The sequence below is a fragment of the Ruegeria sp. BI12 genome (genome assembly GCF_056537985.1).
In genome coordinates, this window is the sequence record NZ_JBQFSL010000003.1 from 1 (window position 1) to 112253 (window position 112253).

Genomic DNA, 112253 nt, shown 5'->3' on the forward strand with positions numbered 1-112253 from the left:
ACCAGTAAACCGCGTCGACAACGCTTACGGCGACAGAAACCTAATATGCACATGCCCACCAATGGACGCATACGAAGAAGCCGCCGAGTAAGTGGGCTGAAAACAAAGGCCGATCCCCGAATCCTCGGGGGTCGGCCCTAAGAAATTGACGAAGACACAGCGAGCAAGGCCCAAAACCACCAGGCGGAGGAACAATGAAACACTATGTCCTCAAAAACGGCCGATCACGCCAGGCCTGTTCTGCCCGGGAAATCCCTGACAGACATCACCATATCGATCTTGTCCTTTCTGGTACGGACACCGAAGCGTCAGCGCAGATTGTGATGGATTTCTTCGACGCCCTGAACAGGCTTGTCGAACACCATTCTTACTTCATCACCATCCGCAGGACGGCTGAAGATGCTGTCGGAGGGCCGCTATATTGGTCCGGGCGGACGGCCTTGTTCTGGGGGAATATCCATGAAAACTGGAAGTTGGGTAACGCTGAAAAATCCTGGGTTTCGCAAGTTTTGAACCTGTCCTCGCGCACGATACTTGTCGGTAGTGCTGTTTTGCTACTTGATCAGATCGGGCGCACTGAGAAAACAGTGGCTGCTGTGCATCCCAATTTTCTGGCCGCCGCACAGGAACTCGGGCTGATCGAAAATGCTTCGGGTATCCACATGGCCACTGATTGCCGGTTACATAGCGCCTCGACCCGGCTGGGCGCACTGCGGTTGTTGTCCAATTTCGTAGCGCTCGATCATGGAGAACACCTTGCTGACACCCTGCGCGGCTATATTGGCCTGTCTGAACCCAAAAGAACCGCCAAAAGCCAACTTGCAACCCTGCTGATCCAACGGTCCGAGGCTGATCGGCAAGTACGCAGAGCCGTCGAAACGATGCTTGATAATCTCGAGGATCCGTTGCGGATCTCCGATCTGGCGCAAGCGCTGAACACCTCGACGCGGCAACTGCAGCGTCGGTTCCTGAACAGAACCGGCACGAAACTTTTGACGACCTACAGAGAGTTGCGTCTGGAACGGGCTCACACGTTGCTTCGGACAACGGACCTGTCGCAACGCGAAATATCAGCGGCCACCGGGTTTTCTACGGCCGTCGCCTTGGGTCGCGCATTTCGCACGCGCTACAAGGCATCCCCGGACGACATCCGCAACCGACGCTTTGCGGGACAACTATCCTTTAGGTAGGCCAATGCGAACCACATCGCGGCAAACGATCGGCTCACCCTTCTTTTCTTAGATCAATCACTTTCCAGATATCAAATATCGGGTTGGCCGCCCCATTTCCGCCCGGTACAGCACGGCGATGCAAGCCCCGTCCAAACGCGGGACTTCGCCCAATCGCATCATGTTTAACAAGACTGGTGACAACTCGCCATCTTAGTACTAATTTGAAACCATAAAATTCAAATGTTTGATTGACTTACCGCTCTACCCCCTAAAGCGCGAGTATCCGATGTCGAAATTCAAATTCCCCACAGCCTTTACTATCCTGTTCATCTTGATCGCCGTTGTCGCGGTTCTGACTTGGGTTATCCCCGCAGGCGAATACGAGCGCCAGATGAACGAAGCACTTGGTAGTGAGGCCCCCGTTCCGGGCACCTACCACCAGGTCGAACCGAACCCACAGGGTTTAACTTCTGTTATTCTTGCGCCAATCGCCGGGATGTATGATCCGGGGCTTTTGGGAAGCTCCTCGAGCGCCGCAATTGATGTGGCGTTTTTTGTTCTGATCATAGGTGGATTCCTGATGGTGGTCACCAAGACCGGCGCGATTGATGCCGGGATCGGATGGTTGCTGCACAGGCTTGCTGGTCGCGAAATACTAATGATCCCCATCCTGATGACGGCCTTTGCGTTTGGTGGCACCAGCTATGGCATGGCCGAGGAATCGCTGGCCTTCTATGCGTTGATCATCCCGGTCTTTATCAGGGCCGGTTATGACTCGTTGACCGGGGTTGCGGTTATCATGCTGGGCGCGGGCATTGGTACGCTGGGCTCCACATTCAATGCGTTTGCCACGGTTGTGGCATCACAAGGTGCTGGGATTCCATTCACAAATGGTATCGTTTTGCGGTTTATCATTCTGGCCTTGTGTCTGGCTGCCGGCATCGCCTTTGTCATGCGCTACGCAAGACGGGTAAAGGCAGACCCATCGGTGTCGGTGGTTGCGGATCAGGCCGAAGAGAACCGGGCGCATTTCCTTAAGGGGTCCACAGACGATGATGCATTCCCCGAACTAACCCGAACCCGATCCATCATCCTGATCCTGTTCGGAGTTACCTTTGCCATCATGATATATGGCGTAGTCGCGCTGGGATGGTGGATGGCCGAAATGTCGGGCCTGTTCCTGGTGATGTCCATTCTCGTCTGGTGGGTAGGGAAGGCAGACGAAGGGTCACGGATGGATGAAGCGACCTTTGTCGAAACTTTCGTCGATGGTGCACGCGACCTGTTGGGGGTTGCGCTTATCATCGGTGTTGCACGCGGCGTGGTTGTCATCATGGACGCCGGCAAAATCACTGACACGATCCTCGCAAGTGCCGAAGGATTTGTGTCAGGTTTGAGCGAATTTGCATTTATCAATGCTATGTTCGGCATTCAGATTTTGATGTCATTCCTTGTGCCGTCCTCATCCGGGTTGGCGACACTGTCGATGCCGATCATGGCGCCGTTGGCAGATTTTGCCGGCGTCGGGCGCGACCTGGTGGTCACCGCATACCAATCGGCAAATGGATGGGTGAACCTGTTCAACCCGACATTCGCGGTGGTCATGGGCGGGTTGGCTATCGGACGCGTGTCTTATGACAGGTGGTTACGCTTTGTCTTCCCGCTACTGGTCATCCTTGCCATCATTATCTGTGCAGCACTGACGGTCGGCGCCATTGTAGACCCGGGGATCGACGCGCCCGCAGCCGAAACCACTGACACGACATCGAGTTGAGTCATCGCAATGGCTGAACACTCTGCGACCGAAACATCACGTTCTCTGGGTCTGACGGCCTGTATCGCTCTGGTCGTAGGGAACATGGTCGGGTCCGGGGTGTTTCTGTTGCCAGCCTCGCTGGCACCGTTCGGACCGATTGCAATTGCAGGGTGGATCGTGACATCCGCCGGGGCGCTGGTTCTGGCCATCATTTTCGGAAGATTGTCGCGTGTCGTCTCAAAACCCGGCGGTCCCTATGCCTATTCACAAGAGGCGTTTGGTGACTTTGCGGGCTTCATCATCGCTTGGGGATACTGGATTGCCCTGTGGACCGGTAACGCAGCTGTTGCCGTCGCACTGGTGGGATATTTAGGCTTCCTGTTCCCGGTTATTGTCGAAATCCCCATGTATGGTCTGGCCACAGCTTTGGTTGCGATCTGGGTCCTGACATTGATCAACATTCGCGGTGTCGAGGGAGCCGGTTTGGTTCAGATCGTGACAACCGTACTCAAGCTCGCGCCGCTGATCCTGATTGGTACGCTGGGTCTGCTCTGGATCGACACCGCGAATTACGTCCCGGTCAATCAAAGCGGCGCGTCGGCATTTACGGCGATCTCTGCAGCGGCCGCGCTGACGCTTTGGGCATATCTTGGGCTCGAATCCGCAACCGTTCCTTCTGGCGACGTGATCGAGCCTGAAAAAACCATCCCGCGCGCCACAGTGATCGGCGTAATTATCGCGGCTGGCGTCTATATCTCAGTCACTGCTGTTTCGATGGGCGTCATTCCCTCTGAAATACTGGCTGTGTCCGCTGCACCACTTGCAGCTGTCGGCGACGTTATATTTGGTCCAGTCGGTGGTATCCTTGTCGCCGTGGGCGCAGTGATTTCAACCTTTGGAACTTTGAATGGCTTCACCTTGCTCAGCGGTCAGGTCCCTTACGGCGCCGCTTTGGACCGCGTTTTTCCTGCCGCCCTAGCGCAGAAATCCAAGTTTGGAACCCCGGCAAATGCGTTGATCCTGTCGAATGCGCTGGCCTCGGTACTGATCATCATGAACTACGCTCAGGGTCTGGTCGCGGCATTCAACTTTGTCATTCTGCTCGCCGTTGTTGCCAGTTTGCTGCCCTATGCCATCTGTTCCGTCGCCGAGATCATGATCCGATTAAAAGGCGGGCAGGTGTTGCATGGCCCGGAATTGGCAAAGGTCGTCGTTCTGGGCGCGCTTGGCTTTGTCTACTCGGTCTGGGCTTTCATCGGCTCGGGCGCTGAAACCGTTTTGGTTGGCTCGGTTCTGTTGCTGGCGGGCGTGCCAATCCATGTCTGGGTCCGCTGGAGCCAGGCCAATGACGTTGAAGACATTCAGAAAACGGACATTTCGAAAGGAGAGTTGCCATGAAGCTCGGCGTTCATTCCGAGATCGGAAAGCTTAACAAGGTGATCGTCTCGCGCCCATCGCTGGCGCATGATCGCCTGACACCGCGAAACTGCGAAGAGCTTTTGTTCGATGACGTGATCTGGGTCGAGCAGGCCCGCAAGGACCACGCAGAATTCTGTTCCCTGATGCGGGAACGCGGGGTCGAGGTTTACGACATTCAGGATCTGCTCGCCCAAGCCATCGCAGAAGATCCGGCAGCGCGCGCCTTCCTGCTGGACCGACTGATCACGCCCAACATGGTCGGCCTAGGCTTTTCCGTGGAAATGCGTGCCTGGTTGGACGAGATGGACGCCAAGCTGCTTGCTCGCCATATGCTCGGCGGCATCATCTTCGCAGACCTGCCCAAAGGTATGATCGACGAACAGTTCGGTGATCTGGTTTCTCTGGGCGACTTCATCCTTCCCGCCATCCCCAACGCGCAGTTCCAGCGGGACCCCTCCTGCTGGATTTTCGATGGCGTGACGACGAACCCGATGTTCTGGCCCGCTCGCAAGCCGGAAACCCTGATCATGCGTACGGTGTATCGCCACCATAAGATGTTCAAGGACGCCGAGTTCGAGTTCTGGTGGGGCGATAGCGACGACGATTTCGGCCTCGCCTCGGTCGAGGGTGGCGACGTTCAACCGGTGGGCAACGGCACTGTCTTCGTAGGGATGGGCGAGCGCACAACCCGGCAGGCCGTCGCTCAGGTTGCCGAAGCGCTGTTCAGGAAGGGCGGTGCTGAACGTGTCGTCGCCTGTGCCATGCCAAAAAGCCGCGCGGCCATGCATCTGGATACTGTCTTCACTTGCCTTGACCATGACAAAGTCACTGCATTCTCGGAAGTTGCGGACCAGATCACCTGTATATCGATCCGTCCGGGTGACCGCGGGGACTTGGATATCCACGTGGAAAAAGGGCACTTGTTCGACGTTTACAAAGAAGCGCTGGGGCTGAACTCGCTGGAGGTCATATCGACTGGCGGCAACGAGTTCCAGGCCGAACGCGAACAATGGGATGACGGCAATAACGTCGTGGCCCTCTCGCCCGGTGTGGTCGTCGGCTATGCGCGCAACACGTTTACGAACGGCAAGATGCGGGCAGCTGGTGTCGAAGTCATCGAAATCTCGGGTCAGGAACTAGGGCGTGGGCGCGGCGGTGGCCACTGCATGACCTGCCCGATCGACCGCGACCCCGCCTATTGAATTTACCATGGGTGCAGCCCCCTGCGCCAACTGATTTTTGTTAGGGAGAGACAAAATGGCATTCAATCTCAAAGGCCGTAGCTATCTGAAAATCGCCGATTTCAGCCAGCGTGAAATGCTGTACCTGCTGGATCTGGCCCGCGACCTGAAACGCGCGAAATACGCCCGCGCAGAACAGCCGTCGCTGACCGGCAAGAACATCTGCCTGATTTTCGAAAAAACTTCGACACGCACCCGCTGCGCATTTGAAGTTGCAGCATACGATCAGGGTGCAAACATTACCTATCTCGATCCATCGGGCTCGCAGATCGGCCACAAGGAATCAATGAAAGACACGGCTCGCGTTCTGGGCCGCATGTTCGACGGCATCGAATTTCGTGGTGCAGGTCAGGACATGGTGGAAACCCTGTCAGATTATGCCGGCGTCCCGGTCTATAACGGCCTGACTGACGACTGGCATCCGACACAGATGCTTGCCGATATGCAAACCATGATCGAGCACGCCGACAAACCCCGCAAGGACATCGTCTATGCCTATTCGGGCGATTGCCGGTCGAATATGGGCAACTCACTGCTGATGCTGGGCGCGATCATGGGCTGCGACGTGCGGATGGTTTCGCCAAAGGAAACCCAGCCCCACGATGATGTGCGGGAGCTGGCAATGGAGCGGGCCCAAAAGACGGGTGCTCGTGTGACCATCACGGATGATACGTCTGCTGTGGAAGGCGCGGATTTCATTCATACTGACGTCTGGGTGTCGATGGGTGAGCCAAAAGAGGTCTGGGCTGAGCGGATCAAGTTGCTGAGCCCTTATCAGGTCAACATGGACCTGATGAAGAAAACCGGCAATCCGGGCGTCAAGTTCATGCATTGTTTGCCTGCCTTCCACAACCTGGAAACAAAAGTCGGTCAGGACATTCACGAACAGTTTGGCATCACCGAAATGGAAGTCACCGACGAAGTGTTCGAAAGCGATATGAATATTGCCTTCGAGCAAGCCGAAAACCGGATGCACACAATCAAAGCGATCCTCGTCGCCACGTTGGGGGCCTGATCCATGGGTCGCGTTGTTGTAGCACTCGGCGGCAACGCGCTTCTCAAACGGGGTGAGGCAATGACGGCGGACAATCAACGCAAGAACGCGAAGATTGCCGCCGAAGCCCTCGCCCCGCTCTGCGAAGCGCATGAAACCGTCATCACTCATGGCAATGGTCCGCAGGTCGGGATGCTGGCCTTGCAAGAAATCATGTACACCGATGTCGAGGAATACCCGCTGGACGTCCTCGTCGGCGAAACGATGGGAATGATCGGTTACATGATCGAGCAGGAGCTTGGGAACATCCTGCCTTTCGAGCATCACATCGCCACCCTGTTGACCATGATCGAGGTCGACCCGAGCGACCCGGCCTTCGAGAACCCGACAAAGTTCATCGGGCAGGTTTATTCCGAAGCGGACGCCAAGAAAGAGGCGGCTGACAAGGGCTGGACGGTGAAACCGGATGGCGAGTACTGGCGGCGCGTGGTGCCCTCGCCCCGCCCAAAACGTATCTTTCAGGTCGATCCGATCCGCTGGATCTTGGAAAAGGGTGCTACTGTGATCGCTGCTGGTGGGGGCGGCATTCCGACGATGTACGAGGCAGGTGCCGAACGGAAACTCGTTGGGGTCGAAGCCGTCATCGATAAGGATTTCGCCTCATGCCTGTTGGCGCAAAACCTTGGTGCAGATTTCTTTGTCATCGCCACGGATGCTGAAGCTGTATTCCTGAACTGGGGAACACCCGATCAGAAGGGTATTCGGTCAATCACGCCGGACGCTTTGGATGAGTATGACTTTCCCGCCGGATCTATGGGGCCCAAGGTGCAGGCTGCGCAGGACTATGTGCGGTCTTCGGGTGGTCGTGCGATCATCTGCGCACTCGCCGACGTTCCAGCAGCGGTACGTGGGGAAAAAGGCACGACGGTTTCATTGGAGGCAGGCGCGACGCAGTTTCACTAGGCGACATGTGGGCGCGCATCTGTTCCGCGATGCGCCCTTATGGGTCACAGACCTGGGGCACCGCCCGGCCTTCTGCCAGACGCGCCAGTTCAAAGGCTGACACATGGCTTCCGATGCCTTTCAGGTCGAACGGTCCCGCAGGCGTCATGTCGATATGCACCTGTCGGGCAGTCGCGTTTGACACAAGAACTTGACCATCCTCGGCGATTTCGCACAAGCGTGCCGCTAGATTCGGAGCGGGCCCGATGGCCGAATAGTCCAGACGGCTCTCAAAGCCGATGCGGCCCAAAGTTGCTGCGCCCGTTGCGATCCCGATGCCGAGGCCAAGACCATGCTGTGCAATACCAGCCCTGTACGGGGCCATCGCTTTTCGGACATCCACTTGCATTTTCTGGGCCAGATCAACGGCTCTTTGCGCAGCATCATCCAGCGGCACCGGCGCGCCGAACAAAACCATCAAACCGTCGCCAAGAAACCTCTCCAATGTTCCACCGCAAGCTTCGACAAGCGGTCCGCAAGTGCCGTGAAATGAGTTGAGTGCCGCGACGACCTGATCCGCATTGGCAACGGCGGCGAAGGCCGTGAACCCGCGCAGATCGGCAAAAAGAACAGTGATCTCGGCCTTACGGGTTCTCAAGACATCTGCCTCATCGGTCGCACCGACGATCATCGCTGCCACCTGCGGCGGCAGGAAACGTTTCAGACGATTGGTGCGTTCGATCTCTTCTATCTGGTTGGCGACCCGAGTTTCTAACGCTGCATTCAAATCGGCCAATTGGGCTTTTTGCACTTCAACTTGGCCATAAAGCGCGCCCAACTTTTCGCTCGTTTGGTTCACGTGGTTTGCCAGCTCACCAAGTTCATCCCGATTAGGAACCGTAATTCGGTTATCGAACCCACCCCGGGACAGCTTGCTGAGCACAGCATGGATGCGTTCGATAGGCCATAACAGAGACGAGGAAATCGAATACCCCAACAAAAGAGCAATCCCAATCGCCGCAATCGCCGCAGCCGTGATGCTCAGGCGCGAGGTCAAGTATGCCTTTTCTGTCGTCCGCGCCAGTTCGCGCACTTCCTGTTCGATATCCTGTGCTACGGTATACGCCTCGCGCTGCATGGCTTGCAGCGGCGCGAACATTTGGTCGATACCGTGTTGTGCTGCGGCTAACAGGTCGCCTTCGCGGTTCAGGCGTCGCAGTTCAGTGATTGCCGGTAAAATCTCCTGAAGGTCAGATCGAAGGTTAGTGATCGCCTGCGCATCTGGCATGCCCGGCTGCCCAAAACTACGAAAACCAAGGGCAAGATTGCGTTCTAGTGCCGCCGAGACGTGAAGTATTGAGCGCGTTGAAGCCCCCAGAATTCCGTTCTGACGAGAAGGGCCTTTCAGGTTCTGTGGAACGAACAAAGACAGAAGATGTGTGTTCAGGTTCGAGATCGTTGTGTGGGTGTCATTGAAAAACGCAATACGCTCCTGATCGCGCATCATTGCCTCGGACCGGAGATTGGCTTGATGCAAGGCATAAAGGCCAAACAACACCAAGCAAACCAGCAGACCGGTTATTCCCAGAAATGCCACCAGCAGCTTGGCCCGAACCGAAAGAGCGACCTTGGCGACGCTGAGCGCAACCAAGGGCGGCCTGTCAGGGCCACCGTTGCGGTCGTGTGTCATGCTGCACCCCCCGCCGAAATAAGCGGCAGAACTGGCAGCACTATACACAAATATGCAAAAAAACGCTAGCAAATAGCTCGAAATGTCTGCGCAAATAACCCAGGCGGAGCAGAATGTGCGCTACTTTTCGGACGAGTCGCTTTCGGCGTAGTCACGCAAGCTTTGGATATCCGCGATTTCGGCGTGATTGCGATTGATTTTCACACCCACCGGCTTGAGCCGCGAAAACGCCCTGCTCAGACTTTCGGGTTTCATGCCCAAGCGCCCGGCAATCAGCATCTTGTCGTAAGGCAGCTCGACTTCGCAGCCGCCGGACACTTTGTCGGACAGGTTCAGCAGAAACTCGGCCACCCTCTGTGCGCCGGTCTGAGCCTTGAGTTGCTCTAGCTGCGCAACCAGTGAATGAAGATGGGTAAAGGTCGAGGCCAGGATCGACACACCAATCTCCGGGTCTTCGCGCATCAAGGACAAAAGAACCGGACTGGGAATATGCATCACTTCACAGGCCGAAACTGCCTCGGCTGAGACAGGGTAAGGCACATTGCGCAGCGCGACTGCCTCACCAAAGCTTTCGCCACGGGTAAAGACGCTGACGACGGCCTCGGCCCCGGTTGGCGCCATACGAAACAGCTTGACCCAACCCGCCAAAACCACGTGTACGGCCTTAGCCTCTTCTTCCTGCAGAAAGATCGTCTCGCCCCGGTCGTAACGCCGCCAGATCGCATGACTGAGCAGTTTGTCGATATGGTGCTCTGGCAGGCTTTTCAGCAATAGCGACTGTCTGGCGATTGCCTTTTGTGTTTCATGGGCCAAGAAGGGTCCCCTTTTTCCCTGGCCGATCTCTCGGCCGGTACATTCTTTGCCATATGGCTATGCCAAACCTGAATCCTCTGCACCAGCTTTTTCCTTTGCTGCAACTTGACAATTGTCATGTCAACGCTCGGCCAGTCTGCCTAACCTGGGGTCAAAGCCAGTATTCCCGGGAGTGTGTCAGATGGACTACGAGCGATTTTTCACCCAGAGCCTTGATGATCTGCGGGATGAAGGAAACTATCGCGTTTTCATAGATCTGCAACGACACTGTGGGGCGTTCCCCAACGCGTGCCAAACTGACGGGACCGTGCGAAGAGACGTGCGGATCTGGTGTTCCAATGACTATCTGGGCATGGGCCAGCATCCGAATGTCATTGGCGCCATGCACGACGCACTGGATCGCTGCGGCGCAGGCGCGGGGGGCACGCGCAACATCTCGGGCACGACGCATGACCACGTATTGCTGGAAAACGAATTGGCCGACCTGCATGGGAAAGAGGCCGCGCTTTTGTTCACTTCGGGTTACGTTTCGAACTGGGCCGCGTTGGGAACTTTGGCGGCTAAGATCCCGGGTCTGATCGTCTTTTCAGACGCGTTAAACCATGCCTCGATGATCGAAGGCATCCGCCATTCGCGGGCACAGAAGGTGATCTGGAAGCACAACAATCTGGAAGATCTTGAGGCAAAACTGGCTGCAGCGCCCCCCGATGCTCCCAAGATGATTGCGTTTGAATCAGTCTATTCCATGGATGGCGACATCGCTCCGATCAAAGAAATCTGTGATCTGGCCGACAAATACGGCGCGATGACCTATCTGGATGAGGTCCACGCCGTAGGCCTTTACGGCCAGCGCGGCGGTGGTATCGCCGAGCGCGAAGGGTTAATGGACCGGCTGACCGTCATCGAAGGCACGTTGGGCAAAGCATTCGGCGTAGTCGGCGGCTATATCGCCGCTTCGACCGCACTGTGCGATTTCGTGCGCAGTTTTGCCAGCGGGTTCATCTTTACCACCGCCCTTCCCCCTGCGATTGCGGCAGGTGCGGCGGCCTCGATCCGGCATCTGAAACAGTCGAACGCTGAGCGTGACCTGCAAAAGGCGCGCGTGGATCAGGTCCGTGCACGGCTGGATGCCGAAGGAATTCCACACCTGCCCAACCCAAGCCACATCATCCCCGTGATGGTGAGCGATCCGGTAAAATGCAAATTCATCTCGGACACGCTGCTGGAAGAGTTTGGTATCTACATCCAGCCGATCAACTATCCCACCGTGCCAAAAGGGACCGAGCGTTTGCGGATCACGCCTTCGCCCGTGCATACAGATGAGGACATCGACCATCTGGTCAGCGCCCTGTCGGCCCTTTGGCAACGCTGCCAGATCGCGCGGATGCCTATGGCGGCGCAATAGTCAGCGCGCCCATTCGTATCAAAATCGCCGCCTCATCGAGGCGGCTTTTTTGATGCAACAAACTTCTGCCCAATTCTGGTTCTATCCGGACAACATGAAGCAGTTTATTCTCTTAGGTTGTATTGCCCTCGCCGTAATTGGGTGCAGTCGAGAAACCCCACGTGACAAGATGTTCGATGAATTGCGTGCGCAAAAGGACGTTCAGACGCCTTTTCCTAGCGCAGGTTACACCTATGCCAGCTTTGACACAGGCCACGGCTATCAAATCGAATATCTGGACCCCAATGGGCGCGCTTTTCTTTGGTACCCGGGCAATCGTAGCGCTGTGTCGGGTGAATGGAAAAGCGTGCTGGACGAGATTTGCTATCGCTACGGTTCGAACACGTTCAACCCCCAAACATTGCAGCGAGGCGGGTCCTGGAGCTGCGATTACACGGGACGGGCTGGCTATCTCGTCACGGCCTATCAAAAAGGTGATCCCTTCAATCTGAGATCCGGGAAAATCCCTTATGCCCGCAGCAAATGCGATCTTCCCAAAGAATTAAAGAAAATCAAGAAAGTGAGTTGCAAATGAGGATCGTTTTATCTGCTGTGGTTCTTGTTCTCATGAGCCACGCTGCAGCCAGTGCCTGCACCAGCATGAAGCGCTTGCCCGTATTCAACTACAAGAAACATGCCAGTGGTGACGCTGATTTCTACGGCCTTGATCCCAAGAAAGGTCGATACATCGTTATCCAGCACACGGCCGGGGTTTCAAAAATCGAGATTTCGGCAAAACGTGGTGCAAAGGCGCAATACACCCGAGCGGGTACCGGGGACCCCTTGCCTGTGACCGTTATGGTTTCCGAAAACCTCTGCACTCAGGGAAGTACGCGGCTGTTCACAAAGAAGTTTCATGCCCGATTAAAAGAACAATACTCAACGCAATTCTACTTGCCGTTTTCTGCTTCTCAAAACAAGATCCCAGCTATTAATCTGGCTCAATCGGTTCTGCGGGCAACGTACTGCCCAAAGGGTGAAATCGCGCTCAACCACAAGTTTCAATACGTCGACAAGTCCGGCAGCAACCCTGTCGTGAAAACAGCGCCCGCAGCCCGAGCCTGGGGGTCCGATCCATTCGATGAAAAGTGGATCATTCAACTGACATGTTCGGAATGGCGAAGCATCCAATAGGAACTATGGCGGACGGCTTCAGATCAGGAACAGTGCCAGAATAAGGCACCCGAAGGTGATCATGACAAAAGTGAACCCGCGCAGCCACGTGGGGCTACCGGCAAGGTCCAGGTAACGCGCAAGGATTACCCGGACTTTGATGAGCGCGAGAATCAAAATGCCGCTGCCAACAAAAGCCGGGGGCGCCGGTAGCATGGTCAGCAACGTTGAGGCCAAGCTGAGTGCCAGCAGGGTTACCCAGGCGCGTCTTAGTGTGCTCGGCGGCCATTGGCGGGAGAGTTTTGAAGCGGCGCGCATGCTCGTTACCCCAAAAGGTAGATCACTGGAAACAGCATGATCCAGACCAGATCGACCATGTGCCAGAACTGCGCACCTGCCTCGATGTTACGGACATCGTCGCGACAGGCAACGAGCAGCAGGATACCAACTCCTGCCAACACATGTGCGGCGTGAAACCCGGTCAGCAGGTAGTAGAACATAAAAAACGGGTGGGTCTCAAACGTGATCCCCTGCGCCGCTTTTCCCGTGTATTCGATACCTTTGATGATCAAGAACACGCCCCCCAACAGGGCAGAACCGATCAGGGCAAGACGCGCGGCGCTACGGCGTGCCGTCCTGCGCCAGTGCAACGCCTGAGCAGCAAGAAATCCCGAGGTGACCAGCACCGCTGTGTTGAAGGCAGCACCGGTACGATACAGGTGCGACTGCGCCTCGGCAAAACCAGCAGGATCGGTCAGGCGGATGCCCATGAAGGCGATAAGGCCCGCCCCGAAAACCAGTAATTCCGAGATAATGAGCACCCACATCAATAATTCACCCGGAAGCTCTTCAATCAGGGACGTATCGCTCATGCGCCGACCAGTTGGCGGTAAATTTGTGGCAATGCCATTGTCAGGCGGTGCGGGTCGGGGATGACGGCGAATCCGCCCTGCCCAAACATACGCGGGAACCAGCTTTTGCCGGATTTGTCGATGGTGACGCCGAACACCGATTGACCCACACGGCGTGCTTCGCGGACGGCTTGCCGCGTGTCTTCGATACCGTGGCGGCCTTCGTAGTGGTCAAGATCGTTGGGCTTTCCATCAGTGATGACCAGCAACAGGCGGCGTTTGCGCGACTGCGCTGCCAGTTCGGCCGAGCAATGGCGGATCGCGGCCCCCAACCGGGTGTAGTGGCCGGGGCGCAGCGAGGCGATGCGTTGTTCGACCGTCATTCCCATCGGCTCATCAAACCGTTTGCAGCGTTGAACAAAAACACGCTGACGTTTCAGTGAACTGAAGGCGTGAATGGCGAAATCGTCGCCACAAGCGTTCAAGCCCCAGGCTAGCGCGGCCAAAGCTTCGCGTTCGATGTCGATGACTGCACGGCCAGTGACGGCACTTTCTGTTGAACGGCTGACATCCAACAGGATCGAGACCGCCAGATCGCGCGCTTCGGGACGGGATTGCATCCAGATACGCTCGGTTCCTTCACCATTTGCACAGCGATCGACCTGCGCCCGCACGGCGGCCTCGATATCCAGTTGATCCCCATCCAGATGCCCGCGTGTCATGATACGACCGGGGCGCAACGCCTCGAACTGGCGCTTGACCGCGCGGATACGGCGGGCGGTGGCTGGGTCCTTGCCAAACTCGGCCGCGTCTTCGCGGATATCTGCATCCGAGTGCAGAACATTGACGTGATCGGGCAGATAACGGCCCGTACGCACATCCCATTCGGGATAGAGGGTACGGCCCGACAAACGTTCTCGGTTCACGTCCTCGGGTGCGAGGTCGAGATGCAGTTTCAGCTTGGTGGGCGGCGCCTTGGAGATCTGCCCAAGGCCAATCTCTTCCTGATCGTCAGCGGCTTTTTTGGCGTTGTCTGGATCGTCGTCATCGATGCGCCGGTTTATGTTCAGGAACTCGGCCCAACTGAGGATCGCCTCGAACTTGTGTAGGATAAAGCTGTCGCTGCGGGACGCCTGATCGGATTTGCGACGGCGGGCACGGTGAGTTTTCTCGCCGGATTCTTCGGGCGGACCCTCGGTATCGGGATTTTCGACCTCGTTATGTTCGGAAAAGCCAACCGCACGCAGTTCGGGCCACAGTGGGACCGGGCGCATCGGTTGATAGCCGCGCGGTGCGGTCAGTTCATCGTCCATCGCTAAAAGGTTTTCGGCCTGTTCCGACAATCCGGCCCGATCGCCCAGACTGTGCCGGATCAGCTCTTCGACAGCCGCCTCGACAGGCGGAAGGTTGGGAGTGTCGCGTTGAAGCAGAACACCTTTGCAAAGCTCGGTGTAAAGCGGGCGAAGGCCCGGGGCGCCTTCCAATGTCGCCTCAACCATGCTTTGCGCAGCGATCAGCGCTCGCAAATCGGCCCGCAGCGGGTCATATTCGTCAATTCGTGTTCCGGCATGCGCGGCTGCGGCCGCCAGCCAGATATACAATGCGCCGTTTGCCTCGCGCACTGGAAAAACCGCCAGACGGTCCGGCAGGCGCAGCACTTCACCATCAAACGAGGCGCGCGGCATCAATTCCACCTCGGCTCCCAAACGGCGGCGCCAACTCAGGCGGTGGTGTGAAACCTCGGGTGAGACCGGGCGCAATTCGACGCCCGGACTACCCCCAAGCCCTCGGAAGAGGACGGCCAGCCGCCCCGCGACCTGTGACAGGTCGACCGCGGCTCCATCATGCACTTGGGGTGCATCGAGGCGGCTGGCAAGGGTGTGCCACAGTTTCCCGATCGTTTCTTCGGGTTCCCATGGCTCAAAGTCGATCTTGACCATCGGCCGGCCTCACCCAAAGACAGCCGTGACAAGATCGAGGAGCCCGCGTTTGATATCCTCGTCATCAGTCAGAGGTTCGATCATTGCGGCAAGGATGGCGCGGTCGGTGGACATGCCCTGTGCGATCAGCGTCGCGGCATAAACGACCAGACGGGTGGAAACGCCTTCCTCAAGATCCTGACCCTTGAGCCCGCGCAGTTTGCCTGCAAGGCGCACCAACGGCTTGCAGCGTTCCAGCGGCAGACCGCTTTCCTGCGCAACGACTTCGGCCTCCATCTGGGGCGACGGAAAGTCGAACTCCAGCGAGATGAACCGCTGGCGGGTCGAGGGTTTCAGGGTTTTCAGTATATTCTGGTATCCGGGATTGTATGAGGCGACCAGCATGAAACCGGGGGCAGCCTCAAGCTCTTCGCCGGTGCGGTCAATCGGCAGGATGCGTCGGTCGTCGGTCAGCGGGTGCAATACAACAGTGACGTCCTTGCGGGCCTCGACCACCTCGTCGAGATAGCAGATTGCACCTTCGCGCACCGCGCGGGTCAGGGGGCCATCAACCCAGACGGTCTCTCCGCCCTTCAGCAGGTAGCGCCCGATCAGGTCAGCGGCGGCCAGATCATCGTGGCAGGCAACGGTATAAAGCGGGCGGCCAAGACGAGCGGCCATATGGGCCACAAAGCGTGTCTTGCCGCAACCCGTCGGGCCTTTCAGCAGGACCGGCAGGTCGTTGTTGTAAGCGGCAGTGAACACATCACATTCATCGCTTTGGGGCAGGTAGAAGGGGGCGTTTGCCGCCCCCTCGCTCAGTTGCAAGGAGCCATCCATATTCATCACTCCGCTGGGGTTTCTGCAGCGCCCGGCTCGATGATCTCTTTGCGAGGCACCCAAACCGAGTAGATGAACAACAGCGCACCAAGGACCACCACAACGCCGGACCCAAAGCGCATCCAGTAGAAGATGGCGATCTGGTCTTGCACGTCCATGAAATAGTCGCCGATCACGCGTTGCATGTGTGTTTGCACGGTTCCGCCGAAGGTCAGCACAAAGGTCATGAAGACCATGCCGCTGGTCATTAACCAGAAGCTGCCCATGTTCATCACCTGATTGTACGGATCACGGTTCTTCAGGATCGGCATCGCATAGCTGAAGATCGCCAGGTTGAGGCAGACGTAGGCACCGTAGAAGGCCAGGTGACCATGCGCGGCGGTGATCTGCGTGCCGTGGGTGTAGTAGTTTACCCCGTGCAGTGTGTGCAGGAAGCCCCATACACCGGCACCGAAGAACGCCAGCGTGGCACAGCCCAGCGACCACAAAAGCGCGGCCTTGTTGGGGTGGTCCCGGCGGCCCTTCCAGACCATGACGAAGGCAAAGGCCATCATCGCGAAGAACGGGATCACCTCGAGGCTCGAGAAGATCGATCCGATCCACTGCCAGTACGCAGGAGTACCGATCCAGTAGTAGTGGTGCCCAGTTCCAAGGATGCCCGAGAACAGCGCGGCCGCGACGATGACATAAAGCCATTTCTCGACCACCTCACGGTCCACACCGGTCAGCTTCAGCATCAGGTAGGCAAGGATCGAGGCCATGATCAGTTCCCACACGCCTTCGACCCACAGGTGGACGACATACCACCAGTATTGCTTGTCCAGGGACAGGTTGCCCGGGTTGTAGAAGGCAAACAGGAACAGCAGCGCCAGACCCCAAAGGCCCAGTAGCAGGATGTTGGTGATCGCGGTCTTCTTACCCTTCAGAACGGTCATCGACACGTTGTAAAGGAAGATCAACGCAGCCACGACGATACCGGCCTTGACCCATTTGGGTTGCTCAAGGAACTCGCGCCCCTCTTTGCCCAGCAGCCAGTTGCCCTCGAACAGGTTGAAGGTATAGGTCAGCACTACGCCCAGTGTTCCGACCACCAGAATGATCAGCTGCAAATAGGCCAGCATGGGCGAATGGATTTCACGCTCGGCCTCTTCCGGGATTAGGAAGTACGCCGCGCCGAAGAAGCCCAGGATCAGCCAGACGATCAGCGCATTTGTGTGCAACATCCGCACAATGTTGAACGGCAGAAGCTCGCTCAGGAAATTGGGCGATACATAGATCCAGCCGGCGATCAAACCACCGATCACCTGGATCGCGAACAAGCCCATCGCTACGGCAAAGTAGGCGTAGGCAATTTTTTGGGATTCGTATTTCATTGCTCCGTTCCCTTTCTCAGCCGGCCTCGTTGGGCGGCCAGTCCTGAGCATCGATATTGTCCGTCCAGATCAGGAAGTTGGTCAGATCACGGATCTCTTCGTCGCTGAGGTTGAATTGCGGCATCTGTCGGCGACCGGGAACGCCGGTAGGCTGTGCCTCCATCCAGCCCTTAAGGGCATCAAAGGCAGATTCCGGGTCATCCAGAACGCCCCAACGGGTCATCACGTTGCCGACCTCAGGGGCAAAGTAAGCCCCTTCACCAAGGATCGTGTGACAATTGATACAGGCGTGTTTTTCCCAGACGTGTTTGCCCCGAACCACACTGTCATCAAGATTCTCGGCATTCTCGGAATTCACGATGTACCAGTGGGAATGGGCGGACAAAGCCAGAAAGATGAGAATAAAGAACAGGGACCCGCCATAGAATATATTGCGCGCCATGCTCTTGGTCATGACTTCTCGCATCGCGCTCTCCTTTGCGCAGATTAGCTAGTGGAGATCAGAATGCAGCGCGGGCAGACGTACCGCCTTAACGAAAGTCAAGACCGGCAGACATCGCCGTAAAGCGCCGGGAACACGTGGCGACAAACCAAATCGAGTGTGACCTTCGGGGAACTATTGCACCTGCATTAGGCCCCATAACCCCAGAATTGCCATTTTAACGCCTTGAAAAACGTCGCCGGACTCAGCAACATTTTTTCGCAAACACTCGGTAGCGTCGCTTTTGCACGGCCTGGCAAAAGCAAAGCACACAAAGGTCTAGGTAACGATGGCAATTAGTATCTACGGTGCATTCCGTTCTGACTCGACGATGTCGACCAGTCAGGCGCAACTCTACCAAGTCAACACTACATTCCAGATCTCGCAATACAGCCAGATCACGATTACCGACGGTGCAGATCCCACGATCATCGACGGCGACAACGTAAACAACGAAGTTCCAAACGACCCAACCCAGACCTATTTGGGACGCGCGTTTGACTGGGACTATACCATCCTTGTCCGGGACACAGACGGCAACACCTACGAAATTGGTGTTATGGATTGGGATAGTAACAATAATGGATTCATTAACACCAATTCCGCTGAACAAGGTTATTTTCTAGGTTTCATCGGTGGAAGCGTCCCCCCGCTGAATACGACGCTGACCATTATCGATCTAACCGACAACGGCCCGAACATTCCGGTTGATACGGTTGTGCCCTGTTTCACCGCTGGCACACTGATCGAGACGCCAGATGGCATGCGCCCTATCGAGGCGCTCGCGGTCGGGGATGAGGTGATGACAATGGATCGGGGTCCGCAGCGTATTCGCTGGATCGGCGCACGCGCATTGACCGGCCAGGAGCTGTCGGAAAAGCCCAAACTTAGCCCGATCCGCATCGCGGCTGGAGCATTGGGACGCGGACTGCCGCAGCGCGATTTATTGGTATCGCCACAGCATCGGATGCTGGTGCGCTCGGCCATCGCGATCCGAATGTTCGACACCAGCGAAATTCTGGTGGCTGCTCATGCGCTTGTTGGCGTTCCCGGCATAACGGTCGAGGAAAACGCAGAGTCGGTCGAGTATTTTCATATGCTGTTTGAACAGCATGAGATCGTCTTTGCCGAAGGCGCCCCATCTGAAAGCCTGTTCGCCGGAGCCGAAGCTCTCAGAACCGTGCCACTTGCAGCCCGGGCAGAAATGCTGGAGCTGTTTCCTGCCCTGGCCACCGAAGATTTTGTGCCGCCATCCGCGCGTCCGATCCCGAGCAAAGGCAAGCAGGTCCGGCACATGGTGCAACGCCACATCAAGAACAGCCGCTCATTAATCGAATGATTTCGATCGTTTTAAACGATAAGGTACCTAGTCTTGCTTCGCGCGCGGTCCTGTCAATGCGGGCCACATCGCAACCAGATACAGCGCAAAAGCAGTGACCCACAGACCGTCTGACAACAGCATCGCAACCAGATAGCCTGAATCCAACTCGGCCCCGATCCAGCGCGACAGGGCCGCCGCCGCCATCAACCCATAGGCCACAACCATCGGTCCGGGTGCGACCAGCGCGCGACCGCTATGTCCGAGCGCCGCGCGACTCATGACCGCCAGTGTCATGCCACCTACGCAACCGATACCCAGAACATGCAGGGCGGCAACCTCATTGCCTAGACCCAGCACCGCCAAGCCCCACAGGATCAGACCCAGCGCCAACATGCCCAGCCCCATATGCAGCGCCAACAGGATCGGTTCACGCGCAGCCCAAATTGTCCGCCACCGAGCCATGCGCAGGATTTGCACAACGCCCAACGTAAGGGCAACAGCCCCGGCAATTTCCCAATCGCCTGAAGGCAGAACGCTTAGCGGCAGGATAAGCGACAATCCCATACCGGCCTTGTTCAGCGCACCGACTGAAACAGGCCAGTCCGCCTCAGACGCCCCGGCGCGTTTCATGGCGTTGCGGGTAAAGGCCGGCGTGATCCGTCCGCCCAGAATGGCTATCATCGCGCAGAGCGTCAGCAAACCCATCCGCAACCCGGATTGTAACGTGTCATCCGTCAGCCCGATCCACTCAAAATGTGTCAGCAAATCCGCGATCCAGATGAGGCTGAGCAACAGTAGGAAAATCATGTTCTGCGGTTTCGGCCGACGGATCAATTGCGTCGCGATCTTGGCTGCAAGGATCGGAACAAACGCAAGGTCGATCACGGCAACCATAACCGGCGGCAACATCCCGGAAAACCACATTGCCATCCGGCCTGCCAACCATATCCCTGCCGCGAGGGCGATGAACCGCGCGCGCGCATCAGGTGCACCGGTCCAGTTTGGCACCGCCGTCAGAAAGAACCCGCCCAACGCCGCAGTGGCATAGCCAAAGATCATCTCATGCGCATGCCACATAGGCGGCGTCATGCCGTAATCCGGCGCCATGTAAGGCACCGTCAGCCACAATCCCCAGACTAGTCCGACAAACAGGCCATACAGCCCGGCGGACAGAAAAAACACGCGGAACCCCTCACCAAAAATACGGGTGATGACTGCGGGCATGGCTGCTCTCCTAGGTCGTTTTTCCAAGCCCTAGCAGCCTGCTTGTTCGCGGCACTTAACCAAAATCAAAACGGCGGAAAACATGTCTCTAAAACACAGATTTTCTGAGGTTTTTTTGGGTGAATTTTTGCATCTCTACCCCGGTTTACGCCCCATCCGTTGACTTTCGTCAAGGAGCCGAAGGCTTCGGTGGGCCAACCTTAGCCCTGCCTCACCAGCAAATGGAGAGTGATCATGTCACTTGGAATCAGCTACAAAAAAACTGGCCGTGCCTTTGGGGTCGGTTTGGCGATGCTGCTGGGCAGCGTCGCTGCTCCGACACTCGCCGAAGAGCCAACCCTTGATAAGGACGCCTTTGAATCGTCAAAACAATTGTACTTTGAACGCTGCGCTGGCTGTCACGGTGTGTTGCGCAAAGGGGCGACGGGCAAAAGCCTTGAACCATTGGTGGAAACGAAAAACGCCGACGGCACCGTGACCGAATCTGGTACCCTAAAACTAGGACAGGAACGGCTCGAAAAAATTATCGCCTGGGGCACCGAAGGCGGGATGAACAACTTCTCGGACGTGATGTCCGAGGACGAGATCAGCAATATGGCAACTTACATCCAGATGGAGCCACCCAAGCCGCCGGAAATGTCGCTTGAGCAAATGATGGCGACCCGTAAGGTCTATGTCGAACCCGAAGATTACCCAAGCGAGCCACTGCATGGCCGAAACTGGGAAAACTTCTTTGTGGTTATCGAACGTGACGTAGGCAAGGTGGCTGTGATCGACGGCGACACCAAGGAAGTGCTGGCGCATATTCCCACAGGCTATGCCGTGCACGTTCTGAAAGCGTCCGAGCACCATAAACTGGAAGAGCCGGAAAACCCAGGCCGCTTCTGGTACACCATGGGCCGCGACGGCAAGATGACCAAGATCGACCTGTGGCAAGAGCCTGAGAATATGCTCGTGGCCGAGGTCACCATTGGCTATGACGCTCGCGACGTGGCCGTTTCTGGTGATGGTAAATACGTGATCGGTGGGGCCTATTGGCCGCCGCATTTCGCGATCGTCGATGCCGAAACAATGGAACCGAAGAAGGTTGTCTCGACCCGAGGCTACAACGTGGACGGTGACTACGTGGAAGAGGCTCGTGTTGCCGCGATCTACACCACTCCGAACGAGCCAACCTGGATCGTAGCTGTGAAGGAGCTCGGCCAGCTCTGGCAAGTGGACTACTCAGACCTGGACAACCTGCGGATCGACAAGATCGACAGCGCCAAGTTCCTGCATGACGGGTTCTTTGATCCAACCGGCCGTTACTTCCAGATCGCCGCGAACGCGTCGAACAAGATGGTTGTGGTCGATACCGAGACCCACAAGCTGGAAGCCATGATCGACACTGCGCCGCTGCCGCACCCCGGCCCGGGCGCCAACTGGGATGATCCGAATTGTGGCCCGGTTGCCGGTACGACCCACCTGGGCGAAGGCACTGTCACTGTGTGGGGCAACGACCCCGAGGGTCGTCCGGATGACGCATGGAAAGTCTGCTACGAGGTGGAAACCGACGGACCCGGTCTGTTCATCCGGACACACCCGGAATCAGATTATATCTGGGCCGACCAGACCAAGCACCCCGAGCCTGAAGTTCAGCAATCGGTGCAGGTCATCGACAAGGCAACTGGTGAGATCGTGAAAACGATCCAGATCACAGAAGAGGAAGGCAACGTCGCCGTCCACTTCGAGTTCAATCAGGACGGTTCCGAGGTTTGGGTTTCCAAGTGGAACCGCTCGACCTCGAAAGAAGCGAACGGTGAGATCGTGATCTACGACGCCAAGACGCTGGAAGAGATCGGCCGCGTGAAAGGGCTGTTTGCACCGACCGGAAAATTCAACGTCTACAACCGGTCAAACCACGTCACTTGACGGTTTCGCAACCAACTTCGGAAAGGGCGGGCCCCTCGCCCGCCCTTTCCTCGTTTGTTCACTCAGCCAAACTCACCGGCCTGCCATCCAAGGCCAGACAAGACAGCCAAAACGGAGCCCGGACATGACTTCCGAACCGGATAAGAAAAAACCGATCTGGCGCCGGTATTTCCTGTGGGGAATGCCCGTGGCCGGTATTGCCGCAGCCTTTGTCGGCGGCATCATCTTCTGGGGTGGTTTCAACACCGCCATGGAAGCAACCAATACCAAGGAATTCTGTATTTCGTGTCACGAGATGCGCGACTTCGTCTACGAAGAATACACCGGCACCATCCATGACGTGAACCGGTCTGGCGTGGGCGCCGTCTGTTCCGACTGTCACGTACCCAAGGACTGGACGCACAAGATGATCCGCAAGATCAAGGCATCCAAAGAACTGTACGGCAAGGTGGTTGGCACCATCAACACCCGTGAGAAGTTCGAAGCCAAACGCGTGCATCTGGCGATGAATGAGTGGGAACGGATGAAGGCCACTGACTCGCGTGAATGCCGCAACTGTCACGACTTTGAATCGATGATGCCTGAATTCCAGAAACCCCGCGCGCGTCAACAGCACCTGAACGCCATGACCGTGGGCCAAACCTGTATCGACTGTCACAAGGGGATTGCGCACTCGGACGCCCGCGACCGGGCCGACGAAGAGTATCTGGAAAAACTCGAAGCACCTAATCCGGACTTTATCCGCCAGATCCCGCCGGAATACATGGCGAGCCTTGAACGGATCGAAGCCAAGGAAGCCGCAGAAGCCGAGACCGAGAAAGCCGCCAAACAAGCGCAACATGAAGCCGTGCAGACTCAGATCGCAGCGGCGGTGGATGCGGCTTTGGCCGAAGAACGCGCCAAATCCAACGGTGAGGAAGCAGCGGCGCCCGCAAGCGTGGGTGGTGATGATGTCGGCGCGGATATCGACTGGAACGCGGTTGCCACGGCCGATTTGAAACTGTTCTACCCCGGTCAGGCTTCGTTTGAATGGGTCCAGAATGGTAAATTCCACGGTGGTGCCCGCCCTCTGACCAAAGGTGGAGACCAGTGTACGACCTGCCACGCCAAAGAGCTGGACACGATCGGCAATAAGATTGTTGCAGGCGGCGAATTGGAACCGACACCGATCCCCGGCAAACGCGGCGTAATCGACGCGACCGTTCAGGCAGCACATGATGACGAAAACCTGTATGTCCGCCTGCAATGGCCGGATGCAGGCCACAACCCTGCACCCTTCGTGGATGGCGGCAAAATGGACCCCAACAACCAGATAAAGGTCGCCATGATGATCACCGGCACCGGAATCGAGTTGGGTGATCAGGTAGGCTGCTGGGCCTCATGCCACGCCGACAACAGCTATATGCCCTTTGACCCCGGCGCGGATGCGATTGCCGCCAATGGCGACGTCGCAGGTCGCATGTCCGCGCAGGACACCGTGACCAAGTACATCAGCGAAAGCCGCACGGATGTCGAAATCAAAGGTCGCCGTGGCAAGGCACTAGGCGGTTGGGACAAGCTGGAGGCCGAAGCACAGATCGAGCAGTACCTGGCCGACGGCACCTATCTTGACCTGATGCGCGTCTACGCCGATGGCAGCGCGACAAACGGCTATCTGCTGGAACAGCGCGTTGTTAATGACGGTGAAATCGCCGCCTCGGCGAACCTGTCCGGTGGCATGTGGACCGTGGTCTTTACCCGGCCGCTGAACTCGGGCTCGCCGGGTGACGTCCCGCTCGAGTCCGGCCAGACCTATACAGTTGGTTTTGCGATCCATGACGATTTCGCCGCCGCCCGGTTCCACCATGTCACGCTGGACACCAGCCTGGCATTGGACGACGACGCCGCCTTCATCAATGTGGTCAAACAATAGCGGATTGGGGCCGGGCACTCCGGCCCCACCCCATTTTGGAAAGGAGACTTGGACGATGAAACCCCAACACCTTCTTCCTGCCCTGCTTTTTCTGTCCGCGCCCGCATGGGCCGAGGACACTGTCGAGCTGTGCGCCGAAGCCGAAGACCGGTATCTCACGCTTTTTGGCCAGCCAACCTCGGCGGTCGAGGACGCCGAAGTAGTGCTGATGTACAAATACAATTTCTGCCCAACCGAACTGACCGTGAAGGCCGGCACCACTGTCCGGTGGGTCAATGTCGACAAGCGGACCAGCCACTCGGTCCTGCTTAAGGATGGCAGCGAACCTGAAAGTGACAGGCTGTTCCCCGAGGAAACGGTCGATCTGACATTCCTGACACCCGGCCCGCAGGAATACCTTTGTGGCCCGCATTGGGAAACGCAGAACATGATCGGAATGGTCACCGTCGAACCCTGAGCCGAGGCAAGTAAACAGGCAAGAAGCAAGGAGCGCGGGCGCAAATCCCGCGCTCCTTAACTTTAGTCAAGGAAACAGCGCAGTTAATGCGCAAACCTGCCAGCATGACACGCCCGGTTGGCCCAGCGACGTCCTCAAATCGCCGAATGGAACCGGGTTCAGAAGACAAATAGACCAAGCGAGTTTGCACATGAGCGGTAAGGTTTTTCTGATTGGTGCCGGTCCCGGCGACCCCGAACTCATGACCTTGCGCGCGATGCGCATGCTGCAAGAGGCTGACGTGGTTGTTTACGACCGGCTAGTCTCGGCTGACATTCTGGAAATGCACACCCCCGGCGCGCGACTGATCCCGGTCGGGAAGGCGCCCAAATGCCATTCAGTGCCACAGGATCGCATCAACGACATTCTGGTCAAAGAAGCCCGCGCAGGTCATTGCGTTGCGCGTTTGAAAGGCGGCGACCCGATGATCTTTGGTCGTGGTTCGGAAGAAGCCGCGTATCTGATGGCCCACGGTATCGCGATTGAATACGCGCCGGGCATCACCGCCGCACAAGGAGCATCCAGCGCGACCGGAGTGCCGCTGACCCATCGCGGCCTGGCAACCTCGGTTCAGTATGTCACCGGTCACAGACAGGCCGACAAGGTACTGGATCTGGATTGGAAACGGCTGGCTGACCCGGACTCAACGCTGGTCATTTACATGGGTGTCGCCAATATCGGCCAGATCGCAATGGGGCTTATGACCGAAAATCTGCCCGGCTCGACCCCCGTTTTGGCCGTTGGAAACGCGACCACAACCGAAGAACGGCGCCTGATCTCCCGACTGGACCAACTGGCGGCGGATGTACGCGATGCAAATTTACAAGCGCCGACCCTATTCATCATCGGTCAGGTCGTATCGCTATATGCCAAACAGCCGGTTGCAGACCTGCAGGAGCAAGCTCATGGCTAGGGTCATCCCTTCGTATTGTGGGCTCCCGGCATGGACCTCGCGCGCTTTTCTCACAACAGCCGTCCTCATCGCCACCTCGGCCCTTGCCGCTGACGTGCTGGACGGCAACGCCCTGAAACGCCTTGTTCATCAGGATTGTGGCTCGTGCCACGGCTTGTCTTTGAAGGGTGGCCTTGGGCCGGATCTGCGGTCCAAATCGCTGGACCATTATGATGCTGACGTTTTAACCGACGTCATCCTTGATGGCATCCCCGGCACCGCAATGCCCCCGTGGCGACCTCTGATCAGCGAAGAAGAGGCCGAATGGATTGCTCGCTATCTTCTGGAATCGGAGGCACAATGAAACACCTCATCCTTAGCCTTGCAGCCACCCTATTGATGACTACGGCGCAGGCCGAGCCCACCGCCACAGGCGATTTGGGTCTGGTAATCGAACGTGCCAACGGTTCGGTTCTGCTGGTGGATCAATCTGATCGGGCAGCGTTGGTCCGGATCGAAGGCTTAGGTGATCTGTCCCACGCCTCACTGGTCTATTCGCCTGATGAACGTTTCGCGTTTGTGTTCGGACGCGATGGTGGGCTGACCAAGGTCGATATCGTCACCCGCCAGATCGTTAACCGGGTCGTGCAGGCAGGCAACGCCATCGGCGGTGCTATCTCGGATGACGGACAGCTGGTGGCCGCCTCAAATTACGAACCGGGCGGTGTTCGCGTCTTCAATGCCGAAACGCTGGAGATGGTCGCGGATATTCCGACCGACAGTAAAACCATCGGTCTGGTCGACGCACCAGGCCGCCGGTTCGTGTTCACCATGTGGGACACGGGCGAGACCTGGATCGCCGACTTCTCAGCGGGCACCCCCGAAATTACCAAGATCCCAGAGATGGGTAAGAACCCCTATGACGCGCTGATTACCGCCAATGGCCGCACTTATATCACCGGTTTGTTCGGCGAGGATGGTCTGACAGCGCTGGATCTGTGGGCCGACATTCCTGAGCCAATCCGCGTGCTGCCCAACTATGGTCGTGGGCAAGAGGAAATGCCCGTCTACAAGATGCCTCATCTGGAAGGCTGGGCGCTGACAGGGCGCGAATTTGTTTTGCCTGCGGTTGGTCACCATGAGGTTCTGTGGATCGACGCAGACACTTTGACTGAAACCGGACGTACCCAAACCCATGGCCAGCCGGTCTTTGCCATGGCCCGGCCCGATGGGCGGCAAGTTTGGGTAAATTTCGCCCATCCCCTGAACGATACAATCCAGGTGATCGACAGCGTCAGCAAAGAAATCATTCATGAATTCAAACCGGGCCCGGCGGTTCTGCACATGGAGTTCACCCCGCGTGGGCACGAGGTCTGGATCAGCGTGCGCGATGCCAACAAAGTCATGGTTTACGACACGCAAAACTTCGAAAAGCTGCGTGAGATAGAAGCGGACAGCCCGTCAGGTATCTTTTTCACTGCCCGCGCGCACAGAACGGGCTTGTGACAATGGAACATATCACCGACCCAATCGACCGACGCCTGCTGGATGAGTTTCAGCGCGATTTTCCTGTAACCGACCGCCCATTCCAGGTGTTGGCATTCATGTTGGGGCTGGACGAAGCGGAAGTGCTGGATCGCCTCACCCGAATGCGTTCAACTGGCAGAATAACTCGGGTCGGCGCGACGATTGCCCCCGGGGCGGTTTCGGCAAGTACGCTGGCCGCCGTTGCTGCGCCGGCGGAAAGACTGGAAGAGGTTGCCGCCCTGATCGACGCTGAGCCGGGAGTAAACCATAATTACCAACGCGAAGACGAATGGAATCTCTGGTTCGTGGCCACTGGCCCAGACCGCGCACATGTGGATGACACCTTGGCGCGCATCACACATCGCACAGGGCTGCGAGTACTCGACCTTCGGTTGGTGCGTCCGTTCAACATAGATCTGGGGTTTCGCATGTCGGGCAAGACCAGAAACGTGCCTGGCCCACGCAAAGTAGACTGCTCGGTCCTGCAAGAGGGCGACCGCGCATTGCTGCAAGCCCTCAGTTCAGGTCTATCGCTGGTCGCCGAACCATATGCCGCTCTGGCCCAATCACTGAACCGCAATGCGGCGGAAATTATGGGGCGGGTTGAAGTTCTGCACAGTGCCGGCATCATCTCGCGGCTGGGCGTGATTGTGCGCCACAGGGCGCTTGGATGGTCGGCCAACGCGATGGTCGTCTGGGACATGCCGACCATACAGATCGATGCAGCCGGACCTGCCCTTGCAGCCCATCCCGGAGTGACCCTGTGCTATGAGCGTCGCCCGGTTGATGGGGTTTGGCCCTACCGGCTTTATTCCATGTTTCACGCACGCACGCGCAACGAAGCGCTTGAGGCGTTGGCCACTGCGCGCGCGCTGCCGGAACTGTTTGGAGCACAGCACAAGGTTCTGTTTTCGACCCGCTGTTTCAAACAAACCGGCGCGCTTATCCAACCGAAGGAAGCCGCTGCATGACACTTGACGCAACCGACCGCAAAATCCTGAACCGGATGCAGGACGACCTTCCCTTGGTATCAAACCCTTATTCGGCGGTAGCAGAGGAACTGGGCATTCCCGAAAGCGAATTGCTGAACCGTATATCCTGTATGAAAGAAGACCGCGTGATTACCCGTTTTGGCCCTTTTTTTGACGCTACTGCAATGGGTGGAGCTTTCTGCCTGTGTGCGATGGCGGTACCGCCCGAGAATTTCGAAACTGTCCTGACCAAAGTCAATGCGCACGCCGAGGTGGCGCATAACTATGAACGTACGCACCGGCTGAATATGTGGTTCGTGCTGGCCACCGAAACACCCGAGGGGATCGAGGCCACCGCCGATGCCATCGAACGGGAAACAGGGACCCGCGTTCTCTGTTTCCCCAAATTGCAGGAATTTTTCATCGGCTTTCGGGTGGCAGCATGATCGACGCAAGAGATCGACAGATTATCGAGGCGCTACAAGGCGGGTTGCCCCTTGTACCTGCGCCGTATGCGCAGGTGGCCGAGGCACTTGGGATGGACGAGGGTGCGCTGCTTTTCCAACTGGCCGAACTGAAGTCGCGCGGCGTAATCCGCCGCATCGCCGCCGCGCCCAACCACTACAAGCTGGGCATGACTTCAAACGGGATGACCGTTTGGGATGTGGATGACGACCACATCACTGAACTGGGCACGCATATCGGCGCGCTGCCCTTCGTCACCCACTGCTATGAACGCCCTCGCGCTCTTCCCGAATGGCCTTACAATCTGTTCGCTATGGTTCACGGCGCCGACCGGAAGGAGGTCGAGAGAAAGCGCGCTGAAATCTCTGCCATCCTAGGCGATGCCTGCCGGGCCAAAGACATCCTCTATTCTACGCGCATTCTGAAAAAGACCGGGCTGCGCCTGAAAGCGAAAGGCTGAGACATGTTCCGCCTGACCGAATACATGCACCAACTGGTCAAACCGACCCCGGTGCGCAAACGCCGCCCCGGACCGGTGAAACCAGTGGTAATCTGGAACCTGACGCGGCGCTGTAACCTGAAATGCCGCCATTGCTACACCGTCTCGGCGGATGTTGCGTTCCCCGGTGAACTCAGTCACGAGCAAGCCATGGTAACCCTTGAGGATCTGGGCCAATTTCGCGTTCCTGCCCTGATCCTCTCGGGTGGGGAGCCGCTGGACCGGTTTGATTTCTTTGAAATTGCCAAACGCGCCCGCGACTTGGTGCCGATGCTTGCGCTGTCGACCAACGGCACGCGGATCTACGACGAAACCGCCGACATGATCGCCGATGTGGGGTTCAATTATGTCGGCATCTCGCTGGACGGGATTGGCGCCACCAATGACTGGTTTCGTGGAGTCGAAGGCGCTTTTGCCGACGCTCTGCGCGGTGTCCGCGAATGTAAGAAACGCGGCATCAAAGTGGGTCTTCGATTTTGCCTGACCGAGGGCACTCAACACCACCTGCCCGACCTGCTGCAATTGTGCGATGACGAAGGTGTCGACAAGTTCTACCTGTCCCATCTGGTCTATGCCGGTCGTGGCGACAAGAATCGAGGCGAAGATGCTGAACATCTTCGCACTCGGAACGGGTTGGATCTGCTGCTGGACCGCGCGTGGGAAGCTGCCTCGGGCGGGCGCACGCTGGACATCGTAACCGGCAACAACGACGCCGATGCGGGGTATTTCTTGAACTGGGTCCGCAAACATTTTGATGCCCAAAAAGCTGATCATGTACGCAAACATCTGGCAGCTTGGGGTGGCAACTCCAGCGGCCTCGGCGTGGCCAATATCGACAATCTGGGCCGCGTGCACCCCGACACCTACTGGTCGGACTACACGGTCGGCAACGTGAAGACCCGGTCGTTCTCGGAGCTTTGGACCAGCGATGATCAAATGCTGGCCATGCTGCGCACACGTCCCCGCCCCCTGAAAGGGCGCTGCGGCGCCTGTCAGCTCAAGGATGTCTGTGGTGGCAACACCCGTATCCGGGCTTTGCAGGTGACCGGCGACCCGTGGGCGGAAGATCCAGCATGCTATCTGTCAAACCAAGAAATCGGCGTGGATGAGGCGGGCGATCGCCTGCAGGTCACGCCGTTCCGGGGGAAACGCCATGATCCGGCGCATCAGTTCTTCTAAGACACTCAAACTCGGCACTCTCTGCTCGCTGTTGTTGATCGGAACCGCGTGGGCTGACGCTCCCTCGGATTACGCTGAATTTTGTGCGTCCTGCCACGGCGAAAACCGCTTAGGCGGTGTGGGTCCGGCGCTTATCCCTGAAACGCTCAAGCGGATGCGCGGCCCCCGCGTTGCCGCAGTTATCGCCGAAGGGCGGACCGCAACACAAATGCCTGCCTTCTCGCACGAACTGGACGCGCTGCAGATCGAAGAACTGGCGGGTTGGTTGAAATCACCGCTGGAAAGCGATCCCGAGTGGGGTGAGGCCGACATAAGGGGCAGCCGAATTCTGGACGAGAATTACGTCGCAGTTGAAGCACCCATCTGGGACAGCGACCCGATGAACATCACTCTGGCTGTTGAGACCGGGGACCATCATGTCAGCGTGCTGGACGGTGACACTTTCGAGGTTTTGGACCGGTTCGAGACACCCTTTGCCGTTCATGGCGGTCCAAAATTCAGCCCAGACGGGCGATATGTGTTCATCATGTCCCGAGACGGTTGGGTCCAGAAGTATGACATTTGGGCCTTGAAACAGGTTGGCCGCGTGCGCGCTGGCCTGAACAGCCGCAACATCGCCATGTCGGGCGATGGCAAATGGGTGGCCGTGGCAAATTACCTGCCCAACAGCCTGACCCTGCTGTCGACCGAGGATCTAACCGTGGCCAAGGTCATCGACATCAAAAGTAAGAAGGGCAAACCCAGCCGTGTTTCGGCCGTCTATCAGGCTCCACCGCGCGAAAGCTTTGTGCTGGCGCTAAAAGACGTGCCCGAAATTTGGGAGGTCTTCTACGGCAATAATCCTCCTCAATTTGGTATCGGTCATGACTTCCGTATCGAAGGGCAGTTCAAGAACCCCGACCCCTTCCCAGTGCGCAAGATCACTACACCCGACTACCTGGACGATTTCTTTTTTGACCAAAGCTATGAATACGTCATGGGCGCATCTCGCAACGGCAAAGGCGGTCAGGTCATCGATCTTGTGATCGGTCAGAAAGTGGCCGATCTGGACCTGCCTGGCATGCCGCATCTTGGGTCTGGCATCACATGGCGAAATGGCGACACAACCGTGATGGCCACGCCGCATCTGACCGACGGCACCGTGTCCGTGATCGACATGCAAACCTGGGAAACCGTCAAGCGGATCAAGACCGAAGGGCCGGGTTTCTTCATGCGCAGCCATGAGAATTCGCCTTACGTCTGGGCAGATGTGTTCTTTGGGCCCAACAAGGACGCGATGCATGTGATTGACAAGCAAAGCCTTGAAATCGTGAAGACTCTGCGGCCTGCACCGGGTAAAACCGTGGCCCATGTGGAGTTCACAAAGGACGGCAGCCACGCTTTGGTGTCCATCTGGGAAGATGATGGCGCGGTGATCGTTTATGACTCGCAAACGCTGGAAGAGGTCCGCCGCCTGCCGATGCGTAAACCTTCGGGAAAATATAATGTCTGGAACAAAATTACCTTCTCGGAAGGCACCAGCCACTGAAGGCAAATGGCCGGTCTGGAAGCTGGCGATATTGCTGTATCCAGCCACGGCCCTGACCGTGGCCATCAACCTGTTTCTGGCCGGCCTGATCGCCAACAGCGCCGGGTTTGGTATGGTTGCCCCGGTGACCGCGATCATCTGGTCAATTCCACTGGGCGTACCAACCTCATGGCTGGCCGGGCGTTGGTTGCGTGGTTTGATGGATGAAGCGGACGATTAGTCCCAAATTTCCTGCGGCCTAACCGAAGTCAAGTATCGGCATGAGAGAATCCCCTACACCTTAGGAACGATTTCCGAGTTGGATTCTCCATGCCCGCCCTTAGCCCTTTGCACAGCCTCCCTGTTCGCGCGTTGCGTGCGACGTGTGCGTTGGTGGGTATCCTCCTGCTGTTGTTGCAAACGATCGGCCCGGCGCTGGCGAGTCCCGGCCAAAGCATGTGGGTGGAGATCTGCTCGGAGGCAGGCGCGGTCTGGGTCCAGATAGACCTTGAGGAGGAAGACCTGGACCCAACCGCGCCCTGCCCCAAATGCGCCGATTGCGCCCTGTGTGCAGTCACCTCGGCGGCCCCGGTGCCGAACTTGCCTGTCCTGGCACGGGAAAGCGTTATTCACACCGAATACCCTTCGCCCCGCGATCTGGTTGAGGTCTGCAGCTTGAAACGATTGTGGCCTGAAACCCGTGGCCCCCCGGCTGCACCCAAGAAACACATCGAACGCGCCCAGCGCGCGCGCATAGCGTCAATCCTAGTATCCGGAGGTGCGCTGTGGTCGTAAGTCGCGCAATCCATTTCCTGCTGGCCCTTGCCCTGTTCTGCTTGGTGGCGATCAACGCCCGTGCCGACAGCCTCGCCAGCTTCCTTCCCGAGATCGAGCCTGCCGAACTGGCCCCCGGTGCCGATGCCCTTGGCCCGGTGCGCGACGACGTGCCCGTGGCCCCGGTTCTGAAAGGTGGCGAAATCGTTGCTTGGGCCTTTCTGACATCTGATTTCGTGGGCACCACCGGTTATTCGGGCAAGCCTATCCACGTGGTTGCCGCAATCGACGAAGATGCCGTTTTGACCGGTGTGCAGCTGGTCAAACATTCAGAACCCATTGTGCTGATCGGCATCCCCAATTCGCGCATGGTCGAACTGACCGAAGGCTATACCGGGCTGGACCTGAAGGTCGAAGCCGAGACCGGTGGCGAAGGGCATGACTTGGATATCATCTCGGGCGCGACGGTCACGATCATGGTGATCGACGACAGCCTTGTGCGCGGCGGTATCAAAGTGGCCCGCGCGCTGGGTCTGGGCGGCCTGTCTCCGCTGCAGGCCGATGGCCCGAAACGCGAAGTCGATATGGCGCAAGACGCCACCTATGACTGGACCACCCTGTCCGGCGACGGCTCAATCCGGCGTCTGACGCTGGATGTTGGCCAGGTCAACGCGGCCTTTGAGGCCACTGGCGATCAACGTGCCATCAAACGCCCGGAACCGGGTGAACCGGATGACACGTTCATTGACATGCATGTGGCACTGGTCTCGGTCCCCTCGATCGGCAAGTCCCTGTTGGGCGAGGCCGAGTATCAGAACCTGACCGGGTGGCTGGACGAAGGCGAACAGGCCATTCTGGTGCTGGGTCGCGGCGCCTACAGCTTCAAGGGCTCGGGCTATGTCCGCGGCGGGATTTTCGACCGTATTCAGCTGATTCAGGGCGACAATTCGGTACGGTTCTTTGACAAGCAGCAAGAGCGCCTTGGCAAGGTCGCTGCCTCAGATGCGCCCAGCTTCACCGAACTGGATATCTTCAAAATCCCTGCCGAGGTGGAGTTTAACCCCGCCGAGCCATTCCGCCTGCAATTGCTGGTGCAACGAGCCGTGGGCGCGGTGGAAAAGACATTCCTGACCTTCGATCTGGGCTACAAACTGCCCGAACAGTACTTGCTGCCTGCGACCGCCCCGGCAGTTGTCGACGACGCCACCGGCGAGGCCGCCGCCAAGGCCGCCCTTTGGAAGCGTATCTGGAAAGATCGCACGGTCGAAATCGTCGGTCTGGGCTTCATGCTATTGGTGTTGACTGCGACTTTCTTCTTCCAGTTCCACGCCACGATGAACGCGCGGGTCTTCTACTGGTTCCGCATCGGCTATCTGACCATGACGCTGTTCTTCATCGGTTGGTATGCTAACGCACAGCTGAGCGTCGTGAACCTGATGGCGCTGGCAGGCAGTCTGCGCTCCGGGTTCAGCTGGGACGCTTTCTTGCTCGACCCGCTGGTCTTTATCCAATGGTTCGCCGTCGCCGCCGCCCTGCTCTTCTGGGGACGCGGAGCCTATTGCGGCTGGCTTTGCCCATTCGGCGCATTGCAAGAACTGACTAACAAGATCGCCCGCGCGCTGAAGGTGCCGCAGTGGACCCTTCCCTGGGGTCTGAACGAACGCCTATGGCCGGCAAAGTATATGATCTTCTTGGGTCTCTTCGGTCTCAGTTTTGTCTCGATCCCATTAGCCGAGAAATATGCCGAGGTCGAGCCGTTCAAGACCGCGATCATTCTGAAATTCATGCGCGACTGGCCGTTTGTGGTCTTTGCGCTGGCCTTACTGGGGATCGGGCTGTTCATCGAACGATTCTACTGCCGCTACCTCTGCCCGTTAGGCGGAGCGCTGGCGATCCCCGCCCGTATCCGCATGTTCGACTGGCTGCGCCGCTACAAGGATTGCGGCACCCCCTGTCAGACCTGCGCCAACGAATGCCCCGTTCAGGCGATCCACCCCACCGGTGAGATCAATCCGAACGAGTGCGTCACCTGCCTGCATTGTCAGGTGCTCTACCAGTCCGAGGACAAATGTCCCGTCGTTATCCGCCAACTGAAACGGCGGGCCAAGACAGGGTCGGTCAATCCCAAGACCCCCCTCGGGCAACCACCGGCGAACCATCCGAACGCCAAACCGCAATCCGTTTCCTAAAAAAGGAGGAACGATCATGTCGGACAATGAAAACAAACTGAACATCACACGCCGAGGGATGCTGGGGGCCACCGCAACCGGCGCTGTGTTGGCCGGGACCGGTCTGGGTTCGACCCTGATGACCGCGAAACAGGCCAGCGCTGCGGCCAATGCCAATCTGCAGCCCGGTGAGCTGGACGAATATTACGGCTTCTGGTCCTCGGGTCAGACCGGCGAACTGCGTATCTTGGGTTTCCCGTCCATGCGCGAGCTGATGCGCGTGCCGGTCTTCAACCGCTGCTCGGCCACCGGTTGGGGGCAGACCAACGAGTCGCTGAAGATCATGACCGACGGTCTGCTGCCGGAAACCAAGGAATTCCTCGCCAAGCGCGGCATGAAAACCTATGACAATGGCGACCTGCATCACCCGCATATGTCGTTCACCGATGGCACCTATGATGGCCGCTATCTGTTCATGAACGACAAGGCCAACACCCGTGTTGCCCGTGTGCGCTGTGACGTGATGAAATGCGACAAGATCACCGAGATCCCGAACGCCAAGGCGATCCACGGGCTGCGTCCGCAGAAATTCCCGCGCACCGGCTATGTCTTTGCCAACGGCGAAGATGAAACTCCGCTAGTCAATGACGGCACAGTGCTGGACGATCCATCGCAATACGTGAACATCTTCACCGCGCTGGACGGTGACACGATGGAGGTCGCATGGCAGGTGATCGTGTCGGGTAACCTCGACAACACCGACTGTGACTATCAGGGTAAGTACGCCTATTCGACCTCATACAACTCGGAAATGGGTATGAACCTGGCCGAGATGACCGAGAACGAGCTGGACCACGTTGTTGTCTTTAACCTTGCTGAAATCGAAAAAGGCATCGAAGCCGGTGACTATCAAGAGCTGAAAGGCGTTAAGGTTCTGGACGGCCGTAAGGGTCAGAACAAGAAGTACACCCGTTACATTCCGATTCCGAACTCGCCGCACGGCATCAACACCGCGCCTGACGGCAAGCACGTCTGCATCAACGGTAAGCTGTCGCCGACTGTCTCGATCATGGATGTCACAAAACTGGACGCCCTGTTCGAAAGCGATGCCGATCCGCGATCCTGCATTGTGGGTGAACCGCAGCTGGGTCTTGGCCCGCTTCACACTGCTTATGACGGTCAGGGCAACGCGTTCACCACGCTGTTCCTCGACAGCCAGATCGTGAAATGGAACATCGACAAAGCAATCGAAGCCTACGGTGGCGCGGATGTGGACCCGATCATCTCGAAGGTCGACGTTCACTATCAGCCGGGTCACAACTCGACCTCCATGGGTGAAACCAAGGATGCCGATGGCAAGTGGCTGATTTCGATGAACAAGTTCTCGAAAGATCGGTTCCTGAACGTAGGCCCGCTGAAGCCCGAGAACGAGCAGTTGATCGACATCTCGTCCAACGAGATGAAGGTGGTTCACGACGGCCCGACCTTTGCCGAGCCGCATGACTCGATCATCGTTCGCGCCGATATCGTCAACCCGGTCAATGTCTGGGACCGTGCCGATGTCACCTGGGAGGACGCCCGCAAACAGGCCGAAGCCGATGGCATCGATCTGGAAGAAGGTGCCGAGGAACCGATCCGGGACGGCAACAAGGTGCGGGTCTACATGACATCGCAGGCACCGACCTTCAGCCTTGAGAAGTTCACCGTCAAACAGGGCGACGAGGTAACAATCTACGTCACCAACCTGGATGACGTGGACGACGTGACCCACGGCTTCTGCCTGGGTAACTACGGCATCGCCTTCGAGATCGGGCCAATGGCAACCGCGTCGATCACTTTCACTGCGGACCGTCCGGGCGTGCACTGGTTCTATTGCCAGTGGTTCTGCCACGCACTGCACATGGAAATGCGCGGCCGTATGCTGGTCGAGCCTCAGGGAGCATAACTTATGCGTTGGTCCCTGCTCATACCGCTCCTGCTCGGCTCGCCCCTTTGGGCGGCGGACTGGGATGTGCCCAATCGGGCGGGGGCCATCAATGAAACACTGGCTCAGGCGGCGGATGGGGACACCCTCCGCCTGAGCCCCGGTATCTATACCGAAACATTGGTTCTGGACCGGCCCGTCACCATTGACGGGTTGGGCCAGGCCACCATCGACGGACAAGGCACGGGCAGCGTCATCACCGTGACCGGGTCGGGCGTGACCGTGCGCGGACTCATTGTGATCGGCTCGGGCTCAAGCCATGACGGGATCGACAGCGGTATCCAGCTGACCAAAACGGCCAAGGCGCCGGTGGTCGAAGATAACGTACTGCTGGGCAATCTCTATGGCGTCGACATTCACGGGGCCAAGGACAGCATCGTGCGTGGCAACCGGATCGAAGGCCGTTTGGACCAGCGGATGAACGACCGCGGCAATGGCGTCTATGTCTGGAACGCGCCGGGTGCGCGGGTTGAAGACAACGACATCCGCTATGGCCGTGACGGGATCTTTGTGAACTCGTCAAAAGAGAACACCTTCACCGGCAACCTGTTCCGCGACCTGCGGTTTGCCGTGCATTATATGTACGCGGACAATTCGGTGGTCAGTGACAATGTCTCGATCGGTAACGATCTGGGCTATGCGGTGATGTTCACGACCAATGTGACCGTGGCCAACAATGTCTCGATCGGTGACCGTGAACATGGCGTGATGCTGAACTACGCCAACAAGAGCGTCATCACCGGAAACGTGGTGAAGGGTGCCAAGGAAAAATGCACTTTCCTCTATAACTCGAATAAGAACGAATTCACCGACAACTGGTTCCAGGGATGCGGCATCGGCATCCACTTTACGGCCGGAAGCGAACGCAACCGGATCGTCGGAAACGCCTTTGTCGGCAACCGGACCCAAGTGAAATTCGTTTCGACCAAATGGGTCGAGTGGTCCGAAGACGGGCGCGGCAATTACTGGTCCGATTTCGCCGCCTTTGATGTGGATGGCAACGGTATCGCTGATGCCCCCTATCGCCCCAATGACTCTATGGACCATGTGCTGTGGACCCAACCCGCAGCCAAACTTCTGCTCGGCTCCCCCGCCGTGCAGCTGGTGCGCTGGTCGCAATCTGCTTTCCCGGCCCTGCTGCCGGGTGGCGTGATGGACAGCAACCCATTGATGCAAGCCCCTGAACCCCCAGCTATGAAAAAGGTGCCTCATGACGGATAAGGCCCTGTCAATTGACCACGTCTTCAAGGACCGAGGGAAAACCCGCGTACTTGACGATATCACCCTGTCATTAGTCCCCGGCCAGCGCGTGGCGCTGCTGGGGCATAACGGCGCAGGGAAGTCGACCCTGATTAAATCCATCCTCGGTCTGACGCCGATCCACGGCGGAGCCATTCGGATCGGCGACGCCACCCCCGGCAGCGCACAGGCACGGCGGGAAACAGCGTATCTACCCGAGGCTGTCTCGTTTCACCCCGCATTGACCGGGCGGGAACAGTTGACATTGTTCGCTCAACTGTCGGGAACCAAAGCTAACGTGCCTGATCTGCTGGAACGTGTCGGCCTGAGTGACGCGCTGGATCGCCGGATCGGAGCCTATTCCAAAGGAATGCGACAACGGCTGGGTCTGGCGCAGGTGCTGCTAGGCCAGCCAAAGGTGGCGCTGCTGGATGAACCCACAAGCGGTTTGGACCCAATTTCGCGGCAGGACCTCTATGCCATCATTGATGAGCTGGCAGCGAAAGGAACAGCAGTGCTGATCGCTTCCCATGCCCTGACCGAGGTCGAGGCCCGCACCGACCGCATAGCCATCATGCGCAAGGGGCGCATGGTGGCTGACGATACGCTGACCAATCTGTCGGCCCTGGCGGGCCTGCCGATCCGCCTGCGGGTGCGCGCCAGCGCCAACCCAGAAGCGCTTGCCGCAGAACTGGGTGGAAACCGCATCAATGGCGCGTCGGTTGAATTGCTCTGCTCCCCGGACGACAAGATGGAAGCCCTGCGCCGCATTGCCGGACTGGGCGATGCCGTGGCGGATGTTGAAATGACCCCGCCCAAGTTGGAAGACCTTTATCGCCACTACGCTCAGGAGGAATTGCAATGACCCGCTTCCTCGCCATTACCCGCACCGAAATGCTGATCCTGCGACGCAACCGCTGGCTGCTGATGGCAACGTTGATCATGGTGCTGTTCGCGCTGGCGCTGACCTTTGCTGGCAGCGCGCCAACTGGCACGCTGGGCGTCGACATGCTGACCGTCTCGGTCGCGTCGATGACCACGCTGTCGGTCTATCTTGCGCCCCTACTGGCACTGATGATCGCATTCGACGCCATCGCAGGAGACGTGGACCGCGGTAGTCTGTCGCTGCTGCTGTCCTATCCCGCTGGTCGCGGGGAAATCCTGCTGGGCAAATTCACCGCCCACCTGGCGGCATTGGCCTTTGCCATGACCGTCGGCTTTGGCACCGCGGGTGCAGTCGCCGCATGGTTCGGTGGCGCCGGCCCGGAAAGCCTGTTGGCACTGGTGCGTTTGATCCTCACATCCATCCTGCTGGGCGCCGTGTTTCTGGCGCTGGGTTACCTGCTGTCCGCGTTGGCGAGGGGCGCAACGGCGGCGGCAGGTCTGTCGGCCGGGCTCTGGCTGGTCTTTGTCGTCCTCTATGATCTTGGCTTGTTGGGAGCCGTGGTTATGGATGAGGGCGGCACTTTCACCCAATCCGTCTTTCCATGGGTGATGGTAGCCAACCCGGCCGACGCATTTCGTCTGTGGAATATCGCCGCGACCGAAGGTGTAGCGATGGCCTCGGGCATGACCGGTGCGGCACAAGCGCTTCCGGTTTGGGCAGCACCCGCGTCATTGTTGATCTGGCCAATTCTGGGCTTCATCCTCGCCCGCGCCGCGTTCCAGAGGGTTGAGCCATGAAGCATCTGTTCCTGATCGCTCTGTTCGCACTGACGGCCTGCAAAGAAGAGGTCGCCGAGGTCCCCGATCCGGTTGACTTGACACCGGATGCACTGAGCTTTTTCTGCCAAATGAATATCGCCGAACACGGCGGGCCCAAAGGACAGATCCATCTGGAAGGTTATCCCGCACCACTGTTCTTTGCACAGGTGCGGGACATGGTCGCTTACCTCAAAAGCCCGGAGCGGGACGCCGACATCACCGCCATCTATGTCAGTGATATGAGTGTCGCGCCCAACTGGCAGCAACCGGGTGTCTCCAACTGGATCGCCGCTGATGTCGCCACCTTTGTTGTCGGCTCCGACGTCGCGGGAGGCATGGGCGCGCGTGAAGTGGTGCCGTTCTCAAACCCTGATGATGCCGCATCATTCATCGCACAATATGGCGGTACCGCTTTGCCCCTATCCGACATTCCCGATGCCGAGGTATTGGGCCCCGTAGATCTGGACCTGCTACTGGAGACACCCGCATGACCCTTCTGTCTCGTCGCCGGTTTCTGACCATATCGGCCGCAAGCGCGGCCTACCCTGCAATCGCGGCCCCGGTTACAGCCGCCCGGTGGCACGGGTCCGCTTTGGGAGCACCCGCCAGCATGCAGTTGGTCGGGCTGACAGATACCCAAGCCCGCCCCGTTTTTGCGGCCGTCGAGGCCGAAGTCACACGGCTGGAAGATATCTTCAGCCTGTATCGCCCGAAATCCCAACTTTCGCGCCTGAACCGCGATGGTTTTCTTATGCATCCAGCGCCCGAGCTCTTGAGCCTGTTCAGCCTGTGCTCAGTATTGCACCAGAATTCAGAGGGCGCATTTGACCCGACAATCCAGCCGCTCTGGGCTGCTCTGATCAACGGTGAGGACGCCAAAACCGCCCGCAAATCCATCGGATGGAACAAGGTCTCGGTTAACAACGATGTCATCCGCCTGCCCTATCCCGGGCAGTCGGCGCTGACACTGAATGGAATAGCGCAAGGAGCAATCACAGATCGCATCGCCGCGCTGCTCCGATCAAAAGGGCTGCAAGACATCCTGGTCGATATGGGGGAAGTCATGGCATTCGGACAGCGTCACGATGGGCGGGCCTGGCAAGTGGGTCTGGCAGATCCCCGGGGTCAGGTCACAAAACGTATCTCGCTACACGACCGGGCCGTTGCGACTTCGGATGCCACCAACCTGATGCTGAACGACACTTGTGGCCATATCTTCGACCCCACAGGGCAAATGCCAGCCCGCCGGGTTGTGTCAGTATCTGCAAACACTGCAGCGTTGGCTGATGGTCTTTCAACAACCCTGTGCGCTCTGCCTGACGGGGAATTGCCGAAGGTTCTGAACTGTTTCCCAGATGCACATCTTGAGATGCAGGCCTGACCCCAAGCGCATGCAGCGAACATAAAAAACACCGACCAAAACCGACAGACAGTTAGGCGGATCCATCCGTTTCGAGATTTTGTGGCGGAGACGAAGGGATTCGAACCCTCGAGACCCTTCCGGGCCTACTCCCTTAGCAGGGGAGCGCCTTCGACCACTCGGCCACGTCTCCGCTGGCCGGTATATCCTTGCATGTCGACCAGATACAAGGCGATTTTGTTCAGGTTTGCATTTTTTCTGAAATCGATTGCGCCGATGCTGTTTCGGCTGCTTTAGCATGGCGAATGCCTGCTCTTTCTATTCTCGATAGCGATCCGAGGTCGTTAGGAACGGTATTGAAACTTTAACCCCGTTCGTCTGCTTCCGTTACCGCCTGCAAGAAAAACAGCGTCGCCGGATCCAGATTGTCTTGAGCCATGACAGCCTCGAAGGTGGGGATCAGGGCGCTGGTGTCCCAGGGTCGGACAGCCAGGGCAATCCAAATCGCAAGGGAGTTGTCTTGGTCCAACTGGCGCTTAAACACATCCAGTATCAGGGGTCGCGTTTCCGGATAGGCTGTTCCGCCATCGGCCAGGCTGCGGATAAGATTTCGCTTTTCCTCGTCGGTTCGATCAGGCCGCAGCAGCGACTTTTCGATTTCCAGGATTGCCTGATCACGATCCACTGCGATACCCGCCAACCCCCAGTCATAAAGGTTAAGGGGTCGGTCGCGAAGCGCGCTTTGATAACCAAGCCTTACACGTTCGTTGGCCTTAGGGTCCGACTGAAGACCCAACAAACGGATAAGCACCGGTGCGTAGGCAAGGCGGTTTGGATTCCGCAAATCCTGCAACAATTGCGCCGTGGGCACGGCGTCGGCCAGATGGGTCACAAGCCGATAAGGCGCGCGATGGATCTCGATCAGTGCAGCGTTGCGCAGCATGCGATCTTCGTGCGTAAGATAGTCACTGAAAAAGGCAACCTGCGCCGCGCGGTCCGGAGCGCCACTGACCCACCCCTGCCCCTTGGCGCGCAGTGTCTCAAGGAATTGGGTTCGATCCGGTGTCATCAGAAACCCTTTGATCCAGCCGCCGGAAAGTCCGCGGCCAGCCTTGTCTCGGTATCCCGCTCCGTAAATCATCAAAACTGTTCGGTTGGGATCCACACGAAATGCAGAGCGCGCGACGCTGTCGACCAGAAAGGGTATTTCCGGCAAAGCCTCGACCTGTTCAGGCGTGCCTTTCACAATCGAAACGGGAGTGAACCTGAAGGGATTGTCAGGCGATGGCGCTGCCAGCACGATCACGCGTGCGGAAAGGATCTGGTCCGCAAGTGAATATTCCGGAAGCTCGACGCAGACGCCGCAGGCTTGAGCGGGCCGAGACCCAAAACCCAAGCAAAACGCGAGTACAGCAATCATTTGCAAGGCGCGCCACATCGGTCGTGCTCCGTTTCCTGGCACCCCAATATGAACGGGGTCGCTTTCGGCTTTCCTGTGCAGGTTATCCGAAAACCGGGTTTTCGGCGAATGCTAAACGATTTGCTGTCCGGGCCAGATGCACACAACTGGTGCACTTACATCAGGTCGTTTTCCACATCCTCGGCCGAGATACCTAGTGCGTCCAAGCCGTTTTCAAGGTGATCCGACAGGTGCGGTGTACCAATCAGGTAATCCGCGCAAGGGGTCGAAGCCTCGGACTTGGCGGTTGCGATGGCCTCAGACAGATCTTCGGCGAAAAAGCTTTCGCGCCCGATCCACATGACAGCCACCAGTTCAGCCTGTTCATCCTCGCTCATTCGGCCAATGAAGGCGCGCAATTCGCCCTCTGCGCGATCCAGCTCGCGCCCCATCATCGCAACCTGAGCGATTTTCCTTGGCGAGATTTCCATCATGACCCGACTCCTCATATTCGCGGTTTCAATAGTACCACAACCACGGGGTTCAGCCTGAGTCTTTGATCTTAAGCAAAAACCCAAGTTCTAGGGTTTGCGACTGCGGGACATTGGCTGATCAGGCACCGGGGCCGTTCGGAATGGAACAAACCGGGCCTTTTTGATCTTGAGCTTTAGCGCCTGCCACAGGATCAGGAAGAATGCACGCCGGGCCCCGAAGGGCCGGCGCAGCAACGACCACAAAATCGCCCGGTTGGTTAGCGGCGCTCGTGGTCCGGTCAGGGTGGCAATCAACCCACCCGCCTTTCGGCCATAATCGATCCAGACACCGACACGCTCGGGGCTGTGATCAAACCGGAACACGTATGTGCCCTCGATCTTCTGAAACGGCGAGACATGCATCAGCTTGTCCGCAACGATGCGATCTGTCGGTTGGATCGGCGCATAGTCAGGATTATTGCAGAGATAGCTGTGGCGGGTGCCGTAAGTATTCGTGACTTCGGCCACTACGGCATAAAGCTGTTCATCGGCATTGAAGCAAAACCAGAAGCTGACCGGGTTGAACACATGCCCCAACACCCGCGGCTGCGTCAGCAACTCAAGCCGTTCGGGTTGGGTTACACCCATCTCATCGAATTTTGCACGCAACCACACCGCGCCCTGGCCTTTGCCGGGCTCACCACCGTGGTCGAGGTCTCGCCAGTACATCGCATTGGCGCGGTTCATCGAAAACAAGAGCGGTGTGTCAGGCCGGGCTTCGGGGTCCAACAGGATGTAATCGATAGAATACCGAAACGCATTTTCGATCCCACCTTTTCGGCCGTGATAGGTGTGGCCTGAAATATGGTCGACTCTATTCATTACGAGCGATTTCCTATCTTGCCTGCAAGCCGTTAAAACGGCGCTCTTTTTTGCGTCATGTACATACTTATCATACGAAACATGGTCCGGTTCGGATTAAAATAGCACCACAATGTGATCCAGCTTGGGTGTCACTGCGTATTGTTGTTATGTTTACCGAGATCGATACCGCGACCTTGGATGAACCGGTGGCCTACAGGCCTTCACAGAAACCGTGGCGCGCGAAAAAACGCATCAAGGGAAGACCGGTGAACCAAGCGGAAGACAATTGCAATAAGCGAGCTGAGTGGGTGGACCACGTCAGACGCATAAGGGACGCACAGGACCAGGCCGCATTTGCCGAGTTGTTTCAGCATTTCGCCCCGCGGATCAAAGCTTTCCTGATAAAGTCGGGCTCAGATACGGCTACGGCCGAAGAGTGTGCCCAAGAGGTGATGGCCACTCTGTGGCACAAGTCACATCTTTTCGATCCCGCGAGGGCGACCGTGGCCACCTGGGTGTTCACGATTGCTCGGAATAAGCGCATCGACGTTCTGCGCAAGCAACGTCGCCCCGAACCCGAGGATCTGGGATGGGGCCCCGAAGCAGAGCCGGAACAGGACGACGTACTTGCGCTGCAACAGGAAACCGCGCAGCTGCGCGACGCTTTGACCGCGTTGCCAGAAGCGCAAAGACAGCTGATCGAGAAAGCCTATTTCGGCGATCTGAGTCATCGAGAAATCGCATCTCAGACCGGGTTGCCACTGGGCACGATCAAATCACGGATACGGCTGGCGCTGGACCGCTTGCGCCACGCGATGAATTGAGATGACGGATATGAGCAACAAGATCAAACATCACCTGACAGATGACCTGCTGATGGCATACGCCGCAGGCACTCTGCCCGAGGCTTTCGACCTGATGGTCGCGACACACCTGTCCTTGTGTGATCATTGCCGCGCGCGTGCGGAAAGTTTTGACGCCGTCGGTGGATATGTTCTGGAGGAGCAGGACGACACCGTTGCGATGAACGACAAGGCACTTGCGGAAACGATGGCATTGATTGCAAACGGCGCACCTATTGCCAAACCCAAGCGCCCCGGTTGTTCGGTTCTGCCGACACCACTGCAGGATTACGTTGGCGGCGATGTGAATGACATCCGCTGGCGACCAATCGGCATGGGGGTCAAGCAGGCGATACTGCCGACAACCGGTGATGCGACCGCCCGGCTGCTGTTCATACCGGCGGGCACCGCAGTTCCCGACCACAGCCATAACGGCATGGAGCTGACAATGGTACTGCAGGGCGCGTTTTCGGATGAGGTCGACCATTTCGCCCGTGGCGATGTGGAAATTGCAGATGAAGACCTCCACCATACCCCTACAGCAGACATTACGGGGGATTGCATTTGCCTGGCGGTCACTGACGCGCCGCTTAAATTTAACAAGTTGATGCCGCGCCTTTTCCAACCGTTCCTGAGAATCTGACCCTATAAGCGTTAACGTGATACTCTGTTCCGGCACGCCGTTTTATGGAGGCATCTTAAATGATCAGAACTACAATCTTAGCTCTTGGCTTGTTAGGCTTTACATCGGTCGCATCAGCCCAACTGGTCGCTGATGTAAAATTTGAGCCGGGCAACTTCGGGACAATGGTCAATGGTACCGTAACGGGAAACGAGTACTTCGACTACAAGTTGGGTGCAAAAGCCGGGCAAGAGATGTTCGCCGACCTCAAGGTAAGCGACACAAATGGCTATGGCGTGATCTACTTCAACATCCTGCCGCCGGACAGTGATGGTTTCGCGATCTACAACGGCTCGATCGACGGGAACACCGCGCGCATCGAACTGCCTGAGGATGGAGACTACACGATCCGGGTCTACCTGATGGGCAATGACCGCGATACGGACAAGACGGTCGGCTACAATCTGGATCTGTCAATCCAGTAATGCCTAGCCTTCAGACTGGCCGAGAGGCACAACGTTGGTCTGATCGTCCGGTGCCAACTCCTCGAAATCAAAGTTATCCAACCGCTGCGCACGGCGGCCAGCTTTCTCCGCGCTGATCTTGATTTCCGAGATATCCTTGGCCGCCTGCCCGAAATGGCGGTCGAGGTTCGAGACACGATCCCCCAAACGCTCGACATCCTTGTGCAGCAAGCCCAGCTCTTTGCGGATAGCACCTGCCTGTTCGCGCATCCGTGCATCTTTCAGGATCGCCCGCATCGTGTTCAGTGTCGCCATGCATGTGGTGGGCGAAACGATCCATACACGTTTGCTGAAACTCTCCTGTACCAGTTCAGGAAACTTGGCGTGCAGTTCGGCATAGACCGCCTCGGACGGCAGGAACATCAACGCGCCATCGGCTGTTTCACCGTCCAGAATGTATTTCTCGGCAATATCGTTGATGTGCTTGCGCACCGTGCTACGGAACATCTGCACCGCTGCTTTCAACTCCATGTCATTGGTCGAACCAATCAACGCTTCATAGGCTTCCAGCGGGAACTTGCTGTCGATGACAATTGGCCCCGGAGGGTTCGGCAGGTTGATCAGACAATCCGCCCGGCGCCCGTTCGACAGAGTTGCCTGCAGCTGAAAGCTGTCCGAAGGAAGCGCCTTGGACACGATGTCATTCAACTGAATCTCTCCAAACGCACCACGGGTCTGTTTGTTCGACAGGATATCCTGCAGAGACAATACATCACCCGACAGTTTGGTAATATTGTCCTGCGCTTTGTCGATGGCGGCCAAACGTTCCTGCAACTGTGTCAGCGAAGTCGCTGTCTGTTTCGAGGACCCGTGCAGTGATTCCTTCATCCGCTCCTGCATCTCGGCCAGGGCGCGCGCCGATTTCATCGCGTTGTCGGCCAGTCGGTCATTCATCTGCTGCTGGACCGAGGAGAGTCGGGATTCAACCGTCTGGATGACCTGCACCTGCGCATTGGCCTGCGTGTCCGAGACATGCTGGAGGCCACCGCGCAATTGTTCTTGGCCCTGCCCCAGTTGTTGAACATGCTGCCCCAGATGCGCCATCTGCCGGACCAGCGGCTCCGCCATCCGAGCCGACCGATTGGACGCTCGCAATGACAAAAACAGCAGCAGCAGGATCAGCAGAACGACGCCACCCCCGATCAGCAAAACCGGATCATTCAATGCATATTGGGTGCCTGCAATCTCAATCATTTCAACTCGCGTGTTCTTGTTTTATTCTTCATAGCCCCGCCGGGCCTTGGGATCAACTGCGGCCGAACAATCGCTCGATATCGCTCAGTTTAAGCTCCACATAAGTCGGCCGTCCGTGGTTGCATTGACCGGAATGGGGCGTGGCCTCCATCTCGCGCAGCAGGGCGTTCATTTCCTCGGCCCGCATACGACGACCCGACCGGACCGAGCCGTGACAAGCTACCCGGCTAAGGATCGCCTCGATCCGCGCCTGCACTGTTTGGCTTTCGCCCTGATCGGCCAGTTCATCCAATATGTCCAGAATCATCGCCCGCGCATCGACCTCGCCCAGGATGGCAGGCGTTTCACGCACGGCGACGGCGCCGCCGCCAAATGGCTCCAGCGTCAGACCAAGGCGCGAGAGATCATCAGCCACAGCCATCAATCGCGCGCAATCGCTATCGGACAATTCAACAATTTCCGGGATCAGCAGTGCCTGCGCTGCGACGCCATTCTCTGCCATCTGTTTTTTGAGCTTTTCATAAACCAGCCGCTCATGGGCCGCATGTTGATCAACGATCACCATGCCGTCTGCGGTTTGGGCGATGATGTAGTTCTCGTGTACCTGCCCACGTGCCGCGCCCAAAGGCAGGTCTTCGACCGGTGGTTCTGGGACTGAAGCCGGTTCGACAATGCTGCCGCTGTAGTCCTGAGACAGTTCAGCAAATCCCGGCGCCTGCGCCTGATACGCCACTTTCCGTACAGCCGGTGAGGGGCGGTCCATCTGATAGACTCGCGCCGGTGCAGGCTGTGCTGGTTCCGGACGCATAGCCCCCAAAGTCGCATTCGCCACTGTGGAGGATGCTCTGTGCCCGGCCTCGGCCAGCGCGTGCCGCAGAGCCGAGACGATCAACCCGCGCGCCACGCCCGGATCGCGGAACCGGACCTCGGACTTTGCCGGGTGCACATTCACGTCCACCAGCGTCGGATCGCAATCAATGAACAGGGCTGCAGCGGGATGGCGATCCCGGCTGAGGAAATCGAAATAGGCCGCCCGCAGCGCGCCTGTCAGCATTTTATCCCTTACGGGCCGCCCGTTGACGAACAGATACTGCGCCACCGCCGCACCGCGCGAATAGGTCGGCAGGGCGGCATAACCGTACAACCGGATGCCTTCGCGCGCGGCGTCGATCTGCAGGGCGTTTTCAGCAAACTCACGCCCGATCACGCGGGCCAGCCGGGAGTGAAGCGCGTCGAACAGATCCCCATTTTCGCGGTCGGCCCGAAAGGTCACGCGCCCCTCGCCTCCGCCAGAAACGTCGCGCAAAGTGAAGGTCACCGCTGGCTCGGCCATAGCCAGCCGCTTGACGGTGTCGCTGATCGCCTGCGCCTCGGCCCGGTCGGTGCGCATGAACTTTAATCGGGCAGGTGTGGCGAAGAACAGATCGCGCAGTTCAACCACAGTACCAGCACGCAAGGCGGCCGGTTTCACCCCGTCAATTCGCCCCCCTGCGACATGGACCGAGGCCGCCTCGCCCCCCGGCACCCGGCTTGTGATAGTCAACCGCCCAACAGCGCCCAGCGATGGCAATGCCTCTCCCCGAAAGCCGAAGGTGTGGATGTTCAATAGATCCGACCCGTCAATCTTTGACGTCGCGTGGCGGGATAAGGCCAATGCCAAATCATCGGCAGCAATTCCGCAACCGTCATCGGTGACGCGAATCAGCGTCTTGCCCCCATCTGCGATGTCGATCGCGATGCGGGTTGCGCCTGCGTCGATGGCGTTTTCCACCAATTCCTTAACCGCAGATGCCGGGCGTTCAACAACCTCACCCGCCGCAATACGGTTGATCGCCGCATCGTCAAGTTGCCGAATTACCGGGCGATTTTCGCTGATATTGGGGTGTGCCTGCGCCATACCACCAGACCTAGCACAATCGCGCACGATTCTGCCACTGCTTTGCTTTGCAATACATGTGAGGGGAGGGGGGCGTTCGAACAATCGCGACTTGCCAGCCTAGACTGGCGGCCAGTCTGGGCGCGATTGCTCGAACGATCCGGGTGAGTGGTGGTCATCCAGTAATCAATGGGCAAACTGGTACCACGAATCCGGTTTTGCAGCGTGAAGACTCTATAGGCCTCAATTCAGGCGGCGAAGTTTGGCCGATGCAGTGCAGAGCCCGGTGGCGGGAAAATGCCGGGTCAAGCGATTCCGGGCGCACCTGCGCGGGTCCTGCAGGGACCCCAACAAGCCGCGAACGCAAGGATCAGACCGGACATCGTTGCGATCATGCCAGCGGCACTGACCGCATCCGCCGCGCCCAGCCAAAGCGGGCCATACCCGGCCAGAACATACCCGGAAACGGCCGACAGAACGGCAAAGAGGATGCTCCATGCGATTTGGTTTTCCAGCCGATTGGTCATCATGCGCGCCGCTGCGGGTGGGCAAATGAACATGGCAATCACAATGATCGAACCCACGGCGTCGAACGCGGCTACAGCAGCTATTGCAGCCGTGATTACCAGAGCCATTCCAAGCATTCCGGTTCGGATACCAATGGTGCGCGCAAACCCTTCGTCAAAGGTGGAAATCTTCAACGGCCTCCAGAACAGCCAGACGAAAAGGGAAACCCCCAGCAAGGTCAGCGCTATCCGGGGCAATTCCGGCGGCAGGCCCGCCAACGCTATGGGGTCAAGTACAGAAGACCAACCCGTCGCATCCAACCAGATCAGGCTTTCCAGATTGCCGTAAAGCGCATGTTCAACGTCCAGATGCACGGTCGAAGTATCGGTCTGCTCCAGCAACAGCACCCCGGCCGCGAACATCGTCGTGAAAACCACACCCATCGCAGCACCCGCCTCGATCTGCCCCAACCGTCGCACGGCTTCGATCAGAACCACGGCGATGACGGCCGCGCCGGCAGCGCCCAGCATCATGGGCCAAGTTGAAATCGCTCCGGTAAGCAAAAAGGCCACAACTATGCCGGGCAGCACAACATGACTTATCGCATCCCCGATCAGAGCCTGTTTGCGCAACACCAGAAAGTTGCCGGGCAGCGCACAGGCGATGGCCGCAAACGTTCCGATAAGCAGGGGCGTCAGCGAAAGAGGAACAAATTCTTCACCGCTCATGCCGGAACCTCCTGCGGGCCGCCGATCTGGCGGTCGATTTCTGCGATCTGGTCGCGTGTCAGGACGGTTTCGATATCCCGAAGCCCGTCATAGAGCGCTGCTATTGCCTCATGCGCTTGATCGGCCCGGACGATTTCCCAGCGTTTCTCGTCGCGCAGCGCCTTGGCCGCGCGGGCCTTGCCTGTTTCGGTTGCCACGCCATCTGCCCGCGCCAGATCGGCATGTCGCAGCAAGCGCAAGGTCAGCGGCTCGTAAATCTTCTGCCCTTGCGCAAGCGCCAGCAGGCCCTGCCTGATGTGAACCCGGCGCTGAAACCGCAGATGTCGCAGAACGGCGGCCAGAACACCCCGGACGGGCGCAAAGAGCAGGGACAGTGCGAAAAACCCAAAGCTGACCAAAACAATGATGGGACCGGTTGGCAGGTTGGGGGCCGAGGCCGACAGCGCCGCCCCCAGAAAACCGGCCAGCCCTCCGGCCAGGCCAGCCAGCAATACCACACGGTCTGATCGTTCCGTCCAGAACCGCGCCGTGACGGGCGGGATGATCAGCAGTGCCACGATCAGGATCAAGCCAACGATCTTGAGTCCCACCACGGTAACCGCCATGACCAGACCCATCATCGCCAGATCAATCCGGTGTACCGGCAACCCCCGGGCAGCGGCATATTCAGGGTCGAAGGCCACCATGGTCATCGGCCGGCGTATGATAATGACCAGCAACAGGGTCGCTGCCCCACCTATTGCAATGACCAGCGCGTCTGCCCAAAGCATCCCCGCCGTTGAGCCCAGCAGGAACCCCTCGAGACCCGCCTGGCGACCGACTCCCATGGTCTGGATCACAGTCAACAGCACGATTCCAAAGCCGAAGAACACCGACAGGACAGCACCAATCGCAGCATCCTCGGCCAGACGCGTGTGGCGTGTCAGCCAGTTCATGCAGAGCAGACCAACCCAGGCCGACACGGCCGATCCGGCCAATAGGCCGATCAGGTTACGCCCATCGCCCCCAAGGGCGACTAAAACCATGAACCCGAGGCAGACCCCGGGCAGCGTTGCGTGGCTGATTGCATCACTGACCAGCGCGCGTTTTCGCAGGAACAAAAAGGTGCCGGTCACACCGGCGGATATACCCAGCAAGGTCGCACCAATGGCGACCAGCGTGGCGTTATAGCCCAACTGCAGGGTCAGAGCATCCCAAAGCATGATTACCCCAAAGCGCGCGAGATCTGATCGATCTGGGCGGTGGCCAAGCGGCCGCCATAGGCAGATTGCAGCGTTTCGGCAGTAAAGGCCTCGGCCACAGTTCCTTCGGCCACTTTGCGCGTGTTGATCAGGAAGACGTGGTCGAAGTAATCAGTCACAGTGGCAAGATCGTGATGTACGACCACCACGGTTTTACCGGCCTCCTTCAACGACTTCAGTACCGCAATGATTGCCTTTTCCGTGGCCGCGTCGACGCCGGCAAAGGGTTCATCCAGCAGGTATAGATCGGCGTCCTGGGCCAAAGCACGGGCCAGGAAGACCCGCTGCTGCTGCCCACCTGAAAGCTGACCGATCTGCCGATCTGCGAAATCACGCATTCCAACGCGGTTGAGGCAATCCATGGCGCGAGACATGTGCCGGGCACGCACACGGCCCAGCAATCCCAACTCGCGCGACAAACCCATCAGCACAACATCAATCACGCGCGTCGGGAAATCCCAATCCACGCTTGCACGTTGCGGCACATAAGCAATTCTGGCGCGCTGTTTCTCCAACGGTTCACCAAAGACGGACACCTTCCCGGACAAGGGTGAGACGATGCCAAGCGCTGCCTTCAAAAGCGTTGATTTACCGGCACCATTTGGGCCGATGATCGCCGTCATCGCACCCGGCTCAACAGTCATATCCACTGAAAACACCGCAGGTTTCTGACCGTACGATACGGTCAGACCTCGAATAGCCAACGGGCTGTCGTCAATGCCAGAGTCGGCAACCGAAACACCTTGTCGAGAAGCCAGCGACAGCATCACTCAAAACCCCGCTGACAATTTGCCGTTCATGCCACGCTCGGGCACATCAGCACCCAAGGCACCAGCGATCACAGAGATGTTGTGGTCCAGCATACCGATATAGGTTCCCTCGTAGGTGCCCGGTTCTCCCATAGCGTCGGAATACAGCTCTCCGCCGATGCCGACTTCATGACCTTTGGACGCAGCACCCTCGATCAAGGCGCGCATCGACCGGTCGGAAACCGAGCTTTCAACGAACACGGCCGTCAGTTGCTTGTCCACCAAAGTATCGACCAACTCGCCAATCCGGTTCAAACCCGCTTCGGACTGTGTCGAAATGCCCTGAATGCCGAGCACTTCATAGCCGTATTCCACGCCGAAATAGCCGAACGCATCGTGGGCCGTCACAAGCACCCGGCTGTTTTCAGGCACGTTGGACAAAACCTGTTTTCCATAAGCCTCCAGTTGATCGATCTCAGCCAGAAAGGCCTGGGTGTTGGCCGCAAAGGTCTCTGCAGCCTCAGGGCGTGCATCAGTCAGAGCACCCAGAACCTCAACCACCACATCGCGCCAGACGGCTGGGCTCATCCATACATGCGGGTCATACTTATCGGCATAATCGTCATGCGCGCGCAGTTTGGATTTGTCGACACTTTCGGCCACAGCCACGACCGGACGTTTACGTCCGAGATCATGGAAGAAGTCCTCCATCTGCGCTTCAAGATAAAGACCGTGCCACAGAATCAGATCCGCCCGGGTCATAGCAACGATGTCGCTGCGGGTTTGACGATAAGCATGCGGGTCGACGCCCGGTCCCATCAAACCCTTGACCTCAACCTGATCACCACCGATCTGGCGCGCCGCATCAGCTATCATGCCCGTGGTGGCAACAACCTTTAACGGCGCCTCGGCCCATGCCGTGACAGGCAAAGCGGCGGCAAAAGCCAAAGCCGCAAGAAAACTACGACGAATCATCTTTGACCCCATTTAGGTATCCTCTGGAGAATGAATATGCGAACCATTCGCAACTAAGTCAACGCTATTGCGAATTATTCGCAAGAAAACCTTAAATTTGTCCATTTGGTCAAAAAAATTGCGCACACAGGGCCGCTATGCCTTCCAATTGGCGGCAAGCCGTGCGAATTTGGCGCAAACCTCCCAAAGGATGTGAAGATGGAAACGCAGAGCTCAGAAAGCCCCGTGCGCACCGCGCATCTGCCGCAAGTGACCGAGCCCAGAAACCCTGGAATGGAATTGGATCTGGACTGGGTACGCGCCGTGCAGGTCAATACTTCGGCCATTGAACGCCGCGCCGCGACCCTGCCCGGTCGTCGGTCCGTCAAAAAAGAATATCAGGCCGCATGGCTGCTGAAGGCGGTCACGATGATCGACCTGACCACCCTGTCGGGTGACGACACGGTTGGTCGAGTCCGCCGTCTGTGTGCCAAAGCGCGGCAGCCGGTTACGCCTTCGGTATTACAGGCCCTGGACATGCCGCCGATCACAACCGGTGCGGTCTGCGTCTATCACGACATGATCGAAACGGCAGTGGATGCGCTGCATGGCACCGGCATTCCGGTTGCCGCAGTGTCCACCGGATTCCCCGCTGGCTTGTCGCCATTCCATCTGCGCGTGGCTGAGATCGAAGAAAGCGTAAAGGCCGGTGCCGAAGAGATCGACATCGTGATTTCGCGCCGTCATGTCCTGTCGGGTGACTGGCAGGCATTGTATGATGAGATGAAGGCTTTCCGCGTCGCCTGCGGCGATGCACATGTCAAAGCTATCCTCGCCACCGGAGAACTGGGCAGCCTGCGCAACGTTGCGCGCGCCTCGCTGGTTTGCATGATGGCAGGCGCGGACTTCATCAAAACTTCAACCGGCAAGGAAAGCGTAAACGCCACCCTGCCCGTTTCGCTGGTGATGATCCGCGCAATCCGTGACTACTATGACCGGACCGGGTATCGCGTTGGTTACAAACCAGCAGGTGGGATCTCCAAAGCCAAGGACGCTTTGGTCTACCTGTCACTAATCAAAGACGAGTTGGGTGATCGTTGGCTGGAACCTGACCTGTTCCGCTTTGGCGCGTCATCGCTGCTGGGCGATATCGAACGGCAATTGGAACATTATGTAACGGGCGCGTATTCCGCCGGTTACCGTCACTCTATGGGCTGAGGACAAGAACAATGACAGTCAAAGAGATTTTCGAAACCATGGACTATGGCCCCGCCCCCGAAAGCGCGGCTGAAGCGCTGGCCTGGCTGGTCGATCAGGGCGACAAATTCGGTCACTACATCGACGGTGCCTTTACCAAGCCGGGTAAGGGGTTCGAGAGCCGCAACCCAGCGACAGGAGAGGTTCTGGCCAAGCTGACACAGGCGAAACAGGCCGATGTGGATGCTGCTGTCGCTGCCGCGCGCAAGGCGCAACCGAAGTGGGCGAAGCTGGGCGGCGCAGGCCGTGCCCGTTACCTTTATGCTATTGCGCGCCTGTTGCAGAAGCATTCGCGTCTGTTTGCCGTACTGGAAAGCCTCGACAACGGCAAACCGATCCGGGAGTCACGTGATATCGACATCCCGCTGGCGCAGCGGCACTTCTACTATCACGCGGGCATGGCGCAGTTGATGGAAAGCGAACTGCCGGACGCTGAGGCGTTGGGTGTCTGCGGGCAGATCATTCCGTGGAACTTCCCGCTGTTGATGCTGGCGTGGAAGATTGCCCCGGCACTTGCGATGGGCAACACCGTGGTTCTGAAGCCAGCCGAGTACACTTCGCTGACCGCACTTTTATTTGCTGACATCTGCACGCAGGCCGGGCTGCCCAAAGGCGTGGTCAACATCGTCACTGGTGACGGCGCAGTGGGCGAGATGATCGTGAACTCAGACGTGGACAAGATCGCCTTTACCGGCTCGACCGTTGTGGGTCGCCGCATCCGTGAAGCAACCGCGGGTTCCGGAAAGGAACTGACATTGGAGCTGGGTGGCAAGTCGGCCTACGTCGTCTTTGATGATGCCGATATCGATTCAGCCATCGAAGGTCTGGTCGACGCGATCTGGTTCAATCAAGGGCAGGTCTGCTGTGCCGGCTCGCGCCTGTTGGTGCAGGAAGGCATCGCTGACCGCTTCCATGACAAGTTGCGCGCACGGATGGACAAGCTGCGCATCGGCGATCCGCTGGATAAATGCATTGATGTTGGCGCGGTTGTAGACCCGGTCCAACTGCAAACCATCAAAAGCATGGTCGAAAGCAACACCGCTGGTCACGTGCACCAAGCCGCGTGCGATCTGCCTGCGAACGGATGTTATTACCCACCCACACTGATCTCGGGACTCGAAACATCCGACCCGCTGATGCAGGAAGAAATCTTTGGCCCGGTTCTGGTGTCCTCAACCTTCCGCACACCGGAAGAGGCAGTCGAACTGGCCAACAATACTCGCTACGGGCTGGCAGCGACTGTGTGGACCGAGAACGTGAACCTCGCGCTGGATATCGCACCTAAGTTGGTCGCGGGCGTGGTTTGGGTGAATGCCACCAACCTGTTCGACGCGGCAGCCGGATTCGGCGGCGTGCGCGAAAGCGGCTTTGGCCGTGAAGGCGGCTGGGAAGGCTTGACTGCGTACACCAAGCCCAAGGGCAAAGCTAAGCCGTTGGCGAAGGTCGAAGCGGGGACCGGTGAAGGCGCTCCGGTCGATCCTATTGACCGTACCGCCAAGATGTATGTCGGAGGCAAGCAGGCGCGGCCTGATAGCGGCTATTCGAAACCCGTTTGGGGCAAGCCCGGGCTGTTGGGCCACGTCGGCCTCGCCAATCGCAAGGACGTCCGCAACGCGGTTGAGGCTGCGGCGGGGGCCAAAGGCTGGTCCAAGACCACTGGCCACCTGAGGGCGCAAATCCTGTATTACATCGGCGAAAACCTCTCGGCCCGCGCCGACGAGTTTGCCGCTCGCATCGACGCGATGACCGGCAAAAAGGACGGCGCGAAAGAGGTCGAAGCTTCAATCCAGCGTCTGTTCACAGCCGCCGCCTGGGCCGACAAGTACGACGGTCAGGTGCACGGCGTTCCGATCCGTGGCGTGGCGATTGCCATGAAAGAATCCGTTGGTGTCATCGGCGTGCTTTGCGCGGATGAGGCGCCACTGCTGGGTCTGGTCTCAACCATGGCTCCGGCAATTGCGATGGGCAACCGGACGGTTCTGGTGGCGTCAGAGCCCTACCCGCTGGCGGCTACCGATTTCTACCAAATCCTCGAAACCTCGGACGTCCCGGCTGGTGTGGTTAACATCCTGACCGGCAGCCATGCGGAATTGGCGAAACCGCTGGCCTCGCACCTGAATGTTGATGCGGTCTGGTCATTCTCATCCACCGACCTGTCAAAAGAGATCGAGGTCGTCTCGGCCGGGAACCTGAAACGGACCTGGGTGAATAACGCGACGGCATTCGATTGGGGCATGGACCATTCCCGCCGGTTCCTTCAGGCTTCGACCGAGATCAAGAACATCTGGGTGCCCTACGGCGAGTAGGGCTCCCCTCCAAGGGAGGCCTACATGGATTTTTCAGGAAAAACCGTCATCGTCATTGGCGGAACCAGCGGTATCAATCGCGGCATTGCCGAGGCCTTTGCGGCCTCGGGTGCCAAACTGGCCGTCGCCAGCCGTTCACAGGAAAAGGTCGATGACACCGTTGCCGCACTGAAAGCCGAGGGTGCACAGGATGCAATCGGTGCGGCGTTTGACGTGCGTGACCCTGAGGCGGTGGCCGAGGGCCTTAAGCAATTCCACGACGCATTCGGTGACTTCGACGTTCTGGTGTCTGGCGCGGCAGGCAATTTCCCGGCATTGGCGGCGGAAATGTCGGTCAATGCGTTCAAGACCGTGATCGATATCGACCTAATGGGCACGATCCACGTGATGAAGGGGGCCTATCCTTACCTGAAGCGCCCCGGAGCGAGCATCATCAACATCTCGGCTCCGCAATCGTATCTGCCCTACGAAGGGCAGGCCCATGTCTGTGCCGCCAAGGCAGGCGTCGATCAGATTACCCGCACATTGTCGATGGAATGGGGCGTCGAGGGCATCCGCGTGAACTCGGTCGTTCCTGGCTTTATCGAGGGCACCGAAGGGGCTAAACGCCTGGCCCCCACTCCGGATGCCGGAGAGGCCTTGCGCAAGGACGTTCCGTTGGGCCGCTGGGGTCAGCCGCAGGACGTGGCAAACGCCTGCCTGTTCCTCAGCTCTGATCTGGCAAGCTATATCAGCGGCACGGTTCTGGCCGTCGATGGCGCGCTTTACCAGCGAGGATCAGGCAAGTTCGGCCAGATGATGGGACAGATGCTGCGCAGCATGAAAAAGGGCTGAGCAGCGCTCAGCCCAATCACTTAGTTCGTGGTTTCCAGACCCACGGGGTTGCCAACCACGGTGAAATGCAGCGCCTCCGGGTCGAGCAGTTCTGCGGCGACCCGATTGATCTCTTCCAGCGTGATCGCATTCACCTTGTCATTGCGGGTGGCGATATAGTCGATTGGCAGGTCTTCCATCTGCATTCCGACCATGATCCCGGCGATTTGCCCGTTGCCATCAAACCTCAGCGGATACGCACCGGTCAGATAGGTTTTCGCATCATCCAGTTCCTTTTGCGTGACACCATCGGACGCTGCTCGGGCCCATTCGTCGCGGATCACCTCGACAGCTTCGGCAATGCGATCATTGCTGGACGACACGGATCCCAGATAGACCGAAGCCAGATCTTTGGGCACCAGGTAAGTGCCAATGCCATAAGTCAAACCGCGTTTCTCGCGAACCTCCTGCATCAGGCGGCTTTCAAACCCGCCACCGCCGAGTATGTGGTTTAGGATGAAGGCGGCAAAGAAATCGGGATCGTCGCGGTCAATACCAGCTTGACCAAACAAGGCCACGGATTGCGGCGTGTCAAACTCGACCACACTGACACCGCCAGGGATGGACACATCGGCGCGTTCAGGGATCTGCTTGCCCGTTTCCGGCAGGTCGGCCAGTAGTTTATCCAGCAAGGCGCCCAACTCTTCGGCTGTGATATCTCCCACCGCGCCGACATACATCCGGTCTTTGGCAAAGACATCCTGATACGCTGTGACCACGTCATCGCGGGTCAGGGCTGACACGCTTTCGATCGTGCCCTTACCTTCGGTTCCGTAAGGATGATCGCCATATGCCATCTGGGCAAAGTTGCGACCTGCAATATCATTTGGGTCGGTTTGGTCGGATTTGAGACCGGACAGCACCTGCGCCTTTACTCGGTCCACAGCATCCTGATCAAAGCGGGGTTCGTGAATGGTGGTGCGCAGCAGGTCGATCACGTCGTCCCGGTTTTCGGTCAGAAACTGCGCAGAAATCGACACCGTGTCATCGGTTGCATTGTACCGGAACGAGGCTGCCAGCGACTCCAACTCGCGCGCATAGGTGCGAGCGTCCATGTCACCGGAGCCTTCTTCGATCAGGCCGCTCATCAGGTAAACTGCGCCGCGTTTATCGGGATCATCCAGCGAGGTGCCACCACGAAAACGCAGCTCTAGCGCTGCAAAGGGGATCGAATGATCCTCGACCAGCCAGGCCTTAATACCGCCGGGAGAAGTGACTTCTTCGATCTCGATCTCAGCCCATGCAGGTAGCGCAATGACGAAAGCGATCAGTGTTGCGAATATCCGTTTCATTGCGTCACCTCATCGTCGTGCATCAACCAGCCGGTGACCGATGTTTCCGGTTGTATCACCTCGCGCGCGGCAGCGATGATCTCATCTCCGGTAACAGCCTGAAGAATATCGGGCCAAGCCTGAACGTCTTCGACAGTCAGGCCACTGGTCAGCGCGCGGCCATAGCGATTGCCGATCCCGTCCACATTGTCACGTGCATAGGTTTGAGCCGCCCGTAGCTGCATCTTGATCCGATCGAGATCCTCTTCGTTCACGCCTTCGGCAATGAAATCGGCAACAGCCTGATCCATCGCATCCTCGGCCTCTTGCAAAGACACGCCCGCGGCCGGAACGACCAGCAGATCAAAGGTGGTGTCGTCCAACGAAACGCCACGATAGAAAGCGCCGGTATAGACTGCCTTTTGCTGCTCAAACTGCAGCTTTTCGTTCAGGTATGACGTCGTGCTGCCGCCCAAAAGTTCCGCCAATAAGAACAAAGCGGCCGCTTTTTCCTGCTCACCCGGATCGCGCTCTGGTGCGAGATAGCTACGCTGAACATAAGGCTGCGACACACGCGCATCCTTGTATGTCAAACGGCGTTCTGCCGTTTGCGGCGGCTCCTGCGACCGGACCCGCTCGGGCAGATCAGCGTTGGCAGGGATCACGCCGTAATATTGCTCGGCCAGCGATTTGACCTCGTCTGGTTCGACATCACCGGTGACGACCAGAATAGCGTTATTGGGCGCATAATGGGTTTGGTAGAAGGACAACGCGTCCTCCATGTCCAACGTTTCCATCTCGTGCCGCCAGCCGATGATCGGAACACCGTAGCGGTGGTTGAGGTACTGCGACGCGCTCATCTGTTCACCGAACAGCGCACGCGGGCTGTTGTCGGTGCGCTGGTTGCGTTCCTCAAGGATCACGTCGCGTTCAGTGACAATGTCATTTTCGCTCAGGCGGATATTGCGCATCCGGTCCGCTTCCATCCGCATCATCAATTCCAGCCGGTCAGCTGCGACACGTTGGAAATACGCAGTGTAGTCGTATGACGTGAACGCGTTGTCGGTGCCGCCATTGGCTGCAACGGTTGCGGAAAATTCGCCCGGGGCCAAAGTGTCAGTGCCTTTGAACAACAAGTGCTCAAGAAAATGCGCTACGCCCGATGATCCTACGGGTTCATCCGCCGACCCGGCGCGATACCACACCATATGCTGCACAACAGGCGCGCGGTGGTCTTCGATCACGACGACATCCATGCCGTTGTCCAGCGTAAATGTAGTCACCGCCTCATGCCCCTCGCTGGCGGCAAGAGGTGTTGCGGCGATCAGGGCAGCCGACAGTGCCAGGGCCCGAACCATGGGGCGTCCTCCGTTTGATTTATGGTGTTCAAACTACGGTTGCGCCGCGCGGGTTCAAGGCTAATGACGAAAAGTTAAAGATTATTCATCTACCGGCGGCGACGAAGGTGTTTCAATTCCGGCTCGACGCGCGGCTTCGTTCTGAATGTCAGGGTTCAGCGTTTCGCGCCGGTACACCTGCGAGTAGCGATCCACATTGAACAAGCGCAAGCGCGTCAAACGGCCCTGCTTTCTGCGGAACTCGGCATCCTCGGCGTTCACCACCTGCCGTGTATTCGCCGGGACGCCATACCGGCTGGAGGCGGTAACAAGCGCGGCATCCGTGGACGGAATTGCCGTATTTGCGTTCAACGAAGACTCGCTCCCACCAAGGGCAACGACGGCTTCGGCCTTGGGGTTCGGATCTGTCAGGTTCTCACCACCTGGCGTAGGCGCAGGTAGGAAAGCGTAATCCTTGGGCTGTGTCAGTGGTTTGACAGGCAGAACCGAGAATTCATCTGGCCCCTGCCCGGGTGCTTCGAGATGGCGCAGTCCGATATCGGAACACCCCGCAGCCGCAAAGGCCAATGTCAAAGCTAATATGGAACGCGGCAGCCGCATCAGAGTCTCCAGCCTGTTTCAGGCGCTTTTATCGCATTTCAAATGGCACGTCACGAGGGCTTTTTACCTTCGAACAGCACCAAACCGATCGCTCCGGCGAAAATGAACACATCGGCCAAGTTAAACACGAAGGGATTGTTTATGCCACAGCATGACATGTTCAGGAAATCCAGAACATAGCCATAAAGCAAACGGTCTATGACATTGCCCATCGCGCCCCCGATCAGCAATCCGCCACATACTAACATCAGTTTTGACGGGGCTGATCGCCAGAGCCACAGTAAAACACCGATCGAGATGGCGACGGAAACACCAATCAGCGCCCAGCGGGCGGCCTCGGTATTGCCTTGGAACAGGCCGAAATTGATGCCCCGATTCTCACCGTATTTGAACACCAGCAGCGGCGGCAGGACATCGATATTCCCTTCGGCCACGCGCATCACGTGAACGACCAGATACTTGCTGATCTGGTCGATCAGAAACGCAGCCAGTGCGGCCCAGAGAAGCAGGCGATAACGCATCAGTGGCGGAAGTGGCGCATGCCGGTGAAGACCATGGCCAGACCGGCCTCGTCTGCGGCAGCGATCACGTCGTCATCCCGCATCGAGCCGCCCGGTTGAATAACGCAGGTTGCGCCAGCCTCGGCCGCTTCCATCAAGCCATCGGGGAAGGGGAAGAATGCGTCAGACGCCACGGCGGACCCGATAGTCAGCGGTTGCGGCAAGCCCAGCGCATCCGCCATACGTTCGGCTTTCTTCGCGGCAATCATGGCCGAGTCCAGGCGGCTCATCTGCCCCGCACCAACGCCCACGGTCGCACCGTCCTTGACGTAGACAATGGCATTGGACTTGACGTGCTTGGCCACTTTCCACGCAAACAACAGGTCGCGCATCTGTTCCGCGGTCGGAGCCTTCTTGGTGACGACTTTCAGGTCATCCATACCGACAAAGCCATTGTCTTTGTCCTGTACCAGCAGGCCACCGGCCACCTGACGCACGATTTTGCCACCGGCGGTCACGTCTGGCAGGGCTTCGGTGGTCAGCAGACGCAGGTTTTTCTTGGCGGCAAAGATTGCTTTCGCCTCGTCTGATGCGCCGGGAGCAATCACAACTTCGGTGAAAATCCCGGTGATTTCCTGTGCGGTCTCAGCATCCAAAGGCTGGTTCAATGCCACGATGCCACCAAAGGCCGAGGTACGGTCGCAGTCGAAGGCGGCCTTGTAGGCTTCAAGCAAGGTTGCGCCTTTGGCCACGCCACAGGGGTTGGCGTGTTTGATGATGGCGCAAGCGGCAGTGTCGGCCGGGTTGAACTCGGCAACCAGCTCGAATGCGGCATCAGTGTCGTTGATGTTGTTGTAGCTCAGTTCCTTGCCCTGATGCTGTACGGCGGTCGCAACGCCGGGGCGGTTGGTGCCATCGGTGTAAAAGGCTGCCTGTTGATGGCTGTTTTCGCCATAGCGCAGAGTCTGTTTCAACTCACCGGCAAAAGCGCGACGGCGCGGGGCCTCTGCGGCCAGCGCATCGGCCATCCAGTTCGACACGGCCGCGTCATAGGCCGCGGTACGGGCATAGGCCGTCTGCGCCAGATTCTGACGGAATCCATAGGAAGTCTGACCGTCATTGGCCGCCAATTCGCCAAGCAGCGCGTCATAGTCCTGAACGTCCACGACGACGTTGACAAACGCATGGTTCTTGGACGCCGCTCGGATCATCGCGGGGCCCCCGATATCGATATTCTCGATGCAGGTGTCGTAATCAGCGCTTTTGGCAACAGTTGCCTCGAACGGATAGAGATTCACAACCAGCAGGTCTATCGCACCGATGCCGTGCTCATCCATCGCCGCCACATGACTTTCGTTGTCACGCAGTGCCAGCAGACCGCCATGCACCATGGGATGCAGTGTTTTGACACGGCCATCCATCATCTCGGGGAAGCCAGTGATCTCGCTGACATCCTTCACCTCAAGCCCTGCATCCCGCAGCGCCTTGGCGGTTCCACCGGTCGACAACAACTCGACCCCGCGCTCGGCCAGTGCCTTTCCCAGCTCGATCAGCCCGGTCTTGTCGGAAACGGAAAGTAACGCGCGGCGCACGGGGTGAAGATCGGTCATGGGTCCAAAGGTCCTTTTGGCGTCAGTCAAACTCGGGCTCGTCCCGGTGCAGATCGCGTACGGCATAGGCTGTGTCCTGAGCCTTGCTCAACGTCCACCGGATGCGGGTCGCATACTCCATTGCGCGCCCGGATAGAACGATCTGTTTTGTCGCGCGTGGCTTTAATCTGCCTTTTTCGAGATAAACACTTGGTTCTACAGATAATTTTCCCACGCCATCATGGCGGAAAACCCAGATCTCACCACTTTTGAGCGCCATCGAGACTGCTGCACCCCCCAAATCCAGCGCCGCATCAACGTCGGGATGCAAGTGAAACCGGATATCAAAAGCGATGCCTTTCAGGCCCGAAGCATCGATTGCCTTGTCAAATTGCCGCTTCGCCTTGTCGGTGGCCGTCAGCAGAATGTCCTCGCAGGCCAGCTCACGCCCATCAAAGCGCAGCTCAAAAGTGCGGGCATGGGTTAGGCCAAAAACCTTGGTATACCCGTCGTGACCCGCCATGAAACGCGTGCCTTCAATGGCGTCCTCAAAGTCAATCGGCACCTTATGCGGTGCATCCACCAAAGCCTCACGTTCCGCGCCCGGCGTCGGCGGTGCCAGACGCGCGCTTGAATAGCCATCAAGGCACAGCGTCGAATGCGATGGTGTCGCCCGACCCGCACGCCGCCAATCCATCCCAAAACTTTCGCCCGACCCGCAGTTGACAACCAGCGCCCTGCGGCCCGACGTGAGTTCAAACGCAAGGGTCGAGGCATGGGCGTTATAGGATGCAGCACCTTTAGGCGGAGGGCTGGCATCGACAATCACGCTGGTTCTAGCTGCATAAAGTCGGGAAAATCCCATGGACAAACCCGCAACGTGATATGGCTTCACACCACTTTGCGCCAGCGCCTGATCCAGACGTCCCTCGACCCCGCGGCCACCGCCATGAAACCGGGCCAGCGCCCCGTCCGAGTGGCGCAAGTTGCGCAAGGTTGGGGCCATGCGCTTGATGGCGCTCGCCTGCGCTGCGGGCGTGCCCCGCCCCAACTCGCTGAGCGCAGCCGAAGTCCACGACAGCAACATAAAAACTTCAAGTAGTTCTTCAGGGTTGCGGGTCGGGATACCGCCCTGTTCGTCAATCTGGCTGTCACATTCACGGGCCAGAGCCCGCAGGGCGGGATCCGACATCTGTTCCAGCCCCTCAAGTGCAAGACCTGCCTGAAGCAGACCGGCGAGCGCCTCAAATCGGGGCAGACCCGGCGTTGCTGCTTTCCAGCGCTTAGACAGAAACCAACTCTGCTGCGCCAGTGAACGGAAGAACATCCTGCTTTGTTTCTCGTCCGCGCCGCGCAGCAGGAAAATCGCGTGGTTGATCCAGCGCATCACGCGGCGCCCCGTCAGATCCGGCGCCCAGCCGGGACCATGGCCCCGACCATGCGCCTCAATCCAGCCCCAAACCCATCGCTGTGCTTTTTCACGGGCGCGCATGTCACCAACCGCGGCCAAGTCATCCAACCAGGCAAAACCGTGGCGTTCATTGTCGAACCCGGTGCTGGGCGCGACCACGTCCCACAGCTCGGTATCCTGCGCCTCGACCAGATAGCCAGCAAACAGCAAATTCCCAGCCACCAACTGACGCCCACGCGCAAATGAGCCTACCGTGCGCGGTTCCGGCTCGCCAACAAAACCCGAGACCGCCTTGCGCCGCTGGCTGAGCCGCGCGTAGAGACGGTTCTGAAACCGTGTCAACCGATCGGTCATGGTATCTGTCTTAGACATTACGCTCGTTACTCTGCCCCTTGCGCTCTGCTGGCGCCTGAGACCCAACGATAGACCGGGGCGATCGTCAAGTCATCGAAAAGCGTGAAGTCAGGTCGATTTGTTCAGACAGGCGATATAGAAGCCGTCCATCCCGCCGCGATCCGCCCAGTAATCGGGCCGCAGGCGCAGGCCGCCTTCTTCGGTGATCCAGTCCTGTTCGACACCATCAACACTCAGCGCATCGCGATCGATGGCCAGGTCGGGATACTGGTCCAAAGCTTCCTCGACCTGAACTTCGCCTTCATCCGGCAGCAGGGAACAGGTGCAATAGACCAGCCGCCCGCCGGGTTTCAGCAGGGTCCAGGCATGCGCCAGCATCTGCGCCTGCAATTCGATCAGACCGCCGAATTCTGAACCGTCTTTGGCGAAGGGCAGGTCCGGGTGACGACGGATCGTGCCTGTAGCGGAACAGGGTGCATCCAACAGAATGGCGTCATATTGACCCTGATGTTCCAGCGCGTCACCTGCGATGACCGTGGCCGTCAACCCGGTGCGTTTGAGATTCTCGCGCACCCGTTCCAAACGGCTTTCGGACACATCCAGCGCTGTCACGTCGGCCCCTGCGGCGGCAAGTTGCAACGTCTTGCCACCCGGCGCCGCGCAAAGGTCCAGAGTCTTTTCGCCCGGTTTTGGTGCCAGTACTCGGACAGGTATAGCTGCCGCCGCATCCTGAACCCACCAATCGCCGTTGCCATAGCCCGGCAATGCCGAAACCTGACCTGCATCGTGCAACCGCATTGAACCCGTTGGCAGCGCCTCTCCGGGGCCGGTTGCGCCGGGTTTCAGCGAGATATCCAGCGGCGCGCCCGTAAACTGTGCCTGCTCCATGCCTGCAACAGCCTCTGCGCCCCAGGCCATGATCAGCGGTTCGCGCAGCCATTCCGGCAAACGCGGAACGCGCATTTTGGGCCACGCTTCCGGCCCTTCGGCAGCCACTTTGCGCAGCACTGCGTTCACCAGACCCTTCAGGCGCCCGTGCTTGCGTGACCTACCTACGATCTCGACCATGGAATTCACCACCCCATGCGCCGCTTCTCCGTGGCACAGCTCAACCGCGCCAAGGCGCAGGGCGTTATGAACAGTCAAAGCGGGGGTGCGATTCAGGTGGTTGTCCAATAGACGATCCGCGCGTTCCAACCCACGCAGGGTTTCCAACGTCAGGCGCTGCGCACGTGCGCGATCTTCTGGCCCCAGACGATCCAGTGCGCCGGCGGCCAAACATTCGGACAGCAGCCGTCCTTCCCCCAGTATCTGATCCAGCAGATAGATCGCGCTGCGTCGAGCCGCTGTTGCGTTGTCGGACATGGAATCGCCTTTGATAAAAACCTCGCCCGCATTGCCAATGGCGGACGCGGGCGTATATCAAGCCCATGCACGGAAAGGAACCCGATGTCATGAGTGACGACCGCAAAGACCTGCCGCCCGCCGCCCAGCGCGCCCTGGCCGAAGCCGAAGAGCGCCGCAAAAAAGCCGAGGCCGAGGCGAAAGAGATGCCCAAGGAACTGGGTGGTCGTGATGGCCCCGATCCGGCCCGTTACGGGGATTGGGAGAAGAAGGGCATCGCAGTCGATTTCTGATCGCCTATCCGCGCAAAGCTTCCAGAAATTCCGCGATCAGCGCGCGCTGCTTCTTCGATTTGGCGCGATCTTCGGGCCATGTCAGCCAATACCCATCGCGCGTTTTCAGCTCTGGCAGGTTCAGCCTGCGCAACCGTCCGGCCTGCAGATCCGCCTTGGCCAAGGGCACCGACCCCAACGCCACGCCCATTCCCTGACGCGCCGCCGAAAGCGCGTGTTCCATTGAATCGAAGCTGATGTTCGACGTCGTCACGTCGCCCTGATCCGTCTTCCGCGCCCAATCCCGCCAGCCCGGCCTTTCCCCGCGCAGATCAATCAAAGGCGCATCCCATTCAACACCCGGAGCCGCCATCGGTACCAGCACTTCAGGCGCGATCAGTTCGGCATCCCGCCCGGGCCATGCACCGCGACCGTAGCGGATTTGCAGCCATGTCTTTTCTTCATCCAGTGACGACCGCCGCGCCACCGAATCCGTCAGTACACGCACCTTCGGGCGCAACTCATGAAACCGGGCTAGGCTGGGCACCACCAGCGCATGGATGTTCGAGGACAACCCGGCCACGCGCAATTCGCGGGGGGATTTTCCGAACAGATCCTCGGTATTGCGCTCGAGCGCCTGCAAACTGTCCTGCACCAAGGGCAGATAGCTTTCGCCTTCGACCGTCAGCGAAACGCCGCGCGCCTCGCGTACAAACAACGTGCGCCCCAACCATGCCTCAAGGTTACCAATCCGCTGACTGACGGCTGCCTGCGTCAGCCCGAATTCCCGCGCCGCCGCCGAAAAACCGCCCAAACGTCCCGCCGCCTCAAAAACGCGCAACCAATCCAAAGGCGGCAACCCGATCTTTTTCTTAGCCATAAGTTTTTCCAAGCCTCAGCAGAAAGAAGGATTAATTGTCGTAATGCCATAAGGGGCGTATCTGCTCAACCAAAGCCCGCGCTGAACAGGAGACCCCCCATGCTGCGCTTTGCCACCCATGACGCCTCGGTCGTGACCGTTGAATTCGACACCGGCACAAAGGCTCGCTTCCATGCAATCTGGCTGCGCGACAATGCGCTGGATTCTGAGACCCGCTCGCCCGGCAATGGTCAGCGTCTGATCACCATCGGTGATATCCCCTCAGACATTTCGGTCAGCGCCGCCGAGGTCAGCAACGGAGAATTGACCGTCACGTTCCAACCCGAAGGTAAGACCGTCACCTTCCCCTCCGATTGGCTGGCCGAACACAGCTATGACCGCGACCGTAGTCTGCCCACCGGGCGGACCGCTCCCGGCATCACCACCTGGGAGCGCGGGATCGATGCGCCCAGCGCCGATTGGAACACGGTCCATGCCAACCCAGCGGCTAAGCGCGGGTGGCTGGCGGCAGTGGCCGAGTACGGCTTTGCCAAGCTGACCGGAGGCCCGACCGAACCGGAATCCCTGCTGAAGGTGGCTGATCTGTTCGGCTATGTCCGCCAAACCAACTACGGACCTTATTTCGAGGTTCGGACCGAAGTGAACCCGACGAACCTAGCCTATACCGGACTTGGTTTGCAGGCGCACACTGACAACCCCTACCGCGATCCGGTGCCGACGCTGCAAATTCTGTATTGCCTGGAAAACAGTGCCGAAGGCGGTGATTCCATCGTGGTTGACGGCTTCCGCGCCGCTGAAAAGCTACGCGAACAGAACTCCGAAGGCTTTGCTTTGCTGGCTGGCTATCCTGCCCGCTTTGAATATAAAGGCTCGGACGGTGTCTGCCTGCGTTCGCGCCGCCCGATGATCGAACTGTCGCCGGATGGTGAGCTGATCGGCATTCGATTCAACAACCGCTCTTCCGCACCCTTCGTTGATGTGCCCTTCGATCAGATGGAGGCATACTATGCCGCCTACCGCCAGCTTGGCGAGATCATCGATGATCCGGCCATGGGCGTGTCGTTCAAGCTGGAACCGGGCGAAAGTTTCATCGTCGACAACACCCGCGTTCTGCACGCACGTCTGGGCTATTCCGGCGCGGGTTCACGCTGGCTGCAAGGTTGCTACGCAGATAAGGACGGGCTGCTGTCCACTCTGGCCGCGATGGAGATGACCCAGCCGGAGGCGGCAGAATGAAACCCGATTTCTCGACCCTGAACCGAGACAATATCGTGGCCTTCATCGGAGATATCTTCGACCGTCGCGGCGGCGAGGAATATCTGGGGGAACCCGTGACCATGGCCGAGCACATGCTGCAAGGGGCCACCATCGCAGAGCAGAACGGCCAGCCCGAAGAAATCATCGTCGGCGCATTGCTGCACGATATCGGACATTTTACATCCGAGTTCGGCACGTATCACCCCGACGATACCCAGGATCGCCATCATGAGGATGCGGGGGCCGAAGTGCTGGAACAGTTCTTCCCCTCAGTCATCACCGATTGCTGTCGCTATCACGTGGCAGCCAAACGGTATCTCTGCGCGACCAAGCCTGAATATTTTAACCGCCTGTCCACCGCTTCGATCCATACGCTGGAACTGCAGGGCGGACCAATGAGCGCTGAAGAGGTCACCGATTTCGAGGCCAATCCGAACCTCAAAGAGATCATTCAGGTCCGCTATCTGGACGAAGCGGGCAAGCGGGCGAACATGAAGACCCCGGATTTCACCCATTTTGCACCAATGGTGCAGCGCATGGTCGACCGGCATCTGGGGGCGTCATGAGCGCACAGGAATACATTTTTGAAGCCAGCTCAAAACCGTCTCTACCCTGGCATGAGGTTCCTCTGATCCGGGCCACGGAAGAGTCGGTGAAAGGTTATGGCTGTCTTGTTGATGACCCCGCTTCCTTTGAGATTGAAATTGTGCGCTGGCCGCCGCAGGGCTGGAGACCGATTGACGAAGGAACCGGTGACGAGGGCGGCTGGGTCGAAGGCACGTTCAAATGCGACTGGCAGGGCGACGTGCTCTATGGTGAGAACGAAGCCGTCAAAGGCCATTATGTTCTGGGCTGGTCTGCAGATCCGCAAAAGGCGCAGACCGACCAGCAGACCGCCCCGCGTGATCAGGTGCTGCTGTGGCACATGAACTATCACCCCGATGGCGGGCAGATGTTCTGGCCGCTGGATAACAAGCCTTTCATCGTGCCCGTCGCGTTGCCCGGTGACAATCTGACGCCCGACAAAGTCGTGGCGTTTTGGTGCGACGGCTCGCGAGGTCTCTATATCCATCCCGGCATTTGGCACGAGGGGATTTTCCCGATCGAAGACAATCAGCGTTTCCTCGACCGGCAAGGCAAGGTTCACGCCCGTGTCAGTGCCGATATCGGGACTGAATTTGGCGTGTATCTCGCCTGCCCGCTCCAAGCCGACAAAATCAAGGACCTATGAATTACTGGGCAAAACGCCAGTATCGCGCATTTTCACAATCCCTTAACCGTTGGCGGCCACATCTGTGATACGCTCGACCGTATCCAGTTCAAAGGGGAGGCCTCTGATGGGATTGAACAGGCGTCGGGTGGTTCAGCTTGGAACCGCAGCAACGGTCGGAACGCTGTTTCCGGGCGTGGGGGCTGCTGCAGCTGACCAGAATGACACGTTCGAACAGGAGTTCGAAAAAACACTCAATCAACTGAGAACCGCGTTCTCCGAGCTTGGTTTTAATGAGGCTGAGCCCCTGTCGCTGGCCTCGGGGGTCGACGACTATAATGGCGGGTTGCGGCATGATTTCGATCAGTCCGTTCTGCCTTCGGGCGCTTATGTGATTCAGCCTTTGGCGCGCGTTGCGGATGTTGATGAAAAATCACGTGCAGACGTGTTGCCGATGTTTCACGAGGTCGGCTGTCATCCCGCTGATGCTGATGGGCAAGCCATGACCCGGCTGATGATGCAAATTCTGACTCAGAGCTTTGACCTCGACCCGTCCCGCATCGCATTTGTCAGTGTGCCGCAAGCCGATGACATGCGCCCGGTGCTGGACGCGTTAGGCTTACCATTCACCGAAAAGGTTCTGTTGCGCGATGAGGCCGAGGCATTGGCTGCACGCGATGCCTCGGGCTTTTTCTTCCCCGACCCGTTTGGTGATGAGTACCTTGTGACAATGGGCGTCTACTATCGGCTGGGCGGCACGGATGAAACGGCCCCCACCGCTTACCCGCCGTCGGACAACTGGACCGAAATCGGCGAGGTTGTGATTGGCGGGCAGGCAGCACCCCTTGGCATATCTATAGGGGCCGAACGCCTGACATATGCACGTACAGGCCAGTACCCGACCTGGGATCAGCGATTAGGCGCACTGTTTTCACGGATCGAGGACGAAGGCGCCGAACCGCCTGGTATTGCGGCGTTCCGCTAAAGGCGATTAAAGCCCCAGCACATCCACCATGTCATACTGACCTGGCGCTTTGCCCTGCCCCCACAGTGCCGCCTTCAGCGCGCCACGGGCAAAGATCGCACGGTCGGTCGCCAGATGGCGAAGGACGATGCGCTCACCGGGCGCTGCAAACAGGACGTCATGCTCACCCACGATGTCGCCGCCGCGAATGGCGTGAAAACCGATGTCGCCCCGCTTGCGGGCGCCGGTGATGCCGTCGCGGCCCCGGTCAGACACGTCCGCCAGATTGACGCCTCGCCCCTCGGCAGCAGCCTCGCCCAGCATCAACGCGGTACCCGAGGGTGCGTCGACTTTATGGTGATGATGCCCTTCGATCACTTCGATGTCGAAATCCTCATCCAGCGCAGCGGCGACCTTTTTGGTCAGTTGCACCAGCAGATTGACGCCAAGGCTCATGTTCCCCGCGCGCACGATCACCGCATGGCGTGAGGCCGGTTCCAGCGCGGCGATCTGTTCATCCGTCATGCCGGTGGTGCCGATCACATGCACGCAGCGCGCCTGCGCGGCCAATGCCGCAAATTCCAGCGTCGCCTCAGGCGCGGTGAAGTCGATCACCGCCTGCGCCTGTGAAAACGCCTCCAGCGGATCATCGGTGACTTTCACACCCAACGCCTGACCACCCATCGCCTCGCCTACATCCTGACCGATCCAGTCATGGCCGGTACGCTCGACTACGCCCACCAGACGCGCCTGATCGCTGTCGGTCACTGTCTTGATCAGCATCTGCCCCATACGGCCCGAAGCCCCTGTGATGACGATACCCGGAATATGGGTCATTGCGCTGGTCCTCTTGTTGAATTCGGCTCAAAGCCTCCTACCCGGTTCGCGCCCGCTTGGCAAAGCCCTGCTTTGCGCTTAGATCGGGGATATGGCAAAGAACAAATTCCACGATGGCCCCGGCCCGTCCCAACGACAGCTGCGCGTCGGCGAACTGATCCGTCGCACCCTGTCCGAGGTTCTGGCGCGCGGAGATGTCCACGACCCCGACCTGAACCGTATGTCGATCACCGTAGGCGAGGTGCGCACCTCACCTGATCTGAAGATCGCCACTGCCTATGTGCTGCCTCTGGGCGGCAAGGGGCAGGAGGACGTGATCGAACTGCTCGCGCGCAACAAGGGCGAGCTGCGACGCATGGTTGGCAAAAAGGTCGGCCTGAAATTCTCGCCCGATCTGCGGTTCCGTCTGGATGACACGTTTGATCGACTGGACGACACACGTCGCATGTTCGATCAGGACGCGGTGCGCCGCGATCTGGACGAGTGATCCGCACATTTGTCATTTTGGGCGCGGTCTTCTGGGCCGCGCAAGCCTCTGCGGTTACGTGCGAAAAGGTGACCCATGAGGACAAGCGGTACACCATTTGCGAGGTGGACGCCGTTGGCGAAGAGCTGCGTTTATTTCTCAACGATGAGGAAGGCGACGTGCTGGGCCATTTCTCATCTGTGAACGAGGCACTGGCCCCACAGGGAAAGCGTCTGGCATTTGCAATGAATGCTGGCATGTATCATGACGACCGCTCGCCTGTCGGACATTACGTCGAAGACGGCCAGGAACAGATGCGCGTGATCCCGAATGCCGGTCCCGGCAATTTCGGCTTGCTGCCGAATGGGGTGTTTTGCATCCGCGAGGGCCGTGCCGACGTGTTCGAAACCTTGGATTACGTTGATCAGGCTCCGCAATGCCAATTCGCCACGCAATCCGGTCCTATGCTGGTCATCGACGGGGAATTGCACCCGCGATTCCTGCCCGATTCGACCTCGCGTTATGTCCGCAACGGCGTTGGTACCAGCGCGGATGGGACACGGGCAGTTTTTGCGATCTCGGATGACTATGTCACCTTTCATGAGTTCGGCAGCCTGTTCCGGGATGTGCTGGAAACGCCAAATGCACTGTTCTTCGACGGCAATATCTCCCGGATGTATGAACGCGCGGGCAATCGGTCGGATGTCGGGTTTTCGCTTGGCCCGATTGTGGGCGTGGTCGAAGATACGCCCTGAAATTGACAGCGGCAGAGCGATCCGCTAGGTCGCGCGCCTCGACAAGATTCAAGGTGTAGAATGGGACGCAAACGCAAGGGTCGCGACATTTCCGGTTGGCTGGTGGTGGACAAGCCCGCGGGCATGACCTCGACCGCAGTAGTCAACAAGGTACGCTGGGCGATGGATGCCAAGAAGGCGGGCCATGCGGGCACGCTGGACCCCGAAGCAACCGGCGTTCTGGCCGTAGCTTTGGGCGAGGCGACCAAAACCGTTCCCTATATCACCGACGCGTTGAAAGCATACACATTCACTGTGCGTTTGGGTCAGGCCACCAATACCGATGATGCCGAAGGAGAAGTGATTGCGAGCAGCGATGCGCGCCCTTTGGATGACGATATCAAACAGGCGCTGGCCCCGTTTCTGGGTGATATCATGCAGGTCCCACCCAAGTTCTCGGCCGTGAAAATCGACGGCCAGCGCGCCTATAAGCTGGCCCGCGATGGCGAAGATGTGGAACTGGCCGCGCGACCGCTATGGGTTGAGGAGTTGATTTTGGTCGACCGCCCCGACGAAGACCACGTGACGTTGGAAATGACCTGCGGCAAGGGCGGCTATGTCCGCTCAATCGCACGCGATCTGGGCGCAGCGCTGGGATGCCACGGACACGTCCGGGAACTGCGCCGCATCTGGTCCGGCCCATTCGATGTCGAAGACGGGTTGAGTATCGAACAGATCGACGAGATGGCAAAGACCACTGCGCTGGACGAATACCTGCACCCGCTGGAAACCGGTCTTGCAGAATTGCCCGAGCTGAAATGCACCCCCGAAGGTGCCACCCGCCTGCGCAACGGCAATCCGGGAATGGTGCTGGCCTCGGACGCGGAATACGGAGATGAGGCCTGGGCCTCGCTCGACGGCAAGGCTGTGGCCGTGGGTATCTATAAATCCGGTGAATTGCATCCCAGCCGGGTGTTCGTCAACTAATCCACGTGTTAGGCGAAGGGCATGATCACCCGAACGCACACCAAGGGCGATGCGCCCTCGACCGCCATCTATTCCGACTGCGAGAAGTATCGCTATAGCCTGACCCGCATCTGGGACCCGCACGGGCGCAAGGCGTTGTTCGTGATGCTGAACCCCTCTACCGCAACCGAGGTGCAGAATGACCCAACAGTCGAACGTTGTGAGCGTCGGGCGCGGGCGTTGGGGTTTGGTGCCTTTCAGGTGACCAACATCTTTGCTTGGCGCGATACTGACCCGCGCAAGATGCGCGCTGCCGGCGACCCGGTTGGGCCCGAGAATGACGCGGCCATATTGGACGGTGTTCAATGGGCCGATCAGGTCATCGCCGCATGGGGCACCCATGGTGCGCATCTGGACCGCGGCCCGGCGGTTGAGACGCTTCTGCGCGGCACCGGTCAGCAACTGTTTCATTTAGGGCTGACCAAAGCCGGACACCCCAAGCATCCGCTTTACATCGCCTATACCCAACAGCCCGAACCGTGGTGACCGACGGTTAACCACAAGTTCAGCTTGGCTTTGACCAACTGACTGATCGCATGGGATATTTCACCCTCGGAGCAGTGCGTTCTCGGAGGGTTACCATGTTTCTGTTAGGATTCCTGAGCCTGGCCGCAATGGGCGGAGCAGCCTATGCGATGGGCGGTATTCTCGAGGCCGAGGACGACACCGAAGAAGACGAGACCATCGAAGACGAGCCGCAAGAGGTCTCTGACGGCAATTTCCTGGAGATCGACGAAAATGTCGAAGAACCTGAACTTTCGACCGGGACCATTATCACCGAATTTGAGGGCGATCTGGTTGTGAGCGGAGACGACGACACAAACGTTCTGACCGGTCAGGATGGCGACGACCAGATTAACGGCTACGGTGGCGACGACACGGTGCTCGGGGGTATGGGTGATGACACCCTGCATGGCGGCGATGGCAGTGATACGATCCAGGGCAGCGAAGGCGACGATGTTTTGCATGGCGAGGATGATGATGACATCCTGTCCGGTGATGATGGCAACGACTCTCTCTATGGCCATTTCGGTGAGGATCAGCTGGATGGCGGCGACGGGGATGACAACCTGTATGGCGGTCAGGACAACGACACCCTGACAGGTGGCACAGGCGCGGATGCGGTGCATGGCGGTTTCGGCGACGACACCCTGAATGGCGGTGCCGGCGAAGATGTTTTGTTTGGCGGCGATGGCCAAGATGTTTTGATTGGCGAGGATGGCGAAAGTGAAGACTCTGTCGACTTCCTGAACGGTGGTGCCGGCGATGACACCATATTTGCGCATGGCGGCGATATCGTGACCGGAGGCGAAGGCGCTGACAGCATCCACCTGAACGCCGAGGACGACGAAGATACCGTCAAGGTCATGGATTTTGAACCTGGGCAGGACAAACTGCTGATCTCGTGGAAGGGCGAGGACGACCCGGAGATCCGCATTGAGACCGATGCCGACAACGAAAACCTGACCCATGTTATTGTCGACGGGCAAGACGCCGCCCAATTGTTAGGTGCCAAGGGGCTGACCCTCGATGACATCCAGCTGATCAGCGGGCAGGATCTGTCGCAACTCAACGCGCTTGGTTGAGGCAATAGAATCCCTTTGCCATTTGCATGAAATCCGCTTATACGCGCGCATCTGCATCGGAATCGGTGCGATTTTCTCCATGGGCCTGTGCTGGACGACATCCCGGCCTGCGCCATTAACTCTAACCTTTTAAAGGAGACCCCGATGTCGATTACTGCCGCTGAAAAAGCACGCGTCATGAAAGAATTCGCAACCAAGGACGGCGACACCGGTTCGCCAGAAGTCCAGGTTGCAATCCTGACCTCGCGCATCACCACCCTGACCGAGCACTTCAAGACCCATAAAAAAGACAACCACGGTCGTCGCGGTCTGCTGAAAATGGTCGCCCAGCGTCGTAAGCTGCTGGACTACCTGAAGGGCAAAGAAGAAGCGCGCTACCAGGACCTGATCAAAAAGCTGGGCATCCGCCGCTAAAACCGGATCCTACTGCTTTTAGAATTCAAACGCCCGCTTATTTAGCGGGCGTTTTTTATACTCGGGAACGCGCTCTCGGAGTAGTCATACAGCGAGACTCAATCCAGCTTGAAGTTCACAAACTCTGTCGGCAGTATCCCGAAATCTGATCAACCACCATTCATTGAGGCGTTCCCCAAAGCGCATATCCAATTGAACGGCAAAAAGACGGAACCAAATGAAGCTGGAATTTCATCATATTAACTTGGTGGCAGACGATGTAGATCGCCTGCATGACTTTTATACAAACGTCTTAGGTTTGGATGATATTCCGCAGCAGAATTTCCCGCGTTCCGAAGCCACTGAAGACGCAGGCTATGATGGCCAAATTCGCTTTGCTACGGACGGCGGCATGCAGATGCATCTGGCGGAACGGGATTTCAATGTCGCCTTCAAAAACGATCAGGTCATCAACCCGGTGAGCCGGGGACACATTGCGTTCCGAACAGATAATCTTGCCGCTGTCCTTAAAATACTTGAAGAAAACGGTGTCCCGTACTCGGACTATGGCACAGCGTTTTCGAAAGAGTGGCACCAAGTGTTCTTTCGCGATCCCGAGGGCAATGTTGTCGAAGTTCACCAACAGGTATCGACTTTGGACCAATCCTAGGTGCGCTAGACCAAATCGTACTCTACGTTGTTAGCTCCGATGCCGCCCATGTGACTGGTGATGCGCTCCAACAGTTTCCGTCTGGACATTTCCGCCAGCGCTTTCGGAAAGCTCTGAAGCTCTTCTTTTCTGGCGACAACCGTCAAGGTGCGCGAAAGACCAGATACAGGCAGCTCTTGCAGCTTCAGGCTCATATTCTCGACCAAACCGTCAATCAGCAATGTAGGCGTCAGCAGGCTGAACCCCTGCCCCGCAGCCACACAGGACGTCACCATGCTGGACCGATCCGCTTGGATGACCCTGTCGGGCTCGAACCGCAAGCGGCGTAGATGCTGCGCGATCTGGCGGCCCGCGTTGGTTGTATCTCCGAAGCGCACCAAAGGAAGTCGCGTTTGGATCGCTTCCAGACTGTCTGTCGGGCCGTCATATGTTTCCGGCAGGACCAAAAGGTATCTTTCGGTCAGAACGTGGTGACGCTCTAAACCATCCATATCCAGAAATGGGTTTGATGTGATGGCAAGGTCCGCTTGTTTCGTCCTTAAAAGGTGTTCATGGTTGCCGCTTTGACCCGCATGCAGGGTGATATCTTCGACGTTGAATTCCCGCTGTGCAAACGCGACCAAAGAGGGCGTCAGTGTCGTAGCAATCGAGGCCTGAATTCCGACCCGCAGCAAGCTCAGGGATTTCTGGCCGACATGGCGCAATTCGGTTTCCATGTCCGAAAGTGCATCCAGAATCTTCTGCGCTTTGCCATGCAAACGCGCTCCCGCATGGGTCAGCCGCGCCGGGCGCGTACTGCGATCCAAAAGCACAGTGCCAAAGGCTTTTTCCAACGCCGTGACGTGCTGGGACGCAGCTGGCTGTGACAGGTTCAATAGCTTTGCGCCCGCCCGCATTTGACCTGTTTCTGCAACGGCCACGAACACCTCAAGTGAACGCATCAGACTTGGGGATAGCTTGCGATGATCAGGCATTGCTCAACCTTAGTATAAATGATCCTAATACTGTTGGAATTTTCTTGGTTTTCGTCAAGCTCTGGGTCAACGCTTTGGCCATGACACGTTCGCGCTCATCCCGTCGCCGCAGGGCTTCTGAACCTCGCGCTCTTCCAGAGACCCGCGCGCCGTTCATTTTGCGCAAGCTCTCGACCTTCAATGTCCTCAGCGCAGCAGGGCTGGAACAAATCGAGGCCAATGCTGATACCATTCTTGCGGAAACCGGGATGGAGTTTCAGGACGACCCGGAAATCCTGAGCATTTTTGCCGATGCAGGCTGTGACATCGACGGCTCGCGCGTTCGGTTCGCGCCGGGGTTCTGCCGCAATACGATCATGGCGACCGCACCGGGGCAATTTACTCAACATGCCCGGAACCCGGCCAATAGTGTTCAGCTTGGCGGCGATGCCAGCGTGTTGTGCCCGGCCTGGGGCCCACCTTTTGTACACGATCTGGATCGCGGGCGGCGCTATGCCTCGCATCAGGACTTCGTCGACCTGGTTAAGCTGCATCACAGCCTGCCCTGGCTGCACCATTCGGGCGGCGTGGTCTGCGAACCGGTGGATTTGCCTGCCAACAAGCGCCATCTCGACATGCTCTATGGCCATATTCGCTATTCTGATCGTGCCTTCATGGGTGCCTTTATCGGGGCTGAACGTGCGGGTCACGCGATCGACATGGCGCGAATTGTGTTTGGCAAAGACTTTGTCGCTGAAAACGCCGTCCTGTATTGCGTCTCGAACACAAACGCGCCGCTGGTGATGGACAGCCACATGTCCGGCGCGTTGAAAACCTACGCCCGCGCAGGACAACCGGTTGCCTGCACCCCTTGGGTTCTAACCGGGGCCATGTCGCCGTCCACCGTGGCTGGAACGTTGGCTCAGGTATTGGCCGAAACCATGGCTGCAATGACTTTGACCCAATTGGTAAACCCCGGGGCACCCTGCATGATGGGCAGTTTCGCCTCGACCATGTCGATGAAATCCGGGGCACCGACCTTTGGCACGCCCGAGGCCGGGTTGATGGTTTTGGCTGCCGGACAGCTTGCCCGCAGGCTGGGGGTGCCGCTGCACACGGTTGGCACGCTCAGCGCATCAAAGCTACCGGACGGCCAAAGTCAGCAAGAAGCCGCTTGGGGATTGATGATGTCGATGTTCGCGGGCGCCAATCTCATCAACCACGCCACTGGATGGCTTGAAGGCGGCTTGGTGACCTCGTTCGAAAAGACAATCCTGGATCATGATCTGTGCGGTAAGATCGGGCGTTTCTTTGACGGCATCGACATGAGCGAGAATGCCCAGGCAATGGAGGCAATTGCGTCGACCGGTCCGGGACAGCATTTCCTCGGTTCCGAGCATACGCAGGCCAATTTCATATCCGCGCTGTTCCGTCCTTGGACCCCGGACGACAATTCGTTCGAGCAATGGCACGCAGCCGGAGAGCAGGACGCCGCTACACGTGCCAATGCAATCTGGAAGGAACGACTGGACGGCTACGAAGACCCCGGCCTCGACCCCGACATCGACGCCGCTCTGCAGGATTACATCGCGCAGCGCAAGGCCGAGAAACCTGATCAGGATTACTTCTGATGAGCCGCGTTTTGATCATCGGAGGTGGCGCAATTGGTCTTAGCCTAGCCTACCATCTGGCCAAGCGCGGATCGACCGACGTTACGGTTCTGGAACGCAATCAGCTGACCTCGGGCACGTCCTGGCATGCGGCTGGAATTGTCGGCCCACTGCGTGCGACGCCAAATATGACCCAATTGGCCATGGCGGCACTTGAGGTTTTCCCTGCCCTTGAGGCCGAGACCGGCATGTCCACCGGATATCGCCGCACGTCCGGTTATTGGCTGGCACGCGACCCCGCCCGCCTGGATGAGCTGCGCAGGATTTCTGATCTGGGCCAGACGCAGGGTCTGACGCCGCGGGTGATCGCCGCCTCGGACGTGCCTCTGCCACAGCTCGATCTGAGCAACCATGTGGGCGCGCTTTATGTGCCCGAAGATGCCAATGTGAACCCGGTCGATCTTTGCATGGCCTACGCCAAGGGCGCACGGGATCGCGGGGTGACGATACGCGAGAACACCAGTGTTCAGTCACTGCGTAAAGAGAGTGAGCGCATCAACGGCGTTATTCTCGCTGATGGAACCGAATTGGACGCTGATCAGGTCGTTCTGGCCACCGGCGCCTGGTCCCGCGAACTGGCTGCAAATGTTGGCGTAGCGCTGCCCTTGCAGGCGGTCGAGCACATGTATGTGGTCACCGAACCCATCCCCGACCTGCCGAACCCCTTTCCAGTGATCCGGGATCTGGATCGAGGCATCTACATCAAGGGCGACGCGGGCAAACTGGTCATTGGTGGCTTTGAACCCAATGCGAAATGTTGGGACGCCTACGGTCCAGAAGGAGACCGGCCCTTCCTTGAACTGGCTGAAGACTGGGACCAATTCGCCCCATTCATGGAGGCAGCGTTGGAGCTTTGCCCCAGCCTTGAAAGGGTGGGCATCCAGCATTTCATGAACGGCCCAGAGAGTTTCACGGCAGACACGAGACCTCTTGTAGGCGAAACATCGATCAATGGTCTGTTTGTGGCCGCGGGAATGAACTCGGTCGGGGTCATGTCTTCGGCGGGGATTGGACGGGCGCTGGCCGATTGGATGGTCGACGGCCACGCCTCGATGGATATGTGGGAGGTCGATGTCGCCCGGGTCGACCCCGCCACAGCCAGCACCGAACACATGGCCGACCGAATGGAAGAGGCGGTTGCTGATCTTTTTGCCCTTCACTGGCCATATAAACAGCCCAAATCAGGCCGAGGTCTGCGCACCACCGCGCTGCACGATTGCTGGGCTAAGGCCGGGGCGCATTTCGGCCTGACTGCCGGTTGGGAACGCGGAATATACTATGGTCCGGCGCAGGACTATTCGGTGGCGGATCAGCAGTGGTGGCCGCTGGCCAGAGCCGAAGCGGCGGTCATGGATGAGGGCACCGTGTTGATTGATCTGAGCCCTTTTACCAAGCTCGACATCACCGGACCGGATGCTCTGGGTTCATTGAACCGCCTGACGACCGCACAGATGGACGTACCCCTTGGTCGTGCTGTCTATACCCAGATACTGAACGCGCGCGGTGGGATCGAAATGGATGTGACTATCACGCGGTTGGGTAGGGATGCGTTTCATCTGACCTCGGGCGCCGCCACGCGCATGCGCGATCTGATGTTCCTGCGCAGGCATTTGAAGGGCGATGTGTCTGTCGAGGATTTGACCGAAGCATTCTGCACAATCGGTGTAATGGGAGGTGGCAGCCGGACGCTGCTACAGGGTCTTGGCAGCGTTCCAGAAATGGCATTTGGCTATGCCGCCACCGCCGAAATGGCAGGCATTACTTGCCGCGCCACGCGCGTTAGTTTTGTCGGAGAATTGGGCTGGGAACTAACCCTACCCAACGCGCAGGCCCCTCAGCTGTTCGACACGCTCCACAAGGCAAACGCGCGCCCGCTGGGCCACTATGCGGTGGATGCCTGCCGGTTGGAGAAGGGTTTCAAACACTGGGGGCATGAACTCGGCCCCAAGATAACTCCGCTTGAAACCGGCCTGGGGTTCACAATTGATTGGTCCAAGGACTTTCTCGGCAAATCCGCATTGGAACAGCAAAAGGCCAATGGTCTGCATCAACGCCTGATCCTTCTGCAGGTTCACAGCGATGCCCTGATGTTGCATGACGAACCGGTGTTCGAGGACGGCACCCATGTGGGGCTGACAACCTCAGGCGGGCGCGGGCCGCGCACGGGGCTGAACCTGTGCTTTGCTATAGTCGCGGTCCAATCGGGCGAGACGTTGATCCAGACATGCGATCGAAAATTCACGGTTCGGGTCGCCGGGCAGGACTATCCCGCGCAGCCCTTGCGACGCCCACCCTTTGATCCCTCAGGCGAAAGGATGCGCGCATGACCAAGGCGCAGGTTACAATCATCGGCGGCGGAGCCATGGGCGTGTCGCTGATGTATCATCTGGTCAAGGCTGGTTGGTCCGATGTTCTGCTGGTCGAGAAAAATGACCTGACCCATGGATCGACCTGGCATGCGGCGGGGCTGTGTACCCATTTCGCCCACAATCCCACCATTCAAGAGCTGCGCGCCACCTCTGTTCGGCTTTACCGCGATATCCTTCCGCAGGAAACCGGACGCGATTGCGGCTTTCACCGCTCAGGTGCGATGCGGATCACCCGCAACCCAGACCGGATGGACGAGTTTCGCCATGTGGCCGGTCTGTCTGAATTCACCGGTTACCCGCTGGAGGTGCTGACGCCCGAGCGCATCGCCGAGCTGTTCCCGCTGGCTAATCTGGATGGGCTGATCGGCGGGATTTATGAACCCGATGACGGCCATGTAGACCCTACGCTGGCAACCCACGCAATGGCTGAGGTTGCCCGGCGTGGCGGGGCTCGGATCATACGCAATTGCGCAGTCACCGCGGTTGAGCGTCAGCAGGACCATTGGCGGATCGAGACTGCGAAAGAGATCATCGAAACCACCCACGTGGTCAACGCTGCAGGCACCTGGGGCTGGGAAATCGGGCATATGATGGGCCTCAACATCCCGTCTGTTCCGGTGCTGCACCAATACCTGGTGACGGACACGGTGGAGGCCGTGTCATCCCGGATCAAAGAGGGATTGCCAGAGCTGCCGATCATCCGCGACCCAGAAGAAAGCTGGTACGTGCGGCAAGAGCGTGATGGGCTGATCCTCGGGCCGTATGAAAAGAACGCCAAGGTATGGTCCGTTGATGGTGTACCGCCGGAATTCGGCGCGGACCTGATGCCGCCGGATCTGGACAGTGTGGAACACATCATCATGGCCGCCATGGAGCGCATACCAGCGCTGGAAACCGGCGGCATAAAATCGGTGATCAACGGACCGATTACCTTCACCCCGGATGCAAATCCATTGATCGGACCTGCACACGGGCTGGAAAACGCCTGGCTTTTGACCGGCTCGTCCATGGGGGTGATGGAAGGCGGTGGCGCAGGTTGGTTCCTGGCCCATTGGATGACCCACGGCGCACCCCCGATGGATGCGCTGGCCGTGGACTCGCGCCGCTTTGGGTCCTGGGCTGATCGTGATTATCGCGTGGCTAAGGCCGTCGAGTGTTTCGGCCTGCAATTCGGCGTGCACTATCCGCATGAGGAACGGCCCGCAGGGCGCGGCCTGCGGCTGTCCCCGCTGCACGACCTGATGGTCAAACGTGGCGCGGTGATGGGCGCGGCTTATGGGTGGGAGCGTCCAAATTGGTTCTCAAACACGCCCGGAGCAATCGCCGATAAAACCTTCCGCCGCGCCAATTGGTTCGAACCCGTGGCGCAAGAGGTCGAGGCCGCGCACAATCGCGTCGCCATGGCCGACTTGTCGGTGTTTTCGAAATTCGACGTCACCGGCCCCGATGTCGCGGCCTTCCTACAAGCATTGGGCGCGAACCACGCGATCCCGCCGGGACGGATCGGCCTGACCCATGCGCTGACCCCTGCAGGTGGTGTATTGTCGGAATTCACCGTCACACGCTTAGCCGAGGATCACGCCTATCTGACCAGCGCTGCCGCGGCCGAGCAGATCGACCATGATCTTCTGACGCAGGTTGCCAAAGGCTTTGACGTCACCATCCGAAACGTCTCTGAGGATCTGGCAGTTATCGGCGTCATGGGGCCCAAATCCTCCGATGTGTTGCCCGAGTTGAACCATATGCCATGGCTCACCGCGCACGAGACCCATGTCGCCGGGTTCTCCCTGCGCGCCCTGCGGGTGTCTTATCTGGGCGAATATGGCTGGGAATTGCATGTAGCCAAAGAACATGCCGTGCAACTTTTCATGACGCTTGAAGAGATCGCCAAACCTCATGGTCTGGGATTCTACGGGGCCTATGCTGCTAACTCCATGCGCCTTGAAAAAGGCTATCGCGGTTGGGGCAGTGATCTGACGACCGAACGCAGCCCATTTGAGGCAGGTCTGACCCCGTTTGTCCGCAAGGACCTACGCGACGAACTAGCAAGGGACAACGCATGGGAAATGGTGCTGCTTGAGGTCGACGCCGGTGAGATAGATCCGTTCTACGCGCACACGGTCTGGAAAGACGGTCTGCCGGTCGGCATCGCCACCTCGGGTGCTTATGGCCACCGGACCGGTAAGGTTCTGGCTTTGGCCTATCTGCGCGACCCGACTGTGCGAGACGGGCTGACCATCTCAATACTGGGCCAGCATCGTGCCGCATCCATTCTGCCCAACGCCCCTTTTGACCCCGAAAACTCACGCCTGAAAACCGGAGGTTCCAAATGACCAACCATCCCCTTCATACCGACTGGGACTTCTCGAACACCGCCGCGCGACGGGACCAGTACTATGCCGCCTCGCTGACACGGTTCACACCGTTTCGCGAACCCATCGTATTCAAGAAAGGTCAGGGCCAATATCTTTGGGACACGGATGGTCGGAAATACACCGATCTGCTGGGCATGAATGTCTGTATCTCGGTCGGGCACTCGCACCCGCGCGTGGTGGCGGCAGCAACTGCACAGGCGCAGGAACTGACCCACTGCACGACAATGTTCTACCACCCGACACCTGCACATCTGGCCGAAGAACTGGCCGCAACCATGCCGAAAGGCCAGGATTGGGTGGTGCATCTGACCAACTCCGGATCCGAAGCTGTTGACCTAGCGATGACGATGGCGCGCACTTACACCGGCAATCTGGACTTACTGGCCCTGCGGACGGCCTATCACGGACCAACGGCTGCAGCGCAGTCGATCACCGGTATCTCGGGTTGGCGTCACCCGGGCATGCCCGGCAATGTGGCGTTTGTGCCTGAACCCAACCAATATCGCGGTATCTTTGGACAAGGGACCCAACCCTATCTAGCCGAGATCGACCGCACCATCGCCACAGCCACTTCCGGTCAGGTGGCGGGTATTTTCGTCGAAAGCGTGCAAGGCTATGGCGGCATAATTGAAATGCCGCCCGGTTATATGTCCGGCGCAGCCGAGCGCGTGCGCGCGGCAGGAGGTCTCTATATCGCGGATGAGGTACAATCCGGCTTTGGCCGCACTGGCGAAAACTTCTGGGGGTTCGAAGCGGACGGCGTCGTGCCCGACATCGTCGTCATGGCAAAAGGTCTTGGAAATGGCTTCCCGATCGGGGCGGTTGTGGCCAAGAAACGTATTGCGGAACCGATGGCAGAAAGGTTCATGTTCCACACCTATGGAGCCAACCCGACCTCGGCTGCCGCAGCCCGTGCGGTTCTTGCGGTCATGCGGGACGAAGGGTTGCAGGAAAACGCCCGCGCTGTGGGGTCCGCCTTGCTGGAAAGGCTGCATGGCTTGAAAGACAAGTATCAGGTCATCGGCGATGTCCGCGGGAAAGGCCTTATGCTTGCGCTCGAATTCGTGAAAGACCGGGACAGCAAAACGCCGGACAAGGACATGACCACGGAGGTTTTCGAAGCCTGCCGCGCGCAAGGAATTATCCTGTCGAAGTCCGGTCCGTTTCAACAATGTCTGCGGATGGTGCCTCCGCTGTGTTTGTCGTTGGACGACGTGGATCAGGTGGCGAACAGTCTTGATCAAGCACTCGAAACTGCAGTGAGTGTCGCCGAAGTTTAGGCTTCAGGGCCCCTAGCCAGTGCCTTGCTTTTTCTCCGCGAAGTTTCCGGGCGTTTTCGGTTGTCCGGCGACAAAAGAACGCCCGCCAAAAAGGCGGGCGTCCAGAATGTATTGGATCAAGGCCCTACATCTTGGCTTTTTCTGATTTCAGCGCCAGCCACAAGCAGTAGCACATGATCAGAACCACCAAGGTGAACGGGATACCTGTGGAAACCGCAGCACCTTGCAGTGCAGAGAGGCCCCCGCCAAGCAACAGCGCAATGGCGACCAGACCTTCCAAAGTGCACCAGAACACCCGCTGAACCACCGGTGCGTCCATCTTGCCGCCCGCAGTAATCGTATCGATCACCAGCGAACCAGAATCCGACGAGGTAACAAAGAACACCACGATCAGGACCAGGGCGATTGGCGCAACAATACTGTAAAGCGGCAGCTCCTTGAGGAATCCGAACAGCGCACCTTCAGGGGCGTAGCTGTCGATCACTGTGGCACGCACACCTTCGGCTCCACCTGCATTCAGCATGTCGATGGCGGCACCGCCAAAAGTCGACATCCACAAGGCACAGACTGCCGTTGGTGCCAGCAAGGCGCAAAGGATGAACTCGCGCACTGTGCGACCTTTTGAGATGCGGGCGATGAACATGCCCACAAAGGGCGACCATGCGATCCACCAGGCCCAATAGAATGTCGTCCAGCCGTGGAAGTAACTGGTGTCTTCACGCCCGAACGGGTTCGACAGCGCCGGTAGGTGGAACACATAATCCACCATCACGTTGAAATACCGAGCGATGGCTGTGCCGACGCCGGTAACAACAATCACGAAGATAAACAGGCCCACGGCCATGATCATGTTGATTTCGCTCAACCGTTTGACGCCAGCATCCATTCCCATCAGGACTGAACCCAACGCAATCAACGTGATACCGATGATCAGCAGAACTGTGACCGTTGGGCTGGGTTCGATACCGAACACCTCATTCAATCCTGCCGCAACCTGCTGCGCGCCAAGACCCAGCGAGGTGGTTAGGCCAAAGAGCGTCGCAAATACAGCCAAGGTATCAATGATATGGCCCCACCAACCCCAGACGCGTTCGCCGAGGATCGGGTAGAAGGCTGAACGCAAGGTCAGGGGCAGATCAAGGTTATAGGCAAAGATGGCCAGGCTTAGACCAACAGCGGCATAGACCGCCCAGCCTTCCAGCCCCCAATGGTGGATTGTACCGACGACTCCAGCATACTCATTGCCCGGAACGGCGATGTCGATGCCCAGTGGCACCGCGTTACCGTCTTCGGCAAAATTGTAATAGACGGGCTCCATCACTCCAAAGAACAACAGCCCGATGCCGATACCAGCCGCGAACATCATCGCAATCCATCCGGCATAGGAATAGTCGGGCTTTGCGTCCTTGCCACCGATCCGCACCTTGCCAACTGGCAACACGATCAGAACAAGACAGAACAACGTGATTGCGTCGACCGACAGGACCAGGAACCAGTCAAACGTGCTGGTGAGCCATGGTCGTAACCAGCCAAACAGTGCCGCGGTACCCTCCTGGTTGGCCAAAGCGATCAGAACGAACGCAAAGATCAGGATACTCGAGATCAAAAAGACCGGGTTGTGGATATCCAGACCGAATGGCCGGACGTTGTCTTGCCCAAGCTCGTATTCGGTTTCGAAATCATAGATCCGTGGATCCGGATCCAGCATTTTCTTAGTCTGAGCCATACGATGCCCCTCTGTTCAATAGGTGCAAACGCCAAGGTATTCGGCCGACTGACGGATATGAGTATTATACCCCCTTGGCGCGCTTCCGTCTTTTCAACCGCGGGTTCAGTGGTAACATCCTATACTGGCATCGAAATTTCACAAAATGCATTCACAAAAAAGAATGCGAGTGATTTTAGCGTACGCCGTGCATCCAACACTCCATTAACGAATTTGGGCGCATTTTTTCCCTTTGTGCAGCGTCTTTTTCCTATCGACTTTCCAGCAATTCTATTCCGGCTTCCTCACGGCGGTTTCGCCCTGTTGCCGATCCTGTTGCCGGTGGTCTCTATCCCCACAACCCAGCGCTTAACCAATTTCGATCTTGAGGTTATTCTTAGGGGGATCGCAGCAAGTGGTGCACTACTGTGGCTGAATTCGTGGGTTTGGTCGGTCTTTGCATTGGCGTTTTCGAAGTTTGACAGGGACGGCGCTGTACACGTCACAGCCACTTCACCAGTTCTGGAAATAGCGACTGACATTCGGGCATTTCGAGAGTCGCGTGAGCGGCCTTTGTAAACTCAGGCAATATCCTTGCCGCTAGCGAGACCTCTTTCAATTCAACGCAATCTAATGTATGCGCGCGTTATCTGAGACGTTGTGCCCTGACCCCGGCACTCAGACGAAAGTAAAAATTGGGTCGGCGGCAATGGGGCCGCCATGCAAAACGGGAGACCCGCAGGGGCGGGAGTGCTCCCATCTAGGATACGCATATGTTTGATGTAACAAAGAAATCTATGCAGTGGGGCGAAGAGACGCTTACACTGGAAACCGGCAAGGTTGCCCGTCAGGCGGACGGCAGTGTGATTGCCACGCTGGGCGAAACCAGCGTCATGGCGAACGTGACCTTTGCACGGGCTCAAAAACCAGGTCAGGACTTTTTCCCGCTGACCGTCCACTATCAGGAAAAATACTATGCCGCCGGTAAGGTTCCGGGTGGCTTCTTCAAGCGCGAGGCGCGCCCGACCGAAAAAGAGACGCTGACCGCGCGTCTTATCGACCGTCCGATCCGCCCGCTGTTCGTTGACGGCTTCAAAAACGAAGTTCTGGTGATGTGTACCGTGCTGAGCCACGATCTGGTCAACGATCCCGACATCGTTGCAATGATCGCCGCTTCTGCCGCACTGACCATTTCCGGCGCGCCGTTCCGTGGCCCGATCGCCGGTGCCCGCGTTGGTTTCGAGGACGGTGAATACGTTCTGAACCCGACCGTCGACGACATGCAGGACCTGCGCCTGAACCCTGAACAGCGTCTGGATCTAGTTGTTGCTGGCACCAAAGACGCCGTGATGATGGTTGAATCGGAAGCTTACGAACTGTCCGAAGCGGAAATGCTGGGCGCGGTGAACTTTGCGCATGAGCAGATCCAGCCGGTTATCGACCTGATCATCTCGCTGGCTGAGGAAGCCGCGAAAGAGCCGTTTGACTTCCAGGCGCCGGATTACTCCGAACTGTCTGCTGCCGTTAAGGCCGCCGGTGAAGAGCAGATGCGCGCCGCGTTCGCAATCACCGACAAGCAAGAGCGCACCGCCGCTGTTGCCGCTGCCCGTGAAGCGATCAAGGAAGCGCTGACCGAAGAGCAGCTGGAAGACAGCAACCTCGGTTCCGCGATGAAAAAGCTGGAAGCCGGCATTCTGCGCGGCGACGTCGTCAAAGGCGGTAAGCGGATCGACGGTCGTTCGACCACCGATATCCGCTCGATCGTTGCAGAAACCTCGATGCTGCCGCGTACGCATGGTTCCGCCCTGTTCACTCGTGGTGAGACTCAGGCACTGGCCGTAACCACGCTGGGCACTGGCGACGATGAGCAGTTCATCGACGCGCTGCACGGCAACTTCAAATCGAACTTCCTGCTGCACTACAACTTCCCTCCGTATTCGGTTGGTGAAGTTGGCCGCGTTGGTGGCCCCGGCCGTCGTGAGATCGGCCACGGCAAGCTGGCATGGCGCGCCCTGCAGGCGGTTCTGCCTGCGGCGACCGACTTCCCCTACACGATCCGCATCGTGTCGGAGATCACTGAATCCAACGGCTCCAGCTCGATGGCGTCGGTCTGCGGCGGTTCGCTGTCGATGATGGATGCAGGTGTTCCGCTGAAAGCACCGGTTGCCGGTGTGGCCATGGGTCTGATCCTGGAAGATGACGGCGATTATGCGATCCTGTCGGACATTCTGGGTGACGAAGATCACCTGGGCGACATGGACTTCAAAGTGGCTGGTACCGAAAACGGCATCACCTCGCTGCAGATGGACATCAAGGTTGCAGGCATCACGCCTGAGATCATGGAGAAAGCCCTGGCGCAAGCCAAGGACGGCCGGATGCACATCCTGGGCGAGATGGGTAAAGCCCTGTCCGAGACCAACGAGTTCTCGGTCCACGCCCCGCGCATCGAGACCATGAACATCCCGACCGACAAGATCCGCGAAGTGATCGGTTCGGGCGGTAAAGTCATCCGCGAAATCGTCGAAGTGTCGGGTGCCAAGGTCGACATCAACGACGACGGCGTCATCAAGATCGCTTCGCCTGATGGTGAGTCGATCAAGAAGGCGTATGAGATGATCCACTCGATCGTCGCCGAGCCGGAAGAAGGTCAGGTCTACACCGGTAAGGTCGTGAAGATCGTCGACTTCGGTGCCTTCGTGAACTTCTTTGGCAAGCGCGACGGTCTGGTCCACGTGTCCCAGATCGAAAACCGCCGCCTGAACCATCCGTCGGATGTTCTGAAGGAAGGTCAGGAAGTAAAGGTCAAGCTGCTGGGCTTTGACGATCGCGGCAAGGTCCGCCTGTCGATGAAAGTGGTCGATCAGGAAACCGGCGAGGAGATCGTTCCCGAGAAGAAAGAAAAGAAAGAGGAAAGCGCAGAGTAACCTGTTCTTCTTTCAATTGATCAAGGCCCCGGTGGAATCGCCGGGGCCTTTTTTCGTTTCGAGCTATGACCGCCCAGCCAAGGGCGGATCGGTCAATTTTTGCCATAAATATCTGAATGTGTTCGAGTTCACAGTCAGATGTATTTCTTCATGAAAGGTTACGTTAGGGAAAAAATCCACCCCTTGAGACCATCCGTATTTTCAGCAGCCGGGCCATCGCTCGGCTGAACCGTGATCCTGTGTATTGAAAGGCGTGAAATGACACTGAGGACTTTCAAAGAACGCATTATCCAGACCGGCAGTTTCGAATTGATAGGGATCGCTTTTGTCTCGCCCGTATACGCGTATTTGACCGGTGCATCGATGGTGCACGGGTTCGCTATGATCACTATGCTGTCGATTGTGATCATGATCTGGTGCCCGATCTTCAACACCATTTTCGATCTGATTGAGCGGGATAAAACGGCCCGGCTGGCCTGCAAACGCCCCCAATCGGTGCGCGTTCTTCATGCCACATTGCATGAGGTTACGGCAGTCATGATCACTTGCCCACTTTTGATGATGGTTGGGGGGCATTCTCTGGGATCAGCGCTTGCGCTCAATGTCGGTCTGACGCTGACTTACACGGTTTACACCTACCTTTTCCACATCATCTATGATCGCGTGCGGCCCATTAAGCCAAGCCAGGAAATGAACGAAGCTGGTCAAAGCGAACATCTGACTTGTGAAGCCGCTGCAGCCTGATCCTTGCTGACAAGTCAACTGGCCAGAACGTCAGTGCGCCACGCCAGACGGCCCGTGTTTCATCACATGCCACTGTCCATAACTGTCGTTCAAATCCAGCTTGATCGCGGCATCGGCTTTGGTTGATGCGCTGCCGATCTCGGCCAGAGTGAACTCGATACCGCCGGGGATGTCGATCCGCACGCGATGAGGACCACCGCCATGCGGTGCCTCAATGGGACGTCCGGTTGAATTCAACACGTCACCAATTGAAACACTGGCGGTGCGCCCCTCCATGTCCATCTCAAAATCAATCGGCACAAACAGTGTCTCGTGAACATTGTCGCACATCGTACGGAAGACGTGCCAATGCGTCGCCATCTCTTCGGTCTCTTCCCCATGAAAGACCTTTTCCAACGCGGCGCGTTGAGCGTCCGAGGCACTTGGGTCTATGATTACTTGCATTTCGCCGCCGCCCTCAAAGATCGGACCCGGCCAGGCATAGATCAGCGCCGCCTTTGTTCCAGAAAGGTCGATGTCGCCAAAATGACCTTTGGACACTTCAAGCACTTCAAAACCGCGGCAATGCCCCTGGGTTGGCAATTCTTCGAACTGGCAAGGGCAGGCATAGCCGCAATTGCAGTTCCCGAACGCATCACCTTCAACGTACCAATCTGTAAACGCCATCGTCTTCTCCTGTTCTAAACAGTCCGAATGCCCGACGTCTTGCTTACATACCTGTTGATTGCCCCGCCCAACCCTAACACAAATCGGGCAAATGCAGAACCGGGCGGCCTAACCGCCTTTCCATCACTTCACCGAGGCCCAAAGTGCCGAGTAGTCGCCAAGTTTATTCACTCACACGCCCCCAAACTACTGTGAAGCGAAGTGAGCGGCTGTCGCCTTTATTTTGGGCCTCTATTGCCCACATGTCCGCCATACCAATTATGGAACAAAGGACATGGCCATGGTTACGCGTCTTCTTCTCGCCACGACAGCCTTGACGATCAGCGCATCCGCGCTGGCCGCACAGAACTTGTCTGAGGGCCTCTACTTACATGGCTTTGCCGGGTACAGCCAGCTACAGGACAGCGACTTCAGCGGCACGGTCAACGGATCTTCGCAATCAGTGGACACAGACTTCGACGGCGGTTACGGACTTGGCATCGCCGTCGGCAAAGAGATCCCGCAATGGTCGAACAATCAGATCGGCACCCGGATCGAACTTGAGCTGTCGTATCGTGACAATGACGTGGATGGCGTCAATTTCTCGGGCAACGGCCCTGGTGCAGAAGGGAACATTTCGGGCGACGTGTCACAAACATCGTTGTTCGCTAATGTGCTGGTAGATTTCAAACAGGCCGGAGCCTTTACGCCTTATGTCGGTCTGGGACTGGGTGCTACGTATTCTGATCTGGACTTTGCATACGGACCAGGCGTCGAGCTTAACGACACCGACACCACCTTTGCGGCGCAAATCATTGCCGGCGTTGCCTACGAGATCAGCCCAAGTACCGCTTTGACGCTGGACACCCGGTATACTCGGGCATTCGATGTTTCGTCGGCACGTTTGGCGCCGAACGGCGCATCCACAGGTACGGTTGAGGATGACATCGACGCTTTCAGCGTCAATTTCGGCCTGCGCTACGGATTCTGACACATCACGGGGAAGTGTTTCTTTCGGGTTTCTCTTCCCCCTCCCGTTCCGGTGTTCTATGCACTGTGACATGAAGACATTTGTCATCCATATGACGGCAAGCACAGCGCGGCGACCCAACGCCGAACAGCTGTGTGCCAGTCTGCCAAATGCAGAACTATTCGAGGCCGTCAACGGGAAGGATCCCGCGCAGATCGCGGATGTTCAGTTGTTTCCAGGCGACCTGTACCGCCCCAGATATCCATTTCCACTGCGCCCGGCCGAGATCGGGGTTTTCGAAAGCCACCGCCGAATCTGGCGCAAGCTGGTCGATGAAAAGATCGACCGCGCCATCATTACCGAGGATGATCTGCGCATAGATCCATGCCGCATGGCTGATGCGTTGGAAATGCTGGAACCGCTTGCGACCCCGGATCATTATATACGAATTCCGGTGAAGCAGCGTGAGGATGCGGCGCGAACGCTCGCAAAACAAAACGGAATGCGTCTGATCCTGCCAAAGATCATTGGTCTGCAATGCGTCTGTCAAATGGTGGGGCGGCGTGCAGCTGAACGGTTGCTTGCGATAACCAACAAAATCGACCGGCCGGTGGACACGTTCCTGCAAATGCACTGGGTGACAGGACAACCGATCCTATCGTTGCAAGGCAGCGGCAATCAGGAAGTCGCGCAGGAAATCGGCGGTTCGACCATTCAGGCAAGCCCGCCGTTGGCCGACAAGCTGACACGCGAATTCAAACGCGCGGCTTATCGTCGGAAACTGTATCTGCACCCTCAAAGATCCGCCGCTTAAGTGGCTTTAAAGGTGCTTTGGAACCGGGCGGCGCTTTGAGCCCCGCCCGAATTTATTTTAGCTCGGCGCTTTTGTTTTTCGCAGGTACGGGAAGATCGTTTCGAACTCACCAAACTTTTCTTTTGCTTCGTCGTTCGACACGGCAGGCGGGATGATCACATCTTCGCCCGGCACCCAGTTTGCGGGGGTAGCCACGCCCTTGGCGCTCATCTGCAGACCATCCAGCGCACGCAGGATTTCCGCAAAGTTACGGCCCACGGTCATCGGGTAGGTCATCGACAGTTTCAGCTGTTTGTCCGGCCCGATGATGAATACGGAACGCACGGTGGCGCTGTCGGCGGGCGTGCGACCATCGGGCAGGTACGCCTCGGCGGGCAGCATGTCGAACGCCTTGGACACGGCCAGGCCGTCATCGGCAATGATCGGAAAACCAGGGTTGGCGTTGCCATACGCCTCGATGTCTTTCTTCCACTTCTTGTGGTCCTCGACACCATCGACTGAGACGCCCATCACCTTGGTGTTGCGGGCTGCCCATTCATCGTTCAACTGCGCGACCGCAGAAAACTCGGTAGTACAGACCGGAGTGAAATCTTTAGGGTGCGAGAACAGGATCGCCCAGCTGTCGCCGATCCAGTCATGGAACTGAACCGTGCCCTGATCCGTTTCTGCGGTGAAATTCGGAACGGTGTCATTGATGCGCAAACCCATGGGGCATCTCCTTTTTGTGAAAAAACCGAGTCGATTGGGGAAACCTAATTACTCTGCGCCATTGTTAAACCATTCACGGCCTGAAAGGGTATTCATTTTTGAGGAAAATAATTTGATCAAATTATTTCTTGCCACGCTTATATGCCGGTGCCAGAGTGGCGCAAATTCCCGCCATCCGGGCCACAGGATCAGGAGGATACGTGATGATCGAGAAACGCAACTTCTACATTAACGGAACATGGGTCGCCCCATCTGTCGAAAATGATTTCGAGGTGATCAACCCATCGACCGAGGAACCTTGTGCGGTGATCTCGCTGGGTGCGCAGGCTGACACCGACGCCGCAGTTGCGGCCGCAAAGGCCGCCCTGCCCGGCTGGATGGCCACTCCGGTCGAAGACCGCATCGCACTGGTCGAAAAACTGATCGAGATCTACCAAAGCCGCTCCGAGGATCTGGCACAGGCGATGTCACTTGAAATGGGAGCGCCAATCGACATGGCGCGCACCCAACAATCCGGCGCGGGCATGTACCACCTGGCAAACTTTGTACGCGCAGCCAAAGCGTTCCAGTTCGACCGCCCACTGGGCGATCACGCACCCAATGACCGGATTATTTATGAGGCGGTCGGCGTGGCCGCCCTGATCACGCCATGGAACTGGCCAATGAATCAGATCACGCTCAAGGTTGGCGCGGCGGCTATTGCCGGCTGTACAATGGTTCTGAAGCCGTCCGAGCAAAGCCCACTGAACGCGATGATCTTTGCCGAGATGATGGATGAGGCAGGATTCCCCGCCGGTGTTTTCAATCTGGTGAATGGCGATGGTGTCGGCGTCGGGTCGCAACTATCGGCGCATCCGGATGTGGATATGGTCAGCTTTACCGGATCGACCCGTGCCGGGACCGCGATCTCGAAAAGCGCTGCCGATACTTTGAAGAAGGTACATCTGGAGTTGGGCGGAAAAGGCGCAAACGTGGTCTTTGCCGATGCCGATGAAAAGGCGGTCAAACGCGGTGTTTTGCACATGATGAACAACACCGGCCAAAGCTGTAACGCGCCAAGCCGCATGCTGGTTCAACGCCCGATCTATGATCAGGCCGTGGAAACCGCGGCCGAGGTGGCCAGCATGGTTTCGGTCGGTAGTGCGCAGGAAGAAGGACGTCACATCGGCCCTGTCGTGAACGAGCTTCAGTGGACCAAAATTCAGGACCTGATCCAGAAAGGTATAGATGAAGGCGCCCGTTTGGTGACGGGAGGCACCGGGCGTCCCGAAGGGCTGAACAAGGGCTATTATGTACGCCCGACCGTCTTTGCTGATGCCAACAACCATATGACCATCGCGCGCGAGGAAATCTTTGGCCCGGTCCTGACCATGATCCCCTTCGACACCGAAGAAGAGGCCGTCGAAATCGCCAATGACACGCCCTATGGTCTGACCAACTATGTCCAGACACAGGATGGTGCACGCGCCAATCGCATGGCGCGGGTGTTAAGGTCCGGCATGGTCGAGATGAATGGCCAGTCGCGCAGTGCAGGGTCGCCTTTTGGCGGCATGAAGCAATCCGGCAACGGGCGCGAAGGCGGTCTTTGGGGTTTGGAAGACTTTCTTGAGGTGAAAGCCGTTGGCGGCTGGGCGGCTGAGTAACCTCAGACCCAAACTTGGTAAAAGGGCGCGGCGGTGTTACCCGCCGCGCTTTTTCTACTCAGGTCGTACGATCAGTTGCGGTTGGCCGTCCGAAGTATGCCGCGCAGACCGGCCATCCCAGCCAATCTCACCGGTCACACGCTGCCGATAGGCCGAGAAACTGTCGAACTGAACGACGTCCACGGGCGTGTCAAAGTGCAAGGTTACGCGCCGATGCGACCCGTCTCCCAACAAGGTCATACCTCGGATTTCCGCCTTGAAAGGCTGCCCCAGATAGAGCCCTTCAACCCTGTCACCAACACGCAACTGCATGCGGTTTCCAGCCATTGCGTGTAACGTATTCCAATCGCGCACGCCATGTTGATGGGCCAGCACTTCCAGCGATTCACTGTGCGAGAGCGTGACCCCGGCACCGCGCAATCTCTCTCTTAGTCGCTTCGCTTGCGCTTTTAGCTCCTCAAGTGGAGCAATATTTTTTGAACGTGTCATTTCTTGCCTCGTTTCCAAAACGGGCGCCAATTCAGGACGGGGTTCGCATTGCCATCCGCGCGCCAGAAAAGGGCAACAGATGTTCATCTGTCGGGTTTCACCAATGCCAAATGGCAGCGAACGGCAGGGGACCCAAACCTGAAAGAAACCTTTGACACCGGCGAGTGTATCTGTCAATCAGGCGCCGGCACTTTTCAACTCGCTGTCTGGTTCCAGATGGATGACAAAGACCGATCCCGGAAATTTTCGGATCAGTGCCTCTTCGATGTTGTCGCAGATTTCATGCGCGTCCGTGACTGACATGTCACCGTCGACAACAAGATGAAACTCAACAAAGATCATGTTAGCGGACCTGCGACCGCGCAGATCGTGATACTCCAGTGCCGGACCCAAATTGGCCTCGACCGTCTCGCGGACAGAGGTCAATTCCCCATCCGTTAGCGAAGCATCCATCAGCCCATCGACTGAACTGCGGATAACTTTCCAACCTTCCCATATTATGTTGATGGCGACCAGAATCGCGATGATGGGGTCAAGGATCAGCCACCCTGTCGCCATCGCAACCAGCAACCCGACCACGACCCCGACCGAAGTCATAAGGTCGGTCAGAATATGCTTGCCGCTTGCCACCAACGCAGGTGAGGTTTCACGTCGCCCTATCCTCAGAAGCAGAAACGCCCAGACGCCATTCAGGCAGGTGGCGCCCACATTAATGGCAATACCCAGTAACGGTTCCCCGGCCAGATGCGGATTAGGCAGGGCATAGACGGCTTCACGAATGATCAGCAGCGCAGCCAGAACAATCAGTGTTCCCTCAATCACCGCCGACAGATACTCGGCTTTCTTGTGCCCGAACGGGTGCTTTTTGTCCGGGGGCATGCCCGATATCCGCACTGCGAAAAAGGCGAGCAACGATGCGGCGACATTCACCACCGATTCCAAGGCGTCCGACAGAAGAGCGACCGAGCCGGTCACCCACCAAGCCGATAGTTTCAGCAGCAAAACCGCCACCGAAACCGGAATCGCCCACGCCGCGAATGTCTGTGTGATCTGCCTGCTGTCCTGCTTCATGGATTCTCACTATCACAGGATGCAGCAGCGCAAAGTCTGTTTTTGAAGTGATTATGCGTCGGCCTGAGCAGCCTCAAATGCCAGCATTGCGCGTTTGACCGGCAGGCCCCAGTGATAGCCACCCAGCCCACCGGATTTGCGTAGAGCCCGGTGGCACGGGATCAACCAACTGACCGGGTTGCGGCCAACCGCGGTACCCACGGCGCGCACGGCTTGTGGCGATCCCACACGTTGCGCAATCTCGGAATAGGTGGTGACCTGACCCGAAGGGATGTGCATCAGCGCCTCCCAAACCTTGATTTGAAGGGGCGAGCCGATGAGATACAGCGGCGTTGGTTCCAGCCGATCACTTGCCGCGCCAAAGGCACTCAGCACCCAGGGGCGCAGACGCATCGGATCCTCAATGAAATCCGCTTTTGGCCAACGCGAAATCATATCCTCCATCGCGGCCTCTTCGCCAGTTTCGGCCCCGAAAGCAATTCCGCAGATACCCTTGTCGGTTCCCATGACCAGTGCCGGGCCAAAGGGGCATTCGAACCAGCCCCAATAGATCGTCAGCCCCATGCCCCTGCGCGCATATTCGCCAGGGCTCATGGATTCCCATTTCAGAAACAGATCGTGCAGACGGCCACTGCCGGACAGGCCGACGTTGTGCGCGGTTTCCAACGTGGTGAAGCGTTCGCGCAGTAGTGCCTTGGCATGGCCCAGCGTCAGGTATTGCTGGTAGCGTTTCGGCGATACTCCGGTCCAACGTGAGAACAGGCGCTGAAAATGCGCGGGGCTCATATCCATCTGGCGTGCCAATTCCTCTAGGCTCAAGCTTTCACCGCCCTGATCAATCAGGTCGATCGCGCGGCGCATGACGTTGTAGTGATAGCCGCTTTCTGGAGTTTGGACGTTCATGGTTTCACCTCATGCTCTGTTACAAAGAGCATAGTCGGATTGGCCGTAATTTAGCGACCCGAAACCTGCGCATTGACGCCGACGATTTCCGGACTGCCTGACTTGTGTTAAGGTCTTTTGGGTCAGGAGATTGCTTCCATGCCCCCAATCGACGCCTTCCAACTGTCCGATGCAGCTGCGCAAAAGTATCAGGCGCATTCTGTTCCGGCGATGTTCGGTCCGTTGGCTGAGGCTACGGTTCGACGCCTCAACTTGCCCGCCAACGGTCATTTACTTGACGTCGCATGCGGCACTGGAGCCTTAACCCGCGTTCTTCTTGAGCATTTGCCCGGAAAAGGCCGTGTGGTTGGAGCTGACTTGAACCAAACGATGATCGAGGTGGCACGTTCCCTGGCAACGCCGACCGATCACGATCTTGAATGGTCCACCGCCGATGTGACGAATCTTCCGTTTGGCGACCAGAGTTTTGATCTCGCCTGCCTGCAGCAAGGGTTGCAGTTTTTCCCGGACAAACCCGCAGCACTGGCCGAGATTTACCGAGTGTTAAAATCCGGTGGTTCCCTTTGCCTGACTTGCTGGCGCGCAATATCGCCGTTCAATGATGCACTGGCTCAGGCTCTGACCCGACATGTCGGCGAAAACGCGGCGAAAAAAGCCAGGGCCCCGTTTTCATTTCGGGACGGTGACTTGATCACCTCATTATTACAGGACGCCGGATTTTCAGTCGTGGAACACGATGCAATCACTCTGCAACGCAGATTCGAGGACTTGAGAGCCCAAATCCTAGCGTTGCCAATAGAAAGCGACATCCGTCAGAAAGGCGAGGGTGCGACCGAACACGTGATCAACGATGTTTCGGACTTTCTGCTTCCATATGCGCAAGACGGCGTGTTCGTCGTGCCGCAGGAGGCACATTTCTTTGTCGCAACCCGGCCTTGATGCCCTTTACCCTGTGACCATCACACGGCATTAAGGCGCGGATGGCAAAACAACTCGGATATCACCAGATCCGCGAGATCTTTACGCGGTTCCATGACGCCGACCCTGAACCCAAGGGCGAGCTTGAACATGTCAACGTCTATACACTGGTCGTCGCCGTAGCCCTGTCTGCGCAGGCCACAGATGTGGGCGTGAACAAGGCGACACGCGCCTTGTTCAAGATCGCTGACACGCCACAAAAGATGCTGGATCTGGGCGAAGAAGGTTTGATCGAACACATCAAGACCATCGGTCTGTTCCGCCAGAAGGCCAAGAACGTCATCAAGCTTAGCCGTATTCTGGTCGAGGAATATGGCGGCGAGGTACCTAATTCCCGTGCAGCACTGCAATCGCTGCCGGGTGTCGGGCGCAAGACGGCCAATGTGGTTCTAAACATGTGGTGGCGATACCCGGCACAGGCCGTTGACACCCATATTTTCCGTGTCGGCAATCGCACAGGCATTTGCCCGGGTAAAAATGTCGACGCCGTCGAGCGCGCCATCGAAGACAATATCCCCACAGACTTTCAGCTGCATGCGCATCACTGGTTGATCCTGCATGGCCGCTACCACTGCAAAGCACGCAAGCCTATGTGCCCTACCTGCATCATCCGCGATCTCTGCGAATTTGAGGACAAGAACCTATGAAAACCTACCAACTGACCGGCATCGGAAACGCCGTTGTGGACGTGATTTCCCAAGCCGACGACAGTTTCCTGGAGCTGATGGGCATCGAGAAAGGCATCATGCAACTGATCGAGCAGGAGCGTGGCGAAGTGCTTTATGCCTCGATGGAGGGTCGGGTGCAGACGCCGGGCGGTTCGGTCGCTAATACGATCGCCGGCGCGGGCGCGCTGGGGTTGGATTCGGCGTTTATCGGGCGGGTGCATGACGACGCTCTGGGCCGGTTCTACGCAGATGCGATGAACGAGGACGGCGTGGACTTCGTGAACCCTCCGGTACCCGGGGGCGAACTGCCGACCTCGCGTTCTATGATCTTTGTCTCGCCCGATGGGGAACGGTCGATGAACACTTATCTGGGGATTTCCTCCGAACTGTCGTCGCAGGACGTGTCGGATGACGTCGCAGGCAACAGCCAGATCATGTTCCTGGAGGGTTATCTGTTCGACAAGGAAAAGGGCAAAGCTGCGTTTCTTGAGGCCGCGCGTGCCTGTCACAGGGGCGGTGGCAAGGCGGGAATTGCCATTTCCGACCCGTTTTGCGTGGAACGCCACCGCGTCGATTTCCTGCTGTTGATCGAAAACGAGCTTGATTTTGTCATTGGCAACGAGGCCGAAATCAAATCCCTGTTCGAAACCGATGATCTGGAAGAGGCTCTTGCCAAAACCGCCTCGATCTGCCCACTGGTCGTGTGCACGCGGTCTGGCGATGGTGTAACTGTTCTGAGCGAAGGACAACGCGTCGACGTACCGGTCGAGAAAGTTGTACCGGTGGACGCAACCGGCGCGGGTGATCAGTTTGCCGCCGGGTTCCTGTTTGGCATGGCCACAGGCCGCGATCACGAAACCTGCGCCAAGATCGGCAATGTCTGCGCCCGCGAAGTCATCAGCCATATCGGCCCACGCCCCGAGGCAAACATGCAGGACCTGCTGCGCACCGAAGGATTGTTGTAGTCCGCTAACTAAGACCCAGCCGCCGCGTCGTTCAATGCCCAGTCATACTGATACGCTTTGACACGCGGCGCTTGCTGGAGTCGGGCACGTAGCTCGGGTTCCGCTGCGGTCGCAATGTAGGCCAGAAGAGCCCGTTCATTCGGCCCGAAATCCTCACGGAACCAGATAAAGATCTTCGACAGGATCAATCCACCGCGGTCGTCGAACTGCACGCCGCGCGGGTCATTGATATAGGCGTGTTCGGCGGCGGCAAAGTCGCTCTCAAGGGTCTCGGCCCGCCAGGCGCGATCCATCAGGTTAGGACATCCCACAGCAGCGCAATTCAGCGCATAATGGATACGTGGTTCATTGAATGAGGGCCTAATAATGCGGTGTTCGATGTCATTGAGGGTCAGCTCCTGCCCGGCCACATGCGTCAGAGTTTGGTTCCACGGCCCAATCGATAATGGCCCATCCTTGATGTCGCGGATCGACGCGACGGGATAGTTTGCAAGGACCACATCCACCGTCAGTGCATTGTACAGATTGATCCAATAGGCCAACTGTTGTTCGCGTGTCAGCCGCGCAGGGTCCACGGATTGAAGATCAACCAGATACTCGGAAAGGCGCGTCCGGTCCGCCTGTGTCACCTGTCCGTATGCCACCCGGTTCACCCCATTTATGTCCGTGGAGACATAACGGCGCAAGAAGGCAGTCCATTCGCGATGATCGACCCTTTCACCTGGCGGAGACGCAAATCTTGTCAGGGTCTGCCCCGGCAACGCCTTTGGCGCGGGCAAAGCAAGCCGTTCAACACTGGCGCAAGCGCTCAAAACTGTAAGCAGCAGGATCAGAAGTTTTCTCATGACGCATCCTTTTGATTCCGTCGCATGGCCCGCATCTGCCCCTTGAGCCGCTTGAACGGGGCCAGACGCGGATCGTTTAAGTCCGGCAGGTCGGGACCACCGGACAGTCGGGGAACTGCGGCATTCCACCAGCTTGGGCCAGTCGGCCCGTCGACCCGGTCTAGCGCGGCCAGATGCATGTCACGCTGCGCGTTGTGAACGCACATGGACAGCGGCCCGTTCGCAGTGGCGACCATGAAGACGCAAGACGCACAGCGATCTTCTTCGAGCGCATCGGCGGCCATGAAATTATGGATAAACACTGACTGCCGACGGACGGGACCTCGCAACAACCCTAGCCCCAACCGCAGCACGCATCCCAACAGATGTAGCCCGGCCCGCAGCGCCAACAGCGGGTAGCGCCTCACCATGCGCCAGACGCTGTCGCGGGTGTCGATATGGCCGTCTGCCGGCTGATCAACCTTGCTGAGCGCAGCGATCACTTTGTGCGTCAGGCGCTTGGCGGACAAAAGCGAAACCGCGCGCCCTCCAGCGGTAACAACACTTGCATAGCGATTGCATTTTGCATGGCCCACGGCGGCCGTGTCGAAATGCAAAGGCGTTTCATACCCGGCCTCAACCGCCGCCATCACGCTATCCTGCGTGATCGCATCGGGCCGTTCGCGCAGCACTCCGCGCCCGGTATCGGCCTGCATCTGGAACGAGACAAAGGCGACCTCGGGGCAGTCTCGCATGAACCGCGCCAGCGCAGGCAATTCATCGAAGTTACCGCCGAAAACGGTTGTGTTAAACAACACCCGCAGGCCCAGCCCACGCGTGTGCCGGATATAGGCACGGCGTACAACATTCAGCTCAGCCTCGCTGTTGAACCCCTTGCGTTCCTGCGTCATGTCCACGTGAAACGCCACATCGTCCAACCCGGCGGCAGCAAGCTGCGTCAGAAACGCCCTGCTGGCGCGAATGCCGTTTGTCATCAGGCAGGATCGCATGTTTAGGCGGCGAATCTCGCGGCACAGCGCCTCAAGGTCTTCGACCTTGCGCAGGGTCGGATCACCCCCCGTCAGCTGGACTGAAACTCCGGGGCCGTAGTGGCTGTGGATTGTGGCAAGACGCGCAAACAATACCGACAACGGTGGGTCATAGGTCATCTCGGCCCGGTCCGAGAGGTAACAAAGCGTGCAGTCCAGATTACAGCGCTGCGTGACTTCCAATGCGACGCAGGCGATGGGGTAGAAACGGCCTGCCGTCTGCCCTGCGCCATATTCCCCGCATCCATGCAGACCGCCGCGCAACGGAGCGCGACGGTCGGTGCCGGTGAACTTGCGTCCGGCGGGTTTTACAGAAGAGAGAGTTGGAGCCGTGTCCTTCATACCCATCAAGCTAGACAGGTCGATCAGATGCGGCCACGCCCCCTCACGCCAACGTGCGGCTTAGTGAGTGAATCACCCGCAGCACCCGCCGGATTGTTTCACCTGAGCGGTTGCAGGCGCTTCGTTCAGGTTCGCACCCCGCCCCAACCACGTCCGCTCTGCGAGATAGAAATCGGTGAACCGGGTGACAAAGTCATCAGACACGGTTTTCTCAGGAATGCCTGTCGCCAGAAGAGCCTGCTGCCAAGCCTTCACTTTGGGATAGGTTGCCAACATATCGTGCCCGCTGTGATCAACCACGATTGCAGCGCGGTGAAGCAAAGGCAACCACGCCATATCGACATTGCCAAGCGCCTCACCCGTAAAGAACGGGCCGTCCCCAAGCTGCTTTTCGGCCTTTGCGAACGAGGCGTTCAGCTTGGTCGTCCGATCCGCAAAGATCGCCTGATCCGCGCTTTGCATCGCGCTGCACTGAACCAGATAATGCTTGCTGGCCTGATAGCTCCACGCGCGGTTCAGGGCGCGCTGTTCGGGTGTCAGGTCGGGCTGCAGCGGTACTGTTACCTCGTCGAGGTATTCAGCAATTGCGTCAGATTCGAACAGCGCAGTACCGCCTTCGGTCACCAGAACCGGCACTTGGCCTGTAGGCGACAATTCCAGAAACCAGTCCGGCTTGTCACTGAGGCTTATGTAGTCGATCTGGTAAGGTACCTGCTTGGCTTCTAACAGCGCAGTGACACGCTGAACGAAGGGGCAGATTTTGAAACTGATGATACGGATCATTGGTCTTTCCTTTTGCTGGTTTCATCTGTCAGACGAAGCCCGCGCCAAAAAGACGACGATCAGATCAACATTTTTTGCAGGATTTCGGTTTTTCCTGAACCTCCGAGATATTGCCCCGCACATCCATCGAGATGTTGCAGCAATCATCGAACGCTTTTCGCAGCTCTGCCCGGCCCTTTTGAACCCGGGACTTGAGCGTTGAATACGCCAGTCCTTGCGCCTTTGCATAATCCTGTTGGGACATACCATTGATGTCGATCGCCATCACCATGTCCGCGGTTTCCTGCGGCAATCCGCGAATGAAAGGTTCGACGCATCCTTCAAGATCCTGGCGCGTTTCCGGATCATCCCGGTGATACCAAAGATCATCCGGGTGCGCCTCGGTACGGCCTGATTTTCGGTAGTGGTCGATGATTGTGCGGTCGGCCGTTTGAAACAACCACGGCTGCAGTTTGGCAGGGTCTTTCAGGTTGGGCAGACCAGTGAAGACTTTGACCGAGATCTCTTGCAACAGGTCTTCCACATCCGCGGTGTTGGACACACGCGAATGCAGAAACGCCTTCAGGCGCGCGCGGTACTTGGGCCAGATGTCTTCAATCTGCATGCCGCTTTATGACAGGTGATCGGCAAAGGCGGCAACCACCTGCTGATACACGTCGCGTTTAAATGGCACGATCTCTTCGATCAGCTTGCCCGGCTCCTGCCATTTCCACCGGGTGAACTCCGGGTGATCGGTCTGGATGTCGATCTGATCGTCGCGGCCGGTGAACCGCAGCAAGAACCATTTCTGTTCCTGCCCGCGATAGCGGCCCTTCCAGATTTTGGGCACGATGTCGTGGGGCAAATCATAAGGCAGCCAGCCGTCCGTCTCGGCCACGACCTCAACGAGATCCGAGGTCACGCCGGTTTCCTCCCATAACTCACGCAGGGCTGCGTCCCGAGCGCCTTCGCCCTTGTCCACCCCGCCCTGCGGCATCTGCCATGCTTCTTTGTGGCGGTCATTTCGTTGGCCGACAAAGATCTTGCCCTCGGCATTCATCAGCATAAGTCCCACGCAGGGGCGATAAGGCAGTTTTGCGATCTCTTCTGGGGTCATACACGGCCTCGTAAACAAGCTTTGCAGCGTCTGTAGCAACCAGCAGAGCCGAGGCAAAGGGTGTGACGTTAGGTTTCGCGTGACAATGTTGACGCGCACGTCAATCTAACGAGCGAATATCGGGAGGGAGAGTTCGCCATGACTGCGTACCCAAACATGCTGGCCCCGCTGGATCTGGGCTTTACCACTTTGAAGAATCGCGTCCTGATGGGGTCGATGCACACGGGCCTTGAAGAAACCGGAGACTGGAACCGCGTGGCCGAGTTCTATGCTGATCGCGCCCGTGGTGGAGTGGCGCTGATGGTGACAGGCGGGATTGGTCCGAACTTTGAGGGCTCGGTCCTGCCCGGTGCGTCGATGATGACTAATGACAAAGAGGTCGCGAACCACTCCATCGTCACCCAGCGTGTGCATGAGGCCGGCGGCAAGATCGCGATGCAGATCCTTCACGCAGGGCGCTATGCATACGGTCCGAAATGTGTGGCCCCCAGCCCGGTAAAGTCTCCGATCTCGCCCTTCCCGCCGAATGAGCTGGATGAAGAGGGTATTGAAAAACAGATTGGCGACATCGTGAACGCAGCTGTTCTGGCCCAAAAAGCGGGTTACGATGGGGTCGAGATCATGGGCTCCGAGGGGTATTTCCTCAACCAGTTCCTGGTTACCCACACCAACAAGCGCACCGACCGCTGGGGCGGGTCATATGAGAACCGCATGCGCCTGCCGATTGAAGTCGTGCGCCGCACGCGAGAGGCCGTGGGCACCGATTTCATCATCATCTACCGCCTGTCGATGATTGACCTCATCCCCAATGGCTCGACCCATGAAGAGGTTGTTGAACTGGCCCAGCGTATCGAGAAAGCCGGTGCCACGATCATCAACACTGGCATCGGCTGGCACGAAGCCCGGATTCCGACCATTGCCACCAGCGTTCCTCGTGCGGCCTTTGCCTGGGTGACGAAGAAGCTGATGGGCAAGGTTTCGATTCCGGTCATCACCTCGAACCGGATTAACACACCCGAGGTCGCCGAAGAGGTCCTGTCGACGGGTTGCGCTGACATGGTGTCCCTGGCCCGTCCGATGTTGGCCGATGCGGATTTCGTCAACAAGGCAATTGCAGGTAACGCGGCACAGATTGCGCCGTGCATCGCCTGCAATCAGGCCTGTCTGGACCACACATTCAGCGGCAAGCTGACCTCGTGCCTTGTGAACCCCCGCGCCTGCCATGAGACCGAATTGGAAATCACCACTGCTGAAGCTCCAAAGACGGTTGCCATTGTCGGCGCCGGCCCCGCCGGATTGTCCACCGCAATGACTGCCGCACAGCGCGGCCACGACGTGACACTGTTCGATCGCGCCTCGGAGATTGGTGGCCAATTGAACATGGCCAAGCAAGTTCCGGGCAAAGAAGAGTTCTGGGGACTGGTCGATTGGTACCGCAATATGATGACCGACCTGGGTGTGAAGGTAGAGCTGAACCGTGAAGTAAGCGCCGACGACCTGACCGGCTTTGACGAGGTGGTCATCGCCACCGGCGTCACACCGCGTGATCCGCAGATTCCTGGTCAGGATCGGGACAACGTCATCAATTATATCGATGTGCTGCGCAACAAAGCCGAAGTCGGCAAATCTGTCGCCGTAATCGGCGCAGGTGGCATCGGGTTTGATGTGTCCGAGTTCCTGTTGGAAGACGGCCACAGCATCACCACCGACCTGCCCGCTTGGATGAAGGAGTGGGGCGTGACCGATCCGGCCGAGCATCGCTCGGGCCTGGCACCAGAAGGCCCTCAGCCTGCGGCACCTGCGCGTGATGTCACCTTGCTGCAGCGTAAGAAGCAAGCGCATGGCAAGGGTCTGGGCAAGACAACCGGGTGGATTCACCGCGCTACGCTCAAGATGAAGGACGTCAACTTTGTGGGCGGCGTGAACTACGAGCGTATCGATGAGGACGGCCTGCATGTCAGCTTTGGCGAAGAACGTGCTGATCCGACCGTGATCGCGGCGGACACAATCGTTCTGTGTTCCGGTCAGGTGTCCGAGCGCAGCCTCGCGGATGCGCTGATCGAACGCGGCATTACTCCGCACGTGATCGGCGGGGCCGATGTGGCGGCAGAGCTGGACGCCAAACGGGCGATCAATCAAGGTACGCGACTGGCGGCAACGTTCTAAAGCAACACCTCAATTGAACTGAAGGAAGCCGTCTCGAAAGAGGCGGCTTTTTTTGTGCCGCTTGACTCTCTTGTTACCAATGTACATATGTACGCAATGAGTCAGAAAATAGAACGCACCCAGACGGGAATTCGAATCGAAAAGCGCCTGCTGAAAGTCCTCAAAGGACTGGCAGAGTCGTTGGATATGACCCTTGGCGATCTAATCGAAGGCATCGCCTTGCACAGTTTTGAAAACAAGCCGGCGTTTTCCGAGGAAACGCTGGAGAAGATTAAGCAACTCAAAAATGTCTACGACCTCGACTGGACAGCCGAGGATAGCCACCGTTTCAAGGAGGACGGGGAATGAGCGCCGATATCACCAACGCATTTGAGAAACACGCCATCGACAACACGACCTTCGGACATGCCGAACATGTACAGGTCGCATACGATCTGCTGCGCAAGTATGATTTCATCGATGCCGCGGCGATCTACGCCAAGGGGATCCGAACGCTTGCAGCAAAGGCCGGTGCCCCGGACAAGTTCAATCTGACGATCACATACGCATTCATGAGCTTGATCGCAGAGCGTCTTGCCAGTTCTCAAACCAATTCATTCGAGGAATTCGCTGGGAACAACCCCGATTTGATGTCCAAGACTGTTCTCGATCAATGGTATTCACCAAAACGGCTGGATTCGGCGCTGGCGCGCAGCATTTTCCTGTTGCCCATCGCCGCTTAAACGCCTCTGCGTTGAGGGCACGCAGACTACTCTACATTTATGGTGATCACCTGAGACACAATTGGGGGCGAGTGCGGCACGTGGCCCGCGTCCCCCAGCACCAGTTGCAGTGTGTGCGTACCCGGGGACAGTTCCACGGTCGTCTCGGTCTGTCCGCCGCCGAAATGTAGATGATTGTCATCCGCTGGAAGACCATAGGCCAATTCATCCACACCGTCCTCGCCCTCACCAATCGGCGGGCGATCGATCAGCAAATGGTGGTGACCTGTGTTTTCCGCTTCGGTGCCGGCCGGGGCTACCCCCATTCCGCTCAACCCAAAGACCACGGTCACTGGCGATGACACCGTGTCGCCGTCCGACAGGTTTACAAAATAAACCCGAGCATCCGGGTTCGAGGGTGTTTCGCCACCAGCCCATGCAAGGGTCGCGGACAGACATATGGCTGCGATGGTATAAATGGCTTTCATGATCTCCTCCGTGGTCACAAATTTGCCATTGTCATCCTAGCATATCCGGCTGAAATCACCCAAAACCCTTGGCTTACAGGCTTTGTGGCCATCTGGGAAACCATCGTTTCCGCGTTTCCCATATGCAAACGATCCGAATTGAAACCCTGATATTATCCAATGTATGCCCTGTTTCCGCCCAGATTGGACGTCAGGTTGGCTCAAAGCACTAAGACCTGGGGAACGAGAATGGACCGACTGACCGAAATGGAAGCCTTTGCCAACGTGGTGGACCAGGGTGGCTTCACCGACGCGGCCAAGAAAATGGGCATCTCCAAATCGGCCGTGTCAAAGCATGTTTCCAGCCTCGAGGCCCGTTTGGGCGCAAGGCTGCTGAACCGCACGACCCGGCGTGTGTCGCCAACCGAGATTGGCCTGGCATATTATGATCGCGCGCGGCGCGTTCTGAATGACGCGGGCGAAGCCGATGCGCTTGTGACCTCGATGCAATCCGCCCCCTCGGGTCTGCTTCGGATCAGCGTTGCGACAGATTTCGGCGTCAATCACCTGTCTCCGGTTTTGTCAGACTTTCTGGCGGCCTATCCTGATATCACCGTGAACATGGTTTTGAACAACCGTTACGTCGAGCTGATTTCCGAAGGCTTCGATGTGGCCGTACGGATTGGTGAACTGGAAGACAGCACCCTGCGCGCGCGCAAGTTGACTGAAACCGTCAAGCGGATGGTCGCGGCACCTAGCTATGTCGAGAAATTCGGCCGACCACAGAAAATTGACGACCTGAACGAACACAAGCTGCTGCACTACTCCAGCCAGTCTTCAGGCAACGTCTGGAAACTGACCGCACCTTCAGGCGAAAAACGACAGGTACGCACCGCGGGGTGGCTGAGCGTTAATGACGGTCAATCCCTGTTGAATGCGGCCATTTCCGGGCTGGGGATCGCTTATCTGCCCAGCTACCTGTACGCAGATGCGCTGAAATCCGGTGCTGTACTGGACGCTATGCCGTCGCTTCCGGACGAGGTTCAGGGCGTCTACGCCGTTTACCCGCCCGGACGCTTTACTCAGCCCAAGGTGCGGGCATTCATAGATTTTCTCGTCGATGCCTTTCACGAAAAAGGCCCGATGGACTGGTGAATTAACCTCGGTGAAACTGTACGGCCCGCGCCTGCTGCGTGGGCCTTTTTTTATCGGCCATGATGTGAACAGGACTGCAGGGTTCAGTTGACCAGCAAAACCGCCTCAACCCGGCGATTCAGATCCCGGCCTTCCGGCGTGGCATTCGAGGTGAGCGGGGCAAGATAGCCGATTCCGCGCGCCTCGACCCGGTCTGCCGCGACCCCATGCGCATCGATCAACCGGGCGCGTACAGCCTGAGCCCTGCCGGTACTGACCGAGATGTTGGCATCCAGCGCGCCGGTGTCATCCGTGTGGCCCACAAGTGCCAACCGGGTACTTGGGTTTTTGGCCAGAAACTCCGCTACCAATTCAAGCGAGGAAAAAGGCCCCTCGCCCAACGTCATCTCTCCGGTGCGGAAATGCAGGTCTTCCAATATTGTATGCCCGTTTTGTTCCAGACTGGCTAACAAATCACCGGGCGACGTGACCGGTTCGTCGATCACAAGCGGTGGTGATGCCTCTGCACCCACTGGGGTGACCCGGATCATCTGCACATACCCGTCAGGCGGATTGCGACTGACCAGCAGGCTGACCACATTTCCCCCTCGGATGGCAGACAAAAAACGATAGTCCTGAATAGCCACGTACATGTCTGGTGTGGGCACAACTTCGGTGCCAAAGCGGAAGTCGAATCCACCACACGTTTTGGCCTGGCACTCAAGCAATACCTCGTACCCTTGCGCAGCGATCTGGTCACGCAACGGGGCCAGCAATTGCAGCGTCGTGCTGGAGCCGGATTGCAACCGCCAGGTAAACCGCTCGACTTTTCCTTCGACTTCTCGCGCCGGTACCGCCCCATCCGCAAAGGGCCCGATTGGCAGCTCATAGCTGTCAAGTTCACTGGTACGCTCGCTGACAAGACGCGCGCCGGAAGGCATTGTCAGGTTCTGCGCAAGACCCTGGCCGGCCATGATCATCAGGAATAGGGCAGCGGCTCGGATCATCGGGCCTGCGCATGGTATTCGTCGTTCGGAGCCATCGCCGTTGCGCTGGCCACCCGGTTCGACATGTTGAAAAATCCGGCCACATTGGCGATATCCCAAATGTCCCGGTCACTGAACCCAACATCCCGCAGACGTTGGCGATCAGGCTCTTCAATCTCGGTGCTGGCAGTGGTCATTTTGGCGGCAAAATCCAACATGGCGCGTTGGCGTTCATCCAGCGGTGCCACGCGGTAATTCATCACCAGCATCTCACCCAGTTGTGGGTTGCCCGACATTTGCCGGACAGCTGCCCCGTGGGCCACCAAACAGTAAAAGCACTTGTTGATCGCGGATACGACCACCGCGATCATTTCGCGTTCCAGTTTGGACAATCCGCTGTCGCCCAGCATCAGATCGTTGTAGTTCGCCGTAAACGCATTCAGCTTATCGATATCGAATGCGTATGCCTTCAACACATTGGGCACAAAACCCAGCTTTTCGACACAGATATCAAAATATTTCTGCGTTTCAGGCGGCAGCGGGTCCGCCATCGGCAGGTCCAGCGCGGTGGGCAAGGTTTGGTCGGTCACGGCGGTCATTCTCCTTGGACAAGCTGACGGTAGTGGTATTCTCCGGTGATCTCCATCCCGAGCGCGCGGTAGAGACCATTTGCCCCGTCATTAGCCTTGGTGCAGATCACGCTCAGTGTATGCGCGCCGTTCTTTTGCGCCCAAATCGCCGCAGCGCGCATGGCCCATTGGCCCAGACCCTGACGTCGGTGGGCAGGCAGAATTTCCAGTGCATGGACCATTGCCACACCATCATGGATGGCGACAAATCCTGCCCCTGCCGGCTGATCGGAACGGCGCAGGAATACGCCCGATTTGGGCCCCTCAGCGCGGTCCATGACGGCGAGCCGTTCGGCCCCGATGCCACCTTGCGCCCAGATCTCCTTCATGATCGCCAGCGGGCTCCAGATTGTAAAAGCGGTCACCCGCAGAATCGGTGTATCAGTCAGGTGATCCACCGGACATTGGTAGATGTTGACCGGATCAAGAACCTCATAGCCGCGATCCGCAAGCTGTTTATCCAGCCCTACGTCGGCGGGACGAAGGCAGAAAATAGGCCGTTGACCCATCGCGCGCATTGCCTGTTCGGCGTCATTTATTTCCGCATCAGTCGCCGGTGCCAGCGCACTGGCAGAGGAAACCCGCGAACCGCCACCCAATCCTTGCCGCAGGCGGAACGGGCCTAAAGTACTATACCCAGCCGCTGGCCATGTGCCGTCGACGATGTCAGCCCAGTCAACGCTCAAAGCTCTAGCTCTTTCGCCAACCGGGTCGTCGCCACATCAATTTGTGCTCCGTTAGTACCCCGAACCACAACGTTAGAGCCGAATACGCCGTTAACCTGAAACGGATAGCTGCCGATGGCGAGATCCGGGAAGTCTTCGGCCAGTGCGGACAGGATCGAGGCGATTTCACCTTCACCTCGGTTGATCCGCAGCGTTTGCGACAACAAGGGATCGCCACCGGTCAGATTTGGCAGAACGCTGGCGACCATGGCCTGAAAGATTGTGGGGATACCCGCCATCACATGCACATTCCCAAGCGTGAACCCTGGCGCGGTCGAAACGGGATTATCGATCAATGTCGCCCCATCCGGAATACGCGCCATACGCAGCCGCGCTGCGTTCAGTTCCAGCCCCGAGTTCTCATAGTGCCGTTCCAGCAACGCGCGGGCATCATCCCGCACGTCGATCGTCGCCCCAAAGGCTCGGGCAATACACTCGGCCGTGATGTCGTCATGCGTCGGCCCGATGCCGCCACTGGTGAACACATGATCAAAGCGGTCGGACAGCGCTTGGGCGGCTTCTTCGATGGCGGTTGGATCATCGCTGACGATACGCACTTCTTTCAGGTCAATGCCCTGTTTGGTCAGCTCTTGCGCAAGGTAGTTCGTATTTGCATCCCGCGTGCGTCCCGACAGGATTTCATCTCCGATCACAAGCATCGCTGCGGTTGGGTTCGGCATGACCTGTCCTTTCCTGCTATGGCACAGGCCGCAAGATATCGTTCTTGCCGAGCCTCGCAAGGTCCGTTTGTCAGTCCTGCAGTGTTTGAGCCGGCAAATCCGCCGTAATACGTTGGAACAGGTCCATGTCATTCATCGACCGCGCAAGGATCATCGCTCCTTCCAATCGGGCGATCGTTTCACCGGCGCGCGCTTCGGGGTTTGAGGCACCGGCGGCCCTGAAGACAGTTTCCAGCCATACGAGATTGCGTTCGAAAAACTCACGCGTCCTTCTGGCAACCGGGTCCGGCAATCTGGCGATCTCGGCACCGAACATGCCGCACAGGCACATCAGATCCTGTTCGATCAACGCCTGCCGATACGCTGCCACGTATTGCTCAAGGGATTCCAGCGGCGTTGCTTCGTCCAATCGACCCAGTGCCCCCAGAAACCGATCAGTGTACCGGGTAACCAGCGCCTCGCCCAAGGCTTCTTTGGTTGGAAAA

The 112253-nt window shown here is 58.0% G+C and carries 110 protein-coding genes and 1 tRNA gene (1 of these 111 running past the window's edge); 65 read left to right on the forward strand and 46 right to left on the reverse strand.

All coding sequences use genetic code 11. The features are described from left to right. Window positions 1-194 precede the first annotated feature (194 nt). From ACR0AK_RS18930 to arcC, 6 genes are all read left to right on the forward strand, one after another. Window positions 195-1190: a helix-turn-helix domain-containing protein gene (locus tag ACR0AK_RS18930; RefSeq protein ID WP_480794536.1), complete on the forward strand. Its 996-nt coding sequence runs from the start codon at window positions 195-197 to the stop codon at window positions 1188-1190. 268 nt (window positions 1191-1458) lie between these two features. Continuing rightward, window positions 1459-2946: a YfcC family protein gene (locus ACR0AK_RS18935; RefSeq protein WP_480794537.1), complete on the forward strand. Its 1488-nt coding sequence runs from the start codon at window positions 1459-1461 to the stop codon at window positions 2944-2946. Window positions 2947-2955: 9 nt separating this feature from the next. Continuing rightward, window positions 2956-4326: an amino acid permease gene (locus ACR0AK_RS18940; RefSeq protein ID WP_480794538.1), complete on the forward strand. Its 1371-nt coding sequence runs from the start codon at window positions 2956-2958 to the stop codon at window positions 4324-4326. Then, window positions 4323-5549: an arginine deiminase gene (locus tag ACR0AK_RS18945; protein ID WP_480794539.1), complete on the forward strand. Its 1227-nt coding sequence runs from the start codon at window positions 4323-4325 to the stop codon at window positions 5547-5549. Before ACR0AK_RS18940 ends, ACR0AK_RS18945 begins: the two co-directional genes overlap by 4 nt. Before the next feature lie 55 nt (window positions 5550-5604). Beyond that, a complete protein-coding gene (gene argF / locus ACR0AK_RS18950) occupies window positions 5605-6603 on the forward strand; it encodes an ornithine carbamoyltransferase (RefSeq protein ID WP_480794540.1) in 999 nt (332 codons plus the stop codon). 3 nt (window positions 6604-6606) lie between these two features. Further along, window positions 6607-7545: a carbamate kinase gene (gene arcC / locus ACR0AK_RS18955; protein ID WP_480794541.1), complete on the forward strand. Its 939-nt coding sequence runs from the start codon at window positions 6607-6609 to the stop codon at window positions 7543-7545. A gap of 37 nt (window positions 7546-7582) precedes the next feature. Here the strand turns inward: arcC and ACR0AK_RS18960 are convergent, their stop codons facing one another. Together ACR0AK_RS18960 and ACR0AK_RS18965 are read right to left on the reverse strand one after the other, a co-directional pair. Further along, complete coding sequence (locus ACR0AK_RS18960; protein WP_480794542.1) at window positions 7583-9214, reverse strand: adenylate/guanylate cyclase domain-containing protein; 1632 nt, start codon at window positions 9212-9214, stop codon at window positions 7583-7585. Window positions 9215-9334: 120 nt separating this feature from the next. Then, the gene (locus tag ACR0AK_RS18965) at window positions 9335-10027 is read right to left on the reverse strand and encodes a Crp/Fnr family transcriptional regulator (protein WP_170562332.1); all 693 of its coding nucleotides are present in this window, start codon (window positions 10025-10027) and stop codon (window positions 9335-9337) included. A gap of 181 nt (window positions 10028-10208) precedes the next feature. On the opposite strand from ACR0AK_RS18965, the gene hemA reads away from it, so the two are divergent. From hemA to ACR0AK_RS18980, 3 genes are all read left to right on the forward strand, one after another. Then, window positions 10209-11432 (forward strand): 5-aminolevulinate synthase, encoded by a 1224-nt coding sequence (gene hemA, locus ACR0AK_RS18970; RefSeq protein WP_480794543.1) that lies wholly within the window; start codon window positions 10209-10211, stop codon window positions 11430-11432. A 94-nt stretch (window positions 11433-11526) separates the two neighbouring features. Next, window positions 11527-12006, forward strand: coding sequence for a hypothetical protein (locus tag ACR0AK_RS18975; protein ID WP_480794544.1), 480 nt, complete (start codon window positions 11527-11529; stop codon window positions 12004-12006). Continuing rightward, on the forward strand, window positions 12003-12605 hold the full coding sequence (locus tag ACR0AK_RS18980) for a hypothetical protein (protein WP_480794545.1): 603 nt from the start codon (window positions 12003-12005) through the stop codon (window positions 12603-12605). The genes ACR0AK_RS18975 and ACR0AK_RS18980 overlap by 4 nt, the downstream gene beginning before the upstream one ends. Before the next feature lie 18 nt (window positions 12606-12623). Here ACR0AK_RS18980 and ACR0AK_RS18985 read toward each other — a convergent pair whose 3' ends face one another. From ACR0AK_RS18985 to ACR0AK_RS19010, 6 genes are read right to left on the reverse strand one after another with little or no spacing between them, the layout of a single operon-like run. Further along, window positions 12624-12902 carry a cytochrome C oxidase subunit IV family protein gene (locus tag ACR0AK_RS18985; protein ID WP_480794546.1) on the reverse strand — a complete coding sequence of 93 codons (279 nt, stop codon included), beginning with the start codon at window positions 12900-12902 and terminating at the stop codon, window positions 12624-12626. Window positions 12903-12907: 5 nt separating this feature from the next. Further along, the gene (locus ACR0AK_RS18990; protein WP_480794547.1) at window positions 12908-13456 is read right to left on the reverse strand and encodes a cytochrome c oxidase subunit 3; all 549 of its coding nucleotides are present in this window, start codon (window positions 13454-13456) and stop codon (window positions 12908-12910) included. Next, window positions 13453-15375, reverse strand: a complete 1923-nt coding sequence (locus ACR0AK_RS18995; RefSeq protein ID WP_480794548.1) for a nitric oxide reductase activation protein NorD — start codon at window positions 15373-15375, stop codon at window positions 13453-13455. The genes ACR0AK_RS18990 and ACR0AK_RS18995 overlap by 4 nt, the downstream gene beginning before the upstream one ends. A gap of 9 nt (window positions 15376-15384) precedes the next feature. Beyond that, window positions 15385-16200, reverse strand: coding sequence for an AAA family ATPase (locus ACR0AK_RS19000; protein ID WP_480794549.1), 816 nt, complete (start codon window positions 16198-16200; stop codon window positions 15385-15387). Next, on the reverse strand, window positions 16200-17567 hold the full coding sequence (locus ACR0AK_RS19005) for a cbb3-type cytochrome c oxidase subunit I (protein ID WP_170562312.1): 1368 nt from the start codon (window positions 17565-17567) through the stop codon (window positions 16200-16202). The genes ACR0AK_RS19000 and ACR0AK_RS19005 overlap by 1 nt, the downstream gene beginning before the upstream one ends. A gap of 16 nt (window positions 17568-17583) precedes the next feature. Further along, the gene (locus ACR0AK_RS19010) at window positions 17584-18033 is read right to left on the reverse strand and encodes a c-type cytochrome (RefSeq protein WP_480794550.1); all 450 of its coding nucleotides are present in this window, start codon (window positions 18031-18033) and stop codon (window positions 17584-17586) included. A 304-nt stretch (window positions 18034-18337) separates the two neighbouring features. Between ACR0AK_RS19010 and ACR0AK_RS19015 the strand changes: the two genes are divergently transcribed. Beyond that, on the forward strand, window positions 18338-19387 hold the full coding sequence (locus ACR0AK_RS19015) for a Hint domain-containing protein (RefSeq protein WP_480794551.1): 1050 nt from the start codon (window positions 18338-18340) through the stop codon (window positions 19385-19387). A gap of 27 nt (window positions 19388-19414) precedes the next feature. On the opposite strand, the gene ACR0AK_RS19020 is transcribed toward ACR0AK_RS19015, so the two are convergent. Continuing rightward, the gene (locus ACR0AK_RS19020) at window positions 19415-20593 is read right to left on the reverse strand and encodes an NnrS family protein (RefSeq protein ID WP_480794552.1); all 1179 of its coding nucleotides are present in this window, start codon (window positions 20591-20593) and stop codon (window positions 19415-19417) included. 234 nt (window positions 20594-20827) lie between these two features. Here ACR0AK_RS19020 and ACR0AK_RS19025 point away from each other — a divergent pair, with 234 nt between their 5' ends. The 20 genes from ACR0AK_RS19025 (at window position 20828) to ACR0AK_RS19120 (ending at window position 41202) form a co-directional block, all read left to right on the forward strand. Further along, complete coding sequence (locus ACR0AK_RS19025) at window positions 20828-22504, forward strand: cytochrome D1 domain-containing protein (protein WP_480794553.1); 1677 nt, start codon at window positions 20828-20830, stop codon at window positions 22502-22504. 124 nt (window positions 22505-22628) lie between these two features. Next, entirely contained in the window at window positions 22629-24416 is a 1788-nt protein-coding gene (locus tag ACR0AK_RS19030; RefSeq protein WP_480794554.1) for a NapC/NirT family cytochrome c, read from the forward strand. Window positions 24417-24471: 55 nt separating this feature from the next. Next, window positions 24472-24873, forward strand: coding sequence for a cupredoxin domain-containing protein (locus tag ACR0AK_RS19035; protein WP_480794555.1), 402 nt, complete (start codon window positions 24472-24474; stop codon window positions 24871-24873). A gap of 190 nt (window positions 24874-25063) precedes the next feature. After that, entirely contained in the window at window positions 25064-25825 is a 762-nt protein-coding gene (gene cobA / locus ACR0AK_RS19040; RefSeq protein WP_480794556.1) for a uroporphyrinogen-III C-methyltransferase, read from the forward strand. Then, entirely contained in the window at window positions 25818-26168 is a 351-nt protein-coding gene (locus tag ACR0AK_RS19045; protein WP_480794557.1) for a c-type cytochrome, read from the forward strand. The genes cobA and ACR0AK_RS19045 overlap by 8 nt, the downstream gene beginning before the upstream one ends. After that, window positions 26165-27310 (forward strand): cytochrome D1 domain-containing protein, encoded by a 1146-nt coding sequence (locus ACR0AK_RS19050; protein WP_480794558.1) that lies wholly within the window; start codon window positions 26165-26167, stop codon window positions 27308-27310. The genes ACR0AK_RS19045 and ACR0AK_RS19050 overlap by 4 nt, the downstream gene beginning before the upstream one ends. 2 nt (window positions 27311-27312) lie before the next feature. Then, a complete protein-coding gene (ahbB, locus tag ACR0AK_RS19055; RefSeq protein WP_480794559.1) occupies window positions 27313-28302 on the forward strand; it encodes a siroheme decarboxylase subunit beta in 990 nt (329 codons plus the stop codon). Further along, window positions 28299-28748, forward strand: a complete 450-nt coding sequence (locus tag ACR0AK_RS19060) for an Lrp/AsnC family transcriptional regulator (protein ID WP_480794560.1) — start codon at window positions 28299-28301, stop codon at window positions 28746-28748. Before ahbB (ACR0AK_RS19055) ends, ACR0AK_RS19060 begins: the two co-directional genes overlap by 4 nt. Then, a complete protein-coding gene (ahbB, locus tag ACR0AK_RS19065; RefSeq protein WP_480794561.1) occupies window positions 28745-29227 on the forward strand; it encodes a siroheme decarboxylase subunit beta in 483 nt (160 codons plus the stop codon). The genes ACR0AK_RS19060 and ahbB (ACR0AK_RS19065) overlap by 4 nt, the downstream gene beginning before the upstream one ends. 3 nt (window positions 29228-29230) lie before the next feature. Further along, the gene (gene nirJ / locus ACR0AK_RS19070; RefSeq protein WP_480794562.1) at window positions 29231-30445 is read left to right on the forward strand and encodes a heme d1 biosynthesis radical SAM protein NirJ; all 1215 of its coding nucleotides are present in this window, start codon (window positions 29231-29233) and stop codon (window positions 30443-30445) included. Next, window positions 30420-31973 (forward strand): nitrite reductase, encoded by a 1554-nt coding sequence (locus ACR0AK_RS19075; protein WP_170562272.1) that lies wholly within the window; start codon window positions 30420-30422, stop codon window positions 31971-31973. The genes nirJ and ACR0AK_RS19075 overlap by 26 nt, the downstream gene beginning before the upstream one ends. Then, entirely contained in the window at window positions 31930-32193 is a 264-nt protein-coding gene (locus ACR0AK_RS19080) for a hypothetical protein (RefSeq protein WP_480794563.1), read from the forward strand. The genes ACR0AK_RS19075 and ACR0AK_RS19080 overlap by 44 nt, the downstream gene beginning before the upstream one ends. Before the next feature lie 89 nt (window positions 32194-32282). Then, on the forward strand, window positions 32283-32747 hold the full coding sequence (locus ACR0AK_RS19085; protein WP_480794564.1) for a DUF2946 family protein: 465 nt from the start codon (window positions 32283-32285) through the stop codon (window positions 32745-32747). Beyond that, a complete protein-coding gene (locus ACR0AK_RS19090) occupies window positions 32738-34915 on the forward strand; it encodes a 4Fe-4S binding protein (RefSeq protein WP_480794565.1) in 2178 nt (725 codons plus the stop codon). Before ACR0AK_RS19085 ends, ACR0AK_RS19090 begins: the two co-directional genes overlap by 10 nt. A 16-nt stretch (window positions 34916-34931) precedes the next feature. Then, a complete protein-coding gene (gene nosZ / locus ACR0AK_RS19095) occupies window positions 34932-36839 on the forward strand; it encodes a TAT-dependent nitrous-oxide reductase (protein ID WP_170562260.1) in 1908 nt (635 codons plus the stop codon). Between the two features lie 3 nt (window positions 36840-36842). Beyond that, complete coding sequence (locus ACR0AK_RS19100; RefSeq protein ID WP_480794566.1) at window positions 36843-38099, forward strand: nitrous oxide reductase family maturation protein NosD; 1257 nt, start codon at window positions 36843-36845, stop codon at window positions 38097-38099. Then, entirely contained in the window at window positions 38089-38982 is an 894-nt protein-coding gene (locus ACR0AK_RS19105) for an ABC transporter ATP-binding protein (protein WP_480794567.1), read from the forward strand. The genes ACR0AK_RS19100 and ACR0AK_RS19105 overlap by 11 nt, the downstream gene beginning before the upstream one ends. Then, window positions 38979-39800: an ABC transporter permease gene (locus ACR0AK_RS19110; protein ID WP_480794568.1), complete on the forward strand. Its 822-nt coding sequence runs from the start codon at window positions 38979-38981 to the stop codon at window positions 39798-39800. The genes ACR0AK_RS19105 and ACR0AK_RS19110 overlap by 4 nt, the downstream gene beginning before the upstream one ends. Next, on the forward strand, window positions 39797-40312 hold the full coding sequence (locus ACR0AK_RS19115) for a nitrous oxide reductase accessory protein NosL (protein ID WP_480794569.1): 516 nt from the start codon (window positions 39797-39799) through the stop codon (window positions 40310-40312). Before ACR0AK_RS19110 ends, ACR0AK_RS19115 begins: the two co-directional genes overlap by 4 nt. Further along, the gene (locus ACR0AK_RS19120) at window positions 40309-41202 is read left to right on the forward strand and encodes an FAD:protein FMN transferase (protein ID WP_480794570.1); all 894 of its coding nucleotides are present in this window, start codon (window positions 40309-40311) and stop codon (window positions 41200-41202) included. The genes ACR0AK_RS19115 and ACR0AK_RS19120 overlap by 4 nt, the downstream gene beginning before the upstream one ends. A gap of 82 nt (window positions 41203-41284) precedes the next feature. Here ACR0AK_RS19120 and ACR0AK_RS19125 read toward each other — a convergent pair. The 4 genes from ACR0AK_RS19125 to ACR0AK_RS19140 all read right to left on the reverse strand — a co-directional run bounded on the left by ACR0AK_RS19125 (window position 41285) and on the right by ACR0AK_RS19140 (window position 43935). Further along, window positions 41285-41374, reverse strand: a tRNA-Ser gene (locus ACR0AK_RS19125). Between the two features lie 171 nt (window positions 41375-41545). Then, entirely contained in the window at window positions 41546-42601 is a 1056-nt protein-coding gene (locus ACR0AK_RS19130; RefSeq protein WP_480794571.1) for a hypothetical protein, read from the reverse strand. Between the two features lie 155 nt (window positions 42602-42756). Next, window positions 42757-43074 (reverse strand): DUF3775 domain-containing protein, encoded by a 318-nt coding sequence (locus ACR0AK_RS19135; protein WP_170562239.1) that lies wholly within the window; start codon window positions 43072-43074, stop codon window positions 42757-42759. An 87-nt stretch (window positions 43075-43161) separates the two neighbouring features. After that, window positions 43162-43935, reverse strand: coding sequence for a DUF1365 domain-containing protein (locus ACR0AK_RS19140; RefSeq protein WP_170562236.1), 774 nt, complete (start codon window positions 43933-43935; stop codon window positions 43162-43164). 149 nt (window positions 43936-44084) lie between these two features. Between ACR0AK_RS19140 and ACR0AK_RS19145 the strand changes: the two genes are divergently transcribed. From ACR0AK_RS19145 to ACR0AK_RS19155, 3 genes are read left to right on the forward strand one after another with little or no spacing between them, the layout of a single operon-like run. Continuing rightward, window positions 44085-44741: a sigma-70 family RNA polymerase sigma factor gene (locus tag ACR0AK_RS19145; RefSeq protein ID WP_480794873.1), complete on the forward strand. Its 657-nt coding sequence runs from the start codon at window positions 44085-44087 to the stop codon at window positions 44739-44741. Between the two features lie 10 nt (window positions 44742-44751). Beyond that, window positions 44752-45402, forward strand: a complete 651-nt coding sequence (locus tag ACR0AK_RS19150) for a ChrR family anti-sigma-E factor (protein ID WP_170562233.1) — start codon at window positions 44752-44754, stop codon at window positions 45400-45402. A 59-nt stretch (window positions 45403-45461) separates the two neighbouring features. After that, window positions 45462-45866, forward strand: coding sequence for a hypothetical protein (locus tag ACR0AK_RS19155; RefSeq protein WP_480794572.1), 405 nt, complete (start codon window positions 45462-45464; stop codon window positions 45864-45866). Window positions 45867-45869: 3 nt separating this feature from the next. Here ACR0AK_RS19155 and ACR0AK_RS19160 read toward each other — a convergent pair whose 3' ends face one another. The 6 genes from ACR0AK_RS19160 to ACR0AK_RS19185 all read right to left on the reverse strand — a co-directional run bounded on the left by ACR0AK_RS19160 (window position 45870) and on the right by ACR0AK_RS19185 (window position 53175). Continuing rightward, window positions 45870-47099, reverse strand: coding sequence for a DNA recombination protein RmuC (locus ACR0AK_RS19160; protein ID WP_480794573.1), 1230 nt, complete (start codon window positions 47097-47099; stop codon window positions 45870-45872). Window positions 47100-47151: 52 nt separating this feature from the next. Next, entirely contained in the window at window positions 47152-48996 is a 1845-nt protein-coding gene (gene mutL / locus ACR0AK_RS19165; RefSeq protein ID WP_480794574.1) for a DNA mismatch repair endonuclease MutL, read from the reverse strand. A gap of 284 nt (window positions 48997-49280) precedes the next feature. Then, the gene (locus ACR0AK_RS19170; protein WP_480794575.1) at window positions 49281-50210 is read right to left on the reverse strand and encodes a metal ABC transporter permease; all 930 of its coding nucleotides are present in this window, start codon (window positions 50208-50210) and stop codon (window positions 49281-49283) included. After that, window positions 50207-51412: a metal ABC transporter permease gene (locus ACR0AK_RS19175; RefSeq protein WP_480794576.1), complete on the reverse strand. Its 1206-nt coding sequence runs from the start codon at window positions 51410-51412 to the stop codon at window positions 50207-50209. Before ACR0AK_RS19175 ends, ACR0AK_RS19170 begins: the two co-directional genes overlap by 4 nt. Window positions 51413-51414: 2 nt before the next feature. Further along, window positions 51415-52218, reverse strand: a complete 804-nt coding sequence (locus ACR0AK_RS19180) for a metal ABC transporter ATP-binding protein (protein ID WP_480794577.1) — start codon at window positions 52216-52218, stop codon at window positions 51415-51417. Between the two features lie 3 nt (window positions 52219-52221). Further along, window positions 52222-53175: a metal ABC transporter solute-binding protein, Zn/Mn family gene (locus ACR0AK_RS19185; protein ID WP_480794578.1), complete on the reverse strand. Its 954-nt coding sequence runs from the start codon at window positions 53173-53175 to the stop codon at window positions 52222-52224. A 198-nt stretch (window positions 53176-53373) separates the two neighbouring features. Here ACR0AK_RS19185 and deoC point away from each other — a divergent pair, with 198 nt between their 5' ends. From deoC to ACR0AK_RS19200, 3 genes are read left to right on the forward strand one after another with little or no spacing between them, the layout of a single operon-like run. Beyond that, on the forward strand, window positions 53374-54372 hold the full coding sequence (deoC, locus tag ACR0AK_RS19190) for a deoxyribose-phosphate aldolase (protein ID WP_480794579.1): 999 nt from the start codon (window positions 53374-53376) through the stop codon (window positions 54370-54372). Between the two features lie 11 nt (window positions 54373-54383). Then, entirely contained in the window at window positions 54384-56717 is a 2334-nt protein-coding gene (locus tag ACR0AK_RS19195; RefSeq protein ID WP_480794580.1) for an aldehyde dehydrogenase family protein, read from the forward strand. Between the two features lie 24 nt (window positions 56718-56741). After that, window positions 56742-57551, forward strand: coding sequence for an SDR family oxidoreductase (locus tag ACR0AK_RS19200; RefSeq protein WP_480794581.1), 810 nt, complete (start codon window positions 56742-56744; stop codon window positions 57549-57551). A 20-nt stretch (window positions 57552-57571) separates the two neighbouring features. On the opposite strand, the gene ACR0AK_RS19205 is transcribed toward ACR0AK_RS19200, so the two are convergent. From ACR0AK_RS19205 to ACR0AK_RS19235, 7 genes are all read right to left on the reverse strand, one after another. Continuing rightward, on the reverse strand, window positions 57572-58882 hold the full coding sequence (locus ACR0AK_RS19205) for a M16 family metallopeptidase (protein WP_480794582.1): 1311 nt from the start codon (window positions 58880-58882) through the stop codon (window positions 57572-57574). Further along, the gene (locus ACR0AK_RS19210; RefSeq protein ID WP_170562202.1) at window positions 58879-60219 is read right to left on the reverse strand and encodes a M16 family metallopeptidase; all 1341 of its coding nucleotides are present in this window, start codon (window positions 60217-60219) and stop codon (window positions 58879-58881) included. The genes ACR0AK_RS19205 and ACR0AK_RS19210 overlap by 4 nt, the downstream gene beginning before the upstream one ends. An 81-nt stretch (window positions 60220-60300) precedes the next feature. Continuing rightward, window positions 60301-60819 carry a DUF3035 domain-containing protein gene (locus tag ACR0AK_RS19215; RefSeq protein WP_170562199.1) on the reverse strand — a complete coding sequence of 173 codons (519 nt, stop codon included), beginning with the start codon at window positions 60817-60819 and terminating at the stop codon, window positions 60301-60303. Window positions 60820-60869: 50 nt separating this feature from the next. After that, a complete protein-coding gene (gene lspA / locus ACR0AK_RS19220; RefSeq protein WP_480794583.1) occupies window positions 60870-61340 on the reverse strand; it encodes a signal peptidase II in 471 nt (156 codons plus the stop codon). Next, window positions 61340-62929: a bifunctional phosphoribosylaminoimidazolecarboxamide formyltransferase/IMP cyclohydrolase gene (gene purH / locus ACR0AK_RS19225; RefSeq protein WP_480794584.1), complete on the reverse strand. Its 1590-nt coding sequence runs from the start codon at window positions 62927-62929 to the stop codon at window positions 61340-61342. Before purH ends, lspA begins: the two co-directional genes overlap by 1 nt. A 22-nt stretch (window positions 62930-62951) precedes the next feature. Continuing rightward, entirely contained in the window at window positions 62952-64691 is a 1740-nt protein-coding gene (locus tag ACR0AK_RS19230) for a heparinase II/III family protein (RefSeq protein ID WP_480794585.1), read from the reverse strand. 90 nt (window positions 64692-64781) lie between these two features. Continuing rightward, window positions 64782-66038, reverse strand: a complete 1257-nt coding sequence (locus tag ACR0AK_RS19235) for an RsmB/NOP family class I SAM-dependent RNA methyltransferase (RefSeq protein ID WP_480794586.1) — start codon at window positions 66036-66038, stop codon at window positions 64782-64784. Between the two features lie 89 nt (window positions 66039-66127). Between ACR0AK_RS19235 and ACR0AK_RS19240 the strand changes: the two genes are divergently transcribed. Next, window positions 66128-66310: a DUF1674 domain-containing protein gene (locus ACR0AK_RS19240; protein WP_480794587.1), complete on the forward strand. Its 183-nt coding sequence runs from the start codon at window positions 66128-66130 to the stop codon at window positions 66308-66310. A 4-nt stretch (window positions 66311-66314) separates the two neighbouring features. Here ACR0AK_RS19240 and ACR0AK_RS19245 read toward each other — a convergent pair whose 3' ends face one another. Further along, a complete protein-coding gene (locus tag ACR0AK_RS19245) occupies window positions 66315-67169 on the reverse strand; it encodes a LysR family transcriptional regulator (RefSeq protein WP_480794588.1) in 855 nt (284 codons plus the stop codon). 99 nt (window positions 67170-67268) lie between these two features. Here ACR0AK_RS19245 and tmpA point away from each other — a divergent pair, with 99 nt between their 5' ends. The 4 genes from tmpA (at window position 67269) to ACR0AK_RS19265 (ending at window position 70621) form a co-directional block, all read left to right on the forward strand. Beyond that, the gene (gene tmpA, locus ACR0AK_RS19250) at window positions 67269-68405 is read left to right on the forward strand and encodes a 2-trimethylaminoethylphosphonate dioxygenase (RefSeq protein ID WP_170562182.1); all 1137 of its coding nucleotides are present in this window, start codon (window positions 67269-67271) and stop codon (window positions 68403-68405) included. After that, window positions 68402-68992, forward strand: coding sequence for a (R)-1-hydroxy-2-trimethylaminoethylphosphonate oxygenase (gene tmpB / locus ACR0AK_RS19255; RefSeq protein WP_170562181.1), 591 nt, complete (start codon window positions 68402-68404; stop codon window positions 68990-68992). Before tmpA ends, tmpB begins: the two co-directional genes overlap by 4 nt. Further along, a complete protein-coding gene (locus ACR0AK_RS19260; RefSeq protein WP_480794589.1) occupies window positions 68989-69657 on the forward strand; it encodes an ureidoglycolate lyase in 669 nt (222 codons plus the stop codon). Before tmpB ends, ACR0AK_RS19260 begins: the two co-directional genes overlap by 4 nt. 106 nt (window positions 69658-69763) lie before the next feature. Then, window positions 69764-70621 (forward strand): hypothetical protein, encoded by an 858-nt coding sequence (locus tag ACR0AK_RS19265; RefSeq protein WP_480794590.1) that lies wholly within the window; start codon window positions 69764-69766, stop codon window positions 70619-70621. A 6-nt stretch (window positions 70622-70627) separates the two neighbouring features. On the opposite strand, the gene dapB is transcribed toward ACR0AK_RS19265, so the two are convergent. Next, complete coding sequence (gene dapB, locus ACR0AK_RS19270; protein WP_480794591.1) at window positions 70628-71437, reverse strand: 4-hydroxy-tetrahydrodipicolinate reductase; 810 nt, start codon at window positions 71435-71437, stop codon at window positions 70628-70630. Between the two features lie 91 nt (window positions 71438-71528). On the opposite strand from dapB, the gene rbfA reads away from it, so the two are divergent. The 7 genes from rbfA (at window position 71529) to ACR0AK_RS19305 (ending at window position 76312) form a co-directional block, all read left to right on the forward strand. Further along, window positions 71529-71924, forward strand: a complete 396-nt coding sequence (gene rbfA / locus ACR0AK_RS19275; protein ID WP_170562172.1) for a 30S ribosome-binding factor RbfA — start codon at window positions 71529-71531, stop codon at window positions 71922-71924. Beyond that, the gene (locus ACR0AK_RS19280) at window positions 71921-72658 is read left to right on the forward strand and encodes a phosphodiester glycosidase family protein (RefSeq protein ID WP_480794592.1); all 738 of its coding nucleotides are present in this window, start codon (window positions 71921-71923) and stop codon (window positions 72656-72658) included. The genes rbfA and ACR0AK_RS19280 overlap by 4 nt, the downstream gene beginning before the upstream one ends. A 60-nt stretch (window positions 72659-72718) precedes the next feature. Then, a complete protein-coding gene (truB, locus tag ACR0AK_RS19285; RefSeq protein WP_480794593.1) occupies window positions 72719-73624 on the forward strand; it encodes a tRNA pseudouridine(55) synthase TruB in 906 nt (301 codons plus the stop codon). A 21-nt stretch (window positions 73625-73645) separates the two neighbouring features. Beyond that, a complete protein-coding gene (locus tag ACR0AK_RS19290; RefSeq protein WP_170562163.1) occupies window positions 73646-74149 on the forward strand; it encodes a DUF1643 domain-containing protein in 504 nt (167 codons plus the stop codon). Between the two features lie 95 nt (window positions 74150-74244). Continuing rightward, complete coding sequence (locus ACR0AK_RS19295) at window positions 74245-75249, forward strand: calcium-binding protein (RefSeq protein ID WP_480794594.1); 1005 nt, start codon at window positions 74245-74247, stop codon at window positions 75247-75249. Between the two features lie 144 nt (window positions 75250-75393). Beyond that, window positions 75394-75663 (forward strand): 30S ribosomal protein S15, encoded by a 270-nt coding sequence (rpsO, locus tag ACR0AK_RS19300; protein WP_008757925.1) that lies wholly within the window; start codon window positions 75394-75396, stop codon window positions 75661-75663. A 217-nt stretch (window positions 75664-75880) separates the two neighbouring features. Further along, entirely contained in the window at window positions 75881-76312 is a 432-nt protein-coding gene (locus ACR0AK_RS19305) for a VOC family protein (RefSeq protein ID WP_480794595.1), read from the forward strand. A gap of 5 nt (window positions 76313-76317) precedes the next feature. On the opposite strand, the gene ACR0AK_RS19310 is transcribed toward ACR0AK_RS19305, so the two are convergent. Then, the gene (locus ACR0AK_RS19310; protein WP_480794596.1) at window positions 76318-77286 is read right to left on the reverse strand and encodes a LysR family transcriptional regulator; all 969 of its coding nucleotides are present in this window, start codon (window positions 77284-77286) and stop codon (window positions 76318-76320) included. Window positions 77287-77366: 80 nt separating this feature from the next. Here ACR0AK_RS19310 and ACR0AK_RS19315 point away from each other — a divergent pair, with 80 nt between their 5' ends. Genes ACR0AK_RS19315 through ACR0AK_RS19330 form a run of 4 tightly spaced genes read left to right on the forward strand, consistent with a single transcriptional unit; the run spans window position 77367 to window position 84959 of the window. After that, window positions 77367-78896 carry a trimethylamine methyltransferase family protein gene (locus tag ACR0AK_RS19315; protein WP_480794597.1) on the forward strand — a complete coding sequence of 510 codons (1530 nt, stop codon included), beginning with the start codon at window positions 77367-77369 and terminating at the stop codon, window positions 78894-78896. Further along, a complete protein-coding gene (locus ACR0AK_RS19320) occupies window positions 78896-81262 on the forward strand; it encodes a GcvT family protein (protein ID WP_480794598.1) in 2367 nt (788 codons plus the stop codon). The genes ACR0AK_RS19315 and ACR0AK_RS19320 overlap by 1 nt, the downstream gene beginning before the upstream one ends. Next, a complete protein-coding gene (locus ACR0AK_RS19325; RefSeq protein WP_480794599.1) occupies window positions 81259-83637 on the forward strand; it encodes a GcvT family protein in 2379 nt (792 codons plus the stop codon). Before ACR0AK_RS19320 ends, ACR0AK_RS19325 begins: the two co-directional genes overlap by 4 nt. Beyond that, window positions 83634-84959, forward strand: a complete 1326-nt coding sequence (locus ACR0AK_RS19330) for an aspartate aminotransferase family protein (protein WP_480794600.1) — start codon at window positions 83634-83636, stop codon at window positions 84957-84959. Before ACR0AK_RS19325 ends, ACR0AK_RS19330 begins: the two co-directional genes overlap by 4 nt. Window positions 84960-85083: 124 nt before the next feature. Here the strand turns inward: ACR0AK_RS19330 and ACR0AK_RS19335 are convergent, their stop codons facing one another. Beyond that, window positions 85084-86685, reverse strand: coding sequence for a BCCT family transporter (locus ACR0AK_RS19335; protein ID WP_170562139.1), 1602 nt, complete (start codon window positions 86683-86685; stop codon window positions 85084-85086). Window positions 86686-86742: 57 nt separating this feature from the next. On the opposite strand from ACR0AK_RS19335, the gene ACR0AK_RS19340 reads away from it, so the two are divergent. The 3 genes from ACR0AK_RS19340 to ACR0AK_RS19350 all read left to right on the forward strand — a co-directional run bounded on the left by ACR0AK_RS19340 (window position 86743) and on the right by ACR0AK_RS19350 (window position 90332). Beyond that, window positions 86743-87243, forward strand: a complete 501-nt coding sequence (locus ACR0AK_RS19340; protein ID WP_480794601.1) for a hypothetical protein — start codon at window positions 86743-86745, stop codon at window positions 87241-87243. Between the two features lie 194 nt (window positions 87244-87437). Beyond that, a complete protein-coding gene (pnp, locus tag ACR0AK_RS19345) occupies window positions 87438-89588 on the forward strand; it encodes a polyribonucleotide nucleotidyltransferase (protein WP_480794602.1) in 2151 nt (716 codons plus the stop codon). 258 nt (window positions 89589-89846) lie between these two features. Further along, on the forward strand, window positions 89847-90332 hold the full coding sequence (locus tag ACR0AK_RS19350; RefSeq protein WP_480794603.1) for a PACE efflux transporter: 486 nt from the start codon (window positions 89847-89849) through the stop codon (window positions 90330-90332). Window positions 90333-90362: 30 nt separating this feature from the next. On the opposite strand, the gene ACR0AK_RS19355 is transcribed toward ACR0AK_RS19350, so the two are convergent. Further along, a complete protein-coding gene (locus ACR0AK_RS19355) occupies window positions 90363-90998 on the reverse strand; it encodes a DUF1326 domain-containing protein (protein ID WP_170562131.1) in 636 nt (211 codons plus the stop codon). 280 nt (window positions 90999-91278) lie between these two features. Between ACR0AK_RS19355 and ACR0AK_RS19360 the strand changes: the two genes are divergently transcribed. Then, window positions 91279-91968 carry an outer membrane protein gene (locus tag ACR0AK_RS19360; RefSeq protein ID WP_480794604.1) on the forward strand — a complete coding sequence of 230 codons (690 nt, stop codon included), beginning with the start codon at window positions 91279-91281 and terminating at the stop codon, window positions 91966-91968. A gap of 70 nt (window positions 91969-92038) precedes the next feature. Next, window positions 92039-92761, forward strand: a complete 723-nt coding sequence (locus ACR0AK_RS19365) for a glycosyltransferase family 25 protein (RefSeq protein WP_170562125.1) — start codon at window positions 92039-92041, stop codon at window positions 92759-92761. A 57-nt stretch (window positions 92762-92818) separates the two neighbouring features. Here the strand turns inward: ACR0AK_RS19365 and ACR0AK_RS19370 are convergent, their stop codons facing one another. Further along, entirely contained in the window at window positions 92819-93469 is a 651-nt protein-coding gene (locus ACR0AK_RS19370) for a peroxiredoxin (protein WP_058274981.1), read from the reverse strand. A gap of 203 nt (window positions 93470-93672) precedes the next feature. On the opposite strand from ACR0AK_RS19370, the gene ACR0AK_RS19375 reads away from it, so the two are divergent. Continuing rightward, entirely contained in the window at window positions 93673-95112 is a 1440-nt protein-coding gene (locus tag ACR0AK_RS19375) for an aldehyde dehydrogenase family protein (protein WP_480794605.1), read from the forward strand. A gap of 54 nt (window positions 95113-95166) precedes the next feature. Here the strand turns inward: ACR0AK_RS19375 and ACR0AK_RS19380 are convergent, their stop codons facing one another. The 3 genes from ACR0AK_RS19380 to ACR0AK_RS19390 form a co-directional block, all read right to left on the reverse strand. Then, the gene (locus ACR0AK_RS19380; protein WP_480794606.1) at window positions 95167-95601 is read right to left on the reverse strand and encodes a glyoxalase superfamily protein; all 435 of its coding nucleotides are present in this window, start codon (window positions 95599-95601) and stop codon (window positions 95167-95169) included. A gap of 177 nt (window positions 95602-95778) precedes the next feature. Then, window positions 95779-96672, reverse strand: coding sequence for a cation diffusion facilitator family transporter (locus ACR0AK_RS19385; RefSeq protein WP_480794607.1), 894 nt, complete (start codon window positions 96670-96672; stop codon window positions 95779-95781). A gap of 51 nt (window positions 96673-96723) precedes the next feature. Next, entirely contained in the window at window positions 96724-97575 is an 852-nt protein-coding gene (locus tag ACR0AK_RS19390) for a methylated-DNA--[protein]-cysteine S-methyltransferase (RefSeq protein WP_170562113.1), read from the reverse strand. Window positions 97576-97713: 138 nt separating this feature from the next. Between ACR0AK_RS19390 and ACR0AK_RS19395 the strand changes: the two genes are divergently transcribed. The 3 genes from ACR0AK_RS19395 to ACR0AK_RS19405 are packed head-to-tail and all read left to right on the forward strand — an operon-like array spanning window position 97714 to window position 100186. Continuing rightward, window positions 97714-98514 (forward strand): class I SAM-dependent methyltransferase, encoded by an 801-nt coding sequence (locus ACR0AK_RS19395; RefSeq protein ID WP_480794608.1) that lies wholly within the window; start codon window positions 97714-97716, stop codon window positions 98512-98514. 41 nt (window positions 98515-98555) lie between these two features. Continuing rightward, a complete protein-coding gene (gene nth, locus ACR0AK_RS19400) occupies window positions 98556-99200 on the forward strand; it encodes an endonuclease III (RefSeq protein WP_480794609.1) in 645 nt (214 codons plus the stop codon). Further along, entirely contained in the window at window positions 99197-100186 is a 990-nt protein-coding gene (locus tag ACR0AK_RS19405; RefSeq protein ID WP_480794610.1) for an adenosine kinase, read from the forward strand. Before nth ends, ACR0AK_RS19405 begins: the two co-directional genes overlap by 4 nt. Before the next feature lie 8 nt (window positions 100187-100194). Here the strand turns inward: ACR0AK_RS19405 and ACR0AK_RS19410 are convergent, their stop codons facing one another. From ACR0AK_RS19410 to ACR0AK_RS19430, 5 genes are all read right to left on the reverse strand, one after another. Next, entirely contained in the window at window positions 100195-101031 is an 837-nt protein-coding gene (locus tag ACR0AK_RS19410; RefSeq protein WP_480794611.1) for a DUF547 domain-containing protein, read from the reverse strand. Then, window positions 101028-102401: a radical SAM protein gene (locus ACR0AK_RS19415; protein ID WP_480794612.1), complete on the reverse strand. Its 1374-nt coding sequence runs from the start codon at window positions 102399-102401 to the stop codon at window positions 101028-101030. The genes ACR0AK_RS19410 and ACR0AK_RS19415 overlap by 4 nt, the downstream gene beginning before the upstream one ends. A gap of 72 nt (window positions 102402-102473) precedes the next feature. Next, window positions 102474-103184 carry a glutathione S-transferase family protein gene (locus tag ACR0AK_RS19420; protein WP_480794613.1) on the reverse strand — a complete coding sequence of 237 codons (711 nt, stop codon included), beginning with the start codon at window positions 103182-103184 and terminating at the stop codon, window positions 102474-102476. 64 nt (window positions 103185-103248) lie between these two features. Next, entirely contained in the window at window positions 103249-103788 is a 540-nt protein-coding gene (gene sigZ, locus ACR0AK_RS19425) for an RNA polymerase sigma factor SigZ (protein WP_480794614.1), read from the reverse strand. 6 nt (window positions 103789-103794) lie between these two features. Next, window positions 103795-104280: an RNA pyrophosphohydrolase gene (locus tag ACR0AK_RS19430; RefSeq protein ID WP_480794615.1), complete on the reverse strand. Its 486-nt coding sequence runs from the start codon at window positions 104278-104280 to the stop codon at window positions 103795-103797. 138 nt (window positions 104281-104418) lie between these two features. Between ACR0AK_RS19430 and ACR0AK_RS19435 the strand changes: the two genes are divergently transcribed. Genes ACR0AK_RS19435 through ACR0AK_RS19445 form a run of 3 tightly spaced genes read left to right on the forward strand, consistent with a single transcriptional unit; the run spans window position 104419 to window position 107168 of the window. Then, window positions 104419-106446: a 2,4-dienoyl-CoA reductase FMN-binding domain-containing protein gene (locus ACR0AK_RS19435; protein ID WP_480794616.1), complete on the forward strand. Its 2028-nt coding sequence runs from the start codon at window positions 104419-104421 to the stop codon at window positions 106444-106446. A 54-nt stretch (window positions 106447-106500) separates the two neighbouring features. Beyond that, window positions 106501-106794 carry a hypothetical protein gene (locus tag ACR0AK_RS19440; RefSeq protein ID WP_368040301.1) on the forward strand — a complete coding sequence of 98 codons (294 nt, stop codon included), beginning with the start codon at window positions 106501-106503 and terminating at the stop codon, window positions 106792-106794. Next, window positions 106791-107168 carry a hypothetical protein gene (locus tag ACR0AK_RS19445; protein WP_170562082.1) on the forward strand — a complete coding sequence of 126 codons (378 nt, stop codon included), beginning with the start codon at window positions 106791-106793 and terminating at the stop codon, window positions 107166-107168. Before ACR0AK_RS19440 ends, ACR0AK_RS19445 begins: the two co-directional genes overlap by 4 nt. Window positions 107169-107194: 26 nt before the next feature. On the opposite strand, the gene ACR0AK_RS19450 is transcribed toward ACR0AK_RS19445, so the two are convergent. Continuing rightward, window positions 107195-107635: a DUF4399 domain-containing protein gene (locus tag ACR0AK_RS19450; RefSeq protein WP_170562079.1), complete on the reverse strand. Its 441-nt coding sequence runs from the start codon at window positions 107633-107635 to the stop codon at window positions 107195-107197. A gap of 228 nt (window positions 107636-107863) precedes the next feature. On the opposite strand from ACR0AK_RS19450, the gene ACR0AK_RS19455 reads away from it, so the two are divergent. After that, complete coding sequence (locus ACR0AK_RS19455; protein ID WP_170411679.1) at window positions 107864-108769, forward strand: LysR family transcriptional regulator; 906 nt, start codon at window positions 107864-107866, stop codon at window positions 108767-108769. 83 nt (window positions 108770-108852) lie between these two features. Here the strand turns inward: ACR0AK_RS19455 and ACR0AK_RS19460 are convergent, their stop codons facing one another. From ACR0AK_RS19460 to ACR0AK_RS19480, 5 genes are all read right to left on the reverse strand, one after another. Continuing rightward, window positions 108853-109755 (reverse strand): OmpA family protein, encoded by a 903-nt coding sequence (locus ACR0AK_RS19460; RefSeq protein ID WP_480794617.1) that lies wholly within the window; start codon window positions 109753-109755, stop codon window positions 108853-108855. Continuing rightward, window positions 109752-110333, reverse strand: a complete 582-nt coding sequence (locus ACR0AK_RS19465) for a peroxidase-related enzyme (protein WP_480794618.1) — start codon at window positions 110331-110333, stop codon at window positions 109752-109754. The genes ACR0AK_RS19460 and ACR0AK_RS19465 overlap by 4 nt, the downstream gene beginning before the upstream one ends. Continuing rightward, a complete protein-coding gene (locus ACR0AK_RS19470; protein WP_480794619.1) occupies window positions 110330-111049 on the reverse strand; it encodes a GNAT family N-acetyltransferase in 720 nt (239 codons plus the stop codon). Before ACR0AK_RS19470 ends, ACR0AK_RS19465 begins: the two co-directional genes overlap by 4 nt. After that, window positions 111046-111768 carry a competence/damage-inducible protein A gene (locus ACR0AK_RS19475; protein ID WP_480794620.1) on the reverse strand — a complete coding sequence of 241 codons (723 nt, stop codon included), beginning with the start codon at window positions 111766-111768 and terminating at the stop codon, window positions 111046-111048. The genes ACR0AK_RS19470 and ACR0AK_RS19475 overlap by 4 nt, the downstream gene beginning before the upstream one ends. Before the next feature lie 70 nt (window positions 111769-111838). Beyond that, window positions 111839-112253, reverse strand: partial view of a TetR/AcrR family transcriptional regulator gene (locus tag ACR0AK_RS19480; protein WP_170562063.1) — the 3' portion only. The gene runs 149 nt beyond the window's last position; only the last 415 of its 564 coding nucleotides appear in the window; the start codon falls outside the window, past its right edge — the gene reads right to left on this strand; the stop codon is at window positions 111839-111841.

Excerpts from the sequence above, each read along its gene's own strand:
- ACR0AK_RS18930 (WP_480794536.1), top strand. The coding sequence starts at position 195 with ATGAAACACTATGTCCTCAAAAACGGCCGATCACGCCAGGCCTGTTCT.
- ACR0AK_RS18935 (WP_480794537.1), top strand. The coding sequence starts at position 1,459 with ATGTCGAAATTCAAATTCCCCACAGCCTTTACTATCCTGTTCATCTTG.
- ACR0AK_RS18940 (WP_480794538.1), top strand. The coding sequence starts at position 2,956 with ATGGCTGAACACTCTGCGACCGAAACATCACGTTCTCTGGGTCTGACG.
- ACR0AK_RS18945 (WP_480794539.1), top strand. The coding sequence starts at position 4,323 with ATGAAGCTCGGCGTTCATTCCGAGATCGGAAAGCTTAACAAGGTGATC.
- argF (WP_480794540.1), top strand. The coding sequence starts at position 5,605 with ATGGCATTCAATCTCAAAGGCCGTAGCTATCTGAAAATCGCCGATTTC.
- arcC (WP_480794541.1), top strand. The coding sequence starts at position 6,607 with ATGGGTCGCGTTGTTGTAGCACTCGGCGGCAACGCGCTTCTCAAACGG.
- ACR0AK_RS18960 (WP_480794542.1), bottom strand. The coding sequence starts at position 9,214 with ATGACACACGACCGCAACGGTGGCCCTGACAGGCCGCCCTTGGTTGCG.
- hemA (WP_480794543.1), top strand. The coding sequence starts at position 10,209 with ATGGACTACGAGCGATTTTTCACCCAGAGCCTTGATGATCTGCGGGAT.
- ACR0AK_RS18975 (WP_480794544.1), top strand. The coding sequence starts at position 11,527 with ATGAAGCAGTTTATTCTCTTAGGTTGTATTGCCCTCGCCGTAATTGGG.
- ACR0AK_RS18980 (WP_480794545.1), top strand. The coding sequence starts at position 12,003 with ATGAGGATCGTTTTATCTGCTGTGGTTCTTGTTCTCATGAGCCACGCT.
- ACR0AK_RS18985 (WP_480794546.1), bottom strand. The coding sequence starts at position 12,902 with ATGCGCGCCGCTTCAAAACTCTCCCGCCAATGGCCGCCGAGCACACTA.
- ACR0AK_RS18990 (WP_480794547.1), bottom strand. The coding sequence starts at position 13,456 with ATGAGCGATACGTCCCTGATTGAAGAGCTTCCGGGTGAATTATTGATG.
- ACR0AK_RS18995 (WP_480794548.1), bottom strand. The coding sequence starts at position 15,375 with ATGGTCAAGATCGACTTTGAGCCATGGGAACCCGAAGAAACGATCGGG.
- ACR0AK_RS19000 (WP_480794549.1), bottom strand. The coding sequence starts at position 16,200 with ATGAATATGGATGGCTCCTTGCAACTGAGCGAGGGGGCGGCAAACGCC.
- ACR0AK_RS19005 (WP_170562312.1), bottom strand. The coding sequence starts at position 17,567 with ATGAAATACGAATCCCAAAAAATTGCCTACGCCTACTTTGCCGTAGCG.
- ACR0AK_RS19010 (WP_480794550.1), bottom strand. The coding sequence starts at position 18,033 with ATGCGAGAAGTCATGACCAAGAGCATGGCGCGCAATATATTCTATGGC.
- ACR0AK_RS19015 (WP_480794551.1), top strand. The coding sequence starts at position 18,338 with ATGGCAATTAGTATCTACGGTGCATTCCGTTCTGACTCGACGATGTCG.
- ACR0AK_RS19020 (WP_480794552.1), bottom strand. The coding sequence starts at position 20,593 with ATGCCCGCAGTCATCACCCGTATTTTTGGTGAGGGGTTCCGCGTGTTT.
- ACR0AK_RS19025 (WP_480794553.1), top strand. The coding sequence starts at position 20,828 with ATGTCACTTGGAATCAGCTACAAAAAAACTGGCCGTGCCTTTGGGGTC.
- ACR0AK_RS19030 (WP_480794554.1), top strand. The coding sequence starts at position 22,629 with ATGACTTCCGAACCGGATAAGAAAAAACCGATCTGGCGCCGGTATTTC.
- ACR0AK_RS19035 (WP_480794555.1), top strand. The coding sequence starts at position 24,472 with ATGAAACCCCAACACCTTCTTCCTGCCCTGCTTTTTCTGTCCGCGCCC.
- cobA (WP_480794556.1), top strand. The coding sequence starts at position 25,064 with ATGAGCGGTAAGGTTTTTCTGATTGGTGCCGGTCCCGGCGACCCCGAA.
- ACR0AK_RS19045 (WP_480794557.1), top strand. The coding sequence starts at position 25,818 with ATGGCTAGGGTCATCCCTTCGTATTGTGGGCTCCCGGCATGGACCTCG.
- ACR0AK_RS19050 (WP_480794558.1), top strand. The coding sequence starts at position 26,165 with ATGAAACACCTCATCCTTAGCCTTGCAGCCACCCTATTGATGACTACG.
- ahbB (WP_480794559.1), top strand. The coding sequence starts at position 27,313 with ATGGAACATATCACCGACCCAATCGACCGACGCCTGCTGGATGAGTTT.
- ACR0AK_RS19060 (WP_480794560.1), top strand. The coding sequence starts at position 28,299 with ATGACACTTGACGCAACCGACCGCAAAATCCTGAACCGGATGCAGGAC.
- ahbB (WP_480794561.1), top strand. The coding sequence starts at position 28,745 with ATGATCGACGCAAGAGATCGACAGATTATCGAGGCGCTACAAGGCGGG.
- nirJ (WP_480794562.1), top strand. The coding sequence starts at position 29,231 with ATGTTCCGCCTGACCGAATACATGCACCAACTGGTCAAACCGACCCCG.
- ACR0AK_RS19075 (WP_170562272.1), top strand. The coding sequence starts at position 30,420 with ATGATCCGGCGCATCAGTTCTTCTAAGACACTCAAACTCGGCACTCTC.
- ACR0AK_RS19080 (WP_480794563.1), top strand. The coding sequence starts at position 31,930 with ATGTCTGGAACAAAATTACCTTCTCGGAAGGCACCAGCCACTGAAGGC.
- ACR0AK_RS19085 (WP_480794564.1), top strand. The coding sequence starts at position 32,283 with ATGCCCGCCCTTAGCCCTTTGCACAGCCTCCCTGTTCGCGCGTTGCGT.
- nosZ (WP_170562260.1), top strand. The coding sequence starts at position 34,932 with ATGTCGGACAATGAAAACAAACTGAACATCACACGCCGAGGGATGCTG.
- ACR0AK_RS19100 (WP_480794566.1), top strand. The coding sequence starts at position 36,843 with ATGCGTTGGTCCCTGCTCATACCGCTCCTGCTCGGCTCGCCCCTTTGG.
- ACR0AK_RS19105 (WP_480794567.1), top strand. The coding sequence starts at position 38,089 with ATGACGGATAAGGCCCTGTCAATTGACCACGTCTTCAAGGACCGAGGG.
- ACR0AK_RS19110 (WP_480794568.1), top strand. The coding sequence starts at position 38,979 with ATGACCCGCTTCCTCGCCATTACCCGCACCGAAATGCTGATCCTGCGA.
- ACR0AK_RS19115 (WP_480794569.1), top strand. The coding sequence starts at position 39,797 with ATGAAGCATCTGTTCCTGATCGCTCTGTTCGCACTGACGGCCTGCAAA.
- ACR0AK_RS19120 (WP_480794570.1), top strand. The coding sequence starts at position 40,309 with ATGACCCTTCTGTCTCGTCGCCGGTTTCTGACCATATCGGCCGCAAGC.
- ACR0AK_RS19130 (WP_480794571.1), bottom strand. The coding sequence starts at position 42,601 with ATGATTGCTGTACTCGCGTTTTGCTTGGGTTTTGGGTCTCGGCCCGCT.
- ACR0AK_RS19135 (WP_170562239.1), bottom strand. The coding sequence starts at position 43,074 with ATGATGGAAATCTCGCCAAGGAAAATCGCTCAGGTTGCGATGATGGGG.
- ACR0AK_RS19140 (WP_170562236.1), bottom strand. The coding sequence starts at position 43,935 with ATGAATAGAGTCGACCATATTTCAGGCCACACCTATCACGGCCGAAAA.
- ACR0AK_RS19145 (WP_480794873.1), top strand. The coding sequence starts at position 44,085 with ATGTTTACCGAGATCGATACCGCGACCTTGGATGAACCGGTGGCCTAC.
- ACR0AK_RS19150 (WP_170562233.1), top strand. The coding sequence starts at position 44,752 with ATGAGCAACAAGATCAAACATCACCTGACAGATGACCTGCTGATGGCA.
- ACR0AK_RS19155 (WP_480794572.1), top strand. The coding sequence starts at position 45,462 with ATGATCAGAACTACAATCTTAGCTCTTGGCTTGTTAGGCTTTACATCG.
- ACR0AK_RS19160 (WP_480794573.1), bottom strand. The coding sequence starts at position 47,099 with ATGATTGAGATTGCAGGCACCCAATATGCATTGAATGATCCGGTTTTG.
- mutL (WP_480794574.1), bottom strand. The coding sequence starts at position 48,996 with ATGGCGCAGGCACACCCCAATATCAGCGAAAATCGCCCGGTAATTCGG.
- ACR0AK_RS19170 (WP_480794575.1), bottom strand. The coding sequence starts at position 50,210 with ATGAGCGGTGAAGAATTTGTTCCTCTTTCGCTGACGCCCCTGCTTATC.
- ACR0AK_RS19175 (WP_480794576.1), bottom strand. The coding sequence starts at position 51,412 with ATGCTTTGGGATGCTCTGACCCTGCAGTTGGGCTATAACGCCACGCTG.
- ACR0AK_RS19180 (WP_480794577.1), bottom strand. The coding sequence starts at position 52,218 with ATGCTGTCGCTGGCTTCTCGACAAGGTGTTTCGGTTGCCGACTCTGGC.
- ACR0AK_RS19185 (WP_480794578.1), bottom strand. The coding sequence starts at position 53,175 with ATGATTCGTCGTAGTTTTCTTGCGGCTTTGGCTTTTGCCGCCGCTTTG.
- deoC (WP_480794579.1), top strand. The coding sequence starts at position 53,374 with ATGGAAACGCAGAGCTCAGAAAGCCCCGTGCGCACCGCGCATCTGCCG.
- ACR0AK_RS19195 (WP_480794580.1), top strand. The coding sequence starts at position 54,384 with ATGACAGTCAAAGAGATTTTCGAAACCATGGACTATGGCCCCGCCCCC.
- ACR0AK_RS19200 (WP_480794581.1), top strand. The coding sequence starts at position 56,742 with ATGGATTTTTCAGGAAAAACCGTCATCGTCATTGGCGGAACCAGCGGT.
- ACR0AK_RS19205 (WP_480794582.1), bottom strand. The coding sequence starts at position 58,882 with ATGAAACGGATATTCGCAACACTGATCGCTTTCGTCATTGCGCTACCT.
- ACR0AK_RS19210 (WP_170562202.1), bottom strand. The coding sequence starts at position 60,219 with ATGGTTCGGGCCCTGGCACTGTCGGCTGCCCTGATCGCCGCAACACCT.
- ACR0AK_RS19215 (WP_170562199.1), bottom strand. The coding sequence starts at position 60,819 with ATGCGGCTGCCGCGTTCCATATTAGCTTTGACATTGGCCTTTGCGGCT.
- lspA (WP_480794583.1), bottom strand. The coding sequence starts at position 61,340 with ATGCGTTATCGCCTGCTTCTCTGGGCCGCACTGGCTGCGTTTCTGATC.
- purH (WP_480794584.1), bottom strand. The coding sequence starts at position 62,929 with ATGACCGATCTTCACCCCGTGCGCCGCGCGTTACTTTCCGTTTCCGAC.
- ACR0AK_RS19230 (WP_480794585.1), bottom strand. The coding sequence starts at position 64,691 with ATGTCTAAGACAGATACCATGACCGATCGGTTGACACGGTTTCAGAAC.
- ACR0AK_RS19235 (WP_480794586.1), bottom strand. The coding sequence starts at position 66,038 with ATGTCCGACAACGCAACAGCGGCTCGACGCAGCGCGATCTATCTGCTG.
- ACR0AK_RS19240 (WP_480794587.1), top strand. The coding sequence starts at position 66,128 with ATGAGTGACGACCGCAAAGACCTGCCGCCCGCCGCCCAGCGCGCCCTG.
- ACR0AK_RS19245 (WP_480794588.1), bottom strand. The coding sequence starts at position 67,169 with ATGGCTAAGAAAAAGATCGGGTTGCCGCCTTTGGATTGGTTGCGCGTT.
- tmpA (WP_170562182.1), top strand. The coding sequence starts at position 67,269 with ATGCTGCGCTTTGCCACCCATGACGCCTCGGTCGTGACCGTTGAATTC.
- tmpB (WP_170562181.1), top strand. The coding sequence starts at position 68,402 with ATGAAACCCGATTTCTCGACCCTGAACCGAGACAATATCGTGGCCTTC.
- ACR0AK_RS19260 (WP_480794589.1), top strand. The coding sequence starts at position 68,989 with ATGAGCGCACAGGAATACATTTTTGAAGCCAGCTCAAAACCGTCTCTA.
- ACR0AK_RS19265 (WP_480794590.1), top strand. The coding sequence starts at position 69,764 with ATGGGATTGAACAGGCGTCGGGTGGTTCAGCTTGGAACCGCAGCAACG.
- dapB (WP_480794591.1), bottom strand. The coding sequence starts at position 71,437 with ATGACCCATATTCCGGGTATCGTCATCACAGGGGCTTCGGGCCGTATG.
- rbfA (WP_170562172.1), top strand. The coding sequence starts at position 71,529 with ATGGCAAAGAACAAATTCCACGATGGCCCCGGCCCGTCCCAACGACAG.
- truB (WP_480794593.1), top strand. The coding sequence starts at position 72,719 with ATGGGACGCAAACGCAAGGGTCGCGACATTTCCGGTTGGCTGGTGGTG.
- ACR0AK_RS19290 (WP_170562163.1), top strand. The coding sequence starts at position 73,646 with ATGATCACCCGAACGCACACCAAGGGCGATGCGCCCTCGACCGCCATC.
- ACR0AK_RS19295 (WP_480794594.1), top strand. The coding sequence starts at position 74,245 with ATGTTTCTGTTAGGATTCCTGAGCCTGGCCGCAATGGGCGGAGCAGCC.
- rpsO (WP_008757925.1), top strand. The coding sequence starts at position 75,394 with ATGTCGATTACTGCCGCTGAAAAAGCACGCGTCATGAAAGAATTCGCA.
- ACR0AK_RS19305 (WP_480794595.1), top strand. The coding sequence starts at position 75,881 with ATGAAGCTGGAATTTCATCATATTAACTTGGTGGCAGACGATGTAGAT.
- ACR0AK_RS19310 (WP_480794596.1), bottom strand. The coding sequence starts at position 77,286 with ATGCCTGATCATCGCAAGCTATCCCCAAGTCTGATGCGTTCACTTGAG.
- ACR0AK_RS19315 (WP_480794597.1), top strand. The coding sequence starts at position 77,367 with ATGACACGTTCGCGCTCATCCCGTCGCCGCAGGGCTTCTGAACCTCGC.
- ACR0AK_RS19320 (WP_480794598.1), top strand. The coding sequence starts at position 78,896 with ATGAGCCGCGTTTTGATCATCGGAGGTGGCGCAATTGGTCTTAGCCTA.
- ACR0AK_RS19325 (WP_480794599.1), top strand. The coding sequence starts at position 81,259 with ATGACCAAGGCGCAGGTTACAATCATCGGCGGCGGAGCCATGGGCGTG.
- ACR0AK_RS19330 (WP_480794600.1), top strand. The coding sequence starts at position 83,634 with ATGACCAACCATCCCCTTCATACCGACTGGGACTTCTCGAACACCGCC.
- ACR0AK_RS19335 (WP_170562139.1), bottom strand. The coding sequence starts at position 86,685 with ATGGCTCAGACTAAGAAAATGCTGGATCCGGATCCACGGATCTATGAT.
- ACR0AK_RS19340 (WP_480794601.1), top strand. The coding sequence starts at position 86,743 with ATGAGTATTATACCCCCTTGGCGCGCTTCCGTCTTTTCAACCGCGGGT.
- pnp (WP_480794602.1), top strand. The coding sequence starts at position 87,438 with ATGTTTGATGTAACAAAGAAATCTATGCAGTGGGGCGAAGAGACGCTT.
- ACR0AK_RS19350 (WP_480794603.1), top strand. The coding sequence starts at position 89,847 with ATGACACTGAGGACTTTCAAAGAACGCATTATCCAGACCGGCAGTTTC.
- ACR0AK_RS19355 (WP_170562131.1), bottom strand. The coding sequence starts at position 90,998 with ATGGCGTTTACAGATTGGTACGTTGAAGGTGATGCGTTCGGGAACTGC.
- ACR0AK_RS19360 (WP_480794604.1), top strand. The coding sequence starts at position 91,279 with ATGGTTACGCGTCTTCTTCTCGCCACGACAGCCTTGACGATCAGCGCA.
- ACR0AK_RS19365 (WP_170562125.1), top strand. The coding sequence starts at position 92,039 with ATGAAGACATTTGTCATCCATATGACGGCAAGCACAGCGCGGCGACCC.
- ACR0AK_RS19370 (WP_058274981.1), bottom strand. The coding sequence starts at position 93,469 with ATGGGTTTGCGCATCAATGACACCGTTCCGAATTTCACCGCAGAAACG.
- ACR0AK_RS19375 (WP_480794605.1), top strand. The coding sequence starts at position 93,673 with ATGATCGAGAAACGCAACTTCTACATTAACGGAACATGGGTCGCCCCA.
- ACR0AK_RS19380 (WP_480794606.1), bottom strand. The coding sequence starts at position 95,601 with ATGACACGTTCAAAAAATATTGCTCCACTTGAGGAGCTAAAAGCGCAA.
- ACR0AK_RS19385 (WP_480794607.1), bottom strand. The coding sequence starts at position 96,672 with ATGAAGCAGGACAGCAGGCAGATCACACAGACATTCGCGGCGTGGGCG.
- ACR0AK_RS19390 (WP_170562113.1), bottom strand. The coding sequence starts at position 97,575 with ATGAACGTCCAAACTCCAGAAAGCGGCTATCACTACAACGTCATGCGC.
- ACR0AK_RS19395 (WP_480794608.1), top strand. The coding sequence starts at position 97,714 with ATGCCCCCAATCGACGCCTTCCAACTGTCCGATGCAGCTGCGCAAAAG.
- nth (WP_480794609.1), top strand. The coding sequence starts at position 98,556 with ATGGCAAAACAACTCGGATATCACCAGATCCGCGAGATCTTTACGCGG.
- ACR0AK_RS19405 (WP_480794610.1), top strand. The coding sequence starts at position 99,197 with ATGAAAACCTACCAACTGACCGGCATCGGAAACGCCGTTGTGGACGTG.
- ACR0AK_RS19410 (WP_480794611.1), bottom strand. The coding sequence starts at position 101,031 with ATGAGAAAACTTCTGATCCTGCTGCTTACAGTTTTGAGCGCTTGCGCC.
- ACR0AK_RS19415 (WP_480794612.1), bottom strand. The coding sequence starts at position 102,401 with ATGAAGGACACGGCTCCAACTCTCTCTTCTGTAAAACCCGCCGGACGC.
- ACR0AK_RS19420 (WP_480794613.1), bottom strand. The coding sequence starts at position 103,184 with ATGATCCGTATCATCAGTTTCAAAATCTGCCCCTTCGTTCAGCGTGTC.
- sigZ (WP_480794614.1), bottom strand. The coding sequence starts at position 103,788 with ATGCAGATTGAAGACATCTGGCCCAAGTACCGCGCGCGCCTGAAGGCG.
- ACR0AK_RS19430 (WP_480794615.1), bottom strand. The coding sequence starts at position 104,280 with ATGACCCCAGAAGAGATCGCAAAACTGCCTTATCGCCCCTGCGTGGGA.
- ACR0AK_RS19435 (WP_480794616.1), top strand. The coding sequence starts at position 104,419 with ATGACTGCGTACCCAAACATGCTGGCCCCGCTGGATCTGGGCTTTACC.
- ACR0AK_RS19445 (WP_170562082.1), top strand. The coding sequence starts at position 106,791 with ATGAGCGCCGATATCACCAACGCATTTGAGAAACACGCCATCGACAAC.
- ACR0AK_RS19450 (WP_170562079.1), bottom strand. The coding sequence starts at position 107,635 with ATGAAAGCCATTTATACCATCGCAGCCATATGTCTGTCCGCGACCCTT.
- ACR0AK_RS19455 (WP_170411679.1), top strand. The coding sequence starts at position 107,864 with ATGGACCGACTGACCGAAATGGAAGCCTTTGCCAACGTGGTGGACCAG.
- ACR0AK_RS19460 (WP_480794617.1), bottom strand. The coding sequence starts at position 109,755 with ATGATCCGAGCCGCTGCCCTATTCCTGATGATCATGGCCGGCCAGGGT.
- ACR0AK_RS19465 (WP_480794618.1), bottom strand. The coding sequence starts at position 110,333 with ATGACCGCCGTGACCGACCAAACCTTGCCCACCGCGCTGGACCTGCCG.
- ACR0AK_RS19475 (WP_480794620.1), bottom strand. The coding sequence starts at position 111,768 with ATGCCGAACCCAACCGCAGCGATGCTTGTGATCGGAGATGAAATCCTG.